The sequence below is a fragment of the Pseudaeromonas sp. HNCC25DJ182 genome, from assembly GCF_055413365.1.
Genome location: NZ_JBVAYG010000005.1, coordinates 115344 through 208593, shown reverse-complemented (window position 1 = coordinate 208593; position 93250 = coordinate 115344). Strand labels below are relative to the sequence as shown.

Genomic DNA, 93250 nt, shown 5'->3' with positions numbered 1-93250 from the left:
AGGTTGTGATTGCTAAGCCAAAGCTCCGTGACGCGCCGCATCCTCTACGGACTCTGACCAGGCAGCAGCATAGCGGCCGCCTTGCGCCATCAGGCTGGCATGGCTGCCCTGCTCGACGATCTGACCCTCTTCCAGCACCAGGATCCGATCCGCCTGGCGCGCCGCACTGAATCTGTGGGTCACGAGCAGTATGGTGCGTCCCTGAGCCCACTGCCGCAACCGGGCAAACCAATCCATTTCCGACCAGCCATCCAGCGCACTAGTCGGCTCATCCAGCAAAATAATCTCGCACTCTCCCAGCAGCACCCGAGCCAGACACAACCGCTGCCACTCACCACCACTGAGATCAACCCCGCCAAACAAGCGCCCGAGCGGAGTATGCACACCTGCGGATAACCCTTGTATCAGGCTCTCCACCCCCGCCGCCTGTAGCGCGGGCTGACAGGCATCCAGCTCCAGCGGCCGATCCAGTACCAGGTTGTCCTGCACTGAGCCCTGGAAACGACTCGGCTCCTGCAACATCAAGCCAATCCGCCGTTGCCGCTCTTCGGCAGTCAACTGATCCAATCGCTGCCCCTGCAACCAGATGGCACCAGCATCCGGCTGATAGAGGCCTGCCAACAGTTTGAGTACTGTGGATTTTCCTGCCCCATTCCCCCCCACCAGCGCACAAATCTCGCCGCGTGGCACTGACCAGGAAAAATTCTGCAGCGAAGCCCGGGGAGCCCCCTCATAACCAAAGCTCACCCGATCAAAACAGATTGCCGCATTGGCATCCGGACAGGGAGCGGCATGCTGTCCAGCGGAGGCGGAATAGCTGGGCGGCCGCAGCAGGAAATCTCGCACCTCATGGAGAAACAGGCCGGCACGGGCCACCCGGATGGCGCTGTCCACTAGCTGGCCCAGCATGCGGATCGCCAACCACAGGGTCTGGGCCCAAATCACCAGATCCGCCACCGAAGATTGCCCAGACTTCCAGCTCTGATAGAGACGGCCAGCGGTCCATAGCAGGCCACACCCCAGCAACAAGGCACCGAGTAGATTGACCCACCAACCCTGATTATCCAGCCGCCGCTGCATCTGCTGCTGAGCCTGCTGGGCCTGCAAGAATCGTTGCCGGAAGTACTCCCCCAGACCGAACAAGCGCACATCGGCGGCATGCAGCCGATCGGTCAGCACATAACTCAAGTAATTGGCCTGTCGCTGCAGCTGGCTCAATCGTTTGTGATGATCGACCCGGCGCACGGCATGCCACAGCCCGACCGCCAATGCCAGGCATGCCGCCAATCCCAAGCCAAGCAGAATATCGGGACGGTAATAGAAGATGCCACCGGCAATCAGCGTCAGGAACAAGATCCCATGAACCAGCTGCCCCAGATGTTCCACCAGCAACAGCGGCTGACTCAGCAAATCGGCCCGCACCCGGTGGATGCGATCATAGGTGGCACGCCGATCCAGCAACTCGAACGGCAGCGCCGTGACCACGCTATGCAGCTGATCCTGCATCCGGATCTGGAATTGCTCGGCCAAACGGCCATGGAGCCACTGTTTGCTTTGTGTCAGCAGGGGTAACAGCACGAACGAGAGCGCCAGTCCGGCCATCAGCGGCAGCAAGTTATCCGGTTGCCCTTGCTGGAGTCGTTGTAATAGCCGATGCAGCAACGCCAGCACGGCAAAAGGTGCGGCCGCCGAGAGAAACAGCAAGCCCAGCCAGCCCCATAACCAGCGAGCACCCGCCGCCTGCAGCTGGCGGATCCCCCAGCCACAATCGATGAACCATTCGCGCAGTCGCTCAGGCATCAATCCGCCTGCCGAATCAATAAACCGACCGCCAGCAGGCGTTCGATAAAGGGCGCGGAATCCTGGCGGCATTGTGCTTCGGTAATCCCGTACTCCGCCGCCAACTGACCATACAGGGAGTCCTCCTCCTGCGGAGTTTCCAGTAATTGCCAGATGGCCAGTCCGCTATCCTTCAGGCTGTAGTACTTGCCGGTTTCCAAATCCATAAACACCTGCTCACCATTCAACTCGGTGCTCGGCACGGCCGGATTACGTTGCAACTTCATCTGTGTCTCCTGTGACAAACCACGACGGGACGGACATCCCACTCTTCCCTCATGCCAGGCAAGAGAATGTCGCCATCGCTGGCACAGACTCGTTCCCTTCCGCTATGATGCCGGCTCATACTAACGAGCCTACATTCTGTTAACAATGTTTGCCTTCTTGCATCACCCCCGTTCGCCCCTGACACCCAAGCTCTGCGAGCAGTTGCACCTCTTGTTTGCCGCGCGAGGCCCACTGCAGCAGCGGGTGGACGAACCGGCGAATACCACTCTGTTCGCGGCAGTACCGCACAGCGAGTGGGACGATCCGCGACAAGCTCGTATCTATGAATCGGATGAGTGGCTAATAGTTGCCTGGGCGCGACTGGACCAGCCGGAGCAGCTGGCACAACAGCTCGGCATTCCTCATGGCAAAATACCCGATGCCGAGCTGATCGGTCACTATTGGGCCCGTTTCGGCGTGGAAGGACTGCCCGCGATCTATGGGGATTTCTCCTTCGCGGCCTGGCATCGCCGCGACCGGACACTGCATCTGGTGGTGGATCATCTCGGCAGCCAACCGCTGTTTTACTATCAAAACGCCGAGGTGTTGCTGGCCAGCCCACAGCGCCAGGCACTGCTGTTGCATCCCCAAGTACCAAAACAACTTAATCCACGGGCACTTGCCGAGCTGGTGACTGCCCATATGCCGAAAGACGACCCCTGGTCTGCATTGCAGCATGTGCCCGGCGGGCATAGGGTCATATTGCAAGCCGGAGCCGAACCCCGTCTTGAGCCTTGGTGGCACCCATCACTGCAGCACAACCTCTATTACCGCAATCCCCACGCCTACGCTGCCGAGGCTCAGGTGTTGTTTGCCCAAGCGATGCAGCATCTGCTGCGCGGCAGGCAACCCATCGCCAGTACCCTCTCCGGTGGGCTCGATTCGTCTCTGGCGACCGCCTATGCCGCCGAGATCCTGGCCCAGCGCGGGCAGACACTGGACAGCTATACCTCGGTGCCCCAACCCGGCGATTACCAGCATATTCAACGGGCGAATTGGGATCTGGACGAGTGGGACCTGACCCGGGAGCTGGCGGCCCGTTACTCGAGTATCCGCCATCACGCGGTACAGGCCGATAGCACCAACCTGTTGGCGAAACTCGGCCAGCAGCAGCAAGGCAGCTGGAATCCGCTGCGTAACTGCGCAAACTACAACTGGCTGGAGCAGATTTATTCTCGCGCCCAGGATCAAGGCTGTGCGATCCTGCTGACCGGAGGCAAAGGCAATGCTTCCTTAAGCTATGCCGGGACTGGCGGTTTGGCGCGCCTGCTACCCCGCGGTCTGCTGGGCTGGGCCTGGCAGCATCTGCGCGGTAAACCGCTGACGCCGCGTCAGTGGTTGGGACTGCTGGCCGAGCTGTGCGGTGTCGCGGCGCCCCTGCGCCAATGGCGCTCCGGCCAACCAACGACCCGGATCCCGGAAGGTCTCAATCCCGAATGGTTGAACCCGCGCTGGCGGCAGGAGGTGGATTTTCATTTCCCGACCCACGCCTCCCGAAAATGGAGCAGCCGGGTCCAATTTTTGACCAGCCCCCACCCTGTGTATGGCCCCAATAGCCTGTGGCAGTTTGATCTGCTCAGCGTCGATCCCTTTGCCGATCGCGCACTGATCGAGCTGCTGTTGCGTTTTCCGCCAGAAGCCTATATCGGACTGGGTTATCCACGCCTGCTGGCCCGATTGGCCGGTGAGGGACGGATACCCGACAGCATCCGCTGGCGCACCCAGCGAGGCGAGCAAGCACCCGACGAAGGATTCTGGATCCAGCGGGATGGAGAACACTATCGGCAAAACTGGACCCGGCTACGCCAGATCCCTGCAGTAGCCGAGTTATTCGATCTGCCCGCTATCGATGCATTGATGACTGACACCACCTGTCGATCAGTTCCGCGCCTCCAGAGCAGCAGTCTGCACCGGATCCTCGACATCGCCCTGTTTATCGAGCAGAGCCAGCAACGCTGGCATGCCGAACTGGATATTTAAGGAAACACCATGCTCACCCTTCCCATTGAAACCTGTGACGTGACCCTGAGCGGTGAGGCAGCAGAGCTATCCGGCCCCTGGCGTCTGGACCGGCCGCACTGGAAAGCGCGCCGGGGTCTGATGTGGATCCGCATTCCTGAGCTTGCCGAATACACGGTCCGGGATGGCCGCCAGGTTGAAATCTATCCGTTATCCAACGAGGCATCTGCACTCAATCTGCAGCACTTTTTGCTATCGACTCCGCTGGCCGCCATCAGCCTGCAACGAGGTGAGCTCCCCCTGCATGCCGCCACCCTGGTCTCCCCCGACCACAACGACGCCATCTTGTTATGTGCTCACTCCGGAACCGGCAAATCGACCACGGCTGCCGCCTTATGCCAACAAGGTTGGCGTTTGATGAACGATGATATCAGCCGTCTGAGCCTGCACGAGGGGCGAATTCAAGTGTGGCCAGGCGTCAACCAGATCCGTTTATGGCCCGAGTCCTGCGAGCTGCTCAGCCTCGACACCGAACAACTGGCGTTCAGTCAGGGCATGAAGAAAAAACTGCTCTGGCAACCGGAAGCCGATACCACACCCCGTCCGGTGCGAGCCATCATAGAGCTGGTGCGGCCACGCAAAGAGGGACTGACCGAACTGGAAACCGGTTGGCAGACCATCAGTGGCAGCGCCGCCATCGGTTTGCTCAAACTGCATACCTTCCGGCCACCGCTGATTGCAGCGTTGGAGGCGAGCTTGAGCCACTTCCAGATCAGTGCCCAACTAGCGCAACAGGTCACCCTGGAACGCCTGACACTGAGCCCGGAGCTGACGCCCCAGCAAGTCGCGGCCCTTATTGCGGAGCGCTGGATATGAGTGCTTCCATGATTTTGCTGGCCAGCTACCCGAAATCCGGCAACACCTGGTTACGCATCCTGCTCTCCAACCTGCTCTATCCAGCGGAAGCTCCGATCTCCATCAACGATATCCGGGTCGGCGGCTTTCACTGCGATCGGCGGGAATTGTTTGACCAACTCTCCCCCTGGGATGCCAGTGATCTGAATTTGGCTCAAGTCGACACCTTTATCCCCGAAGTCTATCGCGAGGCCTTGCAGCAACGTCAGCAGCCGGTGTATCTGAAAACCCATGATATGGCACGCCGAAACCCGCAAGGAGAGTGGATTTTCCCGGGCGACTGCGTGCAGGCCGCCATCCATATCGTCCGTCATCCGCTGGATGTGTTGCCCTCGTACGCCAAGCACTTTGGTTTGAGTCATGCCGAGGCGCTGGAGAGCATGCTGGCACCGGAACAAAGAGTCAGCAAACCCCTGATCCGCGACAAGCGACGATTGCCGGAGCAGCACGGTAGCTGGAAAGAACACACGGCCAGTTGGCAAGATCCGGAGCTGCCCTTCCCGGTCTACCGGGCGCGGTATGAGGATTTGCGCCGTAATCCACAGCAGGAGTTCGGTCGTCTGCTGCGTGACATCGGTCTGAGTTTCAGTGAGCAGGAGCTCGCCACGGCGCTGGAATACAGCAGCTTCCAAGCCTTGCAGCAACAAGAAAGCCACAGCGGGTTCAAGGAGCGGCTACGCAAGAGTGCGGCACCCTTCTTTCGCAAGGGTGTGATTGGCAGTGGCCGTCAGGAAGTAGAGCCAGAATTGCAACAACGCTTGCTTGAGACTCTGGCTACTGAGTTGACGGCCTGGGGATATGATACGGACTAATCGTAACCAGTTGAGATGGCAGAGATCGCAATAGCCTCAACGACTCGCCATTGTGCGCCCTGTCGACAGGCGGAGTTTGTCGATGGCAACACTTTTGCCAATGCCCACTTGCCAAGCAGCACCGTGTGACCCCTTAATGGTGGGGTCATTTTCTGAGGAGGAGTTTGTCGTGAGCCTGGACCCTATCCTCGCCGCCGTTGGTGCTCGTCTGCAACAGCAGCTGGAGCACGATACTTTGGTGTTGCCCAGTCTGCCGGAGACCGCACTGCAAGTGCGCTATCTGGCACAGGATCCCCGCTCCAGTTTGAAACAGATTGCCGATGCCGTCAGCGGGGATCCAGCCATGGCCAGCCAGTTGATGCGCCTGGCGCAGACCCTGCGTTATAGCCATCCCAGCCAGCCGATCACCACGCTGCCGATTGCCATCGCACGCATCGGCTTGCAAGGCACCGTCAATGTGGCGTTGGCATTGGCCATTCAGCAGCTTTTCAGTTTCCATTCCCCCCAGATCCGGCTGCTGTGCCGCGAGATCCAGCAAAAATCGGTGCATCTTAGTCGATTGGCACTTACGATCCATGATATCCAGCAGGCTGAAGCTTCATCTCAAGCGGCTGATTTCATTGTGCTGGCCGCCGTGTTGCTGGATATTGGCTGTCTCCCCTTGCTGGCGGAGCTGGATCAACTGGTCGCCCAAGGCATGCATCTGCCGGAAAACTCCATACTGCTCGCCTGGTGCCAACAATTACGCTTGCCCCTCGGACATGCCATGCTCGAGCAGTGGCAGCTGGATGCCAGTTTTGCCGAACTATTGCCACTCACGCGGACGCCGACTCTACCTGCGGCGGCACGCGCACTGATCCAGGCGCACGACTACTATCAGTGGCGACAGTCATCACCCCAGCAACCGCCACTGGCCGAAGTGCAAACGGAGCAGGCGTTGCACGCACTGCCGGAGGGTGAGGAATTTCAGATGTTGACCGAGTGGCTGGCTCAGAAAAAATAACGGCACCCGAATGTGGGTGCCGAAGAGAAGGCGAGCCGAATTAGACTTGGGCTGAAAAGAGAGAACCCTGCTGATTGGAAACACCGACCATACCATCGATGCGCTGCTGCAGCGGGTTGGTCTTGCTCTTCTCGAGAGTATCCAGCGTCTGGGCGGTTTGGGCCAGTTGCTGACGCTGCTGAACCTCGCGCAGATCACTGACGCTCACCCCAGGATTGCTATTCACATCGCTGCCGGTACTCAGGCTGATGTAGAGATCCACATTGTCCTGCTTGCTTTGTGCCGCAGAGTAGTTAACCAGTGCCGTGCGCTGGGCTGTCTTCTGATCTTCTACCGCCGCCTGGCGGGTCGCCTGGGCATCCTGCACCGCATCCTGTTTGTTATTCTTCTCTTCAGGAGACAAACCGGGTTGCACAGGCAACTGAGCCGGCAGCTGGGTCGGTCTATAGCTGAAGGACGAACTACCATTGATTTGCATGCTGAACCTCGTCATACCCTAAATATCATCAGGCGGGAGTAACCCCGCCTTTTAATTCTAGGGAATCCACTCCCAGAGGGCAAAGAAAACGCTCGCAAATTAGCCGCATGTTAAGACCGTATTCAGCTTGGCAGAGCCGCTTTTATGTCTAAAAAGATTGGCTGTTCATTTGAATCTTCCGTTTCAGGCCGCTACCTGAACCAGCACCTTCTTCTCCCAGCGGCGGCTGCGCCAACGCCAATACATCGCCAGACCCCGGGTCCACTCATCGGCGGCGAACGCCAGCCAGATCCCGACCAGCCCCCAGCCCAGATGCAAACCCAGGAACCAGGCCAGCGGGATCGCGATCCCCCACATCGAGACCAGCGCCATCATCAGCGGAAAACGGGCATCGCCTGTCGCCCGCAGCGAGTTGATCACCACGATATTGAAGGTACGTCCCGGCTCCAGGATCAGACTGATAAAGAACAGCTGGGTCGCCATGGCGACGATATCGGCATCCTCGGTGAACAGACTCATCAGATAGTGGCCACCGCCGAAGGCCATCGGCACCACCACAATCGCGGTCACCAACAGCCCCAGTTTCAGGCTCCGCAGCAGTTGGCGATAGGCCAGTTCAAACTTGCCCGCCCCCACCATATGGCCAATCAGGATCTCGGTACCCAAGCCAATCGAGAGGCCAAACAGCAAGATAAACAAACAGATCTGGAAGAAGAAGGATTGGGTCGCCAACGCCTTATCGCCCATCAGCGCCACGAAGGAGGTCACCACCATGAACTGCAGCATCCAGGAGAGATTTTCCCCGGCAGCGGGTAGACCTATGTGCATGATCTTGCCCAGCACCTCACGCGGCCACTGGAACAGCTGACGAAACACCAGGCGGATACCCGTCCGTTTCTGCAGCAGATACACCAGCAACGCCAGAGCCACCAAACGGCCGACCACGGTACTCCAGGCGACCCCGGCCACCCCCATTTTCGGCAAACCGAAATAGCCAAATAGCAACAGGGCGTTGCCAACGAAGGTGATCAGGTTGGCCACCAGGGTGACATACATAGCCTCCCGGGTATGACCATGGGCGCGCAGCGCGGCGGCCATACACAAGGCGGCAGCCTCGGGCAACAGACACAAACCGATCACCGTCAGATAGACATGCCCGTCGGGCATCAGGTTCTCAGGCATATTCATCAGATGCAGCAAACCATCGGCACCGAAGATCACCGTCAGGGAGCAAATCAGGCCGACCAGCAGATTGAAGCCGATAGCGGTATGCACCACCCGCCGGGTCATGGCCTTGTCACCAGCCCCCAGATACTGGGCGATCACCACACTGGAGCCGATACCGATGAAGTTGAACAGCGTGATACACAGATCCAGGATCTGGTTGCCGACCGCCAGTGCCGCCACCGATTGATACGAGACCTGCCCGACCATGAAGGTATTCAAGGCTCCGGTCAAAAAGTGAAAGGCGATATCGATAAACAGCGGCCAGGTCAGCTGAAACAGCGACCCGGGCTGGGAATGAGCGTTGGCCATAAAATACCTGAAACCCGAACAGAGATGAAAAATGTGATCCGCGGTGGATTAAACGCCAGAGTCTGGCGCAATGCAATCGGAAGCAGGGTGGAGTCTGGGGGTTGACCCGAAGCCGGAAAACCGGACTGTCATGGACAGCCCGGCTCCCGCACCGAACAGTGGCACCGGGTTATTCGCTCTCGGGGGTGCTGACGAAGGCCAGCTTATGCAGGCCATGGCGGGAGGCCATCGCCATCACCTTGGCCACCTGTCCATAATCGACCTGTTGATCCACCTTGAGCTGCAACTCGGGCAAGGGTTGCTGTGCTGCACTCTGGGTCATTAGCGCTTCCAGCTCGGTTTCGCTCTGTACCTTGCCATTCCAGTGCAAGGTGCCATCCGCCGTGATCGCAAGGGTTATATCGGCTGGATCGGGTTGATTCTGCTGACTGCTCGCCTCGGGGAGATCCAGTTTGACGGCATCGGTCAATAACGGTGCGGTAATCATGAACACAATCAGCAACACCAGCATGACATCAATCATGGGGATCATATTGATATCCGACAGTGGCTGATCATCCCCCTCATCGGATAAACGACCAAATGCCATCAGACCACCCCCAGCTCGGCTTCAGGAACGGGTGTTGATCTGGTCTTCGGATGTGCTATCGACGGTTCAACATTCAGCACACCGGAGCCGGTGGTCAACAAGGCAAACAGGTCGTGGGCAAAACCATCCAGAGACGCCAGCTTCATACGGTTCAAGCGGACAAACAGGTTGTAAATCAGCACCGCGGGCAATGCCACCGCCAGGCCGAATCCCGTCATGATCAGCGCCTCACCAACAGGGCCCGCCACCTTGTCCAGACTGCTTTGGCCTGCGGCACCAATCGCCAGCAGCGCATGGTAGATACCCCAGACGGTACCGAACAGGCCGACAAAGGGTGCCGCCGAGCCAACAGAGGCCAGAAACGTCAGCCCGGCCTCCAGACGCAGACGTTCACGGCTGATCGCCTGGCGCAACGCGCGCAACAGGAACTCGTCTGCAGGCCCTAAAATCAGCAGACCCGCTTGGCCATCCCGGCGACTCAGCTGGGCTTTGGCCGCCAGAGCGGCGGCGGCCAGACGCCCATAAGCTTCCTGCGGTTGATGTTCTAGCAGTTGCTGTTCCACGTCCTGGAGATGGCGACTTTGCCAGAAGCGCTGCAAGAACAGTCGGCCGAGCCGTTTTTCTTGCCAACCCACCCAGCTTTTGAGTAACAGGTAGTAACAGGTACCCACCGACATCAACACCAGTAGCACCAACGGCACTAATCCAATACCGCTACTTTGACTCAACAGATGAGCGATGCCCATGGCACCCGGATCCATTGCTTCATTCATGACTTATCTCCTTAATTGAAAAACCACAGGAACTCGTAACCAGGTCTGAAGGGTTTTCTGACCTTGTTTGGCGGGAATAAATCGCCATTTTGCGACCATTTTTCGGGCTGCGGCATCCAGTCGCGGATAACCGCTGCTCGTGAGCAATTCGACGGCTAACGCCTCCCCGGCAGGCGAAACCAGCACTCGCAGCAGCACCTTCCCCTCCTCGCCGAATCGCTGGGAGAGCGGCGGATAGCTGGGCGCCGGATTGCGCAACGACGCCGACTGATACTGGGCCTCCTGAATGGGAGGCGGCGCGGCGGGGCTGGGTTTGGCTTTCGTCACTACGGGCAGCGCAGGTGACGGCTCGACCTGGACCGGAACCGGACGTACGGTTTGCGGACGAGTCACGACTCTGGGTTTTGGCTTGATGACAGGCTTGGGCCTAGCCACCGGTTTCGGTTTGACTACCGGTTTAGGTTTGACGACTGGAACCTCTTTCGGTGGCGGCGCCACCTGGGGTGGTGGACTCACTGGTGGCGCAGGGACTGCCGGCTGAGGTGCCGGTGCAGCCATCCAGCGCACAGCCACCACCTCGGTTTTAGGCAGCGCCAAAGGCTCGGAGCTGGAGTTGAAAAGAGCCACCGCCATCAGCAGATGCAGTAATACCACCAACACGCCACACACCAGTTGGGCACGCCATACGGGGCGGAAGCCACCCACTTGCTGCGTCGATTCGGCACGGTCAACACCCAAGACGACCGCATCGGCTGTGGATATTCTGGCGCGCGGTGCCAGGATTGCCCCCTCATTCCCTAAACGGGTCATGGCAAAGCCATTCATCATCTGCTCCTCGATTCTTATCCGGTCGGCGGCGCTGGCGATATTCGTACGACTCATCACCGTCATCCCCGTCGCCATAAGCTGAGCATGAAATAACCACCACCCAGTAACGATGCCATCAGGCCCGCCGGGATCTGGTCCGGAAACAACCATTGCCGACCCGCCCAATCAGCGACCAGCATCACCAGGATGCCGCAGCCTATGGCACCCAGCAGCTGTTCCCGCGCCCGGCAAAAACCCAGACGCCGGGCCAGATGGGGAGCCAGCAAGCCAATAAAACTGATGGGACCAACCAAGAGGGTCGAAGCAGCGCTCAGTACCGCGGCCAACAGCAGGATCACCAAGCGGCTACGCGCCGGATCGACGCCGAAACTGCTGGCGGCCACCGGCCCCAGCGGCAAGAGCTCGAGCCAGCGCGTCAATGGCCAACTCAAAACCAGCAACAGCGCCATCACCACCAGCAAGCTCCAACCCATTTCGGCGGTCACGTAGTAGGTCGAACCGGACATCCAGCTCAACAGTTGCAAGCCTCGCGGATCACCCGAGCCCAGCACCAGGCTCTGACTAGCGGCAAACAGCGCCGTGACCGTCATGCCACAGAGCAACAGGCGCAGCGGGGCAAACTGGGCACGGCGACTCCACACCAGTAACACGGCCAACAGCGCCAGCGCACTCAGACTCGCCACCAGCAGTTGCAGTGGACGACTGGCCTGGGGATAAAACAGACCCAACAGGATCAATCCCAAACCGCAGCTGCTGCTGATGCCAAGTACCTCGGGGCTGGCCAGCGGGTTACCGGTCAGACGCTGGATCAGCACACCGGCCAATGCCAGCATGCCACCAGCCGCCAAGGCTGCCAGCACCCGGGGCAGTCGCCATTGCGCAATCAAGCTCCAATCCCCGTGAGCAAACCAGCTCCAGCCTTCGGCGTCGCGTGCCAACCCCAATCCGAGGACAAGGCCGCACAGACACAGCACTCCAATTCCCCATAACAACCGCTGTGGATGCTGGTGTCGTATCCCCAGACTGACTGCCCTAGCTGGAGCCTCGGGCAGACGCACCCGCAACACCAACCAGAACAACAAGGGCGCCCCCAGCAGGGCAACCAAGCTACCCGTGGCCCACTCACCGCCGCCCGGGAGCCAGGCCACCAGCCAATCGGTGACCAGTAGCAGCGCGCTACCCAACAGAGCCGCGCAGATGAGACGCGGCAGCAAACGCTGCGCTCCAGCCATCCGCGCCAGCAGGGGAGCCGCCAGCGCCACAAAACTAATCACCCCCACCTGGCTCACCACGGTCGCGCTCAGGTAAATTGCGAGGAGCATGGTCAACAAGCGTAGAAATGCGGGCGAGACCCCAAAGCTGCGCACCGCCTGATCTCCCACCTCCAGCAACCGCAGCGGACGGGCAATCAGCACCATCAACACACCCACGATCACGAGCCGGGGCCAGAGATGTTGCACCGGTTGCCACCCATCCTGCGTCAATGAGCCGGCATTCATCGCCAGCAAGCTGACCAGTGCCAAGTCATGGTTGAGCAGCAGTATCGTGAGTAAGGAGCCACTCAGCAGGCTGACCAGCATTCCCGCCAGCAGCAAGGCCAGCGGCGAATTCTGGCGGCGAGCGGCGAGCGCCAGCACCAGACCTGCGGCCAGTACCCCCCCGGCAAAAGCCACCCACTCGGCTCCATGGGTTAGCCAGTGCGGTTGGTACAGCACCACCAAGGCCAAGGCCAGCAAACCGCCCCCCTGGATGCCCAGGGTTTCCGGAGCCGCGAGCGGGTTACGCAACCCCTGCTGCAACAAGGCACCTGCAGCACCCAGTGCCGCACCGACCAGCACCGCTATGGTCAACTGGGGCAGCAGCGTAAAGCGCCATAACACCGCCTCCAGACCCAGCTGCTGACTGGGGCGCGACAGGATCTCCAGCCACTGGGCAAATGGAACCTCGTTCGTCAGCCGCCCAAGAGCGAGCGCCAGCAACAGCAGCAGAGCCAGAACCGCCAGCACCAGTGCCCGGGTATCACCAGCTGCAGAGCTATTTTTGGGATCGACCGAGAGCGAAATCCCGGTCGAGCTCTGTGTGGCGGTCGAGGGCCGAGTCGGCTTGGTCAACGCATCCAGATGGTGCGACATCAGCGAGTCTCCCCTGCGATACGCTTGTCCGCGCCGGTGGCAACAGCAGCCAGCGGCCCGGGTTGTGGCCAATGCGCCACCAGCAAGCGAGAAAAATAACGAAGGGAGGGCAATCCATTTCCCAGCCAGACCGGCGGTAAGCCGACAACCCGACCCTCACGCACGGCTGGCAGGTGTTGCCACAACTGGTTATCCACCAAGGCATCCATATCTGGAAATGGCAGAGGCGCTATATAAATAATCATGGCTTCCGGCTCCGCCATCAGATCGGTCAAGGGAGCGGTCGTGAATCCCCACAGATTGGTACTCTGCTGCCAGGCCAGAGGGATACCGGCCGCCGCCAGACCACCACCGAACAGACTATTGGGGCCGAGCATCCAGCCATGACGCCGATCGGCAAAGCGCAACAGATAGAGCGGTCGCATGGTGCGGGCATCTCCGACCAGAGCCTGACGCAGTTGTCGCAGCTCCTGCTCCGTTTCCCGCAACAAGGACTCGCCTTGTGCCTCGCGTCCCAACAACCGAGCCAGCTCGCGAGTAGCCTGGCGCGCTTGCAGATAACTATCCGGCTGGAGTTCCGAATTAAATGCCACGACATGGACTGGTGCGATACGCCGGAGTAACGGCTCAGCGCCCTGCTGCATCGGCGAGATCAGGATAAAATCCGGTCGCAACGCCCGGATCAACTCCAGGTTGGACTCCATCCGCAAACCCACATCCACCACCGAATCCGGCATCGGCATCTCACCGCTCCAGATCCGGTAATCGGCGAGCTGGGACATACCCACCGGAGTGACACCCAACGCCTGCGCAGTTTCCGCGCAGGCCCAATCCAGAGCCACCACACGGGGTAGTGCCGCCCAAACCGGTGCGGTCCACATCACCCCCAACCACAGCAGGCTGGATATCGCGGATCGGGACAAACGACCCATCACAACACCACGCTCACCGGTTCACCGGTCACCGGGTGGGGGAATACCTCCATCGGTAGCTGGTAGATGGCCTGTAGAGTCGCCGCGTTCATCAATTCATGGGGCGAGCCCTGACGCAGCAAAGCCCCCTCCCGCAGCGCCACCAACTGATCGCAATAGCGGGCGGCCATATTGATGTCGTGAAGTACCACGACCACCCCCAGATCCAGCTCGTGGCTTAATTGCCGGATCAGCGCCAATACCTCGACCTGATGGGCGACATCCAGCGCCGAGGTTGGCTCATCCAGCAATAGATAACGGGTCTGCTGGGCAATCAGGGCCGCCAGCCAAACCCGCTGGCGTTCACCGCCGGAGAGCGACTCCACCATCCGGTTGGCATAATGATCAACCTGGGTCAGCGCCATGGCGCGCTCCACGGCGCGGCGATCGACGTCGCCGAAACGGCCCAACAGACCATGCCAGGGTTGGCGTCCGAAGCGCACCAACTCTCGCACCGTCAACTGATCCGTGGTTGCAGGCTGTTGGGGCAGATAGGCTACCCGCTGGGCAAATTCGCGGCTCGAATAGGAGCCCAGAGCCCGACCATCCACCGATATTTGGCCCCCGCTGACCGGTTGCTGCCGGGCAAGCAGCTTGACCAGAGTGGACTTGCCAGAACCATTGTGACCAATCAGACCACAGACTTGACCATGGGGAAGTTGCAAGTCCAGAGGTTGCAGCAAGGTGCGATGGCCCAGGGTAAAGTGCACCTGCTCGAGCACTATCATGAAGAAACTCCTCTTCGCCGTAACGCCGGCGCCTGAACCAGTGGGCAATAGCTACACAACGCCAGACCGGGCAATTGGTAACGCTGACAACAAATCCGACGCACCCAGACCGGCTGCCCGCCCGAAGTCCGTAGCCGCAAGGGCTGATACAAAGGATTACGACCCAGTTGCAGTAACCGGGTCGGTTCATACAGCGCCGACATGGGCAGGCTCCCCTGCTCGATAAACGCCAATGCCTGGGCGTGTCGGGATTTGGCCAACGGCGCTTGAGCCGATGGCAGAGTCGCCAGGCATGCGGTCAATTCCGCCGATTGCAACCACCAGCGCCAGTACGTCGCCAGCGTGCACCAGAGGATCCGGCTTCGACAGCCCGCGACTCGCTCCAGTTGCAGCACCCGCGGCAATAACTCCTGTTCCAGCCACCATGACAGAGTGGCCGAGGTCAGTGATTGCTCCTGCTCGACCAAGTCGTCAATCGAGGCATCTGACGCGGGTGTTATCCTCCCGACAGATAGTGCGGAAGCCCAAAGCAGCGACTGGGGAAGACCGCCATGGGGGAGCTGCAAACCTGCAACGCTCTGATCCGGCGTCCAGTGCAATCGGTATGACAACAGCCGTCCGGTAAGTACCAGCACACTCAATACCGGTACCACCAGACGATAGAACAGTGACCGCGACCATTCCGATGCCAGCGACTCCGCTTGCAGTGGCTCCAGCTCGGCCAATGAAACAACACGCGGTAAATCAGGATGTTGTCTCTCGGCAAACACCAGTAATCGGCTCGCTAATTGCGCATCGGAATCGAGGGTGCCGGTATGTCCGGCCCCATATCCGAAATCCTCGTCAATCGGCGGCAGCCAGGTCGCAAGAGAGCCCTGCCAGATTGACTGCAGTGCCGCGAAAGGCTCGGTGCCGGGCTGATGCAAACGGGGTTCGCCGTCTGCCCGCACATGCGAGAAATTCGCCAGCTCAGCCGTCATAGCTCCCGCACCGCGTCAACATCAGAAAGTCCAACCCGTCGTCAGCATGAAGCTGCGTGGCGCGCCATAGAAGCCCTGATCCCAATACAGGCTGTTCAGGTACTTCTTGTCGGTGACGTTGTCCACATTCAGTTGGGTGTGCCACTGCTTGTTAATGTCATACCGAGCCATCAGGTTCAGCAAGGCATAGCTACCCTGCTTAGTCGTCGTCCCGGCACCATTGATGCGGGAAATTTCATCCTGCCAGTTCCAGGAGCCCCCCAGCTTCCACTTGGCCAGCTGATAGGTAGAGGCCAGTTTGAGCAACTGCTTGGGGGTGTAGGTCTTGGTGGCATTGCCATCGGCGTCCTGGATCGAGAAGTCGGTATAGCTGGCAGCCAGCTGCCAATCGGTCATCACCATGCCGGAGGCTTCCAGTTCGTAACCCTGGCTCCGCACGCCATCGACGCCCTCGTAGTAATACTCGGAGGGATTGTCGGGCATGGTCCCCGCGATCTGGGCCAGATTATTTTGTCGGGTCTGGAACAACGCCAGGCTGGTGTTGAGCGCTCCATCCAGGAACTCACCCTTCACCCCGGTTTCGTAGCTGATGCCGTCCACCGGATCGAGTTGCTTGCGGTGAATATCTGACGCCCGTTGCGGGGTGAATATGGTGGTGTAGCTAGCATAGGTTGAAATCTCATCCGTCAGGTCATACACCAGACCGGTATAGGGAGTCAGCTCGCCATGAACAGCCATGGACTTGGCCACACCATAGCTCTGTCCTTCGGTTTCCCAGCTGGTCAGACGGCTGCCCACAATCCATGAAAGATCGTTCATCAGGCTGAATCGAGCGGCCAAATAGCCAGCCACTTCCTGATCATTCCAGTAGCTGCCATTCGGATAGAGATCAAACGCCGGTTGGGTATAGCTGCCATCCCAGTTTTCCAACGGCGGCAACTTGGTGCCGATATCGTTGCTGTACAGGGAGAGCTCATCTACCGTGGAGCGAGAAACGGTGCCGCCCACCACCAACTGATGCTCACGGCCCAGTAAGCGGAACGGACCGGAGGCAGTCACATCGGTCACATGCTGCTTCATATGCATCTGGTACAAGCCCGGATAGCTCAACAGACCCGTGCCCGTGGTCTTATCCGGCGTGCCATAGATATAGAACAGTCGGGAATCCTGACGGGTATCGATAAAGTTATAAACCGCTTTGCCCTGCCAACCATTGGCAAAGGTCTGACTCAACTCGGCAAAGGCACGGCGATTATCCACGTTCCAGAAGGACCAGTCGGATGAAGTGCTGGTGGAGACGTCGTAATCGGTCTGGGAGCCATCGGTGTAGTACAGCGGCAGCGCGCCCCACATCGGGCTATCACTGTCACTCTGCTGCAGGCTGTAGCCCAGAGTCAGCAGAGTGCTATCGGTCACGTCACCTTCCACCACGCCGTACACCACGGTTTTGTCGTTGGCGTAGCGGTCCAGGTAGGACTCCTTGTTCTGCTTCACCACCACAGTCCGGCCACGCAACTTGTCCGATTCGACCAGGGAGCCGGAAACATCCATCTCGCCGCGACCATTCTCCCAGGAACCTGCAGACCCCTTGACCGAAGCCTGAAACTCGCGCGTCGGACGCTTACGTACCATGTTGACGGTGGCCGATGGATTCCCAGCCCCGGTCATCAAGCCAGTGGCGCCACGGATCACTTCGACGCGATCGTAGATGGCGGTATCCAGATCGCCGTTGACGTTGCCGTTGGCCAGCGGCAGACCCAGACCATCGACCTGGAAGTTGGTGATATCGAAGCCCCGGGAGGTGTAGTAAGTACGGTCGGTTTCAATCTTCTCGACCGTTACGCCAGCCACGCTGCCCAGTACGTCGTTGATGGAGGTCTGATTGAAATCGTCCATCTTTTGCCGAGTCACCACAGTCACGGATTGCGGTGTCTCACGCAGGGTCAGTGGCAACTTGGTCGCCGTGCTGGTGCTCGCGGGGGTGTAGGAACCGCTGCCTTCTGTTGTCCCCACATCCGTATTCCCGGTGACCAGAACTGCCGCCACTTGGGTTTCAGCGGCGGCAGATGTTCCTGTCGCCAGCGGAGCCACTTCCGGCTGAGGTGTGGCCGCAAATACCGGAGCTGCCATCATAGGCGTCAACAAGACCAGGCGAATCGCCAAAGCCAACGGAGAAGCTGCCAAGCCGACAGCAGATACAGTGCGAGGGAAAACAGACATGCGCCATTCCTTGTGAGCGAAATCATAAAATCAGCAACGGCGCAGTATAAATACAAACAAGAATGCTTATCAACATGATATGCGCATCATTCTCAATAAGCGGCAACAAAATTAAAATGCATAGCGCCAATTGAAGACAAGATAAGCAGTGGAGGGATTTATTTGAATTCGATCAATAGGTTAGTAGGCGTTCAAGTTTTGGACGGCGCGGATGAATGACCTGGATCAGGATGGGCGCCCATAAAAAAACCGCCTGGATAAGGCGGTCAAGGAACCCTTGTGGGGTGAGTGACAAGTCAGCCCAACGGCTGACTTGCACAGGGAAGAAAAAAGTTGCGGAAAAAAGGATTAACCGCCAACAGCGATACGCTTCATGTCTTTCATGTAGCCGCGCAGCACCTTGCCAATCGCTTCGATCGGGTGATTACGGATAGCATCGTTGACTTGAACCAGCACCACGTTATCCACACCGTTAGACTGAACCCCCAGACCCTTACCGATCACGTCCAGGTTCACCTTCGGCATGATGTGGTCACGCAGCAAAGGCACAGCGGCATTGGCGAACAGATAGTTACCGTATTCGGCGGTATCGGAGATCACCACGTTCATCTCGTACAGACGTTTACGAGCGATGGTGTTGGCGATCAGCGGCAGTTCGTGCAGTGATTCGTAATACGCGGACTCTTCGATGATGCCGGAAGAGACCATGGTTTCGAACGCCAGCTCGACACCGGCCTTGACCATAGCCACCATCAGGATGCCGTGATCAAAGTATTCTTGCTCGCTGATGTTACCGGCGAAGGTCGGTGAGTTCTCGAAAGCACTCTTACCGGTCTCTTCGCGCCAGCCCAGCAGCTTGGCATCATCATTGGCCCAGTCAGCCATCATGCCGGAGGAGAAAGCACCACCGATGATGTCATCCATATGCTTCTGGAACAGCGGACGCAGCAGATCCTTGATTTCTTCGGCCAGCTCGAACGCCTTCAGCTTGGCCGGGTTGGTCAGGCGATCCATCATGGTGGTGATACCACCCTGTTTCAGGGCTTCGGTGATGGTTTCCCAACCGAATTGGATCAGCTTGCTGGCGTAACCGGCATCGATACCACCCGCGACCATCTTGTCGTAGCAAAGGATGGAACCAGCTTGCAGCATGCCACACAGAATGGTCTGTTCGCCCATCAGGTCAGACTTCACTTCGGCCACGAAGGAGGATTCCAGAACACCGGCACGGTGACCACCAGTCGCAGCAGCCCACGCCTTGGCGATGGCCATGCCTTCACCGCGCGGATCGTTTTCCGGGTGAACGGCGATCAGGGTCGGCACACCGAAACCACGCTTGTACTCTTCGCGCACTTCGGTGCCCGGGCACTTCGGTGCAACCATAACAACAGTCAGATCCTTACGGATTTGAGTGCCTTCCTCAACGATGTTGAAGCCGTGGGAGTAACCCAGAGCAGCACCTTCTTTCATCAACGGCATGACCGCTTTGACTACACTGGTGTGCTGCTTATCCGGAGTCAGGTTCACCACCAGATCGGCCGTCGGGACCAGATTCTCATAGGTATCAACCACGAAACCATTGGCAGTCGCTTGTTGCCAGGATTTGCGGCGCTCCGCAATCGCTTCGGCACGCAGGGCATAAGCCACATCCAGGCCGGAATCACGCATGTTCAGACCCTGGTTCAGACCCTGGGCACCACAACCAATGATGACGACTTTCTTGCCCTTGAGGAAATCGCAACCGGTGGCGAATTCATCACGGTTCATGAAACGACACTTGCCCAGTTGGGCCAGCTGCTGACGCAGATTCAGGGTATTGAAGTAGTTAGACATGGTTGGCTCCGTAAAAAAACTGTGAATTCCTTGTGCCTGCATAAGGCAGCAACCGCAGCACTATAGCCCAGGCAAATCATTGCCTGAAATGATATATTCGAAACAGAATGTTGCATTTTACGAAACGTGAAGTCTCTCCGCCTGGATCCGGCCGAAGAGGCGGCAAAGAGGATTTATTCATGGACCTGCGCAACCTGGAGTTGTTTCTGCATCTGGCCGAGAGTCTGCATTTTGCCAAGACCGCCGATGCCATGGCGGTGAGCCCCTCCACCTTGAGTCGCGCCATCCAGCGCCTGGAGCAGGAGGTGGGCTGTCCGCTGTTCGAACGGGATAACCGCAGTGTCAGCCTGACCCCGGCGGGTGATCGATTACGGGAGTTCGGTCTGCATCTGCTGGATGACTGGCAAAAGTTACGTCATGAGTTGCGCCATGTCGGTGAACCGCTGCAAGGACGCTTGAAAGTCTATTGCTCGGTGACCGCCAGCTATTTTCTGCTGCCGGATACCCTGGGCCGCTTCCGTGCCCGTTACCCACAACTGGAAATCAAGCTGGAAACCGGAGACCCGGCTCTGGCGGTGGACAAGGTGCTCTCCGAAGAAGCGGATATGGCCATCGCCGCCCGGCCTGACGCTCTGCCCGGTAAGTTGCATTTCATCTCCCTGCGCCGGGTACCTCTGGTGTTTATCGCTCCCCGCGCCGCCAGCCCGATCTCCCGCTGGCTCAAGGAAGATGAACCGGATTGGGAACACCTGCCGGTAATACTCTCCGAGCAGGGTCTGGCTCGAAAACGCTGCGACCAGTGGTTTCGGAACAAGGGGATCAGCCCGAATGTCTACGCCGAAGTTGCCGGTAACGAAGCCATTGTCAGCATGGTGGCTCTGGGTTGCGGCATTGGACTGGTTCCCGAAGCCGTTATTGATCACAGCCCCATGGGCGACAAGGTCCGGATCCTGGAGGCGCGACCGGCCTTTAAACCCTTTGATGTCGGCCTCTGCGTACAGAAACGGAGGCTGGATGAACCCTTGATTCGGGCCTTCTGGGAAACGGCTCAGCAGAGCGGAGGCTGAATGCCTGTTAAATAAATGTGAATTCAACGATAAAAGGGATTGCGCAGGGAGCGCTAACTTGGGTATCACTTAAGCCACGCTTAAGCCAAAGCGTCTATACTCGCTATCGTCATTTCCCAAGGTGAGAGCTCGACTATGAATAAAATCGCCACCCTTTGCTGCACCCTGTTGTTAACGGCCAGCTTTACCGCACCTGTATTGGCCGCCAATCCAGTCAAAACCGATATGAAAGCCATGGGCAAGAGCATGCGAGCCGCCAGTGAGGCCGAAGATGCGGCCAGCATGAAGGCCGAACTGACCAAGCTGCGCGGATATGCCGCAGATGCCAAGATGCAAACACCTCCCGATTTTAAAGATCAACCGGCCGATGGTCCGGAGCGTAAAGCCTATGTCGAAGGTCTGGATACCCTGATCAAACAAATCGACGATACCATCGGCTTGCTGGATGCCGGCAAACTGGATGAAGCCAAGGCTGCACTCGAGGGTATGGCACAAACCAAAAAGGAATATCACCAAAAGCTGAAGGTCTAACCTTTGCGTCTTATCTCAGGGCCAGCCATGCTGGCCTTTTTTGTCCGTCATGCAACCAAACCATCCTCTCATTCGTCACAACTTGCTAGTTGGCAGGCAGCTGGTGGATCCTCGGCGCTCCTAATCTGTGAGTCCAATAGTAAAACGGCTTTTCTCCATCACACTGCGCAAAAGATGCCCATACTTAGTATCGATGTAAGCAAGAAGTATCTTTCTGCCACCATGTGCGCCTACCTGTTTGACGGGGATCTTTATGCCAACGATGACCGAGTTGCTATCTAAACCACAAAATCTGCCCAGCGTGCCGGAAGTGGTACGCGAGCTAATCCAGAGCTTCAACGAGCCCGAGCCGGATCTCCTGCTGATTGCGGGGAAAGTCGCCAAGGATCCAGTACTGTCGGCAAAATTGTTACGCCTGGCCAACTCGGCCAAATTTGGATGCAGCCGACAGATAGCCACCGTCAAGGAGGCAGCGGTCCGGCTGGGTACCGATACGGTACGCAACATGGTGCTGGCTTGCAGTCTCACCGGTTCGCTCAAGACCGTACCCGGTATCGATTTGAAACATTTCTGGGCTCACGTGTTCGATGTCGCGGCGTTGGCCAAACAGCTCTCCAAGACCCAGGGCAACAAAGGCGAAGAAGTCTTCACCTGCGCTCTGCTGTACGATTTGGGGCGGCTCATCATGCATCAGGGATTACCCGAAAATCTGGTCTTGCGCATCTGTGATCTGGAACCACACAAGGGGCGAGCCGCGGCCGAACAGACAGTCGTTGGTTTTACCTATGCCGATGTCGGAGCCGAGCTGGCCAAACAATGGAATTTCCCCGACAGCTTCTGCCGGGCCATTCGCCATCATTACAATCCGTTAAAAGCAGATCCGTTTTCCAATGAAGCCGCATTGATTCATCTGGCCATTGCCTTGAGTATCCTGCAAGAGGAGATCCCCGAAGAAGAGCCTGATGATTGGCCCCATGCCGTGGCTCTCCGACTAGGTCTCACTTGGCAACAGTGCCGCAATGAGGCTCGCCTGCTGCAAGAACAAGGACATGGCTACGCGGCACTGATTGCAGCCTGATACCTCATCAACGGCAGCACCCGACAGGTGCTGCCGAACTTCATCATGGTCGCCCAGGCCGTCAGCCTCATTCATCCTCATCACACGGCAAGCTGGCCCCATCACATCCTCTTTATGCGCTAGCGCAAATGTGTGATGCAGCTTCTGCAGCATAATCCCGGCAAAAACGTGTAAACTGTCGCCGGTTTTCGGCTTGGCGCGCCGCCCACAGTGGGAACAGGTGACGGCAACAGGCGCACAGGACGCAAAGGTTTTTATTAATCGACTCTTAGGAATGCGAACCGATGAAAAACATCAACCCGACCCAGACCAAGGCCTGGAAGGCGCTGGAAGCCCATTTCGCCGCCAACAAGGATCGTCAAATCAAGGATCTGTTTGCCGCCGATCCCACCCGTTTTGACAACTTCTCCACCACCTTCGGTGGCGAGATCCTGGTCGACTACTCCAAGAACATCATCAGCGAAGAGACCCTCAAGCTGCTGGTAGATCTGGCCGAAGAAACCGATCTGCGCTCTGCCATCGACGCCATGTTCAACGGCGAAGCCATCAACCAGACCGAAGGCCGTGCCGTGCTGCACGTAGCCCTGCGCAACCGCTCCGACCGCGAAATTCTGGTCGATGGCAAGGATGTGATGCCGGAAGTGAAGGCCGTACTGGAGAAGATGAAGGGCTTCTGTGCCAAAATCATCTCTGGCGAGTGGAAGGGTTATACCGGCAAGGCCATCGAACATGTGGTCAATATCGGTATCGGCGGTTCTGATCTGGGTCCGGTGATGATCACCGAAGCCCTGCGCCCCTACAAGAATCACCTGCAGATGCACTTTGTCTCCAACGTCGATGGCACCCACATCGCCGAAACCCTGAAGAAGATCGATCCGGAAACCACATTGTTCCTGGTGGCCTCCAAGACCTTCACCACCCAGGAGACCATGACCAACGCCCTGACCGCCCGCGACTGGTTTATCAAGACCGCCGGTGACAAGGCGCATGTGGCCAAGCACTTCGCCGCCCTCTCCACCAACGGCAAGGCCGTAGCCGAGTTCGGTATCGACACCGACAACATGTTCGAATTCTGGGATTGGGTTGGCGGTCGCTACTCCTCCTGGTCTGCCATCGGTATGCCTATCGCCTTGTCTGTCGGTTTCGACAACTTCGAAGCCCTGCTGCAAGGTGCCTTCGAGATGGACATGCACTTCGCCACCAAGGCTTACGGCGAAAACGTCCCGGTACTGCTGGCCCTGATCGGTCTGTGGTACAACAACTTCTACGGCGCCGAATCCGAAGCCATTCTGCCCTACGACCAGTACATGCACCGTTTCCCTGCCTACTTCCAGCAAGGCAATATGGAATCCAACGGCAAGTATGTGGATCGCAACGGCAACAAGGTCGACTACCAGACTGGCCCCATCATCTGGGGTGAGCCGGGCACCAACGGTCAACACGCCTTCTACCAGCTGATCCACCAGGGCACCAAGCTGATCCCTTGTGACTTTCTGGCTCCGGCCATCAGCCACAACCCGATTGGCGATCACCATCCCAAGCTGCTGGCCAACTTCTTTGCCCAGACCGAAGCCCTGGCGTTCGGCAAGAGCAAGGAACAGGTGGAAGCCGAGTTCCTGGCCGCTGGCAAGACCCTGGAGCAGGTCAAGGATCTGGTCCCCTTCAAGGTGTTCGAAGGCAACCGTCCGACCAACTCCATCCTCTTCAAGAGCCTGACTCCCAAGGTGCTGGGTGCTCTGATCGCCATGTACGAACACAAGATCTTCGTACAAGGCGCCATCTGGAACATCTTCTCCTTCGATCAGTGGGGCGTAGAGCTGGGCAAGCAACTGGCCAACAAGATACTGCCAGAGCTGAACTCTGCTGACGCCATCAGCAGCCACGACAGCTCCACCAACGGCCTGATCAACACCTGGAAGGCGTGGAAGTAATCACTCCCGCCCGCCAAAGTAAAAAGCCGCAGCAATGCGGCTTTTTTATTTCCGTTATTCGACGGCGGGATCTTTGATTCCTTCCGGGAACGGATTTGGGCATAATGCCGGCAGTTTTTCGCTCAGGAATCACCTGCTTTATGTCCGATATTCTCAACAGCATCATCCTCGGCATCGTCGAGGGGATTACCGAATTTCTGCCCGTCTCCAGCACCGGCCATCTGATTGTGACCCAGGAAATCCTCGGGTTTAAGGGTAGCGATACCTTCGAGATCGTCATCCAGCTTGGTGGCGTACTGGCTGTGCTCTGGTTTTATTTTCAGACCCTGTGGCAACAAGCCAAGACGGTCCGGGATGACCGTCAGGTGCAGCGCTTCTGGATGGGCGTGATCCTGGCTTTTCTGCCTGCCGCCTTTGTCGGGCTGGCGCTGCACAGCTATATCACTCACTACCTGTTCAATGGTGTGACCGTAGCGATCAGCCTGATCATGGGCGGCGTGGTGATGTGGTGGATCGAGGGACGTCCCCAGCGAGAAGTCGCAACTTCTCAGCTGGAACACATCACACCGAAGCAGGCCTTCGCCATTGGATGTGCCCAGCTCTGCTCGCTGATCCCAGGCGTCAGCCGCAGCGCCTCCACCATCATGGGGGGCATGCTGGTGGGCCTGAATCGACCCACGGCGACCGGTTTCAGTTTCTTTTTGTCCATCCCGACCCTGGGTGCTGCCAGCCTCTATTCGTTGATGAAGGATATGCAGGGTGTGGGTGAGCATGGCCTGCTCAATATTGGTATCGGTCTGTTCACCTCGTTTATCGTCAGCCTATTAGCCATTGGCTGGTTGCTGCGTTACGTCAGCAAAAACAGTTTCCGCGGCTTTGCCATTTATCGCATCATCGCCGGCGTGGTGATCCTGGCTCTCACCTACTCAGGATTCTTGCAAGTCAGCGCCTGAACCACTGCACATCAGATGACCCAATCAGGGCTGCCACGGGCAGCCCTGTCTATTTATGCTGGCAACACTATCGCCGTCTACACTTGAAACAAGGCAAAGACGAGGAATCATGATGGTGGCCATACCAGTAAAGCAACCTGGCGAGCAGCCCGCGTTTCGAGCAGCCATAGTCGCCGCCAAGGACTTGTTGACCCTCGCTCTTCTCGAACAGGATGAGGAAGCCCCTCTTGCCAGCCTGTATGCGGCTGTCAGCTCCTGTGTCCCGCTCACGCACCTCTCGGCCATCTACTGCAATGGCAATGAAATCCAGGTCCAGGAACAACCCCAACTGAGCGATGTACTCCCCTTCACCCCTTGTAACCCGCAAGGGAAAAACCAGATTGAGCAACTCCCTTTGACCGCGGGGTGGTGCTGGGTGAGAGTCGAGCATGGCTCGTTGCACTGGTTGATCGCACGCACCCAACCGGCTCAGCGCACACTGCTGTTGCATCTGCTGGAAATTGCCGCAACCCACTTTTCCTTGCTCCAGGCCAATCGCCAACTGGATCTATTCAACTCGCCACTCCTCAACCGCATTCCATTTTGGCAGGAGAAACTGGAAAGCTTTACTCGTCTGTTGCGTCTGGCAGGCACTCTACCTGCCCAACAATTACTCGCCCAATTCGACTCCACGCTGCGTTTTTGGATGGGGGCGCAAGAGGTTCTGTTACTACAACGTCAGGATGATGCCGGCCGACTCATCTATCCCCAATCCGCGACGGCTGGCGAAGCGTTGTTGAACCTGCTCAGCGATGACCGCCCGCAACAGAGCGAAGATAATTGCCTGCACTGGTACAGCTTTCCCATTCTATTGCGGCGCCAACATCATTCGAGTCTTGCTCTTGCCCTACAGCGACCTCTGGTCACCGAAGATCGGCAATTGCTGTTCTTCGTCGCCGAAGAGCTCGGGCTGATGACCGAGTTGTATGAGTTGCGGCAGCACAAAAAGCAAACCGCTGAACAAGCGGAACTAGCCCCCGAAGAGATCCACCGGCTACGGGAACTCGGTAAAAATAACCTGCGACTGCAAAAGCAACTCAAACAACGGGATGAACAGGAGCGGCAACTGCAGCTGGATGCCCAGCGCGACCCCCTGACTCAGCTGGCCAACCGGGCCATGTTTCTGCACCGTCTGGATCATGCCTTCAAACACTACCGGCGCTACCCGGATCAGGGATTTGCCATCCTGCTGATCGACTTGTTGTCCTTGCATGAGGTCAATGAGCTATATGGCGACGAGCTGGGTGACCTGTTACTGAAAAATATCGCCCAACTGCTGCGCACCTCGACCCGACAGAATGATCTGGTGGCCCGGCTCAGCGGCGATGAATTCATTGTCTTCCTCGATGCCAGCCAAAGTACCGAAGCCATCACCCCGGTCATCAGCCGGATCCTGGAGCAACTGCAGCATCCGGTGATGATCGATAACCACGAAATCACTATCCATGCGGCTCTGGGCGTGGCCACGATCAACGCAGAGATCGATGATGTCAGTCAGTTATTGCGCCAAGTGGATATCGCGACCTTCCAGGCTAAACGCCGGGGAGCGGACCACGCAGTGTTCTATTCCGAACTCTGCGATATCCCGGATCGGCTCTCGCCGGAGCAAACGCTGCAGCAAGCGCTGCGGGAAAAACGGCTACTACCTTATTTTCAACCTATCTTGCGGTTACGCGATCGCCGCGTGGTGCAGATCGAATTATTGGCGCGCCTGCTGGATGAAGAGGGCGAAATTCATGAGGCGGGTAGTTTTATCCCGTTAGCCGAACAGAGTGATCTGATCCTGGAAATTGACCGCATAATGCTGCGTCACGCCTGTGGTCTGTTACAAGGCCTGTTCCGCCCGCTGATCAAACAACACAGTCTGCGTATCAGCATCAATTTGTCGGGCAAGCATCTGGGCTCGCGGGAGCAAATCCAGCAACTGCTGCAGATCATTCATGAGTCCGACGTGCCACCCAAGCTGTTTATCTTCGAATTCAAGGAGCGGGATTTGACGCGGCGCGACACCCAAACCCTGACCCTGCTGCATGAACTCAGAGCCAAAGGCATTGGTATTGCCGTGGATGATTTCGGCACCGGCTTCAGCTCATTGAATGCGCTGTTCCATTACCCGGTGGACTTCGTGAAAATCGATGACAGCTTCACCCACCGGTTATTGAAATCCAACCGCGACCGGGCGCTGATCCGCGCCATCCGCGATATCAGCCATGACTTGGGGATGCAGGTGATCGTCGAGGGTGTCGAACAACGGGAACAACAGTTAAAACTCAGCGAAATGGGCTGTGACCTGGCACAAGGCGACTTCTTCTCCGCTCCCATGCCTCCCGATGCCCTATTCAGCTTGCTGCCGAACCGGGCGGCCCCCCCGGAAACGAAAAAGGATTAGCTCTTATCCTTGAACAGGGCCCGCAGATTGGCGATCCCGACCTGCCCCTTTTGTTGCCGTTGTTCGGCGGTGACTTCGCGCTTGTCCCCTTCCCACTCCAGATCGTGCTGGGGCAACTCCAATAGGAAACGACTCGGCTCGGGCCGCACCGACTCACCAAACTGGCGACGCTCCTTGCACAGAATAAAGGTCAGCTCGGTCTGGGCGCGGGTGATGCCTACATAGGCCAGTCGTCGCTCCTCATCCACATTGTCCTCGTCGATGCTGACTTGGTGGGGCAGTAAGCCCTCTTCCATGCCAATCAGAAATACATAAGGGAACTCCAGACCTTTGGAGGCATGTAGCGTCATCAGCTGCACCTGATCCAGCTCGGCCTCCTCCTCATTGCGCTCCAGCATGTCGCGCAGGGTCAACCGGGTCACCACCTCCGGCAGGGTCATCGGCGGTTCGTCTTCCTTGGCATCCCCTTCCAGCATCTCGGTGATCCAGCGGTAGAGCGTCGAGACGTTCTGCATCCGCATCTCGGCCGCCTTCGGACTGGGTGAGGATTCATACAGCCACTCTTCATAGTGGATATCGCGGATCATGTCGCGCACGGCCTCGACCGCATTGCCACGCTTGGCCTCATCGCCCAGCCGCACCAACCAATCGCAGAAGTGACGCAGCGCGCTCAATCCACGCCCGGTCAGTGTCTGCTCCAGCCCCAGTTCGAAGCTGGCCGCGAACAGGCTCTTGGCGCGCTCATTGGCGTAATGACCGAGCTTTTCCAGCGTGGTGGGGCCGATTTCCCGACGCGGCAGATTCACCACCCGCAAGAAGGCATTGTCGTCATCCGGATTCACCAACAGCCGCAGGTAGGCCATCATGTCTTTGATCTCGGTGCGGGAGAAGAAGGAGGTGCCCCCACTGATGCGGTAGGGAATGCGGTTCTGCATCAACACCTTTTCCAGCAACCGCGACTGATGGTTGCCCCGGTACAGAATGGCGTAATCCGCCCAGCGCGAACGGTTCATGAAGCGATGACCGATGATCTCCATGGCCACCCGCTCCGCTTCGTGCTCCTCATTCTTGGCCTGTAGCACCTTCACCGGCTGACCGTAATCGAGTTCGGAAAACAGTTTTTTCTCGAAGACGTGAGGGTTATTGGCGATCAGGATGTTGGCGCACTTGAGGATGCGGCCCTTGGAGCGGTAGTTCTGCTCCAGCTTGATCACATTCAGCCGTGGAAAGTCCTGCTGCAACAGCACCAGATTCTGCGGCCGCGCGCCCCGCCAGGAATAGATCGATTGATCATCATCCCCCACCACGGTGAAGCGGGCCCGCTCGCCCACCAGCAGTTTGACCAGTTCATACTGGCTGGTGTTGGTATCCTGGTACTCATCCACCAGCAGATACTGGATCTTCTGCTGCCAGCGCTCGCGCACTTCGGCATTGGTCTTCAACAGCAGGGTCGGCATCAGGATGAGATCATCAAAGTCCAGGGCATTATAGGCCGTCATATGGCGCTGATAGCGCTCATACAGCACCGCCTGGCGCTGTTCGTCGGCATCACGGGCCCGTTTCAAGGCCACGCCCGGCAACACCAGATCATTCTTCCAATTGGAGATCGCATTTAATAACTGGCTCAGCTGATCCTTGTCGCCCTGTAGCTCGACATCGGTCAGCTCCTTGAGCAAGGCCATCTGATCCGAGTCATCAAACAGGGTGAAATTGGCCTTCAGACGCAGGATCTTGTGCTCGCGGCGAATAATATCCAGACCCAAGGAGTGAAAGGTCGAGACCATGAGGCCGCGCAACAGCTTGCGATCCAGAGTCTGGGATACCCGCTCCTTCATCTCCTTGGCTGCCTTGTTGGTGAAGGTCACCGCACAGATCTGTTTGGCCTGATAACCACACTTCTGAATGAGATAGGCAATCTTGGTGGTAATAACCCGGGTCTTGCCGGATCCGGCACCCGCGAGCACCAGACAGGGACCCGAGACATGATGCACGGCCTCCAGTTGCCGAGGATTCAATTTCATCGCCATTCACTCTACTCAAGATTACCGGTTGGCGATTGTAGCAAACAAACAACAGCAGCCAACACAGAACCCGTCCGTGGTAAGTTAGTGTAAAGATCCTAACCATTCGCAGGGTCTGGCCGATAAGGGAAGACCCAAACCAGTATCCCTTCAGGAGGCGATATGACTCAAATCGACGGTACATCCCTCAGTGCGCTGAGCACCTCGCTCAAACAAGTAACAGCCAGCATCCAGAGTGGTGATGATCAGACCAGCAGCGCCAGTAGCCGGGCCGCTGCGACCACCAGCTCCACGGCCGATCAGGTCACTATTTCGGACGAAGCCAAAGCCCTGCAGCAAGCCGATGCCTCACAAACAGCGGCCGCTACAACCGAAGGGGGCGAAGCCAAGCCAGCGGGTGGCTCTGGGGGCCCAGCCGGTGCCGGTGGTGCCGCCAAGAGCGGCAGCAGTGAATCGAGCTCCAGCGCGGTGGATGCCACCATAGAACGCATCAAGAAGCAGATCGAAGCGCTGAAGGAACAAATTGCTGATGCTCAAGCCGATACCAGCGAAGAAGGGAAGGAGAAGCTTAAGGCGCTGAATAATCAGCTGCTGCAGCTCAATGGCTCCCTGTTGGAAGCTCAACAGAAGAAAACCGAACTGGAAAGCAAGAAGTAGCCAATCAAACACTGATTCCGAAGGCTGGTAATCCCCTTGCCAGTCTCCGGCTCGCCGCCATTCCCAATGGCAGACTTCATGCTATGCCGCCTGAATCATAACTTCCCCGCGCCCCTATCTGGCAACGATTGCCTTCGGCTGCGCTTTTACCGATCATAGGCGCCTGAACAGGAGAAACCGCCCATGTCATCGGATTTCGAGCTGGCCACCATCCGCGCCCAGTTTCCCGCTTTGCAGCAGCAGGTCAACGACCAGGCCTTGATCTATCTGGATAACGCCGCGACGACCCAAAAACCCGGATCCGTGCTGCAGGCCATGGATGACTACTATCGGCATGACAATGCCAATGTGCACCGGGCTTCCCACGCCCTGAGCGCCCGCGCCACTCAGGCTTTCGAATCAGCTCGAGAGCGGGTGCAACAGTTTCTGAACGCCCGTTCCAGCCAGGAGATCATCTGGACCCGGGGCACCACGGAGGCCATCAACCTGGTAGCCCACAGCTGGGGAATGAGTAATCTGCAGCCGGGCGATGAAATCCTGCTCTCGGTACTCGAGCACCATGCCAACATAGTCCCCTGGCAGCAGGTCGCCACCCGCACCGGGGCTGTACTGCGGGTGATCCCGCTCACCCCGGCAGGCGATCTGGATCTCGCCGCCTTCCATGCCCTGCTCTCGCCACGCACCCGACTGCTGACTCTCGCCCATGTCTCCAACGCCCTCGGCACCGTCAACCCGGTGGCAGAGCTCATCCGGGCGGCGAAAGCCGTTGGCGCCATCACCCTGATCGATGGCGCCCAGGCCGCAGGTCATCTGAGTGTCGATGTACAGTCACTGGGCTGCGACTTCTACGCATTCTCCGGTCACAAACTCTATGGCCCGACCGGGATCGGCGCCCTCTATGGCCGCGCCGAATTATTGGAGCAGATGCCGCCCTGGCAGACTGGCGGCGAGATGATCGAGCGGGTCAGTTTCAGCGGCACCCGCTTCAATCGGCCGCCGTTTCGCTTCGAGGCCGGTACCCCGCCGATTGCCGAGGCGATTGGTCTTGCCGCCGCCCTGGACTTTCTCGCCGCCTTACCCGAGGGTTGGCGCGAACATGAAGCGGCGCTGCTGCAGCAACTGCTGGATGGTCTGCGGACGTTACCCTTTATCGAGCTGGTCGGCACGCCCAACCGGCGCGTCGGCGTGGTGTCGTTGCGACTGGGCGACATTCATCCTCAAGATGCGGGCGAACTGCTGGATCAGATGGGGATCGCCGTGCGCGTCGGCCATCACTGCGCCATGCCACTGATGGAGAGCCTGGGGCTGGATGGCACCCTGCGCGTCTCGCTGGCGCTGTACAACAGCGAAGCCGAGGTCGAAGCCCTGCTCACAGCCCTGGCCCGCCTACCGGAGTTCTTCTGATGTCGAATGCATTGCGTGATTTCCTCAGCCAGCATCCGCTGGGACAAGCCGATATGGATCGTGAGGCGGTCTGTGCCCGATTTGCCCGAGCCGGGGCTTGGGAGGAACGTTATCGGGAACTGATCCAGCTGGGCAAGCTGCTGCCGGTCATTCCGGTGGAGTGGCGAGGTGAAGAGCAGGAGCTACCGGGGTGCGAGAGCCAGGTCTGGCTGCTGGCCATGCAGGACGCGGATGGGCGTTGGCACTTTGCCGCTGACAGCCAGGCCCGCATCGTGCGCGGCCTGTTGGCGGTGGTACTGGCGGCCCTGAATCATCAGAATGCCGACCATATCCTGAGCTTTGATATGGAAGGCTACTTCGACACCCTGCAGCTGGCCAAACACCTGAGTCCATCCCGCGGCAACGGCCTGCGTGCCATGGTGACGGCAATCCGGGCCCGGGTTGAATCCACGCCCGGGCTCAGCGAATAAAAAAATGGTGAAACAGGGTACCAAACAGGATCAAGGTCGATGCCAGCAAGGGATAGATCACATGGCTGCCGCGGCTGGCGAGGTGACGATTGACCGCTGCAATCAGCATCAGGTTGTACCCCAGCAGCAGGAACGAGACCAGCCAGCTCAACAGTTGCGGCAATCCGGCCAGCCGCACGGCAAACAGCGATACCAGACCCATATCCAGCAGGATCAGACACAACAAAAATTTGTGAATGCTGTCTGCGGGCGAGTGGCGCACATGTTGAGTATGCATAGTGAGTTATCCAGATCGATTCCCATGCTGAAAGCGACCGAATTACGTCGCTGGCGGAGCCTGTTGCCGTCACACCGGCGAAAAGGTCTCGGTCAGCGACGCCGTGTCTGGTCGCCAATCGCGGTGCTGGCGCTACTCTTGGGGCTACTGTCACCGACCACCTGGGCGCTGAACTATCAGCACACCGTCTGGCAGGATATAGTGCCGCCCCTGCAAACCACCGAAGCCGAACAACGTATCGCCCGAGAACGGCAAGACTTGCTAGCTCATCGTTCGTATCTGGAACAACGACTGATGCTGGCGCAACCGCTTATTCGCTATATCGGCCAACGGGTTGAAAACCAAAGGCTACCGGCAATTATTATTTTGTTGCCGCTCATCGAAAGCAGCTATCGCCTGGATGGTGTCTCGGGGAAGGGCGCGGCCGGGCTGTGGCAGTTAATGCCGCAAACGGCTCAGCGTTTCGGATTGCCGATCAATCCGGCCTATGATGCCCGGCTGTCGGTGCCGCAGGCGACGCAGGCAGCACTGGCCTATCTCGCCTGGTTACAGGATTATTTTAATGGCGATTGGCTGTTGGCTCTGGCCGCCTACAACGCCGGAGAGGGGCGTGTGCGGCAGGCGCAGCAGGAGAGTGGTGAGCAAGGTTTCTGGCGCTTGCCGCTGCCGACCGAGACCCGGCGTTATGTGCCGCGCTTGCTGGCGCTGGCCCAGATTATTCAACACGCCGAGCGTTATGGTGTGCACCTGCCCGACTGGCAACATGGCGAGAATCTGGTCAGTCGTCAGGTGACGGGGCCAGTTCACTTGAGCACGCTGGCTAAACAGGGGAATTGGAAGTTACGCGAACTGGAAGCCTGGAATCCGGCGTTCCGCCAAGGCTTCTTACCGGCAGGTTTGAGCTACAGTCTGCTGTTACCGCCCAAGCAGGCGGCAGCGCTGGATCGGCGCCCCTTGACCCCGGCACCCGTCGTGGAGTTGGGACTGGATCTGACCCCGATCCCGCCGTTGCTGGATCTCGGCGCCCTGAATGATCCCCTGCTGATCCAGGAAGGGCTGCCGGAGCAGCAGAAGCGGGCCACCACCTCGCTGCAGCGGGTGACGGATCCGTTGGGCCTGCAACGAGCACCGGCCCAGCCCTTGATCAGCCACTAAAACGAGTCCCACCGACGACGCTACCTAGGAGTTCATTAGCAGACCATGTTGCAGAAACGGGCGTAGCGACTGATGGCCAGCATCAGCAGGCGGCGATCCATGCGATGCCACTTGGCACCATAAAACACCAGGGAACGATCCACCGGCCGACGGTGAATGATTTCGCACACCAGCGGATACTGCCGCCCGACCATGACCACCACCCGTTTGGGCACCTGATAGCGGCGTGGTGCGATAAAACCGATGCCGCCCAGGCTTAAGTCCTTGATGATCGCCGAGCCAATATGAGTGTCAAACAGGACGCCCGGTTTCTTCAGCACCCCGGTAATACCGCTACTCTGCTCGGCTAGCGGCACCTCCGGGTCATGAAAATACCAGCGCGGATAGATACGCTGGCCAGTTTCCCAGGGACGTACCGGATTGGAGGCCAGCAGACTCAGATCATCGTGCTCGGAGTGGTCATCAGCAGTCATCATCAACGCTCGTCAGAAGAAGTGGAAGCCGCCGCCGAAGTCGTCAGCGCCTTGATCTGGGACACCTGGCGGTCCAGGGCTTGCCGATCTAAAGGCGTCATTTGGTCGGTGGCATAATGAAGCTTTTGGGGTGACGTCCGGCGCGTGAACAGTCCGGCCAGTTGGGCTTCGGCCTTGCTGGTCAGCAGCAGCAGTTCAATCCGCCGGTTGGCACTGGCCGCCGGATCATCCGGCAACGCCAGCGCGGTATCCCCCATGGCCACCACCTGGGCAACCCGGGCATCCGGCAGACCGCCCGAAACCAGCACCCGACGCGCCATCTGGGCTCGGTCTCCCGACAACTCCCAGTTGCTGTAATTCCCATCCGGGTAGGGAATATTGTCGGTATGACCCGAGATCATGATGCTGTTATCCAGGTGGGCGAAGATGGGAGCCAAAGCCCGCAGTAACTGATGAAAATAGGGGCTGACCCGGGTACTGCCCCGGGCAAACATCTGCCGGTTATCATCATCGCGGATCTGGATACGCAGCCCCTGCGGCACTATCTGCAGTGTCAGGTTGTCCCGGGCCTGCATCTCGGCAGCCATCTTGTTGACTATGCTGGCCAGCAACTTGAGTTGTTCCGGATCATCCAGCTTGCCTTGCAGCAGGCCGGGCATCCCCTGTTGCTGATTGCGCAACTGTTTATCGCGATGGAATACATCCTTGTTCGGCACATTGGTGCCATCCACCTTGTATTCCGGCGCCGCTTCCTCCAGCACCGAAGGCTTACCCTCCAGATCGATGGGGAACGGACTATTGCTGATATCGAATGGATTGGCCTCGCTATCCAGCAGGCTGTAATCGCGCAAGCGGTTGGCGACAATTTCCCGCTCCTCCTGGTTGGATACCGCCAGGATCCACAACACCAGAAACAGGGACATCATGGCCAGGGTAAAGTCAGCAAACGCCACCTTCCAGGCACCACCGCCCTTGGGACCATGATTGCGCCTCTGGTTGCGCTTGATGATGACCTGTTCCTGATTGCGCATTACATAGCCCTGTTGGTGACGAACTCTTCCATCTCGGAAAAGCCGGGCTTGATGTTCGGATCCATGGTCTTGCGGCCTGCGTCCACCGCCAGCAGTGGCATCTTGCCGCGCAGATGGGCCAGCAGGATCGCCTTGACGCACTCCAGCATCGCCAAGCGGCGCTTGACCAGGGACTCCATGGCACTACTGGCTGGCTCCAGCAGGCAGTAACACATAAAAATCCCGATAAAGGTCCCCACCAGCGCCGCCCCCACATGCACGCCGATGGCGGTCAGCGGGCCATCCAGCTGCTGCATGGTGATGATGATCCCCATGACCGCCGCCAGGATGCCGAACCCCGGACAGGCTTCACCGGTGCGATGCAGGGCATGGGCGGGCTTGAGCATCTCCTCTTCCAGAACCATGATCTCCTGCTCCAGCAGGGTATCCAGTTCGTGGGGTGAGATTTTGCCCATACTCATCAGCCGGAAGTTGTCGGTGATGAAGGTCAGCAGCAGCGGATTTTCTTCCACGCAGGGATAGCACAGAAAGACCGAGCTCTGGCTCGGTGCCTCGATATGTTCATCCAGTGCCTTGAAGCCCTTGAGTCGGATCTCGTCCAGCAGGTGATGCATCAGGGTCAGCAGTTCACGATAAACTTCTGTCTCATCCTCCTGCTTGCCGATGATCGCCTTGAGCTGGCTTTTCAGCTCCAACAACACCTCTTTGGAGTTGCCAATTACCATGGAACCAAAGGCCGCTCCCAGAATGATCACCATTTCCGAGGGTTGCCACAGGGCAATCAACTTGCCACTGGCCATCATGAAGCCGCCGAAGACACAGACCAGAACCAGGCCAACGCCGATAAAGATTTGCATGCAGATCCCTTATAAGTAATCGGCCAATCGCGCGTTTAGGGCCGCAATACACTGCTTGTGCAGCTGGCAAACCCGCGATTCCGTCAGACCCAACACCAAGGCAATTTCTTTCATATTCAACTCATGCTGGTAGTAGAGCGACAGCAGCAACTGCTCCCGCTTGTCCAGGGTGGCTAACACCTTGGACAGACTCATCTTCAGCTCCAGCTCACTGAAATCATGGTCGTGTCCCCACTCTCGTCCCGATTGCTCCAGCAGCTCCTCGAAGCTTTGCATCGCTTCAGCCTGGCTGGCGTACACCAGCTCGCGGATCTCAGCCATCTCCAGTCCCATCGCCTGGGCCAGCTCGCTTTCGCTGGGCATGCGCCCCAGTCGGTTCAGCAGTTCACGCACCACATGGTTGAACTCGTTGGCTTGCTGACGGATTTGCCGGGGCCGCCAGTCCTGACGCCTTAGCTCATCGAGGATTGCCCCGCGGATACGTTTGAAGGCAAAAAATTCGAACTGGGCATCGGGACGGCCATAACGCCGCAGCGCCTCGAGGAGCCCCAGCAAGCCGATCTGTTCCAGGTCTTCCCGCGCCACCACGGTGCCAATCTGGCTGCGCAGATGGCTGACCACCCGCTTGACCAGATGCAGGTAAGGCATCAGCAGCGACTGCTCTTCCCGTGCATCCCACTGCGAGGTCGGAAAGCTGCCGTAAGCGGGTTCCCAACTGGCTTCTTGCAACACATCGGCCCCCTTACTGCACAACAACTTTGGTGATCAGCACATCGTCCAGTGCTGGCTCCTCACCATAGTTTTGAATCGTGGCCCGTAACTTCTCGGTTAACTGCAGTTGCAGCTTATCCAGATCCCGCAGATCGGCATTCACCTGCTGGTTGGTGCGACGGCTGAACAGATGCACCACCGCATTGCGCAGTACCGGCGTCAGCTCAGTGAACACATCCAATTGTCGAGGATCATGGGTGACCAGGGACACTTCCAGCATCAGGTAATGCAGACCATCTTCCCCTTCCAGGGTGATGACAAATTTATCCATGGGTTTGAACAGTGGTTTGGCACTCAGGGTCGGTTTATCCGGCTGGGTATTGAACCAGAGGCTGTACAACGAGGAGTGCTGGACAAACATCAAGGTGCCGAATGCCGTGGCCCCGACCAGCAGTAGGCCACCCAATATCACGCTGATCAGCAAACGCTTGTTACGAAACATGAAAAACTCCTTTTACACCAAGGTATCCAACAGACCCGAATTCACGACCGCTTCAGCGGTTTCCGCTACCTCTTGCCCTGTGGCGAAGGTGGTGCCGTTGCTGACAATCTCCTCCTCCGACAAGGCTTCGGCCTGGGCTTGTTGGCGGCCATCGCCGCTGTAATTGATTTCAACCTCAACCCCGGCCCCGTACTGCGGGATCAGGATCTGGCGCAGCTGTTCACGCGTCTCCTGCAAGGCATCGCGCAAGGCACTGCTACTGGTCGAGATCTGCACCGAGAGACGATCGTGTTCCTGGCGCACCGTGACCTCCAGACGACCGAGCTCTGGCGGATCCAGACGGATGGTGGCCTGCTGGATCTGCTGGTTGGCCTGCAACTGCACCCGTTCGCCCAGCGAGCTCACCAACTGCTGACCCCAGCTTGCGCCACTGCTGTCCATCACCAGAGGAGACGAGACAGGGGTGGAGCTTGGACTCATTCCGAGCAGGGTTGCGCTGGTAAAGGAGCTCGATGTCCCGGAGTCTGGAAGAGTGGTAGTCGGCAGGGCCAGGTTATGGGCACTTTGGCGCTGGCTTGCGGCCGCCTCTGCCGTGGACTGCAGAACCGGGGAGGACGCCTCAGCCAGACGTGTTGACGGCCCCCCGTCATCAAGGGAGATGGCCGTGGTTTGCGGTAACGTACTTGCCTGTGTGGTGCTGGCGGCGGATCCGCTGAGGCGACTATTCAGGCTGGTTGCCAGCGGCACAGGAGGGCTGGCAGCCGATGTTGCAAGAGATGCCTCCCGGGCGGTGAGCGCCGTGGCCGCATCAGCACCATCGACCAGCGCAAGTGCCGGAAGGGATGAGGCGGAATCGGTGGCCGTGCTGCTGGCAGCTGTGGAGGAGAGGCTCGTCGTCGTCAGGATCGGAGCCATCATCCACAGAGGTAGGGTCGAAGCTTGCGCGCTGGCACTCAACACTCCATTGGACGAGTCCTGAGCCGTCGCCGTGGTGTGACCGAGCAACCCATCGCCAGTCTCTGTTCCTGACCCTGTGTCCGTTGCCTGCTCCAGCAATGCTCCATCGGTTGGCGCCTCGGTAATCACCTCGGGATTGGCATCCAGCATCGCCTGATCGGCTCGCAACAGTGCCTGAAAATCCTGGGGTTGCATCCAGATCATCGACTCGGGCAGTGCCGACAGCGAGCTGGTCGCGGAGTGTGAAACGTCGGATGTAGCGGCCGGTTCGGCGCCTTCCGAAGTGACGGCATCGACCGAGGCAAGCAACTCGGCCTCGCCCTCGGCAACAGGGTCGTCATGGTCTGCTGACGTCAGGGGTTCCCCATCGGCGGCGCTGGATTCAGCCTGCGGGCGGGAGCTCATCTCCGACTGCTCCTGCCCGGAAGAGTCCGGCAACTGGAAGGGGGTATCGGCAGGTTCCTCTCCAGATTGGCGGATATAGTCGGTAGAGCCGGATGCCAGCAGATCCGCACTGAACGTGGTATCCAGGCTCAGGCCCATTGCTGCGCCTCCTGATAGGCGCGTAACCCTTCCCGATTATCCCGCAGATGGGCCATGGCCCGCTCCAGCTCCAGGCTACGCGCCGACATCCCCTTCCAGGCCAGCTGGCATAACTGCTTCAGCAGGGCCAGTTCACGGATAAAATGCTCCCGCACCTCGGGATGTTGTTCCAGAGTCGCCAGCTTTGGCTCCAGCTCCCGGGCCAGGGCACCAATCGCCTGCCACTGTTGTTGTCCAACCAACTGAGTCAGTTGCGGGATCCAGCGACGGAGTTGTTGCTGCCAGGCTTTGAGGCGTATCAGGTGTTGCTGTTGATCCTGCGTCATGGGGCTACCCTCTGTACTTGGCTCGAGCCGCGAAAAGAGACCCGGAGAGGCCTCTTTGGTGAATTCCAGCGGACAACACGAGTGGCAATCGCCATGCCAGAAATATAATTGTTATATTTCAATGAATTACGTGAATTCTTTCACGCAAGAGGAAGTGATCCTTCCGCTGTTCGGTACCGGGAAGGAAAGAGATCAGGCCACTCGGGCCGCAAATCCCAGCCAGCCTTCTCGCACAGTACGCAGCAGTTGAGCCACCTGACGAATGCCATCGATGTCATTCTTCAAGCTGGCTTTGAACAGTCGTTTGCCACAGAAGCGGTAAAGATTGTGCAGATTTTCCGCCACCTCACCGCCCTGCTGACGGTCGAGGGAGACATCGAGCCCACCGAGGATGCGCATACATTTTTTAATACTCGCCCCCTTGCGCTCAAAGTTGCGTGCCAGCAGATGCCCTTCGGCGCGGGACATCTCGTCCAGCAGACCATCCAGCAGCATCAGCACCAGCTGAGCCGGTGAGGCCGTCGCCGCCTTCACCTGGATCTCGGCCTGGCGATAGGAGTCATAACCGGTGTCATACATGGCAAACCATCCTGAAAATTACAGATAACTGATGTTGGACTCGAGGATCGCCATGGTGGCGATCATGTCGTTGAATTCGGCCAGATAGCGGGTATAGAGCTTGTCCATCTTGGTATCCCACTTCTCCTGACGGGCCTCGATGCTATCGAGACTGGCCTGGGCACTCTCCAGCCGACTGGCCAGCAGACCACCGCTCTTGGTGTAGGGAGTCAGCAAATCGTCCAGCGCATCGAAGATGCCGCCGTCATCGGTGAAACATTCGGTCAGCAGATCCGGGTTATCCGCCAGCGCCTCTTCCAGCGCATCCTCATCAATGGAGAGGGTGCCGTCGCTGGAGAACTCCAGGCCGATATCAGCCAGGGAAACACCATCAGGCAGCGCGGTTCGCAGGGTGCTCTTCAAGCTACTGATGATGCTGCGCACCGTGGAGTCACCATCCAGATCGCCATCATCGGCATACAGGTCGCTCAGCGAGGTGATCAGCTCATTGAAGCTGTCGACCACGCTCTGCAGGTTGTCGACCACGGTATCGGTGTCGGCCTCGACCACTACGTTGATGGCATCCTCACCGCTGGCCTGGGCTTTTTTCAGATCGATGGTCAAGCCATCGATCACATCCTCGAGGGTATTGCTGGAGGAGGTGATGGTCACCTTGTTGGTGGTTCCCAACTGGATTTGCGCATCCTGGGCTTCACTCAACACACTCAGGCCGTCAAAGGCGCTCTGGAAGGCGGTGGTGGCAGCACTGCTGGTACCGGCGGTAAAGGTGATGGCATCCACCCCCGCCTCTTCACCCGACTCGTCACTGGTGATCATCAGCAGCACATCATCGCCACTGGTCACCAGACTGGCGGTCACCCCGGGATTGTCGGCGGCCTTGTTGATGGCGCTGACCAGATCTTCCAGGGTCGCGCCCGAGCTGAGAGTCGACAGATCCAGGTTCAGGGTCTCGTCGCCAACGGTGACCGAGAAGGTGCCATCGCTCGGAATGGCGGTATCGCCATCGGCGGATTCAAAGGTCATAGCCGCCTGATAGGTCTGGGCCAGTTGGACCACGGTGATGCTGTATTGACCGGTGGCGGCACTGCCGTCCGAGGTCACGGTAAAATAATCTTCATCACTGACAGTCGCGGTTTGCGCCGCCAGGGAATTGTCTTCACTCAGGGTTTCCAGACTGTCCTGAAAATCCGCCAGCAGGCTATCGAGACTCTCGAGACCGCTGACCTGGGTGGAGTACTTGTCATATTTGGCCGAGAGCATCTCATCGATCCCGGCCCGTTCTGAGGTCACCATGGCACTGGCCAGCGACGCGGCATCGTAATCGGTATAAGACATGAGGGGCTCCAGGATTGGGGATAGTGAATAACAAAAACGGCCACCCCCGCCGGGGATGGCCGCTTAAAGCACTTATTGCAGCAGGTTAGCCACCAGGCTCTGTGCTTCGCTGACAGAGCTCAGGACGGAGATACCGGCTTGTTCCAGCAGTTGTTGCTTGCTCATCTCGGCCGTTTCCGCCGCGTAGTCAGCATCCATGATGTTGCCGATAGCGCTGTCGGTGTTTTCCTGCATGTTGGTCAGGTTGTCGGAGATGTAGTCCAGACGGTTGATGGAGGCACCCACAGAAGAGCGAACCGCACTGATGTCGGTCAGCAGGGTTTCCAGATCATCGATGGTACCGCTGGCAGTGGTGGAGTCCGCCAGAGTGGAGCTGGCCGCTGTGATATCGGTGGTGATAGAGCCCAGTTCAGTGGAGATATCCACAGACAGAGTTTCGCTGGAAGAGGCGCCCACCTGGAAGTTCACAGCGGCAGAGCCCAGCAGGCCTGAGGATGACAGCAGATCGGTACCGCCGAAGGAGGTATTGCTCATCACGTCGGTCAGCTGGGATTGCAGATCCGCGTATTCAGTTTCCATCGCGGTGCGGTCATCGGCAGAGTAGGTATCGTTCGCCGCTTGGGTCGCCAGATCCTTCATCCGGCCGACGATGTCGACCATGGACTCCAGAGCACCGTCAGCAGTGGACAGCATGGAGGAAGCATCTTCCACGTTGTCTTGGGCTACGGAGATACCGTCGCTTTGCGCTTGCATACGAGTGGCGATGGACAGACCAGCCGCATCATCGGCAGAGGAGTTCACCGCATAACCGGTGGACAGACGCTCCATGGCGGTGGTCAGTTTGTCGTTGGCAGTTGACAGGGAGCTTTGGGTAACAGCGGATGCGTAGCTGGATTGAATGGATAAAGACATAAGAATCTCCTTGGGGTTATGGCCACGTTTGCGGCCCTGGACATGAGTAAAAGAGCGACGTCCCCCCGTGGAAAATAAAATGGCCGGATGAAAAAAATTCCCGCTCCAGAACACCGGAAAAAAATCGCGGCCGTCATTACATCTGGCTCTCGTCCTGGTCGCTTCTCTTGATCCAATAGCGACTGCAGAACTCTGCACTCTGAATGTCCAGCCGGAAGAGATGCCTCGAATGAATGCAACCCCCAACCGAAGCCTCAGCCCGCTCCAGCGCAAACTGGCTGAAGGCGTCCGCTTGTACCAGCAACAGCAATGGCACGCGGCGAGCCGCACGCTGGAGGTCGTCCTCACCCACGAGCCGAAGCAGTTTGACGCCCAGCATCTACTCGGCCTCATCGCCCACCAGCAACATGATTACGATCGGGCGATCAAGTGCTTTACCCAAGCGATTGCCCTGCAGCCGCTGAACGCCACCCCCTACTACAATCTCGGGCTGACCCTGCAGGAGCGCAAAGAGTATGCAAGCGCCCTGCGGCTGTATCAGATGGCACTGGAGCTGCAACCTGCCAACGTCAAGATCCTCAACAACCACGGCATAGTGCTCAAAGAGCTCAAACAATATGAACGGGCGTTGGCCAGTTATGGCCAGGCCATCACGCTGGATCCCGAGTACGCCAAGAGCTATGTCAATCGAGCGGGAGTCTGGTTGCGCGTGGGCAATATCGAGGCGGCACTGCGGGACTGTGATCAGGCCATTCACCTGCGCGCCGACTATGTCGACGCCTGGTTTAACCGTGCCTTTGTGCTGGCCGAGAGTGGTCGCCATGCCGAAGCCATCACCCATTACCAATATGTGCTGGCGCTGGAGCCGCACCACAAGATGGCGCACTTCGCACTGAGCCTCTGCTACCTGATCACCGGGGATCTGCGACACGGTTGGCAGCAGTATGAGTGGCGCTGGCAGGACACCAGTCTGGGGATCAAGAAACCGACTCTGCCGCAGCCGGAGTGGGATGGCCACAGCAGCCTGGTCGGCAAAAAAATTCTGGTCTACTTCGAACAGGGACTGGGCGACAGCCTGCAATTCTGCCGGTTTGTCCTGCCGCTCCAGGCGCGGGGCGCCGAGGTGATACTGCTGATCCAACCGGCGCTGCAGGAGCTGGTACAGAGCCTGGCTCCTGACCTCCAGGTGGTCTCGGGGGGACAACTACCGGAGGTCGATTATCTGGCTCCACTGCTGAGCCTGCCACGCCTGCTGAATATCCAGTTAACGGATCTGCCCGTAGCCAGCCGCTACCTGCAGGTCCCCAGCGCGGCACAACAGCCATGGCGCCAGCGACTGGGCCCCAAGCAAAAACCGCGCATCGGACTGGTGTGGCGTGGTAACAGCATTCACAAGAACGATCACAATCGCAGCCTGTCACTGGCAGCACTACTGCGGGTACTGCCCGAGCAGTTCGAGTATGTCTGTCTGCAAAAAGATCTGGACGCGGACGAACGTCAGCGGCTGCAGTTGCGACCTGAGATCCGGGTGTTCAGTGATGCACTGCATACCTTTAGCGATACCGCCGCCCTGTGCCAACAGCTGGACCTGGTAATCAGCGTCGATACCAGCGTGGCTCATCTGGCCGGGGCCTTGGGCAAACCGCTGTGGGTACTGTTGCCGTTTAATCCGGACTGGCGCTGGCTCCTGGATCGCACCGACAGCCCCTGGTATCCCCAGGCAACCCTGTTGCGGCAACCTGGCTATGGTGACTGGTCCAGCCTGCTCGACACCCTGCCGCAACGACTGAGCGCCTGGTTCCAAGAACTTCACCCAGCAACACAGCCCCATGCCCGCATCGAACAGCTCGCCGAGGCCTGAGCCGATACCCCGGGCCGAACGCCTGTTTTTGCGCGGCGTGCAATGTCACCGCCAGCACAAGGGCGAGGCCGCCAGCCGTGCCATGGAGCGAGTTCTGGCGCTGCAACCCGACCATCTGGATGCCACCCTCTGGTCCGGCATTCTGGCCTATCAGCGCGGCCAAACCGCCATCGCCGCCGACTGGTTCCAACGCACACTACGGCTCGAGCCCACGCTGGCCAGCGCCCACTACAATCTCGGCCTCTGCCTGCACGATGCCGGTAACCACAAGGGCGCGCTGGCCGCTTATGATCAGGCCATTGCCCTGCAACCGGACCAGGTGGAAGCCTATAACAATCGGGGCCTGTTGTTCGCCGAGTTGGGCGACTATGGCCGCGCCATTGCCAATTACCAACTGGCCCTCGCCCGCCATCCGGACTATCTGGCGGCCCGCTTCAATCTGGGTGTCGCCCGTGCTGCTCAGGGTCAGTTTCAATTGGCAGAACAGGATTATCTGGCGGTCACCGCGCGGGATCCCAGCCATAGCGGTGCCCAGTTCGCCTTGGCGATCCTCTGGCTGACGCTAGGCAACTGGAGCTCGGGCTGGCCGCAATATGAGTGGCGCTGGCGTTACCCGGCCGCCGGCCTATGCCCCGCGGAGCCCGTGGCTCCGCCCTGGGATGGTCAGAGTACCCTCGCGGGGAGACACCTGCTGCTGGATACCGAACAGGGATTTGGCGATACCCTGCAATTTTGCCGCTTTATTCCACACCTGCAGGCCCAAGGTGCCCGCATCACAGTGCGGGCACCGGCTCCGCTCATACCGCTGCTGCAGGCGATGCCTTGCCGGTGCGAGGTCCTGCCGACCGGAGCGGCGGTGACCGCGGACTACCAGCTTGCGCTGATGAGCCTACCGGCGCGGCTCGGCATCACACCCGCCAATATTCCTAGTGCCAGCGGTTACCTCGCCGTTCCGGAGTCCTACCAACTGCGCTGGCAAGAGCGGCTCGGCCCCAGGAGTAGACAGCCACGAATTGGTCTGGTGTGGGCCGGAAATCCGAATCATCGCCAGAATGCGCAACGCAGCCTGCCGTTACGGCGGTTGCTCGACGGGCTACCCGCTGGCTATCAGTATCTGGCGCTGCAGAAGATGCTGCAGCCCGAAGATCAGGCGCCACTGGCCCGCCGGGATGACATCTATTGGCTCGGCAATGAATTGCTGGATTTTGCCGATACCGCCGCCGTCTGCAGCCAACTGGATTTGGTGATTTCCGTCGATACCGCCGTCGCCCATCTGGCAGGCGGCTTAGGCGTCCCGGTGTGGATCCTGCTCCCTCATATTCCCGACTGGCGCTGGCTGCTCACCGACGACACCACCGGCTGGTACGACAGCGCTCGCCTCTTTCGCCAGGAAAAATCGGGGGATTGGGACTCTGTGCTCTATAACCTCCGGCTCGCTCTTACCCGTTTCCCGGAGCTGCTATGCCAGTAGTGCCGGCCCCAACCACTCTTTCTTCATTCAACGGCAGGATTGCAATGGAATACTCAAAACGCCCGGTGGCCTTCGTCATGACCGCGACCCACCACGGGAGCATGCTGGTCAACCGCCACGATTATCGCCTCACCCCCAACGGCGGTTATGGTGTCGGCTTTCAACTGCTCAACCACTCCGCCTTCGATCCCGACGAAATCACTGTTGCCCTGCAACTGCTGCACCTGCGGCGGCAGCATTTCGGCGATGGCGTGATTGCCATCGATTGTGGCGCCAACATAGGGGTGCACACCATCGAGTGGGCCAAAGCCATGTACGGCTGGGGCGAGGTGCTCTCCGTCGAGGCGCAGGAGCGGGTGTTCTATGCCCTCGCCGGCAATATCACCCTGAACAACTGCTTCAACGCCAGAGCCATATGGGCGGCGGTTGGTGAGAAAAATGGCTCCATCGACGTACCGGAGCCGGACTACTTCAAACCCTCCAGTTTCGGTAGCCTGGAAATCAAGCCCGGCGCCCATAACGAGTTTATTGGCCAAACCCTCGACTATTCGGCGGCCGGCACCATCAAGACGCGGATGCTGGCGATCGATAGCTTGGGATTACCACGGCTGGATTTCATCAAGATCGATATCGAAGGCATGGAAATGGAAGCCCTGCGGGGAGCCAAGCAGACACTTCAGCGCTGCAAGCCTCAGTTGATTATCGAAAAAATCAAATCGGATGAAGCGGCCATCACCGCCTTTGTCAGCGCACTGGGCTACAAGACCTTCACCCTGGGCATCAATATTTTGGCTATCCACCACACGGATCCGAGCCTGGCCGCTGTGACACCGCACCCGCCAGCCCAATCCTGATAGCGAGCCATTTGCACGGTCTGTTATTCGCCCTCCGGGGTAACAGACCGCCTTCAATCCGTGATTGCCGCTCCGGCAACCGGGGTGGTGAACAGGCTGGCTAACTGCTCCACCGGCATCGGCTCGCCGATGTAATAGCCCTGCAGATAGCGGAAGTTGAGCCGCTTCAACTCCTTGATCTCCTCCTCGCAGCTGACATGCTCGGCGACCAGTGGAATATTCAACTCCAGCGCGAAAGAGGCGATCGCTTTGACGATGGCATGGGCGGTTTTTTCATGGCGGAACTGTTGAATAATGGAACCATCTACCTTGATGTAATCAATATCAAAGCGGGTGACATACTCGAAGTTGGAATAACCGACGCCGAAATCATCAATGGCCAATCGAATACCGTAATGCTTCAACTGGGCGATAATCTCCTTCATCCGCTCAAAATCACTGACATATTCTGACTCAATCAGTTCGATAATCACTCGCCCCACCATGCCATGACTCTGCACCCCCTCCGTCAAGGCGTTGATAATCCCTTCATCCTTCATATCGACAGCATCCAGATTCAAGGAAACGGTTAATCCGGTATGAGCCATGTCCTTCAGTGCGCTATGGATCATTGCCAGAGTTAATTGCCGATATAAATTGCTGCGTTTCACCACATTCAGAAAGGTGCCGGGCGCATAAATATGACCATCCGGGTCGCGCAATCGAACCAGAGCCTCGCAACCGATAACCTGATTACTATAAATATCCAGGATCGGCTGGTAATAGGGTAATACCAGCCGCGAACGCAGCGCCTGTTGCACCCGGTTCAGAATAAACAGATTCTCCTGATAGGCTTTTTCCAGATGCATTTCTTTTTTGTAGATCACCCAATCCTTACGTTGACGCCGCGCCTCCTCTTTGGCCAGACGGGCGTAGGCCAGCGCTTTTTCATAATCATCAACCCCCAGGCAAATACCGGCGGTAATCGTCAGCAAGGTGGCATGGTCATGGAGGTGATAATTTTCATTGCTGATGAAATAGATGATTTTGCCAATCAGATGCACCACATTGTTATGCTGGTTATTCTGGCATACGACCAGATATTCCCCCTGATTTAATTTATACAACTCACCCTGCTGTTGACATATTCCCTGCAACAGGCGGGCAGTTTTTTGCAGCATCTGCTGACCCATATCATGACCAAAAATAACATTGATATCGGTGAATGAATTCAGCTCAATCAGAATAAATGCCGAGGTGGTATATTTCCCGGGCTGTTGCCCATTCAATACCAGATGTTGCTCATTGGGTAAGCCGGTTAATGCATCAAACAGAGTAGCTGCCCATTGCTTATTCTTTTTGATGGATGAAAAACGCCAATAGATGAGAGCACAGCACAATATTGATAAAAGCCAGAGCGGGGCTAATTCAATAGCCTTCGACAAATATTCCATGACCAGCCCCACTGTCGGGTTAAAAATAAAATTGGCTTAGCGTACGATCTTGCAAATAATATTTCCGGCAGTGAGATCGCAAATATAAAGTCCATCACCATGGATTCTCCGCGTTGTCCAATCGCTCACATCGCGGAGATGCGGGATCACGCCAACAGCGCGACCACCGTCTGCGCTGTGACATTGGCCTGAGCCTGCAAGGTGGTGGCGATCGACTGATAATCGGTCTGTCCCAGCGCCAGTTGTAACTGCCGCTGGCTCTGCACTAATTCGGCCTGACTCAAATCGGACTCCACCGTCCGACTCTGCTGTTCTGCCTGATTCTGGACTTGTTGACGGTAGGTGCGAAGTTGCTGCACCGTCTGCTGAATTTGCTGCTGTAACTGCTGGATCTGCTGCTGCACCTGCTGCCGCTGCTGGCTGCTGTCGGCCGCAGCCACCTGATCCGCCAGCTCGGCGAGAGTACTCCGCTCAGCGCTCAAGCGGACGGTCACCGCATTCCCGGCCGGAACCCGCACCCCTTGCCCCGACATCAGCATCGGCTCACTGAGCTTGCGCTCATTGCCTTGACTGGCGGAAAAACTGAGTTGGCCACTGGCGCTGAGCGTGACCTGAATCCCCTCTTTTTGCAGGGCCTGGTCCAGACTCTCCGCCACGGTTTGCCCGCTCGACCCGGCAGGCAAGGCGACGGTTGCCCCGCTCCGGCTGGAAGGGAAATAGATGCGCACCTGCTCGTTGGCCGGCTTGGCGGAGAGCAGATCGACCTTGTCCAGCACATAGTTCTGGGAACTGCCGCTGTCGGACCACACCGTCGGCTGCAACTGGCCATCCAGGCTGCTCTGTTGCTGCAGCGACTGGTCCAACTGCCGCAGGCGTTGGGACAGGGCATCCGCCTGGGCGGACTCCTGACCGAGCTGGCTCTTGAGCTGACTCAGCTGGCGATAGGTTTGCACCAGGGCCACTTCACTGGCCTGAGTTTCGGCCACCGTGGCTTGGGCTTCGCCCAGCATCGACCAGTTCTGGAACCTGGCCACCCATTCGGCGGTATTACTACTACCCGTCGTCGTAGCGCTGGCGGTGGTCGAGGAGGCATCCTGCGGGCTGCCACGGCGTGAGGTAGCGGCCGCCTGATCATCCAGATAGGCGCTCTTGTCACCACGACCAACGGCCAGATCCTGCGCCGTCCGGCTGCCATCCGGGATCCGGCTCCCCTCGACAGTCGGCTGCCAGGCCGACGTCAGTGCTGTGGTGTCCGTATTCGGAGTCGAGGCCGTGATCGCCATAGGGTCAGTCCCGGTTAGAGTTCATCAAAAAGACTCAGGCCAAGCACAGAAGAGAGCACCTGCTGGGTCACCTGCAAGGTGGTGAGTATCTCCTCGGAGCGCAGGGTGGTCTCGGCATAATCGGCTTCAGAAATCGAGGCGCTGAGCTCTTCGCTATAGAGCAGGGTTTCGCTGTGCGCGCTGGAGAGGGTATCCAGCTGATTGGAGCGGGCACCGATACTGGCAATCGCCGAGCTGAGATTCGAGCTGGCGCTGTCGATGGTATCCAGCATGCTGCTGGCGGTGGTGTTGTCACCACTGGCCAGTGCGGCAACCAGGCCATTCAAGTCGTCAAAAAAGCTGCTGCCGCCACTAAAGAAGACGTCCGACAGGTTGTCGGTACTGGCCACTGTGATGCCATCGCCGACGCTGACCTCGCGCTGATAATCATCCCCGGCGTAGCTATAGGTGTTCGTGGCCTCGTCATACACCACGGGTGCCGTGTCGCTCAGGCTACCGGAGAACAGGTAGTTGCCACCGGCATCGGTCTGGTTGCACAAGTCGACCATGGTATCCATCAAGCCACTGATTTCCGTGGCGATATTCGCCAGATCCTCGCTGTCATAGGTGCCGTTGGCCGCCTGCACCACCAGATCCCGAATCGAGCCCATCACATCGGTCATCGACGAGTACTGGGTCTCGGAGGCACTGAGCTGGCTGCTGGCGGTTTCGATATTCTCGATGTACTGCTCCAGCTGGGTCTGCTGGGACGTCAGATTGCTGACCCGGGCATAGCCGATAGCATTGTCCGAGGGTTTATTGATGGAAGAGCCCGTCGAGAGCTGCTCGGCCACATTGGCATATTCGGAGTACTGACTCTGCAGACTCTTCAGCAATAAGGCCGTGGTTTGGGACGTACTGACGCGCATGGGGCCTCCCTTAGAACATATTCAGGACAGTGTCGAACAACTCATCGGCCACGGTGAGCACCTTGGAGTTGGCCGAATAGATGTTCTGGTAGCTGACCAGATTGGCGGCCTCTTCATCCAGATTGACACCGCTGATAGAAGACAAGCTGTCCTGCAGGGAACTCTGCAGCGAGCTGCTGGTAGTCAGTGCCGAGGATGCCTGACTGCTGATGAGGCCCAGTTTGGTCACCAGTGCGGTGTAGGTCTCTTCCTGCTCCCCCTGCAGATCCAGCATGGAGAGCAGATTGCTGTTGTCTCCGGTACCTGCCGATGCCGAGCTCGCGAAGGCCAGGTCATCCCCGCTAAAGTCGTCAGCTATCGCCAGGGTGCTGGCCGCATCATCCGCGTCATAGCTGAACAACTCGGTACCGGCGCTGCCATTGAGGTCATAACCCGACGTCTGCAGGGCATTAAACTCATCGGCAATGGTCGCCGCCAGGTCATTCAGCGCGTCTTGCGTCGGCTCCAGCACCTCGCTGCTGAACGCCAGCAAGCCCCCCAGACTGCCCGACATCGTCTCGTTGACCGTGCTGGTCTGCTTGCCATAGGTCAGGGTCAAACCGGTGTCGCTGGCGTAATCCAGGTTACCGGATTTGTTGCCACTCACCAGCGTCTGTCCCTGGGGCAGGCTGATGGTGTAGGAGCCATCGTCCTGAGCCACAACCGTGATATCCACCAACTCGCTCAGGCTGCTGATCGCCGCATCTCGACTGTCTTCCAGGGAGCTGGTATCACCGCCAGAGCTTTGCAGCGCCACTATCTTGTCGTTCAGGGCTGCAATCTGGGCCGCCAGATCGTTGGCCGTCGACAGGGTGGAACTGATCTGGCTGTCGATCTGCCCCTGCAGCTCATCCATGTAGCCCGCCAGCGAGTTGACCGCATCACAGACCGCCTCGGCATCGGTGAGCACAGCGGTGCGCAGGGAATCATCATCCGGCGAGCTGCTGGCCGCTTCGAGCGCCGAATAGAAGGTGGTCAAGCTGGAGGTGATATCCAGAGAATCGCTGCTCATCAGCTCTTCCAGATAGGTCGCATACTCGCTGTAGCTGGTGTAGTAGCCCACATCCGAGGTGGTAGCCCAGGTCTGTTGGCTGAGGTAGAAGCTGGTCTGCCGATCCACACTGCTGACGCTCACGCCGCCGGATACCACGCTGGAGAGCGTGACGGTCTGCCGGCTATAGCCATCGGTGTCGGAATTGGCGACGTTGTTACTGATCGCATTCATCACCACCTGGGTAGCCATCAGCCCCGAGGTGGCATTGGAAATCATGGTCATGGCTGAAAACCCCTATCGCGGCATGGCATGCAATACAAAGACGTTATAGAGGTGAAGCGACCGTCTATTTCTGACTCTTTAATGGATCGGCCAGCTTTGTTGCCGATCCGTCCCTCTGTTCCACTACGCCGCCCATCTGTTCGACGATCGTGGCCTGTAAACCGGTACTGTCCTGATTGGCCATCACCATGGCTAACTGGCTATCACACATCTCCTGATAGAAGCGCACGCTGTCACTGCTGACCAGACTCTCGTCACCTGTGATGCTCTCGTTGGCCTTGCGCATCTCGCGCAACACCTGCTGCAAAAACTGCACTTCAAACTGGTTAGCCACCGTATCCAGTGCCGCAGCCGAGTCCGGATTGTGCTTGATGGCGTTTAGCCCTTGAATATCCTGATAAAAACTCAGGTTGCTGCTTGACTCATTGGCATCAATTTTCATCGTCAGATCACCATCAATTCCGCATCCAGGGCGCCAGCTTCATGCAACGCCTGCAGGATCGCCATCAGATCATCCGGATTGGCACCTAACGAGTTGATCGCCTTCACGATCACCTCCAGCGAGGTGCCTTCCGGCCAGATGAACATATTCTGCTGCGGATGATTGACCTGGATACTGCTGTTGGGGGTGGTGGTGGTCTGCCCCAGCGACAAGGCGTTGGGCTGACTGACATTCTGGCTCTCGGTAATGCTGACCGTCAGGTTGCCGTGGCTGACCGCCGCCTTGCTGACCCGGACATCCTGACCGATCACCACGGTGCCGGTACGGCTGTTGAACACCACCCGCGGTCGCTCCCGTCCCATATCCACATCGATATCTTGCAGCAGAGCCAGAAACGAGGTGCGCTGACTCTCATCCTGCGGCGCACGCACCAGAATGCGACCGGCCGAGACCGCGCGGGCCACAGGCCCCATCTGCCGATTGATCGCCCGCGCCACATTACTGGCGGTGCGGAAATTCGGGCTCAACAGATTCAGCACCACCTCCGGCTTCTCGCCGAAGTTCAAGGGGATCTCCCGCTCGACGATACCACCGCCGGGTATGATGCCGCTGGTCGGCACATTGACCGTCACCGAGCTGCCGGATTCCCCTTCCGCCTTCAGACCGCCGACCACCACATTGCCCTGGGCCACGGCATAGACCTCGCCGTCGATGCCGCGCAGCGGTGTCAGCAGCAGGGCGCCCCCACGCAGACTCTTGGCATCGCCAATCGAGGAGATGGTGATATCCAGCTGCTGACCGCGCCCGGCAAAGGCGGGTAAGCGCGCCTGCACCGACACCGCCGCCACGTTCTTCAGCTTGGGATCCAGATCATCCGGCAGCTGCACGCCGAACTGCTTGAGCATGTTGGTCATCGACTGGCTGGTGAACTCCACCTGATTGCGATCCCCGCTGCCGGAGAGCCCCACCACCAGACCGTAGCCCACCAGCAAGTTATCGCGCACCCCCTGCACATCGACGATATCCAGCAAGGGGCGGGATCGTACCGACTGCGGCAGGGTCACCTTGGCGTGAACCGGCGCCAGCAACAAGGCCAGCGCAACATAAACAAATGGTTTCATAACGGTTCCTACAGGGGCGACAAGGCGCTGTTGAAGAAGGTGCTTAACCAGCCCGACTGGTTGGTGTCGGCCAGAGCCCCACGACCGGCATAGGTGATATGGGCATCGGCGATGCGCTGGGAGGAGATGCGGTTGGCCTGATCGATATCTTCGACCCGAACCGTGCCATTGAGCCGGATGTATTCATCCCCTTGATTGAGGCGGATCCATTTCTCACCGCGGATCTGCAGCACGCCGTTGCTCAGCACATTGGCCACCGTCACCGTGATGGCCCCCGACAGGCTGTTCTGCTGGCTGGAGGTTGCGGAGCCGTCAAAGCCCCGATCCGCCTCCAGGCTGGTAGTCCAGCTGTTCTTCGCCTTGCCGCCTATGGTCGGGGTCGGCAACTCCAGGCTGCTGCTCTTGCCGAGCTGGGTCGCCGCCTTCTTGCTCGACTGGGTGCTCTCTTCCAGGGTCACGGTCAGGATGTCACCGATCCGGTAGGCTCTGCGGTCCTGAAACAGGGTAAACATGTAATCGCGGCGATAGAGGCTGCCATCCTCGCCCTTGCTCGTGGTGCTGACGGGTGCCGTGGGTCGCCACTGCGCCTCGTCATCGGCAGGCGGGATCACCTCATAGCTGGAACAGGCGGCGAGCCACAGGGGCAGAAGCAAAAGGATGCAACATCTCATGGCGATATTCCGCTTACATATTCTGGGAGACGTATTGCAGCATCTCGTCGGATGCGGCAACCACCTTGGCATTCATCTCGTAGGCGCGCTGGGTGGCGATCATATCCACCATCTCCTCCACCACGCTGACGTTGGAGTTTTCCAGCGCATACTGCTTCAATGCGCCGAAAGAGTCCTCGCCCGGCACCCCTTCCACCGCATCCCCCGAGGCTTCGGTGGCCTGATACAGGTTACCGCCGGTGGCCGCCAAGCCGGCCGGATTGACGAAATTGACCAAGGTCACCTGGCCCAGCTCCTGCGCCTCGGCCTGACCACTGATGGTGGCGGAAACCGTGCCATCGGTGCCGACACTGATGGCGGTGGTGTTTTCCGGCACAGTAATCTGCGGCAGCAAGGGCAGCCCGGAGGCGTTGACCACCACGCTGTCGGAGTTGACCTGGAACTGGCCATCCCGGGTGTAGGCGGTCTCACCGTTGGGCAGCTCCACCTGGAAGAAGCCCTGACCGTTGATCGCCAGATCCAGCTGATTGCTGGTGGTCTCGTAATCCCCGGTGGTAAACACCTTCTGGGTACCGACCACCCGCACCCCGTTCCCCAGCTGGATACCACTGGGCGACTCATTCTGCTGATCCAGCTGCGCACCCGGCTGCACCTGCACCTGATAGAACAGGTCCTGAAACGCGATCCTATCCTTCTTGAAGCCGGTGGTATCCACGTTGGCCAGGTTGTTGGAAATGGTGGTCAGCTTGGCATCCATCGCCGCCAGACCGGTCTTGCTTACCCATAAGGCTGTTTGCATCTACTCATCATCCTGTTGCTGTGCGGCTCAGGCCGAAATCATCTCGTTACCCAATTTCGCCTGCTCGTCAGAGCTCTGCATCAACTTGACCTGCAGCTCGAAATTGCGCGTCATCTGCAGGCTCTGGATCATCTCGTCGACGGCGTTGACGTTGGAGTCCTCCAGATGACCACTGGCCAGGATCACGTTCTCGTCGCTCTCCGCCGTCTCCCCACTGTCGAGGCGAAACAGGCCATCGGTGCCCTTGACCAACTGGCTGGTCTCCGGATTGACCAACTTGATACGCCCGGCTTCGATCAGCGCGCCGCCACCCGGAGGGGTCACGGTAATGGTGCCATCGCTGCCGATATCCAGATCCCGGTAATCGGGCAAGACCAGCTCGCCGCCCTCGCCCAATACGGCGCGGCCATTCACGGTCAGGCGGCCATCGGACTCCACATTCATATTGCCCGCCCGGGTATAGGCCTCTTCGCCTGCGGCGGTCTGCACCGCCAACCAACCGCTGCCGCGAATACCGACATCCAGGGTACGTCCGGTGCTGACCAGAGCCGCGGCACTGAAATCCGTGCCCGGTGTCAGCTCGCTGGCCAATACCCGGCTGTCAAAGCCATCCCCCTGCAGGGCGGTGGAGCTGACCCGCTCGAAGTCGGCGCGAAAGCCGGTGGTATCCACGTTCGCCAGGTTATTGGCATGGATCTGCTGGGCCATGAGGGAGTGTTGGGCTCCCGACATGGCGGTATAGATGACTTTTTCCACTGGTTATCCGTTATCAGAAGGTGTTGAACAGCACGCTGGAGAGCTCATCGGCGGTCGACAGCACCTTGGAGTTGGCCTGGTAGTTGCGCTGCAGCGCCATCAGATCCACCAGCTCTTCGGTAATGTCGACATTCGAATCCTCATAAGAGCCGACCGTCAGGGTGCCGGCAATGCCATCCCCGGCGGTACTCAGCACCGCATTGCCGGAGTCCTTGGTGGCATACCAGATGGTGCCATCGCCCTGCTCCAGGCCATCGACGTTGACGAAGGTGGCCAATACCACCTGACCTTGCAGCAGAGTTTCGCCATTGCTGTAGGTGGCGTAGAGGTAGCCTTCATCATCGAAATAGACATCCGACAAGGTGCCCGCCGTGTAACCATCCGCTTCGTTGGTGGTGGTGGTGGAGTCCATCGAATATTGGGTGAACTCACCGTAATCCACGCTGATGGTGACATCATCGGCGCCGTCGGCACTGAAGGTGAGACTGGTCGCGGTAGTCGGTGAGGCCAGGGTCCCATCCTCGTTAAAGGTCAATGCCGTCGTCACGGCAGCACCGCTGGAATCCGTCAGCTGGGTACCATCCACGCTGTAGTAAACCGACCAGCTGTTATCGCCGGTTTTGACATAGTACTGGCTCAGGGTGTGTTCCGAGCCGAGCGAGTCATAGAGGGTCGAGGTGGCCGAATAGTTATAGGTACTGCTGTCATCGATATCGAAACTGTCGGTGATGGTGGTCGACGAGGCGTTGAGGTTGGCCTCCAGCTCCAGCGTGGTCGACGCTTCCGCCGCCAGGGTGGTGGTGGTGATCTGCAGATCGGTCACCTGCCCCTCTTCCAGCTCGCCATCCGCATTGACGGCATAGCCCTGCAGGTTCCAGCCGTTGCTGGCCAGGAGATAGTTATCGGAATCCACCGAAAAATTACCGGCCCGGGTGTAGGCCGTTTCCTGGCCATCGCTGATCACGAAGAAGCCACTGCCGGAGATGGCCAGATCCAGATCGCTACCGGACTCCACCAGGGAGCCATCGCTGGAGAAGCTCTGGGTCACGGTGGACGACTCCACACCGCCCGCTTGTCCACCGCTGTAGATGGCAGAAAACGAGGTGGAAGAGGATTTATAGCCCGCAGTCGAAGCATTGGAGATGTTGTTACTGACGGTATCCAGCGCGTCGCTCGTTGCCAGCAGACCACTCATACCAATGGAGTACATAGACATAAATAGGGTTCCTTCGGGTTAAGTCTTGGAGACGGCAACCACATCGTCCAGCGCCACAGTTCCGGCGCCGGAAACCTGAAGCTGGACACCGTCATCATCCAGGGTGACGGACTCCACTTCGGAGTTCAGATACGTGGTCTCATTGGTGGTGGTGCTGTCGGCGCTGGAGACTGCGGTCACCGTGTAGGTTCCGGCGCCGAGATCATCGAAACTGAAACTGTAGGTCCCCGCACTGGGACTGCTGCTGGTTTCGCTGCTGATCAGGGTGCCATCCGCGTCATAGACACTGATGGTCAGGCTGTCGGCGGCGCTGTCGAGAGTCACCTGGCCACTCAGGGAACCATCGGCGCTCAAGGTAGTGGAGCTGCTTTCAACCAGAACACTCTGCCCGACCAGATTGGTGCTCTGCAGCGCCGTTAGATCCTCGACCAAATCGTTGGAGGTGGTCTGCAAACTGCTGAGATCTTCCAGCGACTGCACCATGCTCAGCTGGGAGAGCTGGCTGACATAGGTGCTGGAGTCGATGGGATCGGTCGGATCCTGGTTCTGGATCTGGGCTACCAGCAGATCGATAAACTCGATCTGCAGCTCGTCCGAGGTGCTGCTGGAGCTTACGGTTTCCTCATCGCTGCTGCTGGTGGTGGAACTACTGGTTGATACGACGGAAATAGTCACTACGGTACTCCTTAGCTCTGCTCACCCAGACCCAGCAGCCCCTGCTGCATGGTGCCAATCCGTTTGAGCACTTCCACGCTGCTTTCAAAGCTGCGCGAGGCACTCATCATGTCGGCCATCTCCTCCACCGTATTGATATTGGCGTAGTAGACATGGCCATCGGCATCCGCCAGGGGATTGTTCGGCTCGTAACGCTGCAGGGGTTTGTCATTACTCGGGATCACATCGGCGATCGCCACGCTGGCCGCCCCCAGTTGCCCCAACTCCTGCACCTGCTGATAGACCGACTGGAACACAGGGCGCACCGCCCGATAAGCGGCATCGGCGCTGCCGGCAGCACTATCGGCGTTCGCCAGGTTGGAGGCCACGGTATCCAGGCGCACCGTCTGGGCACGCATGGAGCTGGCGGCAATGTCGTAAATCGCGTCGAATGACATGGTTTAGCTTCCTTCGATGGCCGTGGTCAGCCCTTTGATTTTCAGGTTCAGAAAGGTCAGGCTGGTGTCGAAGGCCACCGAGTTGGCGGCAAACTTGCTCTGTTCAACCTGCAACTCGACGGTGTTGCCATCCTGGGAGGTCTGATAGGGGATGCGATACAGCAAATCCGCATCACTGGCGGCACTCACGGTCTCGCCTTGACCTTGACGACGGGCGACATCACTCATCACCGCCTGGTAGTCCAGATCCTGGGCCAGATAGCCCGGGGTATCGACGTTGGCCAGGTTACTGGCAATCACCTGCGCACGATCCAGCTTGGTCTGCAGGGCATAGGGTGAAACCCCCAGCGCATCGTCCAGACTTAGTGCCATTCCTTCCTCCTGTTGAGCTGAGCATGACTCTCTGCCAGAATCGAGTTAACAAGAGTCGTGCCAGCTATTCGAGGCCATATAAATCAACAGGTTATGTGATAAATCAGTATCGAGTCACCCGCACGCGGAAGCCCGACTTCCGGCTGGGTGCCGTCGGCTCGCCCTGAGTCTGCTGTTGTTGTTTCCGCTTGGGTGTCTGGCGGCTCCCAGCGAGCCTGACGCCTTGCTGCAGGCCCTCAGCCAGCAGGCGCGTCAGGAGCTGGAACAACAACTGACCACGCTGGGCTGGCAGGCGCTCGAGGTGCACTACAGCCCCTGGCTCCCCGAGGGAGCCAGCAAGTTGCCGCCCTGCCCCCAGCCCTTGCAGATCCAGCGCAGTAACCCGCAGGCACCACCCTGGGGCCGACTCAGCTATCAACTCAGTTGTCCGGCATCCCCCGCCTGGCAGACCCGGGGACGAGTAGATGTCAGTCTGAGTCTGGAGCTGTGGGTGGCCCGGCATAGCCTGAAAAAGGGACAAGTGCTGCAAGCGACCGATTTGCAGCCTCAAAACGTCACCGTGGATCGTTTGTTCCGCAGTTTCACCCCCATCCAGCAATCTCTGCTCGGTTATCGCACCTTGCGCAAGGTCCGCGCCGGCCAGTTGCTCAGCACCGCCGATCTGGGCGCGCCCCTGCTGGTCCACAAGGGACAGGAGGTCACCCTCTATGCGCGCACCCCGGAGTTCAGCGCCAGTATGCGCGGCATCGCGCTGGCCGATGGTGAACTCGGGGAGAGTATTACCGTGCGCAATGTAACGAGTAATAAGGAAGTGCAAGCCACTGTTACCGCCGCCGGAGAGGTCGAAACCCGCTTTTGAGAGATCAGAATGGCCCGTGCACCGGTCACGCCGAAAACCGGGCAGGCGTGGGCAACGGGGCGGAAGCAGGAGGGCCTCAAGTTTTCCGCCGGCACAGTCGCTTCTTTTCAGGTAGCACACTTATTTGCAGGAGAGCGGCATGAAAATTACCCAGGATGCCCAGAACTTCACCAGCAGCGCATTATCATCCAGCGCCATCACGCGACCCGCGGCCGCCGGGGAAACCGTTGCCAGCACCACAAGCCGCTACCAGAGCCCGGAAAGTAGCGTCAGCAGCGATGCCTTATGGCTCGACGCCGCCCAGCAGGAGCTGGCAACGACCAGCGATGTGGATATGGAGAAGGTGCAGCAATTGCAGCAGGCGATCGCCAAGGGTGAGTTGGTACTGGACACCCAGGCGCTGAGTGAAGCAATCCTGGAGATGCACCGCTCATGACCCGTAGCGAGATCATCAAGAGCCTGATCCTGGGGATACAAACCGATATCGCCGACTACACCGAACTGCAACGCCTGCTCGAACAGCAATTTCAGCTGCTCAAGGATCGGGATACGGCCGCCATCACGGCGCTGAACCACGCCCATCAGTCGATGGTCGCCAAGTTGCAACGATCGGCGGTAGAGCGCACCCGTCAGTTGGGCTTGCTGGGGATCAATGCCGATGAACAGGGTATGACGGTGTTATTGGGGCAACTGCCACCAGCACTCAAGCTACGCCTGAAACCGATCTGGAATCGGTTGTGCAAGCTATTGCAGCAATGCCAGCAACAGAATGAAGTCAATGGCCGCTTGTTGCGTTGTCAGTACGATGTCATCCAGCGCATGCTGCATGGCGAACCCAACTACGACTACGCCCCGGGTCTCTTTACGGGCCACAACGCCGGGTATTAAATCCAACGCCAGGGCGCTGCAGCGCCCATACTCCCAAGAGGCGCCGTCAGCGGCCAAATCGCTGATTATTGAACTCATCCATCTGCTGTTGCTGCTGGCGGTTCTGCCGATACTGCACCGCGTCGGCCCGCTGGCGCAACAGCAGCTCCAGCCCCTTGACCTTGCCAATCTGCGCGCGAAGCAGCCCTTCCAGATGGCTTAAATCCTGACGCGCCAGCGCCACCTTATCTACCTGCAACAGCCAGAGGCGCTCCATCTGGCGTCGCATATGGTAGTAATTTTCCCGGATCAACAATTGCCGCAGATCCAACCCCTCACCCATCTCGGCCAGGAGTCGCGCCAGGGTCTGTTCACGCTCCTGCTCACGCTGGATGCGCTGCAGGATCTGGCCGCGCTGGTTGCCCAACTGCTCCAGCTCGGTGCGCTGCAACTCCAGATAACGGACCAGCATCAGCTCAACACCTGCTGCAGATCCTGCAGGCTCCGGGCAAATGGACTCTGCTCCTGCAGCCCCTGTTGCAAGAAACGGGCGAGGGCCGGATGACGGCGCACCGCCTCATCCATCTCGGGATCCAGCCCGGCCTGATAGCCGCCCAGCGGCAGCAATTCACGCACCTGCTGATAGCGCCCCGACAGTTGCCGCAAGCGGGTGGCTAGCTCCAACTGCTCGGCCGCGACCACCTGGGGCATCACCCGGCTCACCGAAGCATTGATATCGATAGCCGGATAGTGCCCCTGCTCGGCCAGCTGGCGACTGAGAACAATATGACCATCCAGGATCGCCCGCGCCGCATCGGCAATCGGATCCTGCTGATCATCACCCTCCGCCAGTACCGTATAAAATGCGGTCAGACTGCCGCTGGCCTGCTCGCCATTGCCCGCCCGCTCCACCAACTGGGTCAGCAGAGAAAACACCGAGGGCGGATACCCCCGGGTCGCCGGAGGTTCACCCAGAGCCAGGCCGATCTCGCGCTGGGCTTGTGCATAACGGGTCAAGGAGTCCATCAGCAGCAGCACATCCTGACCCCGATCCCGATAATACTCGGCCAGACGATGGCACAACTGGGCGGCACGCAGCCGCTGCAGCGGCGACTGATCGGCCGGAGCCGCCACCACGATGGCCTTGCGGCGCCCCTCGGGCCCCAGACAGTGGTCGATAAACTCCCGAACTTCCCGACCCCGCTCGCCTATCAGACCGACGATCACCACCTGGGCCTGGGTATAACGGGTCATCATCCCCAGCAACATACTCTTGCCGACCCCGGAGCCGGCGAACAGTCCGAGACGTTGTCCCTTGCCGGGGGTCAGCAGGGCATTGATAGCCCGGATGCCGACATCCAGCGGCTCGGTCACCGGCTGACGCAGCAGCGGGTTGGGCGGCGTCATAATCAGCACGGCCGGATCGCCCCGCTGCGCCAGCGGTAGGCCGTCCAGGGGTTGCAGCAGACCATCCACCACCCGTCCGAGCAGATGGTCACCGAGCCACAGCTCGACCTCGTGGTCCAGGGGTTCGACCCGGGCCCCCACGTAGAGTTGCCGGGTCAACTCCAGCGGCATCAGGTAGGCGATCTCCCGATCAAACCCCACCACCTCCGCCGCCAACTGGCGTCCGTCCCGGGTGGCAACCCGGCAACGTTGTCCCAGCGTCAACTGGCAACCGGTCACCTCCAGCGTCAAGCCGGTCACCCGGACCAGACGACCATAGTGACGGGTCACATCAATCCCCGGCAGCGGTGCTTGCAGCCGCGCCAGACCTTCTTGCCAGCGGCTTAACATGGCGCCTCGGTCAAGACACTCCGCACATGGGCCATGGATTGAGCCAGACGATCGGCACACAGGGATTCGACCGTGCTCTCCGGACTGCCGATCCGGCAATCGCCGCGCGCCAGCGCGGGCTCCGGCAGCAGGGGCCACCCCTGACACTCCCGCACCCCGACCGCCTGTAACGCGGCGACATCGTCCGGATGCAGCCAGATCTTCAGCGGCCCTATCTCTGCAGGGAGACGAGCCAGCACCTGCGCCACCAAGGCGGCACGCTGCTCGGGGGCCTGCAGCAACTCATGTTGCACCACCTGCTGCGCCACCTGCTCCACCAGTTGCAGCAGTAAGGCCTGCTGACTGGCGAGCTGGGCTTGTTCCCACTCGGCCAAACGACTCATCAGGCTTTGCAGCGGCGCCATGGCCTGCTCGAAGCGGGCGCGCCCCTGACGTTCACCCTGGGTCTGCCCCTTGGCCATACCCTCCTTGAGCCCCTGCTCCAGTCCCTGCTGAAATCCTTCCTGGTGACCGACCTGTTGGCCGGCCGAGATCCCTTGCTCCATCCCTTGCTGATAACCCTGCTGGAAAGCTTGCTGGGGATCCGCCTTAGGCATTCCGGACAAGTTCGGGCTCAGAGCCGGGAAGCGATAGGGCCGGATGGCGGCATGTTCATCCAGCGGCAATCTATGCGGCGATTTGACCATCAGCTCACCACCGGCTCTTCAAACAACATGAACTCGATTTCGCCCTGCTCGACCATGCTGCGCACAATCTGCATGATCTCGCCACGCGCCTGGGCCACCTTGCTGAGCGACACCGAGCCCTGCCCCTGCATCTGGGTATCGATGGCCTGCGCCATTCGCTTGGGCAAGGCTCCCAGTACCACTTTGCGAAACTGGGCATCGGTCCCCTTGAGAGCAACCGCCAGCGTCTCGGAAGGCACTTCTTGCAACAGCTGCTGCAGCACATCGGCACCCTGCCGCTTGAGGGTATCGAAGTCGAACATGTTTTTCTCGATATCCCCCGCCACCTTGGCATCGTACAGCCGCAACATCTCCAGCATCTGGGAGCGATCGCCGCGATAGCGGTTGAGGATATCCGCCACCTGGCGTACGCCATCGACCTGGGCGCCTGCCTGCTCGGCCACGTAGGCCAGGCAACGTTCCAGCGTGCCGCGCAACTCCTGCAGCACCACCTCACTGATCTCCTTGAGGTTGGCCACCCGGAACAGCAATTCGTCATGCTGGCTCTGGGGCAGAGTGTCGAGCACTGCCGAGGAGGTTTCCGACGGCAGGAACGCCAGCAACACCGCCTGCATCTGCGGATGCTCGTTGACGAAGAAGCGGCCCAGCACCTCGGGCGGCACCCACTGCAGCAGTTGCACATCGCTCTGCACCTCGTCGCCATACAGGCCATCGAGCATGCTGCGGGCAAACTTGGGGCCCAGAGCCATGTCCAGGGTGCGCTGCAGGTAGGAGCGCGAGGCGCCGCTGATCCCGCTCTGCTGTTTGTACTGGCCAAAGAACTGCTGGAGGATCCACTTCGCCTCTATGGTCGAGACATTGTGCAGCTTGGAGATGGCGCGGCTCAGGCGCTGCACCTCTTCACGGCTCAGTCGCTTGAAGATCTTGGCCGCCGACTCCTCGCCCATGCTCAGCATCAGGATGGCGGCCTTTTCCAGGTCTTCAATCTGCAGATCGATGGCAGACTGGTTGATATTAAGATCGATCATTGTTGCCATTCACCCACAGTTTGATCACCTCGGTCACCCGGGTGGTTTCCTGATCCACCAGCAGCTGCAAGTGCTTGAGCTGCACATCATAGTCACTGCCCACCGGCGGCAACTCCTCAAGCCCCAGAGGCGGCAAATCCATCTCGCCGGGCAACATATCTTCCAGCACCGCCATCATGTTCGGCGTCATGTTGTTCTGACTCTTGCCCAGGGTTGGCTCACTCGCAAAGCCCGACTCGCGCTCCTCGTTCGAGGCGCGCTCCACCGGTGCCGGCTTGTTCTGCTGCACCAGATGCTTGACCAATGGCCGGATCCCCAGCAGCACCAACACCAGACACAACAGGGTGCCAATGCCATAGCGCATGGCGCTTTGCAGGATCGGTTTTTGCCACCAGGCCTCACCATAGGCACTCGGATCGACAGCCGCCAGCGTGAAGGGGAAGCTGGTCAGGCTGATCTGATCGCCGCGGTCCGCTTCAAAGCCCACGGCACGCTGCACCATGGCTTCCATCTCGCCCAACTGCTCCTTGCTCCAGCCACCTTTCGGGGCAATGCTCTGGTTCAGCAGCACCGAGACATGCAGTTGTTGCAGACGCCCCTGCTGGAACTGGGTATGGGTCACCGAGCGGCCATTTTCATACTCGCGATTGAACTCGCTGCGCTGGCTGCGGGCATCAGTCGGTGCCGGGTTGGTCTCCGATTTGCTCTTATCGGCATCAGTCGCGGTCACCGGCGGCCGGTTGGAGAGCGAGCCCGGAATGCCGGCGGCAATCTTGTCCACCGAGTCATCGTTCTTGCCGGTTTCACTGCGCAACACCGGCGTCGGATCCACGGTTTCATGGGTCTCCTCCACCTTGTTGAAATCGACGTCTGCCGCAACCTGAATACGGAAATTATCACTCCCCAGCAGGGGATAGAGCATGTCGGCGGCACGCTGGCGAGTGTAATCCTCCAGACGGCGCACATAATCGATCTGCTGCAGACTCATCTGCCCCATGCCATCGCCATCGGCCAGATCGGCGCTCAGCAAGCGTCCGGTCTGATCCACCACAGTCACGGCTTCGGGTTTCAGGCCACTGATGCTACCGGCCACCAGATTGACAATCGCCTCCACCTGGCCGCGCTCCAACTGTTGGCCAGCCGCCATGTCCAGCATCACGGAAGCCGTCGGCCGCTCTTCCTCCCGACCGACAAACAGGGTGCGCTTGGGGATCGCCAGATGCACCCGGGCACTGCGAACCGCATCCAGCCCTATGATGGTGCGGGCCAATTCGCCCTCCAGGGCATTGCGATAGCGCATGTTCTCCATGAACTCGCTAGTGCCCAGACCGACCTTGGTATCCAGCCCCTCCATGCCGGATGGCATGGCGGCGCGGACCCCGCGAGCCGCCAAGGCAATCCGCACCTGGGCCAGTTGTGCTTCCGGTACCAATACCTGGCCCGAGGCGGTATCCAGCTTGAACGGCACCTGCTCCTTTTCCAGCAACTCGAGGATATTGGCGGTGTCGTACATCTCCTGACGTCCATACAGGGGGACATAGTTCTGACTGGCGGTCCATAGGATCACCACGATACTGGCCGCCACCACGGCGGCCAGCAGGGCAATCACCAACACGGAACGATTGTCCCGCGACTGCTGGCGCCAGCGTCCCCACCAGCCACTCAGAGTCTGCCGGGCATCCTGGGCTCGCACATCGAGACCTGTTTTCTTGATTAACTCGCTCATACCGGTTCCTACAGCGCCATGTTCATGATGTCATCGAAACCCGTCATCACCTTGTTACGCGCCTGCACCAGAGCCGAAAAACTCAGTCCTGCTTTTTGGGCCGTAATCATGGCACCCACCATGTCGGTGCTCTGTCCCAACTCCACTGCCTGCATCTGGGCGGCAGCACTGTTTTGTACGCTATTGACCTGATGGATCGCCGCACTGAAAACATCGGCAAACGAAGTGGCCGCCACCTCGCCACCCGCAGCAGGAGAAGCCGGAGCTATCGATTCACCCGCCGCCACATGACTCATTTCATCCATACGCCCCAACAGGGTGGCCTGGCTCGCCAGCATTTCTACTTGCATTGACTATTCCCTTAATTACTGACGGACCAACTGGTCGATATCGATTCCCTGCTCGCGCATCGCCGCCAACTTGTAGCGCAGCGCGCGGGTGGTCATGCCCAGCGCCTCCGCAGTACGGGTGCGATGGCCATGGAAGCGGCGCAAGGTTTCGAGCACACATTGAAATTCGGCACTGCGCTTGCTGCTGTGCAGATCGGTGATGGGAAATGGTTTTCGGGGGGCAGCAGTGTCAGACAGCGCCTCCACTCCTGGCCACTGGATCGTCGGGCTGGCAGCCACCTGGGGTAATTGCAGATCCTCGGGTTGCAATGAGAGCCCCCGGCACAGGATCAATGCCCGTTGCATGACATTTTCCAGCTCCCGCACATTCCCCGGCCAGTCGTAGCCGAGCAAACACTGGCTCGCTTCCCCGCTCAGGGTATGACCCTGTTGCGGCGCGTATTTGTCGATGAAATGCTGGGCCAACGGCAGTATATCCACCGGACGTTCCCGCAAGGCGGGCCAGCTCAGTGGCAACACATCCAGGCGATAGTAGAGATCCTGACGAAACTCGCCGCGGGCGACCATGGTTCGCAGGTCCCGGTTACTGGCCGCGATCACCCGTACATCCAGGCGGATGGTCTGATGGCTGCCCAAGCGCTCCAGCGTGCGCTCCTGCAATACCCGCAGCAGCTTGGCCTGCAGCGGCAGGGACAACTCACCGATTTCATCCAGCACTAGTGTGCCGCCCTGAGCCAATTCGAATTTTCCCGGCATCGACTGCAGGGCTCCGGTGAAGGCGCCCTTGCTGTAACCGAACAGCATGGATTCCAGCATGTTCTCGGGGATAGCCGCGCAGTTGACCGCCACATAGGGAGCATTACGCCGCGGTGATTGGGCATGAATAAACTGCGCCAGACACTCCTTGCCAGTCCCCGACTCCCCGGTGATCAACACCGAAGCCGAGGTGTGAGCGGCACGCCGCGCCAACTGGATAACCTGGCGCGCTGCATGGGAGCGTACCACCAGATTCGGCATCGGATGCAACAGCAGCACCATCTCCTGCAAGGCATGGTGTAACTGGGCCGCTTGAAAGGGCTTTTGCAGATAATCGACGGCGCCCAGGCGCAGGGCCTCACCGGCTTCCCGGCTCTGATGGGGCTCCACCAGCACCAAAATCAAGGCCGCCGGGTAGCGCCGGTGCAGATCCGCCACCACTCGTCCCACCGCGTGATCCAGAGTATCCGTATCCACCAGCACCAGCGTCGGCGCCCGGCGCGGCGCCAGGGCCTGACTCAGCGTCGTGACCCATTCCGCATGGACACCCCACAGGGCCAAACTGGCTGCATGTTGCCGATACAAACTTTGGCGAGGATCGAGAGCCAACAGGCTCATGCCATCCAGGGTTGGCACGGATTCACATAATGGAATCGGCATGAAGACGTTCTCCGTAGCGCCATAACCAGAAACAAGAGAACGCAGACACAGCAGGAGATCTGTTGACCATGTGCTCACTCGTTCATACACAATTTGGATCTGAGACCAGCTCGGATACCTGATTGCTGACAATAAGCAAATGCAACGGAAGCTAAGGACGGACAGCGGATAGGCGGGCACGCACCATCGCAATATGACATCGCGTGATAGGTGCGAGAGCAAACAGGAGCCGCCGGAACGACTCCCTACAGATCTGCTATCTGGCAACCCCGCTATCATGGCCCCAAATGGGCGGTAGACCGGAGGCTTTGCGTCCTGAACTTTCGTATCAGTTTGCCGCTTTTTTCACACCAGCAAGTTAAAAACGACCCACTGGAGTCAAAACTTTAATGAAGCCGTAGCATGCCGCGATTTTAATTTTTATTCACGTCAAATCATGCAAGCAACATGTAAATTTAAGTTAAGAATTATAATTATATTAATAAGTTAAGACAACCAATGAGCAATTCATCACCAATGAGGTGGAATAAGTAATCAGCTTGTTGCATTTTTAATCACCCCAATGAACCCAAGACATCCAGTTGCACGCTCTCGGTCATCTCGTTGTAAGACAACACCTGTAATCCCTTGGCAAAACTACGGGCATAGCGCGAGATGATGGGCCGCAACTGTGGCATCACCACCAGAGTCGGCACCTGACCTGCCCGCTGCATCTGATCGCGGATCATCGGCATCCGCTGCTGCAACTGTGCCAGCAGTTGAGGCTCGATCGGGAAGCCATCCAGCGCCACCTTGCCCTGTTGCTGGGCCTGACGCAGCGCGGTCAACAGGGTCTGCTCCAGCTTTTCATCCAGGGTAAAAGTCTTGAGATTGGGTTTATCCCCCACCAGTTGGCGGATCAGGCCCCGCTTCAGCGCACAGCGCACATCGGAAGCCAGCAGGATCGGATCCTTGCTCACCTCGCTGCTGTCCAGCATGCTGGTGGCGATCGCCCGGATATCCATAATGCTCATCTGCTCGCGCAGCAGATAACGCAGCACGCGGAGTTGTTGCATCGGCGTCAGCGCCGCCAGCAGAGATTCGGATAACTTGGGTGCCAGGTGGGCCAACCGCTGATGCCACTTGAGGATCTCGTCGTGGCCGAACAGCTCGTCGAGATTCTCGCGGATCACCTTGCTAGCGTGGGTGGCAATCACCGAAGCCGGCTCGACCACGGAGTAGCCCATGTTCAGCGCCTTGGCCCGATCGGTGGGCATGATCCATACCGCTTCCATGTCATAGGCCGGATCCCGCGCCAGAATTCCGTCCAGCTTGCCGTACACATCGCCGTTGTTGATGGCCATCAAGCGATCCGGCTCGATGCGCCCGTTGGCGACCGGCACGCCATGCAAACGGATCTGATACTGCTCTGGTTTCAGATGCAGATTATCTTTGACCCGAATTTCCGGCAGTAGAAATCCCATCTGCTCGGAGAGGGTCTTGCGAATACCGCGCACCCGCTGCAACAACTCGGCTCCCCGCTCCTTATCGGCCAGTTTGACCAACCGGTAGCCGAGATCGACCACCAGAGGATCGACAAATGGCAGATCCGGCCAATCCAGCGCTTCGGAATCTTTGCCCGGCATCTTCTCGACCACGGCTTCGGCGGCACGCAGGCTCTCGATATCACGCTGGTAGTTCTGGGCACGCCAACCGGAATAACCGAGTACGGCGGCAAAGCTGAGAAAGGCCAGTGTCGGCATCCCCGGCACCAGGCCGAGAATCAACATAATGATGGCGCCGGTCAGCATGACCCTGGGTGAGGCCAGTAATTGGCGGCCGACCAGATCGGTCATCTCCCCTTCGTCATTGACCCGGGTGACGATAATCGCGGCGGCGGTGGACATCAGCAGCGATGGGATCTGCGCCACCAGACCGTCACCTATGGTCAGCAGGGCATACCGCTGGAAGGCCTCCGCCGCCAGCATGTCATGCTGGAAGATACCGATGGCCAGACCACCCACCATGTTGATGACCAGTACCAGCAGCCCGGCGATGGCATCGCCGCGCACAAATTTCGAGGCCCCGTCCATGGCTCCGTAGAAGTCAGCCTCGCGAGCGATCTCCTGCCGCCGCCGCTTGGCGGTCTTCTGGTCCAGCAGACCGGCATTCAGATCGGCATCGATGGCCATCTGTTTGCCCGGCATGGCGTCCAGGGTGAAGCGGGCGGCCACCTCGGAAATACGTTCGCCGCCCTTGGTGATGACCACAAAGTTGATGATCATCAGGATGACAAACACCACCATGCCGACCACATAGTTGCCGCCTACTACCACTTCACCGAACGACTGCACCACCTTACCCGCTGCATCGGCACCGTTTTGACCGTGCAACAGCACCACCCGCGTCGAGGCGACATTCAAGGAGAGTCGCATCAGGGTGGCGACCAGCAAGACGGTCGGGAAGACCGAGAAATCCAGTGGCCGTCGCGCCGAGACCGAGACCAGCAACACCAACAGCGCCAGCACGATATTGAAGGTAAACAGGGTATCCAGCAGCCAGGCCGGCAAGGGCAAAATCACCATCGCCAAGATGGCCAGCACCAACAGCGGCACCCCGGTATAGGATTGGGTCAATGTACGCCAGTTCACAATGTACCTCTTGGAGTCAGCAATTCGGCCGGGATCGGCAAGTTGGCCAGCGGCATGGGCTTCTTACCGCGCCCTGCCTGGTAGGCCTTCAGTTGCATCACATGGCTCAGCACATGAGCCACAGCGTTATACAGGGCAGCCGGGATCTCCTGATCGACCCGCGTCGAGTGATAGATGGCCCGGGTCAGCTCCGGTAGGGGCAGCAGGGGCTTATCCAGCTCCACCGCCAACTCGCGGATCCGCAACGCCATCTCATCCACCCCCTTGGCGACCACATAGGGCGCCTTGGCTTTGTTCTGGTCATAGCGAATCGCCACCGCATAGTGCGTCGGATTCACCAGCACCACGTCGGCCTTCGGCAAGCGCCGACTGAGCTGGGAGCGGGAAAGCAGGACCTGCATGCGGCGAATGCGCATCTTTACCTCGGGGCGGCCCTCGACACTGCGTCGCTCCTCCTTGATCTCCTGCTTGCTCATGCGCAGCCCCTTGAGCAAATTCCATTGCTGATAGGGCAAATCGATGCACGCAATCACTCCCAGCAGGATGCCCATAAACAGCCAGGCCTGGGCAATCAGCTGCAGGCCCTGGCTCATGGCCCGGGAGAAGGACTGCCGGCTCAGCCCCATCAGCAGATCCCAGTTGTTGTGCAACAACAACAGCAAGGCGCCGCCGATCAGCAGCACCTTCAACAGCGCCTTACCCAACTCCACCCAGCTCCGGGAGGAGAAGATCCGCCCCAGACCGGTGAGCGGATTGAAACGTGAGCCCTGGGGCAGCAGGTTGTCCCAGACCAGTACCGGGCCACCGGGTAACATGGCCAGAGCAATCAACCCCAACGCCAGCAGGGCAAAGGGCGCCAGCATCACGGTCAGCATATCCAGCAGGGCCGTCCCCATCTGGCTCACTATCAGCCAGGGGTTGCGCAGCAAGGCAACATCAAAGCTCAGCTGCCGCCGCATCAGAGTGGCGAACAGATCGCCAAATGCCCGTGCCCAGCTATCCAGACACAGGCTGCCAAGCAACAACAAGCCCGCACTGACCAACTCGCGAGAGCGGGCAACCTGCCCCTTCTTGCGAGCCTGCCGCAACCGCCTGGGCGTTGCGGCTTCGCTACGGTTCTGACCATCCGACTGGCTCATGCCACCCCCAGATGGGAGAGCTGGCCAAGCAGATACTCCACCAGGTCCAGATAACGGCCGGGGATGCCGCTTAACGTCAGCAACAGGGCGTACAAACCCACCAGCATGCTCATCGGAAAACCCAGCGAGAAAATATTGAAACTGGGTGCACTGCGGTTCATTACCCCGAAGGTCAGATTGACCAGCAGCATGGCGATCATCGCCGGAAAGGCGAGCGTCATGGCACCGGCAAAGGACCAGTGGATCAATTGCCAGACGATCGACAAATCCAGCGTCAGCAAGGAGCTGCCTGGCGGCCACTGCCGCAAACTGCGCACCAGCAGATCCAGTACCACCAGATGACCATTCAAACCGAGAAATAGCAGACTGCAGAGAATCGAGAGAAACTCGCCGACTATCGGTTCATTCTCGCCATGCACCGGATCGTTCATCACCGCCATGGCCAAGCCCATTTGCTGGGAGAGCAGATGCCCGGCCATGCCCAACAACCAGAACAGCGTCTGGGCACAGAAGCCGAATAACAGCCCGAACAGGACCTGCTCAACCGTCATCACCAGTGCGGGCAGCGAGAAGGGATCCACCACCGGAGCCCGCCCCAGCATGGGGGCCACCAACAGACTGAGCAAAAAGGCCAGCAACAAGCGCAACTGGAGGGTGACCCGGTAGTCACCCAACAGCGGCATCATCCAGAAAGCCGCGCTCAGACGCACGAAAGGCCACCACCAGAGACCCAGCCAGCTCACCAGCTCGGCGGCACTCAGTTGCCCCCAACCGCTCATCAGCCCATCAACCCCGGTACCTGGGCAAATATCGCCCGGAACAGATCGGTGATCTGCCGTAACATCCAGGGGCCGGTAAACACCAGCGTCAGCAGGGTCACCACCAGGCGCGGTAGAAAGCTCAGGGTCTGCTCCTGTACCTGGGTCGCCGTCTGGATAATGCTGACCACCAGGCCAACGACCAGGCTGGGGACTATGAGCACCATCACCAGGCTGATCACCAATTGCACCCCTTGGCTCACCAGCTCGATGCTCTGCTCCGGTGTCATGTGCCACCGCCACTGAAGCTCGCGGCCAATGAGCCCACCGTCAGCGCCCAGCCATCCACCAGCACGAATACCATCAACTTGAAGGGCAAGGAGATGACCAGGGGCGACAGCATCATCATCCCCATGGCCATCAGCACACTGGCGACCACCAGATCGATCACCAGAAAGGGAATGAAGATCATGAAACCGATCTGGAACGCGGTATTGAGTTCACTCAGTACAAAGGCCGGCATCAATACGCCGAATGGAACATCCTGAGCCGCCATCTGGGTCGGCTCCCCGGCAATGCGCAGCACCTGCTCCAGATCCGATTCCCGGGTCTGGGCCAGCATAAAGGCACGCAACGGCTTTTCTGCCACCGTCAATGCCTGGGGCAGGGTCAGAGTGCCGGCGTCAAAGGGCACAAATGCCTGGGTGTAGACCTCCTGCCAGACCGGACGCATGATGAGCAGCGTCAAGGTCAGAGCTATGCCAATCAGCACCCGGTTGGGTGGACTGGACTGCAAACCCAGCGCCTGACGCAGGATCGCCAGCACTATGATGATGCGGGTGAAGCTGGTCATCATCAGCAACAATGTCGGCAGCAAACTGAGCAGGGTCATAAACAGCAGGATCTGCAACTTGATGTTGTAGTCCTGCGCCCCGGCCTGCCCCGGTGCCACCGAGAACAGCGTCAGATCACTGGCATGAACCAGCCCGCTGCCACACAGCAGAGCCAGGAACCCGCCCCACGCGATGAGTCGTTTCATCGCCGTTTAATGACCTAAATCATCAAGCAGTTGCTCATCGACAATCTCGACCAGCCGCAGGCCATATTTGCCATTCACCAGTACCACTTCGCCACGGGCCAGCAGATGGCCATTGACCCGCACATCCAGTGGCTCACCGGCCTGTTTGTCCAGCGCCAGGACGGCACCCGCACCCGCGTTCATCAGCTCACCCAGCGGCAACTCGACGCTGGCAACTTCCAGCGTCACCTTGACCGGGATCTGGCGGAAAAAGCCAAGACCACGCCCCTGGGGACGGGCCGCTGCAGGCTCAGCCAGTTGCAGCTCATCGTCGCTCTTGTCAAACAGGTTATCGAGACCATCCAGGCCCAGATCCAGCAAATCCACGTTACTCTCTTTCATTGTTGTTTATCCTTACGTTCAAACGTCAGTGACCTGAAACACCAGATGTCCCTGATGTTCGGCAACCTGGCCACGGAAACAGCCACGGGGCCCGATGGCAGCCACTACGGGCTCACTCATCTCCAGCGGCAATACATCCCCCACCTGCAACTCACTGACCTCCGCCAGATTCATGGCCCATTGCTGCATCACCACGCGCAAGCGAAACGGCACCGAGGCCAGTGCCTGATCCAGAGCCGCAGACAACTCAAGGGCGGGCTTTTCCGCCTCCTCGGCGGCGCAGGGCCACCACAGGAACCAGTGGCTGGCGTATTCACCCACCATCATGGTGGCCTCGCTGACCAACCACTCCCCCTGGCGGGGCAGCTGTTCGGCACTGGACGGCCCAACCACCCAGCGCGTTTCCGGCTCGCTCAACAGATCGGAGCAAATATCCAGCTGATGTTGAAACAGCCGCTGTAGCAGCCGGATTTCGGTATCGGTCGGAGTCCGTTTGACCACTTCCTGATCCGAGGAGAGAGGAACCCCGCCGAAGAACAATACGGCCAGGCGATAGAGCACAGGTGCCGCGATGGCCAACAAAGCCTGTTGCTTGCGCCCAGCAGGTTCACGCCGCCCTTCGGCCTGCAGCCAGATCCAGCCTTCGGACTCAGCCATCGGCGTCTGGGTCGGTAACGACCACTCGAACGGCGCGAACTCCAGCTCGCAGGGATGGCCGTTGAACAACTGGGCGTAACAGCCGCCACACAGGGTCGAGAATGCCCGACGCTGACCATTCAACCGTTGCCCGTACTCATGCACCGATCGGTCCGGCCGCAGCAGGTCTAACAGAGGAAAAGCCAGCGCTTCATCACCACTCAACAGACTGGTTCCACTGCGGTTTGCAGCCTGAATAGCCATGGATACCTCGGCCTCACAAAATGAATAAATAGAAAACCAGATGATAAAAGCGACCCGATTTCATCAGAACTTGAATGAAATGCAGAAAAAGAATAAATTTTTCATAATTAGTTGATTTATATTGAATTTAATTCAATTGAATGCATAAAAGAGCATACTTAGGAGCATCGGTGATGCTCTGGCTGGGAGCCATTCAGGAGAAGTGCGCGTCGGCCACCGCCGCGGCCATAAGAAAGGGGCGCCAAAGCGCCCCGCAGACTCGGACCCGGAAGGGTGGGAATCAGAAGTTGTAACGGTAACTCAAGCCCACAGCCACCGCCTCGGGGCGATAGTTACCGACATTGAGCAGATAGAGCCGCTTGTTGAACTGTTTGTCCAGCAATCCCAGCAGGTTGTAGCCGTTGAGACTGAACTTGCCAAAATCCCGGGTCTGGTAGTGCAATCCCAGGTCAAGGAATGCCGCTTCCTGTACCGAATCGTAGTAACCCGGGTCGGTGAGATTGGTCGCCGAGGAGTTGGGATTATTCTCCCGGCCATCATTGGTACTGTCGATCTGATCCTCGGCCCCCGGATAGCCCCAGAAATAGCGCAGACTGCTGGTCAACTGCCAGGCCGGATCCAGCTGCCAGGCGGCGTTGAACTTGGTCATATGGTTGCTCCAGTTATTCAGATCATTGCCATAACCCAGATGGGAGGCGGTAATCCGGGTCGATCCCCCTGCCGCCAGATCAAAGTCATCCAGCTTGGTGTAGGCATGCGAGAAGCCCAAGGTGACCGCTTCCAGCTGATAGTTCAACTCCAGCTCCAGACCACCATACTTGAACTCCCCCACCGGCTGGGTATGCAGGGTGGCGAAGTTGATGCCCAGAATTTCGGCCTTGTTGTAGAAACCGGTCAGGGTCATGCGGGTGCTGGCACTGAGCTCCCGGCCGTAGATCAGCTCGGCACTGGTGAGCTGCTCCGGCTCGGCATCCTCTCCCGCCAGATAGAGGGCGCGCAGCTCCTCGGCGTTGTTCTTGCGCAATGAGCGACTCAAGATCCCTTTGAGGGTATCCCGTTCGCTCAAGGCAGCGACCAACGCCAGTCGGGGCGACCACATCCAGCCGGTGTATTGGTCCTTATCCGCCCGCAGACCGGTGAATTGGGTCAACCAGGGATTGATCTGCCACTGATGCTCGCCAAACACCCCGACCGCATAGGTGGCCCAGGGATCCATGGCTCCCAGCACCGAAGACTGGGCATGATCATACTCCGTGGTCGATAACCCCCAACGGGAGTAGATCAGCTCGCTGCCCAGCGCGGTGGCGTGACTGGCACTGTGATTCCAGTTCAGGGTACCCCGCAGCAGATACTCCTCTTCGCGGTGGTTCTCTGGCGTAACACCAGATTGATCCGCATTCCACAATTCACGCATATAGGCCGTGCTGTCGAAGCCGCCTTTCATCTCGAACCACATAGTGCTGTTAAGCACCCAGAGCTGGGAGAGATCCAGGGTCAGCTGCTGATACCCGACGCCATTGGTGGCATAAGAATCCTCCGTGGCTCCCGGGGTTGCCGACCCGTTCGGTGCCGTGTAGATGGTCTTATGCTCCCAGGTCAGTTGCTCGCCACCCTGGGTGAAACGCAGCCAGGCATTGAAGTCCTGCTTCTGGTAGTGACCGTGCAACTTGACCTTGGGACGGTTATGGAACGACTCGTGGTTATTGGGTATCCCATAGGAAACCGGCTGACCACCAGTAATCGATTCGCCCCAACTGGTGGTGCTGCTCAGGCCATACACCAGTGGCGAACTACCACTGTCGGCACCGGCATAGTCGCTGATCCCGGCATAGAGCAGCAGACCATGATCCGGGCTATCCCCCAACTGCAGTGCATTTTTGACCTCGACGGAGCGAAATACCTCGCCCTCGCCCCATTTGACCGTCATGCCATCGGGGCCATGATCGGCAAAGCTGTCGGTCTGGATGTTGATCACCATGGATACGGCACCGGGGCCATAGACCACAGAGCCCGGGCCACGAACCACATCAATCTTGCGAATATCCGCCAACAGCGGCGTGTCTCGTTCACTCAGGGCGCCGAAATGGGTCTTTTCATTCAGCACCCGGCCATTGACCACCAGCAGGTATTTATCATCCCGATCGCCGATCAGGCCGCGCATCCCCATGTGGGGTGCTTCCCAGTGGTGAGGCAGGTAATGAAAATTCGGTACATAGATTTCCAGCAGATCGAACAGGCTACGCGCACCGGACTGCTCAATCATCCCGCGATCGATGCTGGTGATCGAGGCAGGCATACGGCGGGTTGCCGTCGGCGTCAAGGTAGCAGAGCCCTCCAGCTTGACCTGCATCAGTTGATCCAGATCCAGCTGCAATAACTCATCATCACTCGAGGCGGCCAGAGCACTGATCGGTAGCAGCAGGCAAGCCGCGACCCAATACGCTTCTCTCATGGTCATTACTCCTGAACCATCCTGTTCATTTGACATCCCTGTACTTGGTATAGACAACAGTAGCGAGCGCGGATGGGTTTGTGCAGGCACCATACCCGAGCCTGTGATCCACATTGGATTGGCTATGCAAATAGCGCAGAACAGAGCCTCTAAGGAGTCCTTATGGCGCAGGATGGTTTGAACTGGCTCGCGCTCTGATATCAATGCAGAAGCTTGTTAAGTCCCTTTCCTCTATAAGTATTCACCAGCAATGCAGTGAACCTGGCGGCAAGATGGATCGTCACCGCAGGTCGAACCCGAGCCACGTCAGTTGCGGAAATCTCGAAATTAAGCGGCCCCAAAGGACAACCATGACAGCCCCGATGCAGAGTGTGTGGTGATGGCTCACCATAACGCCAGGCCCTATCGATACAGCGCCCAGCGCTGGCTGGGGGTGTTGCTGCTGTTTTGTTGTTTGCAAGGAAGCGCCGACAGCTCCCTGCGCCTGGAGAAGCTCAAAGCTGCCTATGTCTTCAACTTCCTGAAATTTACCATCTGGCCGCTGGAAGGCGCCCGCGATATGCCGTTGTTCGTCTGCCTGGGCAACAGTGATGCCGTGTTGCAACAAGCCTTCAAGCCACTGCAAGGCCAGCAGGTAAATGGACGAAAAATCTATATCCGCCCCTTACCGATAAAAGCCGAGGTGGCAGGGTGCCATGTCTATTACCTGCGCCAAGGCGGCGCCCCGGTACCATTACGCACCTTGGCTCAACGCTATCCGGGATTATTGACCATTGGCGATGATGAAAACTTCGTTGCCGATGGCGGCATCATCGGCTTGCAGGAGGTGGAAGGCCGTCTGCAATTTGCCATCAATCTGGACCTCATCCGACAAGGTCACTACACCATCAGCTCGCAGTTACTGAAACTGGCGCGCAATACAGGGATGACCCCATGAAGCAGCTCTCGTTCTGGCATCGCTCCTCGCTCTCGAAGAAGGTCGCCACCCTGGTGGTGCTGGTCTGCGTGGTCACTTTGAGTCTCTTCGCGATTGCCTTCCTCTCCCAGCAATACAGCATGCTCCGCAGCCAGAGCAAGACCGCGCTGGAGGCGTTATCCCAGAGCGTGGCCTTCAACAGTGCGGCGGCAGTGACCTTTCTCGATGCCTCCTCGGCCAATCAGACCCTGCAATCTCTGCAATACTCGCCAGAGATCGTGCAAGCCACTATTACCCTGGAAAATGGCAAGTTACTGGCGCGCTATCATCGGGATCATGAGGCCCACGATGAGCATGAGATGGTGTTAACCACTCCTATCCTGATGCAAGGCGAACGACTCGGAACCCTGCAGTTGCACGCCCAGTTGAGCCCATTAAATCGCATCATGCGCCAGAGCCTGTTCACCGGCCTGGTGCTCGGTGCGGCAGCGCTGCTGCTCGCGGGCTGGATGGCGCGTCTCTCCGGCCGCATCCTGACGCAACCCCTCAACCGATTGGCCGACATTGCCAGCACCATAGCCCGGGATAAAAATTATGCCCTGCGTGCCGATGAGGAGAGTCATCAGGATGAAGCGCGGCAACTGGCACACTGTTTCAACGACATGCTGGCACAGATCGAGCAACGGGATTTGGTACTGGAACAGCACCGCGACCATCTGGAGCAGGTCGTCCAGTTACGAACCGTGGATCTGGTGCAAGCAAGAGACTCTGCTGAGTCGGCAAACCGCGCCAAGAGTGAATTTCTGGCCATGATGAGCCACGAAATTCGCACCCCGCTGAACGGGGTCATCGGCATGACCGACTTGCTGAACGCCACGGCGCTAGACGACAAACAACGGCGCTTTGTCCGCATCATTCGGCGCTCCGGTGAGGATCTGCTGACCATCATCAACGACATCCTCGATTTTTCGAAGATTGAGGCTGGCAAGCTGGAGCTGGATCGCAGCTCATTCAATCTGAACCTGCTGCTGGAAGATCTGGTCGAACGCTTTGCGCCGGTCGCCCACGGCAAGGGACTGGAGATCCTCTGTTCGCCTCCAACCCATGCCGTTCATCTGCAGGGGGATAGCAAGCGCCTGAGCCAGGTGCTGACCAACCTGGTCGGCAACGCCATTAAATTCACCGAACAAGGCGAAGTGGTGGTGCGAGTCGACATCCTGGCTCAGGACGATGAACAGGTGACTTGCCGCTTCAGTGTGCGGGATACCGGCATCGGCATACCTCCCGAACGGCAAGCCAAGTTGTTCCAGGCTTTTTCCCAGGCGGACAGCTCGACGACTCGCCGCTTCGGTGGTACCGGGCTGGGTCTGGCCATCTCCCAACGGCTGGTGCAGCTGATGCACGGCCAAATCGAGCTGCACAGTGACAGCGGCAAAGGCAGCGAATTCTTCTTCACGCTGACCCTGGCGACCGAAAAAGCCTTGCAGATGCAGACCAAACCGCGTCAACTCAGTCGCCTCAAGGTGTTGATTGTGGATGACAACAGCACCAATCTGGAAATCCTGACCCACCAGCTCACCGCCTGGCATTGCCAGATATCCCTCGCCCAGAGTGTGCAACAGGCAATGACCCTGCTCCAGCAGGCGCAAACCGTCGGTAGTCCGTTTAACATGGTGCTGACCGACATGATGATGCCCGATGAGGATGGACTGGGTCTGGTTGCTCGCCTGCAAGCCGATCCTGGGCTGGCCGAGATCCCCATCATCATCCTCAGCTCCGCAGGCTATTCACTGCCGACGACGGACTGTCTGCAGGCACGCAACTGCCAGCAACTGACCAAGCCGGTCCGTCAATCCGATCTCTACAACGCCATGGTGCATGGCCTGCATCAACCTATCCCGGTGCTGGGTCCTGCCGCAGCTGTGGGTGGGCTTCATTCCCGGTTGCAAGGCCGGGTGCTGTTGGCAGAAGACAACCAGGTCAATCAGGAAGTGGCACTGGCCATGTTGCAAAATCTGGGACTGGGTTACGAAATGGTCACGAATGGTGCCGATGTCTTGGAGATCCTGCACAAACAGAGCTTCGACCTGATTCTGATGGACTGCCAGATGCCGATCATGGACGGCTTCCAGGCCACGGTGGCCATTCGACAACAGGAGCAGTTTAGCGCCCAGCATATTCCCATCGTCGCCCTGACAGCCAACGCCGTATCCGGTGATCGGGAACGCTGTCTGGCCTGTGGAATGGACGATTACCTCTCCAAACCCTTTACCCAGGAGCAACTGGGCAACCTGTTGGCACAATGGTTACCCACCATCACAGCACCTGCCGGCACCCAGGTCACCTCGTCCCAGGCTGGCACCACAACCCGGCATCATCGCGAGCTCGATCCGCGCGCCATCGACAGTTTGCGAACTCTGCGTGCCGGCCTATTAGCCAAGGTGTTAGCAGCCTGGCTGCAGGAGTCCCCCGGTCTACTGGCCCAGATGCAACAAGCCATCGCCGAACAGGACGCCAGTCGATTGCTACGCGCCGCGCATTCATTGAAAAATAGTGCGGCCAATCTGGGAGCCCGATCCCTGTCCCAGCTCTGTCTGCAAATCGAACAACTGGCGCGTCAGGGCACGACACAGGGGCTACAAAATTTAATGGTCGAGATAGAGTACCGATTTATGCTTACTAAGGATGAGATCGCCCAGTTGCATCAGGAGGAATCATGAACGAGCAACTCCTGAGCCGAGTGCAGCCCCTGGTGCTGGTGGTCGATGACGAACTGAGTGCCCGGCTTATCATGCGCGCCACTCTGGAGGAGTCCGGATTCGACGTGGTCGAGGCCGCCAGTGTCGCGGAGGCTCTGGAGCAGTTTCATGCCCAACAACCAGATCTCATCATCCTGGATGTCATCTTGCCAGACGGCAATGGCATTGAACTCTGTGCCCATCTGCGGCAGTTGGCCACGGGGCGCAATCTGCCGATTGCCATGGCCACTGGCCTGGATGATGTGCCGTCGATCCAGCAGGCCTATCAATCAGGCGCTACCGACTTCATCACCAAACCCATCAGTTGGGGCACCCTCGGTTATCGGGTGCGCTATCTGCTGCGCGCCCATCACGCCTTCGAAGAGCTGGCGCTCAGCGAAAGTAAGAACCGGGCGCTGCTCTCTGCACTGCCCGATCTGCTTTTCCGAATCAATGCCAACGGCGTCATTCTCGATCGCCTGGCCGGGTCTGAAGCTCCGGATTGGAGCGATTGGGATCTGCAACCCGGCTCTGTATTGCAGGAGCATCCGAGTGCCCTGGTTGCCGAGATGATCCAGCGGGAAATCACCATGGTGCTGGAGCAACAAGCACAACATGCCCTGGAAATTGCGCTGCCGCGCAATCACGAAGGCGTCTGCTGGGAGGCGCGGATCCTGCCGCGCAGCGAGGATGAGGTGTTGCTGGTGCTGCGGGATATCAGTCGTCGCAAACAGATGGAGAACCAGCTGCGACTCTCGGCCAAGGTGTTTGAATCCAGTAACGAGGCCATTCTCATCACCGACCGTCGAAATCGGGTGATTTCGGTCAACCAGATGTTTGAAAAACTGACCGGCTTCAGCGCCCAGGAAATCTTGGGCAAGGAGCCTGCCTTATTGGGTGCCGGTCAAGAAAACCGCAGCCTGTACCGTAACCTGTGGGCACTGTTGTACGAAAACGGCGCCTGGCAGGGCGAGCTCACCGATCGACGTCGTTCCGGCGAAACCTATCCGGTCTGGCTGTCCATCAGCCTGGTGCGAGATGGACAAGGTGAACCGGAATATCATATCGCCAGCTTCTCCGACATCACAGAGCGCAAGCGGCAGGAGGCGCAGATCGAACATCTGGCCTTCCACGATGTATTGACCGGGTTACCGAACCGCCGCCTGCTCACCGATCGCATCGAAGTCGCCATCTCCCAGGCGCAACGGGATCAGAGTGGTCTGGCGTTGTTATTCATCGATCTGGATCGCTTCAAGACCATCAATGATTCGCTGGGACATCAGGCCGGCGATCAACTGTTACGCGAAGTCGGACGCCGACTCGGGCAATGGGTACGTAGTGGCGACACCGTCAGCCGGGTCGGTGGTGATGAGTTCATCGTCTTGTGCCCCAATTGCGGCCACCCTGACGATGCCTCGGCACTGGGCGAAAAACTGCTGGAAGCCCTGGCTCAGCCCTACCATATCGCAGATAACCAACTGATCATCACCGCCAGCATCGGTATCGCCCTCTACCCGGATAATGGCAGTGACGCCAACATGCTGATCGGCAATGCCGATGCCGCCATGTACCTGGCCAAAGAGAATGATCGCAACAACTGCCAGTTCTACTCCCCAGAGCTGAACGAGAAGAATCTGGAACGATTACAGCTGGAATTGCGATTGCGTCATGCGCTGGAGGCTCATGAATTTGTGCTCTACTTCCAGCCCCAGATCGATGCCCGGACGGGTGCCCTGGTCGGCGCTGAAACCCTGATCCGCTGGCTCGACCCCATCCACGGTCTGATCCCGCCGGGACGTTTCATTCCCCTGGCCGAGGAGACCGGGCTGATCCAGCCCATTGGCGACTGGGTGCTGCGTGAAGTGTGTCGCTACCTGCATCGCTGGCAAGCGCAAGGATTGGCGCCCATCCCCATCGCCGTCAACCTGTCGGCGCGTCAGTTCAAGCAACCCAATTTCATCGAGTCGATTGTCGAAGCGTTAGCCGAAACCGGCATAGAGCCGCGCTGGATTGAGCTGGAGCTGACCGAAAGCATGCTGATGAAGGACATCCAGCAGACCACAGGTAAACTCCGCCAGCTCAAGGAGATGGGGTTCAGCATTTCGGTCGATGATTTCGGCACCGGTTTCTCCAGCCTCAACTACCTGCGCCACTTTCCTCTCGACGTACTGAAGATCGATCAATCCTTCGTGCGGGAACTGTTTGAAGATGATGCGGCTCTGGCCATCATCGACTCCATCATAGCCCTGGCCAATGCCCTGGGGATGCGCACGGTTGCCGAAGGGGTGGAAACCGCCGATCAACGACTGATGTTGCAGCGCCACGGCTGCGACACGCTGCAGGGCTACCTCATCGCACGTCCACTGCCGGAGGAGGAGTTTATGCGCTGGGTTCGCCAATATCCGGCAACCCAGAGCCCGGAACTTATCGGCTAGCCACGAGCAGCAACTGTCTATTTCGTCCGGCTACGCGGTGTCGTCGGCGTTTTGGTCACGAACTGTTTGATGCTGCGCTTTTGGGCGGTCCGCCGATTGGCTTGCTTATCCCGGGGAGGCCGCTTGCGGGCGGCCTCTTCCGTAGCCGGCACATCGGTCACCGGGAACTCGGCCAATTCCTGCAACGGGATCCGGCTTCCTGTCAGTGCTTCGATTGCCTGCAATGCTGCCACGTCGCCATGGGCGATCAGGGAGAGCGCCACGCCGGAGCGACCCGCGCGGCCAGTACGACCAATCCGGTGCACATAGGTCGCCGGCGCATCCGGTAGCTCGAAATTGATCACCAACGGCAAGGCGCTGATATCCAGACCTCGTGCTGCCAGATCCGTTGCCACCAGCACAGGTAACGCGCCTGCTTGTAACCGCGCCAATACGCCACTGCGTTCCGCCTGTGGCTTGTCGCCATGCAGGGCCGCAGCCGCAACGCCCTGTTTACACAGTCGTTTGACCAGACTATCCGCCGTGGCGCGCTGGTTGACGAATACCAGTGCCGTTTCTCCTGACCGCTGCTGCAACAGATGCAGCAGTAGCGCCGCCTTGCTGCCCTTGTTCACCCAGTACCCTTGTTCGTCAATCGCCCCCTGTGGCCGAGACTCGACGGTGATCCGCTGGGGAGTCCGCAACAACGCCTGCGCCAACCCCGTCACAGCGTCGGGAAAGGTCGCCGAAAACAGTAATGTCTGTTGGCGCGCTGCGAGCAGCTCCAGGAGCTGATCCAACTCACGGCGGAAGCCCATCTCCAGCAGGCGGTCAGCCTCATCCAGTACCAGTTGCCGCACCTGAGCCAAAGTCAACGCCTGCTGGCGCAGCAGTTCGAGCAAACGCCCCGGTGTGGCAATCAGCAGATCGCAACCGGATGCCAACGCCGCCACGTGGCCCTCGAGCGGTTCACCACCCAACACCAACTGGATCACCGGAGCAGGCGTCAAGGAACTTGCCAGCACGCGGGCCACCTGGCTCACTTGCTCGGCCAGCTCCCGAGTCGGAACCAGCACCAGGGCGCTTGGCGCCGCTAAAGCCGCCGGAGTCGTGCCAGGCACTGCCAGCCAGCCCTGCAGTAAGGGCAACAGAAAGCTCAGCGTCTTGCCTGTACCAGTCGGCGCGCACACTTGCACATCCATCCCCCCTAGAGCAGGAGGAAGCGCCTGACACTGCACCGCCGTCGGCTGTACCCAGCCCTGTACGTGCAAGGCCTGCAGGAGTTCCGGACATAAGGGCAAATCGGTAAATCGGGACATGACGTCTTCCTGTTGAGTCGGAAACAAGAAATAACAAAGGGCCCGCAGGCCCTGTGTCAACTATGAGTCAAGCAGCATCAATCTGCTACACCATCGGGTTCTTCGACCACCCGGGTCGGCCAACCCATCAGGGTTTGGCGTTTGGCCTCATCCTGCAGTTCGGAGGCGCGCAAATAATGGACTTGTGGCCAGCCTTGCGGTAACCAGATGGTCAATTGGTCCTCGTCCGCTTCGAAGCGAAACTCGGGAACCGTACCCTCGGTGCGCCGCATGCACAGAATAATCGACAACCGCAGGATGCGCGCCAGACGACAGGCCTGGGTCATGGAAACCGCATTTTGCCGCTCCAGTTCATCCAGTTTGAACTCATCCCGTTGATTGAGCATCAAGGCTGATAACAACTGCTTCTGCGCCGGGGTAAAACCGGGCATATCGATGTGATCGATGATGTAGGCGGCATGTTGTGGCGCCTTTTTGTACTCGATACACAATCCCAGCTCGTAGAGCATGGCCGCCCAGCGCAGCATGGGACGACCATACTGTTCACTCAGATGCCAGCTCTGATGCAACTGGCTGAATGCGGTCAACGCCACGTTACGCACCCGCTCCGCCTGATCCCGATCCAATTGATAACGAGTGATCAGGCTCTCGGCTGTCCGTTCACGAGCATCGCAATCCCGCTTGCGCCCGACCATGCCGTAGATGAGTCCCTCACGCAGGGCACCACCGGCCAGGGTCATATTGTCGATATGCAGGGTTTCAAAGATCGCGATGAGGATCGCCAGGCCAGATGGAAACACGGTCAAACGCTCGGGGGCCAAGCCTTGCAACGCCAACTGGTCGATTCGACCACACTGGATGGCCTGCTCCTTCAATTCGTTGAGCTTGCTCAGCGTCACCCGCTCACTACGCCCTTGAGCGATCATGATCTCTTGCAGCGCCTGCACGGTCCCCGAGGCACCGACACAGGTAACCCAGCCCATATCGAGATAGCTCTGCTCGACTTGAGCCAGCACCACTTTGGCGCCTTCGATCGCGGCCGCAAAATTGTCGGCACTCAGCAAGCCATCGGCAAAAAAGCGTCTGAGCCAGGTGACACAGCCCATATGCAGACTATTCAATAGCTTGGCATCACTTTGCTCACCGATCACCAGTTCGGTGCTGGCGCCGCCGATATCAATGACCAATCGTTTGCCTTCACCACTGGAGGTCCAAGACACGCCTTGGTAGATGGTTCTGGCTTCATCTTCGCCGGTGATCACCTCGATATGGTGACCGAGAATTCGCTCCGCTTCGACGAGGAAGACTCCCACATTACCCGCCAGCCGCAAGGTGGCGGTGCCGACAATCCGGGTATTCTCTTTCGGTACGTCCTGCAGTTGTTCGGCAAACAAACGCAGACAATCCCAGCCCCGCTCCATCGCCTCATGGCTCAGGCAATTATCAGCATCAAGTCCGGCAGCAAGCCGCACCTTGCGCTTGACCTTGGCAACCGTGCGGATCGCGCCCGCAACCTCGCGCACCACCAGCATGTGGAAACTGTTGGAGCCGAGATCAATGGCAGCATACAGAGGTGGCTGGTTCACGGGCGACATCCTGTCAGGGTTTACGGGGACCACGGCGGCGTCCGGCACTCGGCTGACGCTCACGCATATTACGATTGATGCCGGCACGGTGGCGATGGATCCGCTTCGGTGCCTCGGCATCCTGCAGCAACGCCTGGCGATCATACTTACTCACCGGGATCGGGTGCCGAATGTAATCTTCGATCGCAGGTAAGTTGAAGGCATAGTCTTCACAGGCAAAGCTGATAGAGTGACCACTCTTGCCGGCGCGACCAGTCCGGCCAATGCGATGCACATAGTCTTCGGCGTCATCCGGCAGATCATAGTTGAACACATGGGTGACATCGGGAATGTGCAAGCCGCGAGCTGCCACATCGGTGGCCACCAGAATATCCAGTGCGCCCTTGGTGAAATCCTCGAGGATTTTCATCCGCTTCTTCTGCGGCACATCACCAGTCAACAGACCGACACGATGACCATCAGCTTCCAACCAGCCATGTACGTCTTCACAGACATGTTTGGTATTGGCAAACACTATGGCTTTATCCGGCCACTCTTCTTCGATCAGCGTCAATAGCAGCAGCATCTTGTCTTCGTTGGAGGGATAGAACAGCTCCTCCTTGATGCGTTGCCCGGTCATCTGCTCCGGTTCAATCTGCACATGCTCGGGTTGATTCATATGCTCGTAAGCCAATTCCTGCACTCGTAGCGATAAAGTGGCAGAGAACAGCATGTTCAGGCGCTGGTTTGGCATCGGCATGCGACGGAACAGGAAACGGATGTCCTTGATGAACCCCAGATCGAACATACGATCGGCCTCATCCAGAACCACAGCCTGGATCCGGGAGAGGTCGATAATCCCCTGCTTGAGGTAATCGATGATGCGACCCGTGGTCCCAATCAGTACGTCAACGCCCTGTTCCAACACGGCAAGCTGTTTGTCGTAACCATCGCCGCCGTAAGCCAGACCCAGTTTGAATCCTGTGGTCTCGGCCATGGGCTCGGCATCATTGTAGATTTGCACCGCCAGTTCGCGAGTCGGCGCCATGATCAACACGCGAGGTTGATTGGTCTTGCGCTCGGGTGAGGCAGGGTTGATCAGCAGATGATTGAAGATACCAGCCAGGAAGGCGATGGTTTTGCCGGTCCCGGTTTGTGCCTGGCCCGCAATATCTTTGCCTGCAATGAGGATAGGAAGAGAAAGCGCCTGGATCGGCGTGCAATAGTGAAATCCCTTGGCTTCCAGACCGGCGAGAACCTGCGGTTCCAGCCCCATCTGGGCGAATTTCTGTTCAGTTAAGTGTGTTTTGCTCATGGCAGACAGGTTATCAGGTTGGGCTTGCAATAATAAACAGGATCATTTCAAATAGGGCAACTATTTGCCTTTTATTTACATCTATTGGCTATATTTGCCAACAGATCCTCAACAATAGACTGGAGTGGTAGATGAGTGACAAGATTGTTCAGCTGACCGATGCCAGCTTCGAAGCAGACGTGATCAAGGCTCAAGGCCCGGTACTGGTCGACTTCTGGGCTGAGTGGTGTGGCCCGTGCAAGATGATTGCACCTATCCTGAACGAAGTAGCTGATGAATATGCTGGCAAGCTGACTGTTGCCAAGCTGAATATTGATCAGAACTCCGAGACCGCACCCAAGTACGGTATCCGTGGTATTCCGACCCTGCTGTTGTTCAAGAACGGCGCGGTAGCCGCCACCAAAGTAGGTGCGCTCTCCAAGACCCAATTGAAAGAGTTTCTGGACGCTAACGTCTAAATCCTCCAAGAGCGCTCATCGGGCGCTCTTTGTTTTTCACCCCGACGCAATAGACGCCTTCGCGATTTGATGCTAACTTATACAACGACCTAGTAATCCACCCGCGCTGATCTGCGCTCTCTCCTATCGAAAGCAGCCTCAACCCAGCGACCGTCTAACCGCTTCATTTCCTGTTGATACCCATTCATCGCCATGAATCTGACTGAATTAAAGAATACCCCCGTCTCCGAGCTGGTAAAGCTTGGCGAATCCATGGGCCTGGAAAACCTGGCTCGTTTGCACAAAAAAGACATCATCTTCGCCATTCTCAAGGCTCACGCCAAGAGCGGGGAAGATATCTTCGGTGACGGTGTGCTGGAAATCCTGCAAGACGGTTTCGGCTTCCTGCGCAGTGCAGACAGCTCCTATCTGGCGGGTCCGGACGACATCTATGTCTCTCCGAGTCAGGTGCGCCGTTTCAACCTGCGCACCGGTGATACCATCTCCGGAAAAATCCGTCCGCCGAAAGAAGGCGAGCGTTATTTCGCGCTGTTGAAGGTGGATACCGTCAACTACGACCGTCCGGAAAATGCCCGTAACAAGATCCTGTTCGAAAACCTGACCCCTCTGCACCCGACCAAGCGTCTGCGTCTGGAACGGGGCAATGGTTCGACCGAAGATATTACCGCCCGTGTACTGGATCTGGCCTCCCCCATCGGTAAGGGCCAACGTGGCCTGATTGTCGCACCGCCGAAAGCCGGTAAGACGATCCTGTTGCAGAACATCGCCCAGAGCATCACCAGCAACCACCCCGAGTGTGAGTTGATCGTACTGCTGATCGATGAACGTCCTGAAGAAGTGACGGAAATGCAGCGCATGGTCAAGGGTGAAGTCGTGGCTTCCACCTTCGATGAACCGGCAACTCGTCACGTACAAGTCGCTGAAATGGTTATCGAAAAGGCCAAGCGTCTGGTTGAGCACAAGAAGGATGTGGTGATTCTGCTCGACTCCATCACCCGTCTGGCTCGTGCCTACAACACCGTTATCCCCTCATCCGGTAAGGTTCTGACCGGTGGTGTGGATGCCAACGCCCTGCATCGTCCCAAGCGCTTCTTCGGTGCCGCCCGTAACGTGGAAGAGGGTGGCTCGCTCACCATTATCGCCACCGCACTGGTTGATACCGGCTCCAAGATGGATGAAGTCATCTACGAAGAGTTCAAGGGTACCGGTAACATGGAACTGCATCTGGCACGCAAGATCGCCGAGAAGCGCGTCTACCCGGCGATCGACATCACTCGCTCCGGCACCCGTCGCGAGGAGCTGCTGGCTCCGCAAGACGAGCTGCAGAAGATGTGGATCCTGCGCAAGATTATCCACCCGATGGGTGAAATCGAAGCCATGGAGTTCCTGATCGACAAGCTTTCCATGACCAAGACCAACGATGAATTCTTCGATGCCATGAAGCGTCAGCAGAAGTAATCGACGGCAGCGTCATAAAAAATACCGGCTAGAAAGCCGGTATTTTTTTATCTGCATATCGAGGATCATGACCTCGCGTAGGTCACATCAATTCATCAGCCAGCACGAACGGCCGAGTGGATACACTGCCGCAGGAACTGACCAAAGTCATGACCGTGATGCTGCAGCATCTTGGGGAACATGGAGATCGGCGTCATACCCGGGAAGGTATTGATTTCGTTCAGCAGGATCTCACCATCAGCGGTCAGGAAGAAGTCGACCCGCGATAGATCCTTGAGCTTGAGCTGGGTAAACGCCTTGAGCGCCAGAGTGCGGATGGTTTCCACTTGTTCGGCGCTCAAGTCGCTGACATCCAGTCGAGTGGTCGAATGGCTACCGCTGCTGTACTTCTCGTCATAGCTATAGAAGACATCGCCCGGCACGCAGATCTCGCCAGGACGAGTGGCAACCAGCTCGTCGCCATACTGATAAACGGCCACCTCCAGCTCGCGAGGTTGGACCGCCTTTTCCACCAGCACCTGCGCCGAATAGCCAAATGCCTGATGAATAGCATCAGACAAATGCGCCAGTTCAGTCACCTTGTAGCAGCCGACGGAAGAGCCCTGACTCGCGGCCTTGACGAATACCGAACCCCAACGGCGCATCGCCTGGTGAGCTTCAGCATGGGCCGAGCTGTCATCCTCGGAGAGGAACAGATAAGGGGTATTCGGGATACCCAGCGCCGTCAGCCACAACTTGGTGCTGACCTTATTGAAGCACAGCTTGCTACCTTCCGAGCCACAACCCAGATAAGGCAGTCCCGCCAGCTCGAGGAACGACTGAATGTCTCCGGTCTCCCCCGGGAAACCATGAATGCACGGCACCACATAATCGATCCGCTGTTCTTGGCTGCCGGTCCGCAGCACCTTATCCAGACCCAGGGTACAGAGTTCGCCACTGGCCGTTTGCCAGCGATCGGGGAATAACTCGACCCGCGTCATGACGATGTCCGGCAGAGCCCGGAGCTGTTGTTCGAGAAAATCGGCACTCTTGAGGGAAATTGAATGCTCACTGCCGCCACCGCCGCACATCAAGAGCACATGAAGCTTATTCATCAGGGGATTCCTTGCATCTAGACTCGCCGGCCGCGAGGCGGTCGGAATGACAATCACGCAGGGAAGTCTATCAACGGTGCCGACAGGGGGAAAGGGCTCAACGCACAAAGGTTTGGATCCAACTCCGACGTCGTGCTGTTTGCTCATGACGGATGAAATCCCTATGCTGGCACTCGATACTGCCGTTCTCGCTCAAGGAACCCCGATGCGCCTGTTATGTCTATTCTGTGCTGTGTGGCTAAGCGCCTGCGTGACCGTCGGTCAGGATGCCGAGAAAAAGCCCAAGGCCCCCGAATTTCAGGGCGAATTTGCTCAGTTGGTTCGCCAGCCGACTGAACAGGCGGTCAATGGCCTGCTCAGTGGCAATAACCAGACCCTGGAAGCTGTACTGAACGATCCGAATGTGTACACCCCACCCGTACTCTTTGCCCTGGCCCACCAGCTCTATCAGCAAGGTGAAATCACCCCGGCCCTGTTCTGGTTCTACACCGCCCAGCTGCGCGCCCGCTCCGATGCCAACAAGTCCCTCGATCCGACCACCCAGCAGGGGGTCACCGAGCTGAGCAACCAGTTTGCCAAGGATATTAACCGCTATGCCCTCGGCCATCTGGATGAGCTGACCATTACGGTCGAGCATGTGCTGACCTGGGATCGACAAACCAAACGCTATTACGATCCACGCTGGGTAGCACTCCATGGCCAGGAGGCCTATACCAAGACCACGATTGGTTTCAAACCGCAGAGTGAATGGCCGGTGATCGACGAATTGACCCGTCAGGGTTTCGAAAAGGGCTTTCAGCAGTTGTTGCAGAAAATCCGCGGTTAACCATGTAAGGAGCTCGCTATGGATCTTGCCGCATTACGTGACTATCTCGGTGCCAAACCCGGTGCCATGGAGGATCTCCCCTTCGGCCCCGAAGTGCTGGTGCTGAAAGTCGCTGGCAAGATGTTTGCCCTGGTGGCCTGGCAAGACCTGCCCCTGACGATCTCCCTCAAGGCCGACCCTCAGCAGGCACTGCTCTGGCGCGAACTCTATCCGGCGGTCAGTGCCGGTTATCACCTCAATAAGCAGCACTGGAATACGGTCACTCTGGATGGCAGCCTGAGTGATGAGTTACTGCGAACCATGATCGACGAATCCTGGCAGCGGGTGGTGGCTGGGCTGAAGAAAAGTGAACGTCTGGCGCTGCTGGGGCCAGGGCCTACAACTCGATGAGCCAAAATCCGCACCGGCCCGTATAATGGAATCAGACTCCGTCATAGAGTAACCATATGAAATATAAGGATCTGCGTGATTTTATCGCCCTGCTGGAACAAAGGGGCCTGCTCAAGCGCATCCACCAGGAGATCAATCCCTACCTGGAGATGACCGAAATTGCCGACCGGACCCTGCGTGCTGGCGGCCCGGCACTGTTGTTCGAGAACCCCACCGGCTATGACATGCCGGTGCTGGCCAATCTGTTCGGCACACCAGAGCGGGTGGCACTGGGCATGGGCCAGGAAGAGGTCTCCGCCTTGCGTCAGGTCGGTGAATGGATGGCCATGCTCAAGGAGCCGGAGCCACCCAAGGGACTGCGGGATCTGATGGACAAACTGCCGGTGTTCAAACAAGTGCTGAACATGCCCGTCAAACGGCTGAGCAAGGCGCCCTGCCAGGAAGTCATCCTCACCGGCGATGCCGTCGATCTCACCCGACTGCCGATCCAGCATTGCTGGCCCGGCGATGTGGCGCCGCTGCTGACCTGGGGGCTGACCATCACCAAAGGCCCTTACAAGAAGCGGCAGAATCTCGGGATCTATCGCCAGCAGTTACTGGGCAACAACAAACTCATCATGCGCTGGCTGGACCATCGCGGCGGCGCCATCGACCTGCGCGAGTTTCAGGAGCTCAATCCTGGTAAACCCTTCCCGTTGGTGGTAGCCATCGGCGCCGATCCGGCCACCATTCTCGGCGCCGTCACACCGGTGCCTGACACCCTGTCGGAATATGCCTTTGCCGGTCTGTTGCGCGGCAGCCGCACCGAAGTGGTACAGGCGCTCTCCTGCGACATCGAGGTGCCCGCCAGTGCCGAAATCGTGCTGGAAGGGGTGATCCATCCCGGCGAGTTCGCCCCCGAGGGTCCGTATGGCGATCACACCGGTTATTACAATGAGGTGGATGAGTTCCCGGTGTTCACCGTCACGCACATGACGATGCGCCAGAACCCCATCTATCACTCCACCTATACCGGCCGCCCACCCGATGAGCCCGCCATGCTGGGCGTGGCGCTCAACGAAGTATTTGTGCCGCTGTTGCAGAAGCAGTTTCCGGAGATTGTCGACTTCTATCTGCCGCCAGAGGGGTGCTCCTATCGCATGGCGGTGGTCACCATGAAGAAGCGGTATCCGGGCCATGCCAAGCGGGTGATGCTCGGCGTCTGGAGCTTCCTGCGCCAGTTTATGTATACCAAGTTCGTGATCGTTTGTGACGATGATGTTAACGCCCGGGACTGGAATGACGTAATATGGGCCATCACCACCCGGATGGATCCGGCACGCGACACCACCCTGATTGAGCATACCCCGATTGACTATCTGGACTTCGCCTCTCCGGTTTCCGGTCTGGGGTCTAAAATGGGACTGGATGCCACCAATAAATGGCCCGGTGAAACCAACCGGGAATGGGGTCGCCCTATCGTCATGAGTGACGAGGTGAAGCAGCGAGTCGACACACTATGGGACTCGCTGGGGATCTTCGACTAGAGCCTTAGGCCGCAAGGAACTTGCATGCAACGAATCGAATGCCGACTGCTGGAAATGAATGAGTGTGCGGAACACATTTGGCACATTCGCCTCGACCCGGCGCAACCGGTCCCCTTCAAACCCGGCCAGTATCTACAGGTCGTGATGGGCGAGAAAGACAAACGCCCGTTCAGTATTGCCAGCTCTCCGACCCGGGATGGGCTGGAATTGCAGATTGGTGCCACCCCTGGCAATCCCTATCCGGGAGAAGTGCTGGATCGCCTGCGCAGCACCGGGACTCTGACCATCGAAATCCCCCAGGGCAAAGCCTGGCTGCGGGAAGAGTCGAGCCGACCGATCCTGCTGATCGCCGGTGGTACCGGCTATTCCTACGCCCGCTCCCTGCTGCAATACCTGATGGATACCGAGATGAATCGCCCTGTCTATCTCTATTGGGGGGTGCGTCATGAAAGCCAGCTGTATGAAGGTGCCGAAGTCCTGGCCTGGGCCAACGAGTACCAACAGCTGAGTTACATTCCCGTGGTCGAGCATCCGCAAAACGGGTGGCAAGGCCGCACCGGCATGGTCCATGAAGCAGTTCTCGCCGACTTTGCCAGCCTGGATCAGTACGACATCTATGTCGCCGGACGTTTCGAGATGGCTGCAGTGGTGCGTCAGACCCTGCGCTTGCGCGGCGTGCAGGATGAACACCTGTTTGGCGATGCCTACCAGTTTATTTGAAGTTCATAACGACAACGGCCACCGCGAGGGTGGCCGTTATGCTATCTGGAAAGAGCGGATTACTCGTCGCGATCGGCCAGACGCTGTTCAATCAGCGCCAACTTTTCTTCCAGCGCGGTCAATTTTTCACGGGTGCGCAACAATACCTTGGTCTGCACGTCAAACTCTTCGCGACTGACCATGTCCAGCTTGTTGAGCTGGGATTGCAATACCTGCTTCACCTTCTTGTCCACCTCTTCCCCCAGGCTCTTGATTCCGGGCGGCAGGGCGTTGTGGATCTGGCGGGCCATCTCTTCAATTTTTTTCGGGTCAATCATCGGGTTCTCCTTCCGTTGTCCTCATTGTGCCCGAGCCGGGCCGGCATCGCCAGCGAGGCAGATCACGGGGCGCGGTGCCGGGACCCAGACATGGGGTTCAGCGAATGCCGTAGCAATGCTCGCGAATACAGGCCAAGAATGGCTCACCGAAACGCTCCAGCTTGCGATAACCGACCCCATTGATCGCCAACAACTCGTCATCGTCACAGGGTTGCTCGCGCGCCATCTCGATGAGGGTGGCGTCGTTAAACACCACATAGGGCGGCACCTCTTCCTCTTCGGCGATCTGTTTGCGCAGCTTGCGCAACTCGCGGAACAGCTTCACATCATAATCCGCACTCGCCTCATCATGGCCCCGGCTGCGCCCCTTCTTCAGGCTCACCACTTCGAGCCGCGGCACCGCCAGTTCCAACTCCTGCTCCCCGCGCAGCACAGGACGGGCGGCTTCGGTCAGCTGCAGGGTGAGATGTCGGGTGATGTTCTGGGTCAGC

At 58.6% G+C, this 93250-nt stretch carries 88 protein-coding genes and 1 riboswitch (1 of these 89 running past the window's edge); of the genes, 29 read left to right on the top strand and 59 right to left on the bottom strand.

Translation table 11 applies throughout. From position 1 onward, the window contains the following. Window positions 1-12: 12 nt before the first annotated feature. Together ACZYUB_RS06425 and ACZYUB_RS06420 are read right to left on the bottom strand one after the other, a co-directional pair. On the bottom strand, window positions 13-1800 hold the full coding sequence (locus ACZYUB_RS06425) for an ABC transporter ATP-binding protein (protein ID WP_463946485.1): 1788 nt from the start codon (window positions 1798-1800) through the stop codon (window positions 13-15). Continuing rightward, a complete protein-coding gene (locus ACZYUB_RS06420; RefSeq protein ID WP_463946483.1) occupies window positions 1800-2066 on the bottom strand; it encodes a PqqD family protein in 267 nt (88 codons plus the stop codon). The genes ACZYUB_RS06425 and ACZYUB_RS06420 overlap by 1 nt, the downstream gene beginning before the upstream one ends. Window positions 2067-2223: 157 nt before the next feature. On the opposite strand from ACZYUB_RS06420, the gene ACZYUB_RS06415 reads away from it, so the two are divergent. From ACZYUB_RS06415 to ACZYUB_RS06400, 4 genes are all read left to right on the top strand, one after another. Continuing rightward, window positions 2224-4086: an asparagine synthase-related protein gene (locus ACZYUB_RS06415; protein WP_463946481.1), complete on the top strand. Its 1863-nt coding sequence runs from the start codon at window positions 2224-2226 to the stop codon at window positions 4084-4086. 9 nt (window positions 4087-4095) lie between these two features. Beyond that, window positions 4096-4941, top strand: a complete 846-nt coding sequence (locus tag ACZYUB_RS06410; protein ID WP_463946480.1) for a hypothetical protein — start codon at window positions 4096-4098, stop codon at window positions 4939-4941. Continuing rightward, window positions 4938-5792, top strand: coding sequence for a sulfotransferase domain-containing protein (locus tag ACZYUB_RS06405; protein WP_463946479.1), 855 nt, complete (start codon window positions 4938-4940; stop codon window positions 5790-5792). The genes ACZYUB_RS06410 and ACZYUB_RS06405 overlap by 4 nt, the downstream gene beginning before the upstream one ends. Window positions 5793-5961: 169 nt before the next feature. After that, entirely contained in the window at window positions 5962-6795 is an 834-nt protein-coding gene (locus ACZYUB_RS06400; RefSeq protein ID WP_463946477.1) for an HDOD domain-containing protein, read from the top strand. A 40-nt stretch (window positions 6796-6835) separates the two neighbouring features. Here the strand turns inward: ACZYUB_RS06400 and ACZYUB_RS06395 are convergent, their stop codons facing one another. From ACZYUB_RS06395 to ilvC, 11 genes are all read right to left on the bottom strand, one after another. Further along, on the bottom strand, window positions 6836-7273 hold the full coding sequence (locus tag ACZYUB_RS06395; protein ID WP_463946475.1) for a hypothetical protein: 438 nt from the start codon (window positions 7271-7273) through the stop codon (window positions 6836-6838). 183 nt (window positions 7274-7456) lie between these two features. Continuing rightward, window positions 7457-8809: an MATE family efflux transporter gene (locus tag ACZYUB_RS06390; protein WP_463946474.1), complete on the bottom strand. Its 1353-nt coding sequence runs from the start codon at window positions 8807-8809 to the stop codon at window positions 7457-7459. A 169-nt stretch (window positions 8810-8978) separates the two neighbouring features. Then, the gene (locus ACZYUB_RS06385) at window positions 8979-9398 is read right to left on the bottom strand and encodes an ExbD/TolR family protein (RefSeq protein ID WP_463946472.1); all 420 of its coding nucleotides are present in this window, start codon (window positions 9396-9398) and stop codon (window positions 8979-8981) included. Then, complete coding sequence (locus ACZYUB_RS06380; RefSeq protein ID WP_463946492.1) at window positions 9398-10159, bottom strand: MotA/TolQ/ExbB proton channel family protein; 762 nt, start codon at window positions 10157-10159, stop codon at window positions 9398-9400. Before ACZYUB_RS06380 ends, ACZYUB_RS06385 begins: the two co-directional genes overlap by 1 nt. 15 nt (window positions 10160-10174) lie before the next feature. After that, window positions 10175-11053 (bottom strand): energy transducer TonB, encoded by an 879-nt coding sequence (locus tag ACZYUB_RS06375; RefSeq protein ID WP_463946470.1) that lies wholly within the window; start codon window positions 11051-11053, stop codon window positions 10175-10177. A 5-nt stretch (window positions 11054-11058) separates the two neighbouring features. Then, the gene (fhuB, locus tag ACZYUB_RS06370; protein ID WP_463946468.1) at window positions 11059-13131 is read right to left on the bottom strand and encodes a Fe(3+)-hydroxamate ABC transporter permease FhuB; all 2073 of its coding nucleotides are present in this window, start codon (window positions 13129-13131) and stop codon (window positions 11059-11061) included. Further along, window positions 13131-14063, bottom strand: a complete 933-nt coding sequence (locus ACZYUB_RS06365; RefSeq protein WP_463946467.1) for an ABC transporter substrate-binding protein — start codon at window positions 14061-14063, stop codon at window positions 13131-13133. The genes fhuB and ACZYUB_RS06365 overlap by 1 nt, the downstream gene beginning before the upstream one ends. Continuing rightward, the gene (locus tag ACZYUB_RS06360; protein ID WP_463946465.1) at window positions 14063-14830 is read right to left on the bottom strand and encodes an ABC transporter ATP-binding protein; all 768 of its coding nucleotides are present in this window, start codon (window positions 14828-14830) and stop codon (window positions 14063-14065) included. Before ACZYUB_RS06360 ends, ACZYUB_RS06365 begins: the two co-directional genes overlap by 1 nt. Then, window positions 14827-15810: a hypothetical protein gene (locus tag ACZYUB_RS06355; protein ID WP_463946463.1), complete on the bottom strand. Its 984-nt coding sequence runs from the start codon at window positions 15808-15810 to the stop codon at window positions 14827-14829. The genes ACZYUB_RS06360 and ACZYUB_RS06355 overlap by 4 nt, the downstream gene beginning before the upstream one ends. A gap of 21 nt (window positions 15811-15831) precedes the next feature. Continuing rightward, window positions 15832-18030 carry a TonB-dependent siderophore receptor gene (locus tag ACZYUB_RS06350; protein WP_463946461.1) on the bottom strand — a complete coding sequence of 733 codons (2199 nt, stop codon included), beginning with the start codon at window positions 18028-18030 and terminating at the stop codon, window positions 15832-15834. A 348-nt stretch (window positions 18031-18378) separates the two neighbouring features. Continuing rightward, on the bottom strand, window positions 18379-19863 hold the full coding sequence (gene ilvC, locus ACZYUB_RS06345) for a ketol-acid reductoisomerase (RefSeq protein ID WP_463946459.1): 1485 nt from the start codon (window positions 19861-19863) through the stop codon (window positions 18379-18381). 179 nt (window positions 19864-20042) lie between these two features. Between ilvC and ilvY the strand changes: the two genes are divergently transcribed. The 6 genes from ilvY (at window position 20043) to ACZYUB_RS06315 (ending at window position 27851) form a co-directional block, all read left to right on the top strand. Next, a complete protein-coding gene (gene ilvY, locus ACZYUB_RS06340) occupies window positions 20043-20930 on the top strand; it encodes an HTH-type transcriptional activator IlvY (RefSeq protein WP_463946457.1) in 888 nt (295 codons plus the stop codon). 135 nt (window positions 20931-21065) lie between these two features. Continuing rightward, on the top strand, window positions 21066-21461 hold the full coding sequence (locus tag ACZYUB_RS06335; protein WP_463946455.1) for a cytochrome b562: 396 nt from the start codon (window positions 21066-21068) through the stop codon (window positions 21459-21461). Between the two features lie 253 nt (window positions 21462-21714). Continuing rightward, a complete protein-coding gene (locus ACZYUB_RS06330) occupies window positions 21715-22539 on the top strand; it encodes an HDOD domain-containing protein (RefSeq protein WP_463946453.1) in 825 nt (274 codons plus the stop codon). Between the two features lie 284 nt (window positions 22540-22823). Beyond that, complete coding sequence (gene pgi, locus ACZYUB_RS06325; protein WP_463946452.1) at window positions 22824-24470, top strand: glucose-6-phosphate isomerase; 1647 nt, start codon at window positions 22824-22826, stop codon at window positions 24468-24470. Between the two features lie 140 nt (window positions 24471-24610). Then, on the top strand, window positions 24611-25423 hold the full coding sequence (locus tag ACZYUB_RS06320; protein ID WP_463946451.1) for an undecaprenyl-diphosphate phosphatase: 813 nt from the start codon (window positions 24611-24613) through the stop codon (window positions 25421-25423). A 109-nt stretch (window positions 25424-25532) separates the two neighbouring features. Beyond that, window positions 25533-27851: a putative bifunctional diguanylate cyclase/phosphodiesterase gene (locus ACZYUB_RS06315; protein WP_463946450.1), complete on the top strand. Its 2319-nt coding sequence runs from the start codon at window positions 25533-25535 to the stop codon at window positions 27849-27851. On the opposite strand, the gene rep is transcribed toward ACZYUB_RS06315, so the two are convergent. After that, the gene (gene rep, locus ACZYUB_RS06310; RefSeq protein WP_463946448.1) at window positions 27848-29872 is read right to left on the bottom strand and encodes a DNA helicase Rep; all 2025 of its coding nucleotides are present in this window, start codon (window positions 29870-29872) and stop codon (window positions 27848-27850) included. The genes ACZYUB_RS06315 and rep overlap by 4 nt on opposite strands. Window positions 29873-30034: 162 nt before the next feature. Here rep and ACZYUB_RS06305 point away from each other — a divergent pair, with 162 nt between their 5' ends. The 3 genes from ACZYUB_RS06305 (at window position 30035) to ACZYUB_RS06295 (ending at window position 32403) form a co-directional block, all read left to right on the top strand. Beyond that, on the top strand, window positions 30035-30529 hold the full coding sequence (locus tag ACZYUB_RS06305; protein ID WP_463946447.1) for a hypothetical protein: 495 nt from the start codon (window positions 30035-30037) through the stop codon (window positions 30527-30529). A 183-nt stretch (window positions 30530-30712) separates the two neighbouring features. After that, a complete protein-coding gene (locus ACZYUB_RS06300) occupies window positions 30713-31933 on the top strand; it encodes an aminotransferase class V-fold PLP-dependent enzyme (RefSeq protein ID WP_463946445.1) in 1221 nt (406 codons plus the stop codon). Then, complete coding sequence (locus tag ACZYUB_RS06295; protein WP_463946444.1) at window positions 31933-32403, top strand: SufE family protein; 471 nt, start codon at window positions 31933-31935, stop codon at window positions 32401-32403. The genes ACZYUB_RS06300 and ACZYUB_RS06295 overlap by 1 nt, the downstream gene beginning before the upstream one ends. Here ACZYUB_RS06295 and ACZYUB_RS06290 read toward each other — a convergent pair. Next, window positions 32393-32680, bottom strand: a complete 288-nt coding sequence (locus tag ACZYUB_RS06290; protein ID WP_463946443.1) for a hypothetical protein — start codon at window positions 32678-32680, stop codon at window positions 32393-32395. The genes ACZYUB_RS06295 and ACZYUB_RS06290 overlap by 11 nt on opposite strands. Window positions 32681-32704: 24 nt before the next feature. On the opposite strand from ACZYUB_RS06290, the gene ACZYUB_RS06285 reads away from it, so the two are divergent. Then, on the top strand, window positions 32705-33835 hold the full coding sequence (locus ACZYUB_RS06285) for a transglycosylase SLT domain-containing protein (protein WP_463946442.1): 1131 nt from the start codon (window positions 32705-32707) through the stop codon (window positions 33833-33835). 35 nt (window positions 33836-33870) lie between these two features. Here ACZYUB_RS06285 and ACZYUB_RS06280 read toward each other — a convergent pair whose 3' ends face one another. The 10 genes from ACZYUB_RS06280 to ACZYUB_RS06235 form a co-directional block, all read right to left on the bottom strand. Beyond that, a complete protein-coding gene (locus ACZYUB_RS06280) occupies window positions 33871-34311 on the bottom strand; it encodes a PilZ domain-containing protein (RefSeq protein WP_463946440.1) in 441 nt (146 codons plus the stop codon). Further along, window positions 34311-35339 (bottom strand): OmpA family protein, encoded by a 1029-nt coding sequence (locus ACZYUB_RS06275; RefSeq protein WP_463946439.1) that lies wholly within the window; start codon window positions 35337-35339, stop codon window positions 34311-34313. Before ACZYUB_RS06275 ends, ACZYUB_RS06280 begins: the two co-directional genes overlap by 1 nt. Beyond that, window positions 35339-36196 (bottom strand): lateral flagellar motor stator protein LafT, encoded by an 858-nt coding sequence (gene lafT / locus ACZYUB_RS06270; protein WP_463946437.1) that lies wholly within the window; start codon window positions 36194-36196, stop codon window positions 35339-35341. Before lafT ends, ACZYUB_RS06275 begins: the two co-directional genes overlap by 1 nt. A 9-nt stretch (window positions 36197-36205) precedes the next feature. Continuing rightward, window positions 36206-36928: a FliA/WhiG family RNA polymerase sigma factor gene (locus ACZYUB_RS06265; RefSeq protein ID WP_463946435.1), complete on the bottom strand. Its 723-nt coding sequence runs from the start codon at window positions 36926-36928 to the stop codon at window positions 36206-36208. Between the two features lie 10 nt (window positions 36929-36938). Then, window positions 36939-37409 (bottom strand): flagellar basal body-associated FliL family protein, encoded by a 471-nt coding sequence (locus ACZYUB_RS06260; RefSeq protein ID WP_463946433.1) that lies wholly within the window; start codon window positions 37407-37409, stop codon window positions 36939-36941. Window positions 37410-37421: 12 nt separating this feature from the next. Beyond that, window positions 37422-38909 (bottom strand): flagellar hook-length control protein FliK, encoded by a 1488-nt coding sequence (locus tag ACZYUB_RS06255; protein ID WP_463946432.1) that lies wholly within the window; start codon window positions 38907-38909, stop codon window positions 37422-37424. Continuing rightward, window positions 38900-39235: a hypothetical protein gene (locus tag ACZYUB_RS06250; RefSeq protein WP_463946431.1), complete on the bottom strand. Its 336-nt coding sequence runs from the start codon at window positions 39233-39235 to the stop codon at window positions 38900-38902. Before ACZYUB_RS06250 ends, ACZYUB_RS06255 begins: the two co-directional genes overlap by 10 nt. A gap of 192 nt (window positions 39236-39427) precedes the next feature. After that, window positions 39428-39814: a flagellar export chaperone FliS gene (gene fliS, locus ACZYUB_RS06245; protein WP_463946430.1), complete on the bottom strand. Its 387-nt coding sequence runs from the start codon at window positions 39812-39814 to the stop codon at window positions 39428-39430. Between the two features lie 18 nt (window positions 39815-39832). Beyond that, entirely contained in the window at window positions 39833-41149 is a 1317-nt protein-coding gene (gene fliD, locus ACZYUB_RS06240; protein ID WP_463946429.1) for a flagellar filament capping protein FliD, read from the bottom strand. A 72-nt stretch (window positions 41150-41221) separates the two neighbouring features. Next, entirely contained in the window at window positions 41222-42061 is an 840-nt protein-coding gene (locus ACZYUB_RS06235; RefSeq protein ID WP_463946428.1) for a flagellin N-terminal helical domain-containing protein, read from the bottom strand. A gap of 229 nt (window positions 42062-42290) precedes the next feature. On the opposite strand from ACZYUB_RS06235, the gene ACZYUB_RS06230 reads away from it, so the two are divergent. Genes ACZYUB_RS06230 through ACZYUB_RS06220 form a run of 3 tightly spaced genes read left to right on the top strand, consistent with a single transcriptional unit; the run spans window position 42291 to window position 46247 of the window. Then, on the top strand, window positions 42291-43922 hold the full coding sequence (locus ACZYUB_RS06230; RefSeq protein ID WP_463946427.1) for a tetratricopeptide repeat protein: 1632 nt from the start codon (window positions 42291-42293) through the stop codon (window positions 43920-43922). Continuing rightward, the gene (locus tag ACZYUB_RS06225; protein ID WP_463946425.1) at window positions 43891-45393 is read left to right on the top strand and encodes a tetratricopeptide repeat protein; all 1503 of its coding nucleotides are present in this window, start codon (window positions 43891-43893) and stop codon (window positions 45391-45393) included. Before ACZYUB_RS06230 ends, ACZYUB_RS06225 begins: the two co-directional genes overlap by 32 nt. Before the next feature lie 44 nt (window positions 45394-45437). After that, on the top strand, window positions 45438-46247 hold the full coding sequence (locus ACZYUB_RS06220) for an FkbM family methyltransferase (protein ID WP_463946424.1): 810 nt from the start codon (window positions 45438-45440) through the stop codon (window positions 46245-46247). Between the two features lie 53 nt (window positions 46248-46300). On the opposite strand, the gene ACZYUB_RS06215 is transcribed toward ACZYUB_RS06220, so the two are convergent. The 13 genes from ACZYUB_RS06215 to flgB form a co-directional block, all read right to left on the bottom strand. Next, a complete protein-coding gene (locus ACZYUB_RS06215; protein ID WP_463946423.1) occupies window positions 46301-47680 on the bottom strand; it encodes an EAL domain-containing protein in 1380 nt (459 codons plus the stop codon). Between the two features lie 146 nt (window positions 47681-47826). Further along, the gene (locus ACZYUB_RS06210; RefSeq protein ID WP_463946422.1) at window positions 47827-48963 is read right to left on the bottom strand and encodes a hypothetical protein; all 1137 of its coding nucleotides are present in this window, start codon (window positions 48961-48963) and stop codon (window positions 47827-47829) included. A gap of 14 nt (window positions 48964-48977) precedes the next feature. Then, entirely contained in the window at window positions 48978-49871 is an 894-nt protein-coding gene (gene flgL, locus ACZYUB_RS06205; RefSeq protein ID WP_463946420.1) for a flagellar hook-associated protein FlgL, read from the bottom strand. A 10-nt stretch (window positions 49872-49881) separates the two neighbouring features. Next, window positions 49882-51186, bottom strand: a complete 1305-nt coding sequence (flgK, locus tag ACZYUB_RS06200; protein WP_463946418.1) for a flagellar hook-associated protein FlgK — start codon at window positions 51184-51186, stop codon at window positions 49882-49884. A 64-nt stretch (window positions 51187-51250) separates the two neighbouring features. Further along, window positions 51251-51628, bottom strand: a complete 378-nt coding sequence (locus ACZYUB_RS06195; RefSeq protein WP_463946417.1) for a rod-binding protein — start codon at window positions 51626-51628, stop codon at window positions 51251-51253. Between the two features lie 2 nt (window positions 51629-51630). Further along, a complete protein-coding gene (fgIL, locus tag ACZYUB_RS06190) occupies window positions 51631-52749 on the bottom strand; it encodes a lateral flagellar basal body P-ring FlgIL (protein ID WP_463946416.1) in 1119 nt (372 codons plus the stop codon). An 8-nt stretch (window positions 52750-52757) separates the two neighbouring features. Further along, window positions 52758-53420 carry a flagellar basal body L-ring protein FlgH gene (flgH, locus tag ACZYUB_RS06185; RefSeq protein WP_463946414.1) on the bottom strand — a complete coding sequence of 221 codons (663 nt, stop codon included), beginning with the start codon at window positions 53418-53420 and terminating at the stop codon, window positions 52758-52760. A 13-nt stretch (window positions 53421-53433) separates the two neighbouring features. Next, window positions 53434-54219, bottom strand: coding sequence for a flagellar basal-body rod protein FlgG (flgG, locus tag ACZYUB_RS06180; protein WP_463946412.1), 786 nt, complete (start codon window positions 54217-54219; stop codon window positions 53434-53436). A gap of 27 nt (window positions 54220-54246) precedes the next feature. Beyond that, the gene (locus ACZYUB_RS06175; RefSeq protein ID WP_463946411.1) at window positions 54247-54975 is read right to left on the bottom strand and encodes a flagellar basal body rod protein FlgF; all 729 of its coding nucleotides are present in this window, start codon (window positions 54973-54975) and stop codon (window positions 54247-54249) included. 13 nt (window positions 54976-54988) lie between these two features. Next, window positions 54989-56191 carry a flagellar hook protein FlgE gene (locus ACZYUB_RS06170; protein WP_463946409.1) on the bottom strand — a complete coding sequence of 401 codons (1203 nt, stop codon included), beginning with the start codon at window positions 56189-56191 and terminating at the stop codon, window positions 54989-54991. Between the two features lie 18 nt (window positions 56192-56209). Continuing rightward, the gene (locus tag ACZYUB_RS06165; protein ID WP_463946408.1) at window positions 56210-56866 is read right to left on the bottom strand and encodes a flagellar hook assembly protein FlgD; all 657 of its coding nucleotides are present in this window, start codon (window positions 56864-56866) and stop codon (window positions 56210-56212) included. A gap of 11 nt (window positions 56867-56877) precedes the next feature. Continuing rightward, window positions 56878-57303 carry a flagellar basal body rod protein FlgC gene (flgC, locus tag ACZYUB_RS06160; RefSeq protein ID WP_463946406.1) on the bottom strand — a complete coding sequence of 142 codons (426 nt, stop codon included), beginning with the start codon at window positions 57301-57303 and terminating at the stop codon, window positions 56878-56880. A 3-nt stretch (window positions 57304-57306) separates the two neighbouring features. After that, window positions 57307-57675 (bottom strand): flagellar basal body rod protein FlgB, encoded by a 369-nt coding sequence (gene flgB, locus ACZYUB_RS06155; RefSeq protein WP_463946404.1) that lies wholly within the window; start codon window positions 57673-57675, stop codon window positions 57307-57309. 175 nt (window positions 57676-57850) lie between these two features. Between flgB and flgA the strand changes: the two genes are divergently transcribed. The 3 genes from flgA (at window position 57851) to ACZYUB_RS06140 (ending at window position 59422) form a co-directional block, all read left to right on the top strand. After that, window positions 57851-58534: a flagellar basal body P-ring formation chaperone FlgA gene (flgA, locus tag ACZYUB_RS06150; protein WP_463946403.1), complete on the top strand. Its 684-nt coding sequence runs from the start codon at window positions 57851-57853 to the stop codon at window positions 58532-58534. Between the two features lie 139 nt (window positions 58535-58673). Then, entirely contained in the window at window positions 58674-58970 is a 297-nt protein-coding gene (flgM, locus tag ACZYUB_RS06145; protein WP_463946401.1) for a flagellar biosynthesis anti-sigma factor FlgM, read from the top strand. Beyond that, the gene (locus ACZYUB_RS06140) at window positions 58967-59422 is read left to right on the top strand and encodes a flagellar protein FlgN (RefSeq protein ID WP_463946400.1); all 456 of its coding nucleotides are present in this window, start codon (window positions 58967-58969) and stop codon (window positions 59420-59422) included. Before flgM ends, ACZYUB_RS06140 begins: the two co-directional genes overlap by 4 nt. A gap of 46 nt (window positions 59423-59468) precedes the next feature. On the opposite strand, the gene ACZYUB_RS06135 is transcribed toward ACZYUB_RS06140, so the two are convergent. The 15 genes from ACZYUB_RS06135 to ACZYUB_RS06065 form a co-directional block, all read right to left on the bottom strand. Next, window positions 59469-59873, bottom strand: a complete 405-nt coding sequence (locus tag ACZYUB_RS06135; RefSeq protein WP_463946398.1) for a flagellar protein — start codon at window positions 59871-59873, stop codon at window positions 59469-59471. Next, on the bottom strand, window positions 59873-61198 hold the full coding sequence (locus ACZYUB_RS06130; RefSeq protein ID WP_463946396.1) for a FliI/YscN family ATPase: 1326 nt from the start codon (window positions 61196-61198) through the stop codon (window positions 59873-59875). The genes ACZYUB_RS06135 and ACZYUB_RS06130 overlap by 1 nt, the downstream gene beginning before the upstream one ends. After that, on the bottom strand, window positions 61192-61884 hold the full coding sequence (locus ACZYUB_RS06125) for a FliH/SctL family protein (protein WP_463946394.1): 693 nt from the start codon (window positions 61882-61884) through the stop codon (window positions 61192-61194). Before ACZYUB_RS06125 ends, ACZYUB_RS06130 begins: the two co-directional genes overlap by 7 nt. Beyond that, window positions 61884-62912 carry a FliG C-terminal domain-containing protein gene (locus tag ACZYUB_RS06120; protein ID WP_463946392.1) on the bottom strand — a complete coding sequence of 343 codons (1029 nt, stop codon included), beginning with the start codon at window positions 62910-62912 and terminating at the stop codon, window positions 61884-61886. Before ACZYUB_RS06120 ends, ACZYUB_RS06125 begins: the two co-directional genes overlap by 1 nt. Then, entirely contained in the window at window positions 62899-64638 is a 1740-nt protein-coding gene (fliF, locus tag ACZYUB_RS06115) for a flagellar basal-body MS-ring/collar protein FliF (RefSeq protein WP_463946390.1), read from the bottom strand. Before fliF ends, ACZYUB_RS06120 begins: the two co-directional genes overlap by 14 nt. An 8-nt stretch (window positions 64639-64646) precedes the next feature. Then, window positions 64647-64988: a flagellar hook-basal body complex protein FliE gene (fliE, locus tag ACZYUB_RS06110; RefSeq protein ID WP_463946388.1), complete on the bottom strand. Its 342-nt coding sequence runs from the start codon at window positions 64986-64988 to the stop codon at window positions 64647-64649. A gap of 15 nt (window positions 64989-65003) precedes the next feature. Beyond that, a complete protein-coding gene (locus ACZYUB_RS06105; protein WP_463946386.1) occupies window positions 65004-66404 on the bottom strand; it encodes a sigma 54-interacting transcriptional regulator in 1401 nt (466 codons plus the stop codon). 259 nt (window positions 66405-66663) lie between these two features. Then, window positions 66664-66752, bottom strand: a riboswitch (cyclic di-GMP riboswitch). 206 nt (window positions 66753-66958) lie between these two features. Further along, complete coding sequence (gene flhA / locus ACZYUB_RS06100) at window positions 66959-69034, bottom strand: flagellar biosynthesis protein FlhA (protein ID WP_463946384.1); 2076 nt, start codon at window positions 69032-69034, stop codon at window positions 66959-66961. Then, window positions 69031-70173 carry a flagellar type III secretion system protein FlhB gene (flhB, locus tag ACZYUB_RS06095; protein ID WP_463946382.1) on the bottom strand — a complete coding sequence of 381 codons (1143 nt, stop codon included), beginning with the start codon at window positions 70171-70173 and terminating at the stop codon, window positions 69031-69033. Before flhB ends, flhA begins: the two co-directional genes overlap by 4 nt. Next, window positions 70170-70952, bottom strand: coding sequence for a flagellar biosynthetic protein FliR (gene fliR, locus ACZYUB_RS06090; RefSeq protein ID WP_463946380.1), 783 nt, complete (start codon window positions 70950-70952; stop codon window positions 70170-70172). Before fliR ends, flhB begins: the two co-directional genes overlap by 4 nt. Beyond that, the gene (gene fliQ / locus ACZYUB_RS06085; RefSeq protein ID WP_463946378.1) at window positions 70952-71221 is read right to left on the bottom strand and encodes a flagellar biosynthesis protein FliQ; all 270 of its coding nucleotides are present in this window, start codon (window positions 71219-71221) and stop codon (window positions 70952-70954) included. Before fliQ ends, fliR begins: the two co-directional genes overlap by 1 nt. Beyond that, entirely contained in the window at window positions 71218-71970 is a 753-nt protein-coding gene (gene fliP / locus ACZYUB_RS06080) for a flagellar type III secretion system pore protein FliP (RefSeq protein WP_463946376.1), read from the bottom strand. The genes fliQ and fliP overlap by 4 nt, the downstream gene beginning before the upstream one ends. Before the next feature lie 6 nt (window positions 71971-71976). Further along, window positions 71977-72351 (bottom strand): flagellar motor switch protein FliN, encoded by a 375-nt coding sequence (gene fliN / locus ACZYUB_RS06075; protein ID WP_463946373.1) that lies wholly within the window; start codon window positions 72349-72351, stop codon window positions 71977-71979. 18 nt (window positions 72352-72369) lie between these two features. Next, a complete protein-coding gene (locus tag ACZYUB_RS06070; RefSeq protein ID WP_463946371.1) occupies window positions 72370-73251 on the bottom strand; it encodes a FliM/FliN family flagellar motor switch protein in 882 nt (293 codons plus the stop codon). A 280-nt stretch (window positions 73252-73531) separates the two neighbouring features. After that, window positions 73532-75703 carry a TonB-dependent receptor plug domain-containing protein gene (locus tag ACZYUB_RS06065; RefSeq protein WP_463946369.1) on the bottom strand — a complete coding sequence of 724 codons (2172 nt, stop codon included), beginning with the start codon at window positions 75701-75703 and terminating at the stop codon, window positions 73532-73534. 379 nt (window positions 75704-76082) lie between these two features. Here ACZYUB_RS06065 and ACZYUB_RS06060 point away from each other — a divergent pair, with 379 nt between their 5' ends. Genes ACZYUB_RS06060 through ACZYUB_RS06050 form a run of 3 tightly spaced genes read left to right on the top strand, consistent with a single transcriptional unit; the run spans window position 76083 to window position 81792 of the window. Next, window positions 76083-76640, top strand: a complete 558-nt coding sequence (locus tag ACZYUB_RS06060; RefSeq protein ID WP_463946367.1) for a YfiR family protein — start codon at window positions 76083-76085, stop codon at window positions 76638-76640. After that, window positions 76637-79339, top strand: coding sequence for a response regulator (locus tag ACZYUB_RS06055; protein ID WP_463946365.1), 2703 nt, complete (start codon window positions 76637-76639; stop codon window positions 79337-79339). Before ACZYUB_RS06060 ends, ACZYUB_RS06055 begins: the two co-directional genes overlap by 4 nt. Next, complete coding sequence (locus ACZYUB_RS06050) at window positions 79336-81792, top strand: two-component system response regulator (protein WP_463946363.1); 2457 nt, start codon at window positions 79336-79338, stop codon at window positions 81790-81792. Before ACZYUB_RS06055 ends, ACZYUB_RS06050 begins: the two co-directional genes overlap by 4 nt. Before the next feature lie 17 nt (window positions 81793-81809). Here ACZYUB_RS06050 and ACZYUB_RS06045 read toward each other — a convergent pair whose 3' ends face one another. The 3 genes from ACZYUB_RS06045 to rhlB form a co-directional block, all read right to left on the bottom strand. Further along, the gene (locus ACZYUB_RS06045) at window positions 81810-83090 is read right to left on the bottom strand and encodes a DEAD/DEAH box helicase (protein ID WP_463946361.1); all 1281 of its coding nucleotides are present in this window, start codon (window positions 83088-83090) and stop codon (window positions 81810-81812) included. A 77-nt stretch (window positions 83091-83167) separates the two neighbouring features. Further along, on the bottom strand, window positions 83168-84676 hold the full coding sequence (gene gppA / locus ACZYUB_RS06040) for a guanosine-5'-triphosphate,3'-diphosphate diphosphatase (protein ID WP_463946359.1): 1509 nt from the start codon (window positions 84674-84676) through the stop codon (window positions 83168-83170). Window positions 84677-84689: 13 nt separating this feature from the next. Continuing rightward, on the bottom strand, window positions 84690-85970 hold the full coding sequence (gene rhlB, locus ACZYUB_RS06035) for an ATP-dependent RNA helicase RhlB (RefSeq protein ID WP_463946357.1): 1281 nt from the start codon (window positions 85968-85970) through the stop codon (window positions 84690-84692). A gap of 131 nt (window positions 85971-86101) precedes the next feature. Between rhlB and trxA the strand changes: the two genes are divergently transcribed. Next, window positions 86102-86428: a thioredoxin TrxA gene (gene trxA, locus ACZYUB_RS06030; protein WP_460881697.1), complete on the top strand. Its 327-nt coding sequence runs from the start codon at window positions 86102-86104 to the stop codon at window positions 86426-86428. A 192-nt stretch (window positions 86429-86620) separates the two neighbouring features. Continuing rightward, on the top strand, window positions 86621-87886 hold the full coding sequence (gene rho, locus ACZYUB_RS06025) for a transcription termination factor Rho (RefSeq protein WP_460881698.1): 1266 nt from the start codon (window positions 86621-86623) through the stop codon (window positions 87884-87886). A 95-nt stretch (window positions 87887-87981) separates the two neighbouring features. On the opposite strand, the gene ACZYUB_RS06020 is transcribed toward rho, so the two are convergent. Beyond that, window positions 87982-88980 carry a D-alanine--D-alanine ligase gene (locus ACZYUB_RS06020; protein WP_463946354.1) on the bottom strand — a complete coding sequence of 333 codons (999 nt, stop codon included), beginning with the start codon at window positions 88978-88980 and terminating at the stop codon, window positions 87982-87984. A gap of 163 nt (window positions 88981-89143) precedes the next feature. On the opposite strand from ACZYUB_RS06020, the gene ACZYUB_RS06015 reads away from it, so the two are divergent. The 4 genes from ACZYUB_RS06015 to fre are packed head-to-tail and all read left to right on the top strand — an operon-like array spanning window position 89144 to window position 92442. Further along, complete coding sequence (locus ACZYUB_RS06015) at window positions 89144-89806, top strand: hypothetical protein (RefSeq protein WP_463946352.1); 663 nt, start codon at window positions 89144-89146, stop codon at window positions 89804-89806. Between the two features lie 18 nt (window positions 89807-89824). Next, the gene (locus tag ACZYUB_RS06010) at window positions 89825-90196 is read left to right on the top strand and encodes an MmcQ/YjbR family DNA-binding protein (protein WP_463946350.1); all 372 of its coding nucleotides are present in this window, start codon (window positions 89825-89827) and stop codon (window positions 90194-90196) included. 56 nt (window positions 90197-90252) lie between these two features. Beyond that, window positions 90253-91722, top strand: a complete 1470-nt coding sequence (ubiD, locus tag ACZYUB_RS06005) for a 4-hydroxy-3-polyprenylbenzoate decarboxylase (protein WP_463946348.1) — start codon at window positions 90253-90255, stop codon at window positions 91720-91722. A gap of 24 nt (window positions 91723-91746) precedes the next feature. Beyond that, window positions 91747-92442, top strand: coding sequence for an NAD(P)H-flavin reductase (fre, locus tag ACZYUB_RS06000; RefSeq protein ID WP_463946346.1), 696 nt, complete (start codon window positions 91747-91749; stop codon window positions 92440-92442). Window positions 92443-92501: 59 nt separating this feature from the next. On the opposite strand, the gene ubiK is transcribed toward fre, so the two are convergent. Together ubiK and recQ are read right to left on the bottom strand one after the other, a co-directional pair. After that, window positions 92502-92759: a ubiquinone biosynthesis accessory factor UbiK gene (ubiK, locus tag ACZYUB_RS05995; protein ID WP_463946345.1), complete on the bottom strand. Its 258-nt coding sequence runs from the start codon at window positions 92757-92759 to the stop codon at window positions 92502-92504. Between the two features lie 97 nt (window positions 92760-92856). Beyond that, window positions 92857-93250 carry the 3' end of an ATP-dependent DNA helicase RecQ gene (gene recQ / locus ACZYUB_RS05990; RefSeq protein ID WP_463946343.1) on the bottom strand. It continues 1469 nt past the right edge of the window, so the window shows 394 of its 1863 coding nt (coding positions 1470-1863); its start codon lies off the right edge, out of view; it ends in the stop codon at window positions 92857-92859.

Bases quoted from the DNA above. Each gene is read 5' to 3' on its own strand.
- ACZYUB_RS06210 (WP_463946422.1), bottom strand. From the start codon at position 48,963: ATGGCGATCACGGCCTCGACTCCGAATACGGACACCACAGCACTGACG.
- ACZYUB_RS06365 (WP_463946467.1), bottom strand. From the start codon at position 14,063: ATGGGTCGTTTGTCCCGATCCGCGATATCCAGCCTGCTGTGGTTGGGG.
- flgH (WP_463946414.1), bottom strand. From the start codon at position 53,420: ATGAGATGTTGCATCCTTTTGCTTCTGCCCCTGTGGCTCGCCGCCTGT.
- rhlB (WP_463946357.1), bottom strand. From the start codon at position 85,970: ATGAGCAAAACACACTTAACTGAACAGAAATTCGCCCAGATGGGGCTG.
- fliN (WP_463946373.1), bottom strand. From the start codon at position 72,351: ATGAAAGAGAGTAACGTGGATTTGCTGGATCTGGGCCTGGATGGTCTC.
- ubiK (WP_463946345.1), bottom strand. From the start codon at position 92,759: ATGATTGACCCGAAAAAAATTGAAGAGATGGCCCGCCAGATCCACAAC.
- ACZYUB_RS06235 (WP_463946428.1), bottom strand. From the start codon at position 42,061: ATGTCTTTATCCATTCAATCCAGCTACGCATCCGCTGTTACCCAAAGC.
- ACZYUB_RS06065 (WP_463946369.1), bottom strand. From the start codon at position 75,703: ATGAGAGAAGCGTATTGGGTCGCGGCTTGCCTGCTGCTACCGATCAGT.
- ACZYUB_RS06355 (WP_463946463.1), bottom strand. From the start codon at position 15,810: ATGACGGCTGAGCTGGCGAATTTCTCGCATGTGCGGGCAGACGGCGAA.
- ACZYUB_RS06385 (WP_463946472.1), bottom strand. From the start codon at position 9,398: ATGGCATTTGGTCGTTTATCCGATGAGGGGGATGATCAGCCACTGTCG.
- ACZYUB_RS06135 (WP_463946398.1), bottom strand. From the start codon at position 59,873: ATGCTGGTCCGTTATCTGGAGTTGCAGCGCACCGAGCTGGAGCAGTTG.
- fliF (WP_463946390.1), bottom strand. From the start codon at position 64,638: ATGAGCGAGTTAATCAAGAAAACAGGTCTCGATGTGCGAGCCCAGGAT.
- ACZYUB_RS06290 (WP_463946443.1), bottom strand. From the start codon at position 32,680: ATGCATACTCAACATGTGCGCCACTCGCCCGCAGACAGCATTCACAAA.
- ACZYUB_RS06405 (WP_463946479.1), top strand. From the start codon at position 4,938: ATGAGTGCTTCCATGATTTTGCTGGCCAGCTACCCGAAATCCGGCAAC.
- fre (WP_463946346.1), top strand. From the start codon at position 91,747: ATGCAACGAATCGAATGCCGACTGCTGGAAATGAATGAGTGTGCGGAA.
- ACZYUB_RS06060 (WP_463946367.1), top strand. From the start codon at position 76,083: ATGGCTCACCATAACGCCAGGCCCTATCGATACAGCGCCCAGCGCTGG.
- ACZYUB_RS06395 (WP_463946475.1), bottom strand. From the start codon at position 7,273: ATGCAAATCAATGGTAGTTCGTCCTTCAGCTATAGACCGACCCAGCTG.
- ACZYUB_RS06285 (WP_463946442.1), top strand. From the start codon at position 32,705: ATGCTGAAAGCGACCGAATTACGTCGCTGGCGGAGCCTGTTGCCGTCA.
- ACZYUB_RS06375 (WP_463946470.1), bottom strand. From the start codon at position 11,053: ATGAGTCGTACGAATATCGCCAGCGCCGCCGACCGGATAAGAATCGAG.
- ACZYUB_RS06015 (WP_463946352.1), top strand. From the start codon at position 89,144: ATGCTGGCACTCGATACTGCCGTTCTCGCTCAAGGAACCCCGATGCGC.
- rho (WP_460881698.1), top strand. From the start codon at position 86,621: ATGAATCTGACTGAATTAAAGAATACCCCCGTCTCCGAGCTGGTAAAG.
- trxA (WP_460881697.1), top strand. From the start codon at position 86,102: ATGAGTGACAAGATTGTTCAGCTGACCGATGCCAGCTTCGAAGCAGAC.
- ACZYUB_RS06425 (WP_463946485.1), bottom strand. From the start codon at position 1,800: ATGCCTGAGCGACTGCGCGAATGGTTCATCGATTGTGGCTGGGGGATC.
- ACZYUB_RS06220 (WP_463946424.1), top strand. From the start codon at position 45,438: ATGGAATACTCAAAACGCCCGGTGGCCTTCGTCATGACCGCGACCCAC.
- ilvY (WP_463946457.1), top strand. From the start codon at position 20,043: ATGGACCTGCGCAACCTGGAGTTGTTTCTGCATCTGGCCGAGAGTCTG.
- ACZYUB_RS06120 (WP_463946392.1), bottom strand. From the start codon at position 62,912: ATGATCGATCTTAATATCAACCAGTCTGCCATCGATCTGCAGATTGAA.
- fliS (WP_463946430.1), bottom strand. From the start codon at position 39,814: ATGTATGACACCGGTTATGACTCCTATCGCCAGGCCGAGATCCAGGTG.
- ACZYUB_RS06300 (WP_463946445.1), top strand. From the start codon at position 30,713: ATGTCATCGGATTTCGAGCTGGCCACCATCCGCGCCCAGTTTCCCGCT.
- ACZYUB_RS06170 (WP_463946409.1), bottom strand. From the start codon at position 56,191: ATGTCTATGTACTCCATTGGTATGAGTGGTCTGCTGGCAACGAGCGAC.
- ACZYUB_RS06215 (WP_463946423.1), bottom strand. From the start codon at position 47,680: ATGGAATATTTGTCGAAGGCTATTGAATTAGCCCCGCTCTGGCTTTTA.
- flgC (WP_463946406.1), bottom strand. From the start codon at position 57,303: ATGTCATTCGACGCGATTTACGACATTGCCGCCAGCTCCATGCGTGCC.
- flgM (WP_463946401.1), top strand. From the start codon at position 58,674: ATGAAAATTACCCAGGATGCCCAGAACTTCACCAGCAGCGCATTATCA.
- ACZYUB_RS06410 (WP_463946480.1), top strand. From the start codon at position 4,096: ATGCTCACCCTTCCCATTGAAACCTGTGACGTGACCCTGAGCGGTGAG.
- fgIL (WP_463946416.1), bottom strand. From the start codon at position 52,749: ATGAAACCATTTGTTTATGTTGCGCTGGCCTTGTTGCTGGCGCCGGTT.
- ACZYUB_RS06050 (WP_463946363.1), top strand. From the start codon at position 79,336: ATGAACGAGCAACTCCTGAGCCGAGTGCAGCCCCTGGTGCTGGTGGTC.
- flgG (WP_463946412.1), bottom strand. From the start codon at position 54,219: ATGCAAACAGCCTTATGGGTAAGCAAGACCGGTCTGGCGGCGATGGAT.
- ACZYUB_RS06360 (WP_463946465.1), bottom strand. From the start codon at position 14,830: ATGATAGTGCTCGAGCAGGTGCACTTTACCCTGGGCCATCGCACCTTG.
- ACZYUB_RS06195 (WP_463946417.1), bottom strand. From the start codon at position 51,628: ATGAAAATTGATGCCAATGAGTCAAGCAGCAACCTGAGTTTTTATCAG.
- ACZYUB_RS06305 (WP_463946447.1), top strand. From the start codon at position 30,035: ATGACTCAAATCGACGGTACATCCCTCAGTGCGCTGAGCACCTCGCTC.
- ACZYUB_RS06230 (WP_463946427.1), top strand. From the start codon at position 42,291: ATGAATGCAACCCCCAACCGAAGCCTCAGCCCGCTCCAGCGCAAACTG.
- fliP (WP_463946376.1), bottom strand. From the start codon at position 71,970: ATGAAACGACTCATCGCGTGGGGCGGGTTCCTGGCTCTGCTGTGTGGC.
- ACZYUB_RS06255 (WP_463946432.1), bottom strand. From the start codon at position 38,909: ATGGGCCTGAGCCTGGATACCACGTTCAGTGCGGATCTGCTGGCATCC.
- ACZYUB_RS06105 (WP_463946386.1), bottom strand. From the start codon at position 66,404: ATGCCGATTCCATTATGTGAATCCGTGCCAACCCTGGATGGCATGAGC.
- ACZYUB_RS06295 (WP_463946444.1), top strand. From the start codon at position 31,933: ATGTCGAATGCATTGCGTGATTTCCTCAGCCAGCATCCGCTGGGACAA.
- ACZYUB_RS06260 (WP_463946433.1), bottom strand. From the start codon at position 37,409: ATGTTTCGTAACAAGCGTTTGCTGATCAGCGTGATATTGGGTGGCCTA.
- ACZYUB_RS06070 (WP_463946371.1), bottom strand. From the start codon at position 73,251: ATGGCTATTCAGGCTGCAAACCGCAGTGGAACCAGTCTGTTGAGTGGT.
- ACZYUB_RS06045 (WP_463946361.1), bottom strand. From the start codon at position 83,090: ATGTCCCGATTTACCGATTTGCCCTTATGTCCGGAACTCCTGCAGGCC.
- fliD (WP_463946429.1), bottom strand. From the start codon at position 41,149: ATGTCTTATACCGATTACGATGCCGCGTCGCTGGCCAGTGCCATGGTG.
- flhB (WP_463946382.1), bottom strand. From the start codon at position 70,173: ATGAGCCAGTCGGATGGTCAGAACCGTAGCGAAGCCGCAACGCCCAGG.
- ubiD (WP_463946348.1), top strand. From the start codon at position 90,253: ATGAAATATAAGGATCTGCGTGATTTTATCGCCCTGCTGGAACAAAGG.
- ilvC (WP_463946459.1), bottom strand. From the start codon at position 19,863: ATGTCTAACTACTTCAATACCCTGAATCTGCGTCAGCAGCTGGCCCAA.
- ACZYUB_RS06140 (WP_463946400.1), top strand. From the start codon at position 58,967: ATGACCCGTAGCGAGATCATCAAGAGCCTGATCCTGGGGATACAAACC.
- rep (WP_463946448.1), bottom strand. From the start codon at position 29,872: ATGAAATTGAATCCTCGGCAACTGGAGGCCGTGCATCATGTCTCGGGT.
- flgL (WP_463946420.1), bottom strand. From the start codon at position 49,871: ATGCGCGTCAGTACGTCCCAAACCACGGCCTTATTGCTGAAGAGTCTG.
- pgi (WP_463946452.1), top strand. From the start codon at position 22,824: ATGAAAAACATCAACCCGACCCAGACCAAGGCCTGGAAGGCGCTGGAA.
- ACZYUB_RS06280 (WP_463946440.1), bottom strand. From the start codon at position 34,311: ATGATGACTGCTGATGACCACTCCGAGCACGATGATCTGAGTCTGCTG.
- ACZYUB_RS06420 (WP_463946483.1), bottom strand. From the start codon at position 2,066: ATGAAGTTGCAACGTAATCCGGCCGTGCCGAGCACCGAGTTGAATGGT.
- ACZYUB_RS06250 (WP_463946431.1), bottom strand. From the start codon at position 39,235: ATGACGCAGGATCAACAGCAACACCTGATACGCCTCAAAGCCTGGCAG.
- ACZYUB_RS06320 (WP_463946451.1), top strand. From the start codon at position 24,611: ATGTCCGATATTCTCAACAGCATCATCCTCGGCATCGTCGAGGGGATT.
- ACZYUB_RS06130 (WP_463946396.1), bottom strand. From the start codon at position 61,198: ATGTTAAGCCGCTGGCAAGAAGGTCTGGCGCGGCTGCAAGCACCGCTG.
- flgK (WP_463946418.1), bottom strand. From the start codon at position 51,186: ATGACCATGATTTCCAATGCCACCTCGGGGCTGATGGCTACCCAGGTG.
- ACZYUB_RS06010 (WP_463946350.1), top strand. From the start codon at position 89,825: ATGGATCTTGCCGCATTACGTGACTATCTCGGTGCCAAACCCGGTGCC.
- ACZYUB_RS06275 (WP_463946439.1), bottom strand. From the start codon at position 35,339: ATGCGCAATCAGGAACAGGTCATCATCAAGCGCAACCAGAGGCGCAAT.
- fliR (WP_463946380.1), bottom strand. From the start codon at position 70,952: ATGAGCGGTTGGGGGCAACTGAGTGCCGCCGAGCTGGTGAGCTGGCTG.
- lafT (WP_463946437.1), bottom strand. From the start codon at position 36,196: ATGCAAATCTTTATCGGCGTTGGCCTGGTTCTGGTCTGTGTCTTCGGC.
- ACZYUB_RS06380 (WP_463946492.1), bottom strand. From the start codon at position 10,159: ATGGATCCGGGTGCCATGGGCATCGCTCATCTGTTGAGTCAAAGTAGC.
- ACZYUB_RS06125 (WP_463946394.1), bottom strand. From the start codon at position 61,884: ATGGTCAAATCGCCGCATAGATTGCCGCTGGATGAACATGCCGCCATC.
- ACZYUB_RS06330 (WP_463946453.1), top strand. From the start codon at position 21,715: ATGCCAACGATGACCGAGTTGCTATCTAAACCACAAAATCTGCCCAGC.
- ACZYUB_RS06390 (WP_463946474.1), bottom strand. From the start codon at position 8,809: ATGGCCAACGCTCATTCCCAGCCCGGGTCGCTGTTTCAGCTGACCTGG.
- flgB (WP_463946404.1), bottom strand. From the start codon at position 57,675: ATGGCACTAAGTCTGGACGATGCGCTGGGGGTTTCACCCTATGCCCTG.
- ACZYUB_RS06315 (WP_463946450.1), top strand. From the start codon at position 25,533: ATGATGGTGGCCATACCAGTAAAGCAACCTGGCGAGCAGCCCGCGTTT.
- fliE (WP_463946388.1), bottom strand. From the start codon at position 64,988: ATGCAAGTAGAAATGCTGGCGAGCCAGGCCACCCTGTTGGGGCGTATG.
- ACZYUB_RS06020 (WP_463946354.1), bottom strand. From the start codon at position 88,980: ATGAATAAGCTTCATGTGCTCTTGATGTGCGGCGGTGGCGGCAGTGAG.
- ACZYUB_RS06335 (WP_463946455.1), top strand. From the start codon at position 21,066: ATGAATAAAATCGCCACCCTTTGCTGCACCCTGTTGTTAACGGCCAGC.
- fhuB (WP_463946468.1), bottom strand. From the start codon at position 13,131: ATGTCGCACCATCTGGATGCGTTGACCAAGCCGACTCGGCCCTCGACC.
- ACZYUB_RS06350 (WP_463946461.1), bottom strand. From the start codon at position 18,030: ATGTCTGTTTTCCCTCGCACTGTATCTGCTGTCGGCTTGGCAGCTTCT.
- ACZYUB_RS06055 (WP_463946365.1), top strand. From the start codon at position 76,637: ATGAAGCAGCTCTCGTTCTGGCATCGCTCCTCGCTCTCGAAGAAGGTC.
- ACZYUB_RS06225 (WP_463946425.1), top strand. From the start codon at position 43,891: ATGCCCGCATCGAACAGCTCGCCGAGGCCTGAGCCGATACCCCGGGCC.
- fliQ (WP_463946378.1), bottom strand. From the start codon at position 71,221: ATGACACCGGAGCAGAGCATCGAGCTGGTGAGCCAAGGGGTGCAATTG.